The organism is Desulfuromonas thiophila, assembly GCF_900101955.1.
In the GTDB taxonomy this organism is placed as follows: Bacteria; Desulfobacterota; Desulfuromonadia; order Desulfuromonadales; family Desulfuromonadaceae; genus Pseudodesulfuromonas; species Pseudodesulfuromonas thiophila.
Map to the genome: position 1 here is coordinate 114405 of NZ_FNAQ01000002.1, position 113326 is coordinate 227730.

Sequence of the window (113326 nt, forward strand, 5' to 3'; positions counted from 1 at the left end):
AATGCCCGATTCCAGTTCATCGATCCACAACACGCAGGGCGCCATGGCCTCGGCCAGGGCGCAGGCCTGGTGCAGGCTGCGTTCGGGCGAACCGTAGGTGCCTTCGTAGACAGTCGCCATGTCGAGGCGCAACAGCGGCAGATGCCAGCGAGCGGCAATGGCCTTGACGAACAGACTCTTGCCGCAGCCGCTGATGCCCATCAGCAGCACGCCTTTGGGCAGGTTTTCACCCCGCGCCAACTCTTCGGTGCCGAAGGCTCTTTCGCGCTTTTCCATCCAGCGCTTGAGATTTTCCATGCCGCCGACCTGGTCCGGGGTGAGCCGGTTGTCAACAAATTCGAGTACGCCAGCCTGTTCGACGGCGCGCTTCTTGTCGAGGTGCAGGGCATTGACCACCTCGTCGAGCTGATTGGTCTTGCTTACCCGTGCCAGCCGCAGGGCGCGTTCAAGGCGCAGCAGGTCGAGACCGAGAGCGGCGCTGACCAACTGCTTGAGGGCGTCCGTTTCGCCAAGCAGACGATCCATGAAGGGATCGTTGGCACGGCTGCCTTCGAGAAAAGCCGCCAGTTCGGCCGCGCCTGGCAGGGCGTGTTCCAGTTGTACCAGCAGCGGTTGCAGTGCTTCGGGCAGATTGCTGCCCGGTGGGCAAAGAAAGATCAGACACTTGCGTGTGACGGGACGTTGCTGGGCACAGTCGCTGAGCAGCCGCAGGAGCGCCGGGCTGTCGTGCCAGAACCAGTGCAGATCGCTGAAGACGTAGATGGCCGGTCCCGGCTGATCGACGGCCTGGCGCAGGGCGGCCGTCGGGTCGGTGGTGCTGTCACCGTCGGCAAAACCGCGCACACAGTCCCATTGGCGGATGCCGTTCACCTCTTTGACACCGCGTTCGACGGCGGCCTGAATCAGGCGGATGCTGCGCTGCTCGTTGCCGGTGCCAATGCACAGCAGACTGGTGCCGGCCAGGATATGTTGCACCAGATTGGCCAGGCTGAGGGTTTCCTTCATGGCAGTCTCCTTTGATGTGCGCCGTGCCACCAGCGGGTGGCGGGCTGTGCGTTGCAATTTACACGGAAATGGGCTAGTTTGCGAATCCTGTCCGACTAATGGCGTGGATTCTGGCGTAACTGTGCCGGATTGCGTTCATTTTTCTGCCACGGGCGGGCGTGCGGGCACGTCCGGTCATGGTGCTGCCAATAACCTGTTAATGGAAACCGTTTATCATGCGTCTTAGCCAGTACCTGTTGCCGACTGTCAAGGAAACCCCGGCCGATGCCGAAATTGCCAGCCATCAGCTGATGTTGCGGGCCGGCATGATCCGTCGCATCGCCGCTGGTATCTATACCTACCTGCCCTTTGGTCTGCGCGCCGTGCGCAAGGTCGAGCAGATCGTGCGCGAGGAAATGGATCGTGCTGGAGCACTGGAACTGCTGATGCCGATGGTGATTCCCGCCGAGTTGTGGCAGGAGTCAGGTCGCTGGCAGCAGTACGGTCGTGAACTTCTGCGCCTGAAGGATCGCAAGGACGCTGAATTCTGCCTTGGTCCGACCCATGAAGAGGTGATTACCGATGTGGTGCGTGGTACCGTGAAATCCTATCGCCAGCTGCCGCTGAACCTTTACCAGATTCAGGGCAAGTTCCGCGACGAGATCCGGCCGCGCTTCGGTCTGATGCGTGGTCGTGAATTCATCATGAAGGATGCCTATTCCTTCGATCTCGATTCCGCCGGTGCCGATAGCGCCTACGAGCGCATGTACCTTGCCTATCAGCGCATCTTTAAACGCTGTGGCCTGCAGTTCCGCGCCGTCGAGGCCGATACCGGCAATATCGGCGGCTCCTCATCTCATGAATTCATGGTGCTGGCGGCTTCGGGCGAGGACGCCATTGTGTCCTGCGACAGCTGCGACTATGCCGCCAATGTTGAAAAGGCCCAGGTGCGCCTGCCGGCCGGGCCGCGTCCGGCGGCGACGCAGGCACTGGAACTGGTGGCAACGCCCGGCCGCAAGACGGTAGAGGAGGTGGCCGCGTTTCTGGGGATCGAACTGTGGCGTCTGGTCAAGACCCTGCTGCTGCAGACCGACAGCGGTGAGCGGTTGGCAGTGCTGTTGCGTGGCGACCACAGCCTCAATACCATCAAGCTGTGCCGTCTGCTGGGCTGTCAGCAGGTGCAGCTGCTCGACGAGGCGGAGGTGCAGCAGTTGAGTGGTGCGCCGGCCGGCTTTGCCGGACCGCTGGGGCTGGCCTGTCGCATTATCGCTGACCGCGAACTGAGTCTGCTGGCTGATTTTGTTGTTGGCGCCAACCAGGCCGATCACCACTATCGGGGGGTGAATCTGGAGCGCGATCTGCAGATTGGCGAGTTTGCCGATCTGCGTCAGGCTCAGGCCGGCGATGGCTGCCCGCGCTGTGCTGGGCATCTGCAGGCCTGGCGCGGCATCGAGGTCGGACATGTGTTCAAGCTGGGCACCAAATATTCCGAGGCCCTGGGCGCCACCGTGCTCAATGCCGAGGGGCGCGAGGAGCCCTTGGTGATGGGCTGTTACGGCATTGGTATCGGTCGCACCGTGGCCTCGGCCATTGAGCAGAATCATGATGAAAACGGCATCATTTTTCCCATGCCCATCGCTCCGTACCAGGTGCTGATTGTGCTGCTCAACCCCAAGGAGGATGCGGCGCGCGAGGCGGCCCAGCAGCTGTACGATCAATTGCTGCAGGCGGGAGTCGAAGTGCTGTTCGATGATCGTGACGAGCGTCCCGGCAGCAAGTTCAAGGATGCGGATTTGCTTGGTATTCCGATGCGGGTGACCGTGGGCGGACGGAGTCTCAAGGAGGGGGTTATCGAGGTGCAGGCCCGTGCCGATGGCCAGCAGTGGCGGCTGACACAGGCCGAAACGGCCGACTGGCTGTGCTGCCAGGTGCGTCAGGCGCTGGCGGAGTCCTAGGGCATGTATGGCCTGACCGTCGATGACGGTGGTCGTGTGGCCCTGCCGCAACGGGTCGTTGCCCGGTTGCGCAGCCACGAGTTGCGCTTGCAGAGCCATTCGCCGGCCCACCTCACCCTGGTGGCGCAGGGCGGTGGCGAGCCCTGTCTGACGGTGACCCTGGGAGAGCTTGGCGTTGCAGATGTGCTTTCGTTTCTCAATATGTTCCGCAAGACCGGAGTGCTTTATCTGGAGCTTGCGGATGGGGGCCGCCAGATTTTTTTTCAGGAAGGCGAGATCATTTTTGCCCTGAGTGAGCGGGTCGAGGAGGATCTGGGCGAGACGCTCTGCCAGACTGGCCGGCTGGATCGCGCCACTCTGGCGCAGGTCCGTAGCGAGCTGACGGGCGAATGGACCCTGGCCCAGCTGCTGGTGAAAAAGAACTTGGTAGCGCCACGCGATCTGTGGTTGGCGACCCGTTATCAGGTAGAGACCATCGTTTACGGCCTGTTTGCCAGTGATCAGCAGGGGGGAGCCTGCTTTGTGGCCGGTGATCCGGGGCGCGACGATATCGTGCGTCTGTCCATGAGCACGCAGAATCTGATCATGGAAGGCCTGCGTCGCGTCGATGAGCGGGCCCTGTATCTGCGCCGGTTGCGTTCCTTCGAGGCTCAGCTGTCCTACAGCGGCCGGTCACCGACCGATCTGGCCGAGGAGGAAAAGCGGCTGCTCAGTTTCATTTATGGCGCACCGGCAACCGTGGCGGACCTGGTGGTCCGCAGCGGTCTGGCGGAGTTCGATGCCCTGCGATTGCTGTATCAGCTGGCGGAGAAGAAGATGGTCGATGTCGCCGCGGCCGCGCCAGCGCCGCTGACCGAGGACGTGGCGGAACTGGTCGAACTGTTTAATGAATTGCTGCGGTTGCTGTGCCAGGCGGTGGCGCAGCGGGAATTTACTGCCGAATTGCAACAGGCTCTGCGGGTGTTGCCATCGCCGTTACGCGAACTGTTTCGGGGTGTGGTTCTGGCACAGGATGGCAGTGTCGATGGTCGGCAACTGATGCGTAACCTGACGGGTCTTGAAGGCTTGGAGCAAAAGCGCCTGCTGGTGGACGCCTTGAGCGAACTGGTATATCTGGCCTGTGGCCAGGCCCGTCGGTTGCTGGGCAGTCAGGCCAGTGGCGAGTTGACCAGCCGGGTGCAGGAACTGGTGCGCCGGGCGCAACGGCTGGTTGCGGGCGGGGAAGAGGAGGAACGATGAAGGAACGGTTGATTTTTGCCCTTGATGTTGAGGATGGCGCCACGGCGTTGGCCTGGGTGGAGCGGCTTAGGGCTGAGGTGGGTCTGTTCAAGGTGGGCAAGCAGCTTTTTACCAGCGCTGGCCCCGAGCTAGTGAGGCGTATCGTCCTCAATGGCGGCCAGGTATTCCTTGATCTGAAATATCACGACATTCCCAATACGGTCGCCAAGGCCGCCATTGAGGCGCTGCGGTTGGGGGTGTCCATGCTGAATGTCCATGCCCTGGGCGGCATGACCATGATGCAGACCATGAGTGCACAGGTGCGCCAGATCGCGGCTGCGGAAGGGCGGCCCTGCCCGCTGTTGTTGGCGGTGACCATTCTGACATCGGCCTCACAGTCCGACTTGCAGGCGGTTGGGATTGACCGGCCGGTTACTGAAATGGTGGTGCGCTTGGCGCAGCTGGCTCAAGCTGCTGGACTGGATGGGGTGGTGGCTTCGGCTCAGGAGGCGCCCCTGATCCGGCAGGCCTGTGGACCGGACTTTGTGATTGTTACGCCGGGGGTTCGGCCCGTGGCCAGTGCGGTTGATGATCAGCAGCGCATCATGACGCCTGCTGCGGCGTTGGCGGCTGGTGCCGACTATCTGGTAGTGGGGCGGCCCATTGCCACGGCGTCTGATCCGGTGCAGGCAGCCCGGGCGATAGTGACGGAAATGGCCAGTTCGGCAAGCGCATGAGCGACGACCAGCTGTTGTATGGTATCAATCCGGTGCAGGCGGCCCTGCAGCAGGCCGGCCGCGTCAAGGAGCTGCTGCTGGTGGAGGCGGAGCTGAGCGAACGACTGGCACAGCTTGCTGCTCAGGCGCAGCAGTCATCCGTGCGGCTTCGACGACTGCCCCGGGCGGAGTTGGACCGGCTCTGTGGCGGTGATCGGCACCAGGGTGTCGTGGCTCGGGTGGCGGCGGTGCAGACACAGCGGCTGGAGCCGCTGCTGGCGCAGTTGCGTCAGCCGACCGCGCTGGTGCTGGTGCTGGATGGCGTCACCGATCCGCACAACTTTGGTGCATTGATCCGCAGTGCGGCGGCCGCCGGCTGTCAGGCGGTGGTCTACGGCCGCGACCGATCCTGTCCGTTGACGGCGACAGTGGCCCGGGCGGCCGCCGGCTGCCTGGAGCGGGTGGCCCTGTGCCCCGTTGTAAATCTGAGCCGAGCCCTGCGCCAGCTCAAGGAAGCTGGGCTGTGGGTTTATGGCCTGGCAGGAGAGCAGGCTGTCTCGTTGTATGGCACCGATCTGGCGGGTCCGGTGGCGCTGGTGGTGGGTGCCGAGGGGAAGGGGTTGCGGCCTGCCGTGCGCAGCGAGTGCGATCAGCTGCTGTGCATACCGATGGCGGCGGCGGTAGAGTCGCTCAATGTGTCGGTAGCCGCGGCCGTTGCCCTGTTCGAGGTGGTGCGTCAGCGCGTTGCTGCTGGTGGCGGGCAGGAAAAGTAACCGTCGGCCTGAAATTCTGTTGACAGCCAGGCACCGATTGATTATAACCCTCCTCGCTTGTCGGCGGCGGGAAATGCTGCCTTGGATAAATTTCCTGCTTGCAATCTCCGATCGATTGAGGTAGAAACTGCGGCTCTGTGCTGGCGTAGCTCAATCGGTAGAGCAACTGACTTGTAATCAGTAGGTTGGGGGTTCAATTCCTCTCGCCAGCTCCAAATAAAATAACCAGGCGCAAGCCTTTCAGAAAGTCCCCTGGAGGGGTTCCCGAGCGGCCAAAGGGAGCAGACTGTAAATCTGCCGTCGTAGACTTCGGAGGTTCGAATCCTCCCCCCTCCACCACAATTTCATTTCGGACGAATACGGCATGGCCCGTCGCAGGAGCGAAAAGCTGACGAACTGCGCGAGGGTGCCGGACGAGTCCAAGGGTTGTTCAGATCCGGTATGGGCGGGAGTAGCTCAGTTGGCTAGAGCATCAGCCTTCCAAGCTGAGGGTCGCGGGTTCGAGTCCCGTTTCCCGCTCCATTAAAAAGCACGTGACAGCAGGTTAAGCCCACATAGCTCAGCAGGTAGAGCACTTCCTTGGTAAGGAAGAGGTCACCGGTTCAAGTCCGGTTGTGGGCTCCAGCGTTGTTGCGATGGGGATCGTTGGGCTGTTCCGAGAGGCCGTAGGCCAAAGACCGCTACTGTAAAAAATTGATTGGAGAGGAAGAATATCATGTCCAAGGAAAAATTTGAGCGTAAGAAACCGCACGTCAATATCGGCACCATTGGTCACGTCGACCATGGCAAGACGACTCTGACCGCCGCCATCACCAAGGTCATGGCTGGCCAGGGCCTGGCTCAGATGCGCGCCTTTGACCAGATCGACAACGCCCCGGAAGAGCGTGAGCGCGGCATCACCATCGCCACCTCCCACGTGGAATATGAAACAGTCAATCGGCACTATGCCCACGTTGACTGCCCTGGCCACGCCGACTACGTCAAGAACATGATCACCGGAGCCGCCCAGATGGACGGCGCCATCCTGGTCGTGTCCGCCGCAGATGGCCCCATGCCGCAGACCCGTGAGCATATCCTGCTTGCCCGCCAGGTCGGCGTGCCCGCCATCGTCGTATTCCTCAACAAGGCCGACATGGTCGACGACGCCGAACTGATGGAGCTGGTCGAACTGGAAGTTCGCGAGCTGCTCAGCGCCTACGACTTCCCCGGTGACGATATTCCCATCGTGCCCGGCAGCGCCCTCAAGGCCCTCGAATGCGCCACCGGCGAAGCCGCCGAAGAACCCATCCTCGAGCTTATGCGCCAGGTCGACAGCTACATCCCCGAGCCCGAGCGCGCCATCGACCAGCCGTTCCTGATGCCCGTAGAAGACGTCTTCTCCATCTCAGGTCGCGGCACCGTCGCTACCGGTCGTATTGAGCGTGGCGTCATCAAGGTGCAGGAAGAAGTCGAGATCGTCGGCATGAAGGCCACCAGCAAAACCACCGTCACCGGTGTCGAGATGTTCCGCAAGCTGCTCGATCAGGGTCAGGCCGGCGACAACGTTGGCGTGCTGCTGCGCGGCGTCAAGCGCGAAGACATCGAGCGCGGCCAAGTGCTCGCCAAGCCCGGCAGCATCAAGCCGCACACCAAATTCAAAGCCGAAGCCTACATTCTGACCAAAGAAGAAGGCGGACGCCATACACCGTTCTTCAAGGGCTACCGGCCGCAGTTCTACTTCCGTACCACCGACGTGACCGGCATTGTAGAGCTGCCCGAAGGTGTTGAGATGGTAATGCCCGGCGACAACATCGCCATGACCGTCGAACTGATCACCCCCATCGCCATGGACAAGGAACTGCGCTTCGCCATCCGCGAAGGTGGTCGGACTGTCGGCGCGGGTGTCGTCAGCGAAATTCTTGGTTAGGTTTTAATTAGGTTCGGATAGCTGCCGCCGGTTGCGGCGGCAGCGTCGGAGATAAGTGATGGCATCAGATATTATCACGCTGGCCTGCACCGAGTGTAAGCAGCGCAATTACACGACTACCAAAAATAAACGCAATCTGCCGGATCGACTTGAGTTTAAAAAGTACTGTCGTTTTGACCGGCGTCATACCCTGCATCGGGAGACCAAGTAGTCTTCGATGTGTCAAGCGTTGCTGCAGGCCAGTAGCTCCAACGGCTAGAGCACCGGTCTCCAAAACCGGGTGTTGGGGGTTCGAATCCCTCCTGGCCTGCCAATTTTAATGCATCGAAGCGGGGTTAAGGCGTGGGAAAAATAGCAGGTTTTCTGGGCAATGTGCGTCACGAACTGGTCAAGGTTACCTGGCCAAGCAAAAAAGACACCTACGCTTCGACTTTTGTTGTCATCGCCTTCGTGCTGCTGATCGCCGTGTTTCTCTGGGGTGTCGATACCCTGTTGTCGACCCTGGTCAGAACCCTTCTCAGTCGATAGAAAGCGGTGCAGGTGATGAAGTGGTACGGTGTCCATACCTATTCAGGCTTTGAAAACAAAGTTAAGCAAAATCTCGAAGAGCGCGTCCGAATGCTGGGCATGGAAGAGCAGTTTGGCGAGATTTTGGTGCCTTCCGAGGTTGTTGTCGAGTTAAAAAACGGTGAGCGTAAAACCTCCACGCGTAAGTTCTTCCCCGGCTACATTCTGGTTCAGATGGAACTCAACAGTGAGACCTGGCATGTTGTCAAGGACACGGCCAAGGTGACTGGCTTTGTCGGTGGTGGTACCAATCCGCCGTCCATACCCGATGCCGAGGTGGCTAAAATCACCGCACGAATGGAGGAGGGGGCTGAGCGGCCCAAGCCGAAAGTTGAATATGAAATTGGTGAAACGGTTCGGGTTGTTGATGGACCCTTTCTTAATTTCACGGGTGTGGTCGAGGATGTGAAGCCCGACAAGGGCAAATTGAAAGTCATGGTCAGTATTTTCGGTCGTGTCACCCCGGTGGAGCTGGATTTTATCCAGGTAGAGAAGACTAGCTAGATCCGGGTGGCAGGTTAAGGGAGTTTCAGGGATGGCCAAGAAAGTTACCGGACAAATTAAACTGCAGATTCCAGCAGGCAAGGCAAATCCGTCGCCACCTGTAGGCCCAGCTCTGGGTCAGCATGGTGTGAATATTATGGAGTTCTGCAAGTCGTTCAATGCAAAGACCCAGTCGGAAGAGGGTATGATCATCCCGGTGGTGATCACGGTTTATGCCGATCGGTCCTTTACATTTATTACGAAGACGCCTCCTGCCGCCGTGCTGCTGATGAAGGCTGCCAAGATTCCCAAAGGATCGGGTGTGCCGAACAAGAACAAGGTGGGTAAGGTCAGCATGGCACAGGTGGAAGAGATCGCGCGGCTGAAGATGCCGGATCTCAATGCCTTTGATGAGTCGGCTGCGGTGCGTACCATTCTGGGCACTGCGCGCAGCATGGGCCTCGAAGTCGAATAAGCTTGGAGTGAGAGCAGATGGCTACAGGTAAAAAACGGATAGCAGCGAAATCGAAGGTTGACCGTAGTGTCAACTATGCACTGAGCGATGCCCTGACTCTGCTGAAAGAGGTCGCCAACGCCAACTTTGATGAGACTGTCGATGTAACGGTGCGTCTTGGTGTTGACCCGCGCAAGGCCGACCAGATGGTCCGTGGCGCCGTGGTGTTGCCGCATGGCTTGGGCAAGCAGGTGCGTGTACTGGTGTTTGCCAAGGGTGAGAAGGCTCAGGAGGCACAGCAGGCAGGTGCTGATTTTGTCGGCGCCGAGGATCTGGTTGAGAAGATTCAGGGTGGATGGTTCGAGTTTGATACCGCCATCGCAACTCCAGACATGATGGGCCTGGTTGGTAAGATCGGCCGCATCCTTGGTCCTCGTGGCCTGATGCCCAACCCCAAGGTTGGTACCGTCACCTTTGATGTTGGCCGGGCTGTCAACGAGTCAAAGTCGGGTAAGGTTGAATACCGGGTCGAGAAGGCTGGAATCGTTCATGCGCCGGTTGGCAAGGCTTCTTTCGATGCCGCTACCCTGCAGGACAATATTGTTTCCTTGATGGATGCTTTGATTAAAGCTAAGCCGGCGACCGCCAAGGGGACCTATCTGAAAAAAATCAGTGTCTCCAGCACGATGGGCCCTGGCATCTTTGTTGATGTCGCCGGAGTGCAGGCGCTGGTGAAATAGAGCGGCCGCCTGCCGGCCGCGAGTAAGTGCTATCGAAACAGCAGGCCAGGTACGCCCTGTCCTGCTGTTTTTGGTATCTTCCCTGTCGAAGACAGCAGGTAAGACCTGTTGCAGGGTCCTTTAATGCGTTTGCGCCTGCCGAGACGGCTTGAGACTCCGCGTCTCCCTGAAGTCTGCACGGGGGAGTTTCCTACATTTTAAAGGAAAGGAGGAGAGGGAATGGACGATCAGAAAAAACGTCAGCTGGTTGAAGAACTCGCCGGCAAACTCAGAACGGCCAAGGCGGCTTATCTGGCAGATTATCGTGGCCTGACAGTCGAGCAGGTGAATGATCTGCGTGGCAAACTGCGTGCAACTGGAGCAGAATACCGCGTGGTCAAAAACACCTTGCTGCGTATTGCTGCCAAGGATACCGGTTTTGAGTGCCTTGATGCGCAACTTGCTGGTCCGACCGCAATCACCATTGTGCAGGATGATCCCGTCGCTCCGGCGAAGGTGTTGTCAGACTACGCCAAGGGCAGCAAGGTCTTTGAGCTGAGGTCAGGCGCACTTGATGGCAAGCTGCTGTCAACAGACGATATCCAGGCATTGTCCGAGCTGCCCAGCCGAGAAGTGCTTCTGGCTCGGGTATTGGGTTCAATCAATGCCCCGGTCAGCAATTTTGTCGGTGTGCTGGCCGCGATACCGCGCTCGTTTGTGCAGGTGCTGGCCGCGATCCAAGACAAGAAGGCGGCTTGATCCGCCAGATCATTTATCGTAGTTCATACGTTTACGTTATTACCCGGATGGAGAAAAACAATGGCCGAGATCACCAAAGAGCAGGTAATTGAATTCATCGAGAAAATGACGGTTCTGGAGCTGGCTGAGCTGGTCAAGGAGCTGGAGGACAAGTTTGGCGTTTCTGCCGCTGCGCCGGTTGCCGTTGCCGCCGCTGGCCCGGCTGCTGCTGCCGCCCCGGCTGAAGAAGAAAAGACCGAGTTCGACGTCATCCTGGCTTCGGCTGGCGATAAGAAGATCAATGTCATCAAGGTTGTCCGTGCTGTGACCGGCCTGGGCCTGAAAGAAGCCAAGGACATGGTTGACGGTGCGCCCAGCACGGTTAAGGAAGCCGCTCCCAAGGAAGAGGCAGAGAACATCAAGAAGCAGCTCGAAGAAGCAGGCGCTTCTGTTCAACTCAAGTAGTTTCTGGCTCGATAATTCCGCTCTAAGCCAAGGTCGCTCTGCGGCCTTGGCTGTTCTGCGTTCTTTCCCCAAGGAGTGATCATGGCTTATTCGGTTGCGAATAACCAGCTGTTGCGCAAGCACTTTTCTGACGTTCAGCGAATCATCGAGATCCCCAACCTCATTGACATCCAGAAAAATTCCTACAAGCGTTTTCTGCAGGCCGATGTGCCACCGGCATCGCGCCAGAATATCGGCCTTGAGGCAGTTTTCCGTTCGGTGTTTCCAATCCGTGATTTCAGCGAGACCTGCTCGCTGGAATACGTTTCCTATGTGCTGGAAACGCCTAAATATGATGTCGATGAATGCCATCAGCGCGGAATGACTTTTGCCGCGCCGGTCAAGGTGCGCGTGCGTCTGGTGTCCTGGGATGTCGACAAGGATACCCAGGTCCAGTCGATCCGCGACATCAAGGAGCAGGAGGTCTATTTCGGTGAGATTCCGTTGATGACGGAAAACGGTACCTTCATCATCAATGGCACCGAGCGCGTTATCGTCAGCCAGCTGCATCGCTCTCCAGGGGTGTTTTACGATCATGATCGCGGCAAAACCCATTCCAGCGGCAAGCTGCTGTATAATGCCCGGGTGATTCCCTATCGCGGATCCTGGCTCGATTTCGATTTCGATCATAAGGATCTGCTGTATGTCCGCATCGACCGGCGCCGCAAGTTGCCGGCAACGGTGTTGCTGCAGGCCCTGGGCTATTCCGCTGAAGAGCTGCTGCGCTATTACTACGATACCGAGATCCTCTGCTTCGGCACCGATGGCAGCTTAGCCAAGAAGGTCAATCTGGAACTGTTGCAGGGGCAGCGCAGCAGTGTCGATGTGCTGGATGCTGAAGGGCAGGTGGTGCTCAAAGCCGGGCGCAAGTTCACCAAGGCGGCTGTGCGTAAGATTGCCGATGGTGGGCTCGAGACTATTCCGGTGAGTGAAGAGGATGTGTTGGGGCGGGTTGCCGCCTGTGATGTGATCGATACCCAGACTGGCGAGATTCTGCTCGAATGCAACCAGGAGATCACCGAAGCCGGTCTGCAGCTGCTGCGTGAGCGCGGCATTGATCAGGTGGAAGTGCTTTTCATCGATAACGTCTATGTCGGTTCCTATCTGCGTGACACCCTGCTGCAGGATTCGGTCAAGACGCCGGAAGATGCCATCATTGAAATCTATCGCCGGTTGCGGCCGGGAGATCCCCCGACCCAGCGCAGTGCTGCGGCTCTGTTCGAGGGATTGTTTTTCAATGCTGAACGCTACGATCTGTCTGTCGTCGGCCGCCTGAAGATGAACTATAAACTTGGTCTGGAGGTGCCTCTGGAGCATCGCACGCTGACCAAGGAAGATATTCTGGAGGTGGTGCGCTATCTGATCGATCTACGCAACGGCAAGGGCGCTATCGACGATATTGACCATCTTGGTAATCGCCGGGTGCGGGCAGTGGGGGAACTGCTGGAAAACCAGTATCGTGTCGGCCTGGTGCGGATGGAGCGTGCCATCAAGGAGCGCATGAGTCTGCAGGAGGTTGACAGCCTGATGCCTCATGATCTGATCAATTCCAAACCGGTTTCGGCTGTGGTTAAGGAGTTTTTTGGCTCATCACAGCTGTCTCAGTTTATGGATCAGACCAATCCGCTGTCGGAAATTACCCATAAACGTCGTCTGTCGGCTTTGGGACCGGGTGGTCTGACCCGCGAACGGGCTGGTTTTGAGGTGCGTGACGTCCATCCGACGCACTACGGCCGTGTCTGTCCCATTGAGACGCCGGAAGGTCCGAATATCGGCCTGATCGCCTCACTGTCGACCTATGCCCGCATCAATGAGCATGGCTTTGTTGAAACGCCATACCGCCTGGTCAAGGACGGTCAGGTAACCGAGGAAATCCGCTATTTTTCGGCGCTGGAAGAGGAGGGCCATGCCATCGCCCAGGCCAATGCCTCTCTTGATGAGCAGGGTTGCTTCGTCAACGAGGTGGTTAATGCCCGCCTCAACGGCGAGTTCATGATGCTGCGCCGTGAAGAAATCAAGCTGATGGACGTTTCACCCAAGCAGTTGGTGTCCGTTGCTGCCTCGTTGATTCCGTTCCTGGAGAACGACGATGCCAACCGTGCCCTGATGGGATCGAACATGCAGCGTCAGGCCGTGCCACTGTTGCGGGCTGATGCCCCTCTGGTGGGCACCGGTATGGAGCGCATCGTGGCCCACGATTCCGGCGCCGCCGTGGTGGCGCGGCACGATGGCGTGGTCGAATCGGTCGATGCTGGTCGTATTGTTGTGCGGATCGACGAAGGGCAGAACGATGAGACCGGCACCGGTGTGGATATCTACAACCTGATCAAGTTTATTCGCTCCAACCAGAATACCTGTCTCAACCAGAAGCCGATTGTTGAGGTCGGCGACCGGGTCAAGCGGGGTGCCATCATTGCGGATGGCCCCTCTACCCAGTGGGGTGAGCTGGGGCTGGGGCAAAACGTTCTGGTCGCCTTCATGCCCTGGGAAGGTTACAACTTCGAAGACTCGATCCTGATTTCCGAGAAACTGGTCAAGGAAGATCGTTACACCTCGGTGCATATTGAAGAGTTCGAGTGTGTGGCGCGTGACACCAAGTTGGGCAAGGAGGAGATTACCGACGATATCCCCAACCTTGGTGATGATGCCCTGAAGGATCTCGACGAGAGCGGTATTATCCGCATTGGTGCCGAGGTCAAGCCGGGGGATATCCTGGTGGGCAAGATCACCCCGAAAGGTGAAACCCAGTTGTCGCCGGAGGAAAAACTGCTGCGCGCCATCTTCGGTGAGAAAGCCGGCGATGTGCGTGATACCTCGCTGCGGGTGCCACCCGGCGTCGAGGGGGTGGTGATCGGCGCCCGCGTGTTTTCGCGCAAGGGAGCCGACAAGGATGCTCGCACCGAGAAGATCGAACAGCAGGAAATCGACAAGCTGCTCAAGGATCAGCACGACGAGATTCGTATCCTGCGTGAATCCGCCCGTCACAAGCTTGACGACCTGCTGGCGGGCAAGAGGGTGGCCGTTTCGGTGACCGATCGCGATGATCGCATTGTGCTGAAAAAGAATGCACCCATCGAGGCCGGCAGCCTGGACGCTGTGCCCCTTGACCGCTTGAGCGAGATCTCCCTGGTGGACGATGTTGCCACTGAGGAGCGCGTGGCCGAGTTGCTGCAGCGCCTGAAGGAGCGTGAAGAGGTCATCAAGGCGGTTTTTGCTGACAAGATCGACAAGATCAAGCGCGGTGACGATCTGCCGCCGGGCGTCATCAAGATGGTTAAAGTCTATATCGCCATCAAGCGCAAGCTGTCGGTTGGCGACAAGATGGCTGGTCGTCATGGTAACAAGGGCGTTCTGTCGCGCATTCTGCCGGAAGAGGACATGCCTTACACCGAGGATGGTACACCGGTGGAAATTGTGCTCAATCCGCTGGGCGTGCCCTCCCGTATGAACGTAGGCCAGATTCTTGAAATCCATCTGGGCCTGGCGGCCCGTGGTCTTGGCGAGCAGATTCAGAAACTGCTGGATCAGCAGCAGGCCCTGCAGGCGGTGCGCGACAAGATCAAGGAGATCTACGAGGACGAGCGCGTCAGCACCTTTGTCGATGCGTTGCCGGAGCGCGACCTGCAGAAGCTGGCCGGTCGGCTGGCACAGGGTGTGCCACTGGCATCGCCGGTTTTCGAAGGTGTCAGTGAGCAGATCATCAAACAGCAGATTGAAAAGGCGGGCTATCACAATTCCGGCCAGATGACGCTCTACAATGGTAAGACCGGCGAGGCGTTCAAGGAAAAGGTCACCGTCGGGATTATGTACATGCTCAAACTGCATCACCTGGTAGATGATAAGATTCATGCCCGCAGCATCGGTCCCTACAGCTTGGTGACCCAGCAGCCCCTCGGCGGCAAGGCCCAGTTCGGCGGCCAGCGGCTTGGCGAGATGGAGGTTTGGGCCATGGAAGCCTACGGAGCCTCTCACGCGCTGCAGGAGTTTCTGACGGTCAAGTCCGACGATGTGGCCGGCCGAACCCGCATGTACGAGGCCATCGTCAAGGGCCGCCACACCCTGGAAGCTGGCTTGCCGGAGTCTTTCAACGTTCTCATCAAGGAATTGCAGTCGTTGTGCCTGGATGTGGAACTGTTGGAAGAGGATGAGGAATAAATCTGCCTTCCCGTAAGGAGACCTGTTTTGGAAGACATTATCAGCCTGTTTGAGCGTCCGAAGGATCCGTTGAGCTTCGATACCATCCGCCTGTCGGTATCCTCGCCGGAAACCATCCGTGAGCGCTCCTTCGGTGAAGTCAAAAAGCCGGAAACCATCAACTACCGCACCTTCAAGCCCGAGCGCGATGGCCTGTTCTGCGCCAAGATCTTCGGCCCGGTGAAGGATTACGAGTGCAACTGCGGCAAGTACAAGCGCATGAAGCACCGCGGCATTGTCTGTGAAAAATGTGGTGTCGAGGTGATTCCGAGCAAGGTGCGGCGCGAACGCCTGGCCCATATCGACCTGGCCTGCCCGGTGGCGCACATCTGGTTCCTCAAGTCGTTGCCGAGCCGTATTGGTACCCTGCTCGACATGACCCTCAAGGAGTTGGAGAAGGTTCTCTACTTCGAGGCCTATGTCGTGCTCGACAAGGGAGAAACAACGCTGGAGGTTGGCCAGGTGGTGGCGGAGGACCGTTACCGCGAGCTGATGGACGAGTTTGCCGGCCAGTTCACCGCCGGCATGGGCGCCGAGGCCATTCGTGAGTTGCTGGCATCGCTCAATCTGGAGGAACTGGCCGAGAGCCTGCGGCTGGAGATGCGTGAGTCCACCAGCGAGGCCAAGCGTAAAAAAGTCGCCAAGCGTCTGAAGGTGGTCAACGCCTTCTTGCGCAGTGGCAACCGTCCCGAGTGGATGATTCTGGAGACGATTCCGGTGCTGCCACCGGAACTGCGGCCTTTGGTGCCGCTCGATGGTGGCCGTTTCGCCACCTCCGACCTGAATGACCTGTACCGCCGCGTTATCAACCGCAATAATCGTTTGAAACGGCTTAAGGAATTGCGGGCGCCCGAGGTGATTATCCGCAACGAGAAACGCATGCTGCAGGAAGCGGTTGACGCCCTGTTCGATAACGGTCGTCGAGGTCGGGCCATTACGGGACCGAACAAGCGGCCGCTGAAATCGTTGTCGGACATGCTCAAGGGCAAAGGTGGCCGTTTCCGTCAGAACCTGCTGGGCAAACGTGTCGACTATTCCGGTCGTAGCGTTATTGTCGTTGGGCCGGAACTGAAGCTGCACCAGTGCGGTCTGCCCAAAAAGATGGCCCTGGAGCTGTTCAAGCCTTTTATCTACAACAAGCTGGAGGAGCGTGGCTACTGCACGACCATCAAGAGCGCCAAGAAACTGGTGGAAAAGGAAAAGCCAGAGGTTTGGGACGTCCTTGAGGATGTGATTCGCGAGCATCCGGTGATGCTCAACCGCGCACCGACGCTGCACCGCCTGGGGATCCAGGCATTCGAGCCGGTGCTGGTCGAGGGGAAAGCGATTCAACTCCATCCCCTGGTGTGTACCGCCTTCAATGCCGACTTTGACGGTGACCAGATGGCGGTGCATCTGCCGCTGTCGATTGAAAGCCAGATCGAAGCGCGGGTGCTGATGATGTCGACCAATAACATCCTGTCACCGGCCAATGGCAAGCCGATCATCGTGCCGTCGCAGGATATGATTCTGGGCATCTACTACATGTCGCGTATCCGCCCCTTCGTCAAGGGGTCGGGCAAGGTGTTCACCTCGCCGGACGAGGTGCGCATTGCCTACGATTCGGGCGAGGTCGATCTGCAGGCCGGTGTCCGGGTGCGGATGGAGCCGGCGGTTGGTGCCGCGCCGCAGATTGTTGACACCTCGGTCGGCCGCATCCTGCTGCGCGAAGTGGTGCCCGAAGAGATTCCGTTTGAGTACGTCAACAAGGTGATGACCAAGAAGCAGGTGGCCGAACTGATCGACGCCAGTTTCCGTTTGGCCGGCAACAAGGAAACGGTTATCCTCGCCGACCGTCTCAAGCAGACGGGCTACCGATTCTCGACAGTGGCCGGGATCTCTATCTGTCTCGACAACATGGTCGTTCCCGCCCATAAGCAGGACCGGATTGATGCGGCGGTGGCCGAGGTGACCGAGATTCAGAACCAGTACACGGACGGTCTGATCACCGATGGCGAACGCTACAACAAGGTCGTGGATATCTGGGCCAAATGTACCGAGGATATCGCCTCGACCATGCTGGCCGATCTCTCCGTTGATCACTTCACCTCCGAAACCGGCGAGGTCGTCGAAGCGCCTTCGTTCAACGCGATCCACATGATGGCGGATTCCGGTGCCCGTGGTAGTGCCCAGCAGATCCGTCAGCTGGCCGGTATGCGTGGCCTGATGGCCAAGCCTTCCGGCGAAATCATTGAAACGCCCATCACGGCCAACTTCCGTGAAGGTCTGACGGTGTTACAGTACTTCATTTCGACCCATGGCGCCCGCAAGGGTCTGGCCGACACCGCGCTGAAAACCGCCAACTCCGGTTACCTGACGCGCCGCTTGGTCGATGTCGCCCAGGATGCCATTATCACCGAGAGGGATTGCGGTACCCTTGACGGCATTCTGGTCAGTTCGCTGGTCGAGGGTGGCGAGGTTATCGAGTCGCTGGGGGATCGTATTCTTGGTCGTGCGGCGCTGGAGGATGTTTGCGATCCGGTGACGGGCGAGGTGCTGGTGCCGGCCAACCAGGAGATTACTGAGGCTCTGGTGGCACGGATTGAGGATGCGGGTATCGACAAGCTTAGGATCCGTTCGGTGCTGACCTGCAAAAGTCGTCACGGTATCTGTGCCACCTGTTACGGCCGCGATCTGGCACGTGGTCACATGGTCAATCTGGGCGAAGCGGTGGGGGTTATTGCGGCCCAGTCCATTGGCGAACCGGGTACTCAGCTGACCATGCGGACCTTTCATATCGGTGGCGCCGCGTCCCGGCGGGCCGAGCAGACCTCGCTTGAGGCGCGCTACGATGGTGTCCTGCAGTTTGTTAACCTCAAGACGGTTATTGACCGGCAGGGCCATCACGTGGTCATGAACCGCAATGGTGAAATTGCGGTGGTTGATGACACTGGCCGCGAACGCGAGCGTCACGCACTTTTGTATGGCGCACGCCTGCATCTGGGTGAGGGACAGCAAGTCAAGTCCGGAACCTTGCTGGCCGAGTGGGATCCGTATACCATGCCGATTCTGACCGAGGTTGACGGTCGGGTGCATTTTGGTGACGTGACGGCCGGTGTGACGATGGAAGAGAAGGTCGATGACGTGACTGGCTTGTCGCGCAAGGTCATCATTGAGACCAAGGCCAGTGACAAACGGCCGCGTATCACCCTGAAGGACGATCAGGGCCGCACGGTCAAGCTGCCGAATGGTCAGGCCGCCCGATATATGCTGCCGGTTGGGGCCAACATTATTGTGCCGGATGACGAACTGGTAGCCGCTGGTGACGTGCTGGCCAAGATCCCGCGCGAAACCACCAAGACCAAGGATATCACCGGTGGTCTGCCGCGGGTGGCCGAGTTGTTCGAGGCCCGCAAGCCCAAGGAATATGCGGTGCTGTCCGAGATTGATGGCCTGGTCAGTTTTGGCAAGGATGCCAAGGGCAAGCGCAAGGTGGTCGTGACGCCGGAATTTGGCGAGCCGGTGGAGTATCTCATTCCCAAGGGCAAGCATATCAGCGTGCACGAGGGCGACACGGTACTGGCGGGCGAGCCATTGATGGATGGGCCGCGCAACCCACACGATATTTTGCGGATTCTGGGTGAAAAGGATCTGGCCAAGTATCTGGTTGACGAGGTCCAGGAGGTTTACCGGTTGCAGGGTGTTGCCATCAACGACAAGCACATCGAAACCATCGTGCGTCAGATGCTGCGGCGCGTGGCCATCCGTGAGGTGGGTGATACCGATTTTCTGCTGGATGACCAGGTTGGCCGTGGCGAATTTGAACTTGAGAACGAACGGGTACTGGCCGAAGGCGGCATGCCGGCGGTGGGCGAGCCGGTCATGCTCGGTATCACCAAGGCGTCATTGTCGACCGAGTCATTCATTTCGGCAGCTTCGTTCCAGGAGACGACCAAGGTGTTGACTCAGGCGGCGATTGAAGGCAAGGTTGATCACTTGCGCGGACTGAAGGAAAACGTCATTATGGGCCGGCTGATTCCGGCGGGGACCGGCATTGCCAGATATCGGGGTGTGCGGTTGCTGACGCCGGAGCCCGAACCGGAACCGGTTCGTCAGGTGGTGCGCGATGAAGAGGGGCCTGAAGACGAGGTCCTCGAAGAGGGAATGGAGGAGTTGGCCTGAGCAAAAAGACGGGCCTGACAGGTTGAGCGCCCGCCGGTGTTCCGGCGGGCTTTTTTGCATTAGCGGAAAAAACAGAGCAGCGGCACAAGGTTCTTGACAAGGGGCTGGGCAGTTGCTACTGTTCGCGGGTTTCCCCGCTTGGGGAGCACTGTTCTTTCAATTCTGTGAATAGTAATTTCGGGAGTAGGAAATGCCGACAATCAATCAGCTGATCCGCAAGGGACGCAACAAGAAAGAAAGGAAGTCGACGGCGCCTGCGCTGAAGTCGAATCCGCAGCGGCGCGGGGTCTGTACCCGCGTGTATACCACGACTCCGAAGAAGCCGAACTCGGCGTTGCGCAAGGTTGCTCGTGTGCGTCTGACGAATGGCATCGTTGTCACCTCGTATATTCCAGGTGTCGGCCACAATCTGCAGGAGCACTCGGTTGTGCTGGTGCGTGGCGGCCGTGTCAAGGACTTGCCGGGTGTTCGTTACCATATCGTTCGTGGTGCGCTGGACCTTGCTGGGGTGAAGGACCGTATGCAGGCGCGTTCCAAATACGGCGCCAAGCGTCCCAAGTAGGACTCAAGATTACAAGAGGTCGATAAAAGATGCCGAGAAGAAGAGAAATCGCGAAGCGGATCGTTCTGGCGGATCCCAAGTTCAATGATCGTCTGGTAACCAAGTTTGTCAATTACCTGATGGTCGGCGGCAAGAAGAGTGTGGCTGAGAAGATTGTCTATGGCGCTTTCGATTTGATTGCCCAGCGCAGTGGTGAAGAGGCCCTGGATATTTTCAAGAAAGCTTTTGAAAATGTTCGGCCGGTGCTGGAGGTCAAGTCGAGACGTGTTGGCGGCTCTACATATCAGGTTCCCATTGAGGTGCGGCCCGACCGGCGTAATGCCCTGGTGATTCGCTGGGTTATGAATGCAGCGCGGAATCGTGGCGAAAAGACCATGCGGGAGCGGTTGGCGGGCGAGTTGCTCGATGCCGCAGCCAATCGCGGTTCTGCTGTGAAGAAGAAAGAAGATACGCACCGTATGGCTGAGGCTAATAAGGCCTTTGCCCATTATCGCTGGTAGGACCGGTCTGGAGGACGTAGAGCAGTGGCACGTACAGTATCTCTTGCAAATACGCGCAATATCGGCATTATGGCGCACATTGATGCCGGTAAGACGACGACGACGGAACGTATTCTGTTTTATACGGGCGTTTCGCATAAGATTGGTGAAGTCCATGATGGCGCAGCGACCATGGACTGGATGGAGCAGGAGCAGGAACGCGGAATTACTATTACCTCAGCTGCGACTACCTGTTTCTGGAAAGATCACCGCATCAACATCATTGATACCCCCGGCCACGTCGATTTTACGATCGAAGTGGAGCGGTCCCTGCGCGTCCTCGATGGATCTGTTGCCGTATTCTGTTCGGTTGGTGGCGTAGAGCCTCAGTCTGAGACTGTCTGGCGGCAGGCCGACAAATATGGCGTTCCCCGCCTGGCTTTCATCAACAAGATGGATCGGATCGGCGCCGACTTCAGTAATGGTGTCGCCATGATGCGCGACCGCTTGGGCGCCAATCCGGTGCCGCTGCAGATTCCCATTGGCAAGGAAGAAAATTTCCGTGGTGTGATCGACCTGATTGGTATGCGGGCCGTGGTCTGGGATGATGAGACCATGGGAGCCAAGTACGAGGTCGTTGATATCCCTTCCGATCTCGCAGACGAGGCTGCTGCCGCACGTGAGGCCATGCTGGATGAGCTGTGTTCTCATGACGACGCCTTGATGGAAAAGTATCTCGGCGGAGAGGAGCTCAGCGTTGAGGAGATCAAGCAGGCGGTACGAAAGGCGACCATCGCTCTGCAGATCAATCCGGTGATTTGCGGCAGTTCGTTCAAGAATAAAGGTGTGCAGCTGCTGCTTGATGCTGTGGTTGATTTCATGCCCTGCCCGACCGACGTTCCTGCGATTGAAGGGGTCAATGAGAAGGGTGAGGAGCTTACCCGCCCGGCTGATGATAAGGGCCCCTTTGCAGCGCTGGCGTTCAAGATCATGACAGATCCCTTCGTCGGTTCGCTGACTTTCTTCCGTGTTTATTCGGGCATCGCTGAAGCTGGAACGGCGGTTCTGAACTCCACCAAGGATAAAAAAGAACGTCTTGGTCGTATCCTCAAGATGCATGCCAATAAGCGTGAGGAGATCAAGGAGGTCTACTCCGGTGATATCGCTGCGGCGGTGGGGCTGAAATACACCACCACCGGCGACACGCTTTGCGATCCGAATAATGTTTGTCTGCTTGAATCCATGGAATTTCCTGAGCCGGTGATTCATATCGCCATCGAGCCTAAGACCAAGGGCGACCAGGAAAAGTTGGGCGTCGCGCTGGGAAAACTGCTGGCGGAGGATCCCTCGCTGCGTGTTAAGACAGACGAGGAGACCGGCCAGACCATTCTGTCCGGCATGGGCGAACTGCACCTGGAGATTATTGTCGACCGGCTCAAGCGTGAATTCAATGTGGTGGCCAATGTTGGTGCTCCTCAGGTCGCCTATCGCGAATCGATTACCAAGAAGGTCGAGGTTCAGGGCAAGTTTGTTCGCCAGTCCGGCGGTCGTGGACAGTATGGTGATTGCTGGCTGCGGATTGAGCCGCAGGAGCCCGGCGCTGGTTTCGAGTTTGTTGATGAAATCAAGGGTGGTGTCATCCCCCGTGAATATATCCCGGCTGTTGGCAAGGGTGCCGAGGAGGCGTCGCACAATGGCGTGTTGGCCGGCTTCCCCATTGTTGATGTCAAGGTAACGGTGTTTGACGGTTCATACCATGATGTTGACTCGTCCGAGATGGCCTTCAAGATCGCTGGCTCCATGGGCTTCAAGGCCGGTGCGGCCAAGGCAGATCCGGTTCTGCTGGAGCCGATGATGGCGGTAGAGGTGGTAGTGCCGGAGGAGTACATGGGGGATGTTATCGGCGACCTGAACAGTCGCCGGGGCAAGATTATGGGGATGAATGCCCGTGGTGGCGCCCAGGTGATCAGTGCGCATGTGCCGTTGGCCAGCATGTTTGGCTATGCCACCGATCTGCGCAGCGCTACTCAGGGCCGTGCGACCTACTCGATGGTGTTTGATCACTACGAGCAGGTTCCTAAGGCGATTTCAGAAGAGATTATTGCTAAGGTGAAAGGTTAGGAGTCTGCCATGTCCAAGGAAAAATTTGAGCGTAAGAAACCGCACGTCAATATCGGCACCATTGGCCACGTCGACCATGGCAAGACGACTCTGACCGCCGCCATCACCAAGGTCATGGCTGGCCAGGGCCTGGCTCAGATGCGCGCCTTTGACCAGATCGACAACGCCCCGGAAGAGCGTGAGCGCGGCATCACCATCGCCACCTCCCACGTGGAATATGAAACAGTCAATCGGCACTATGCCCACGTTGACTGCCCTGGCCACGCCGACTACGTCAAGAACATGATCACCGGAGCCGCCCAGATGGACGGCGCCATCCTGGTCGTGTCCGCCGCAGATGGCCCCATGCCGCAGACCCGTGAGCATATCCTGCTTGCCCGCCAGGTCGGCGTGCCCGCCATCGTTGTATTCCTCAACAAGGCCGACATGGTCGACGACGCCGAACTGATGGAACTGGTCGAACTGGAAGTTCGCGAGCTGCTCAGCGCCTACGACTTCCCCGGTGACGATATTCCCATCGTGCCCGGCAGCGCCCTCAAGGCCCTCGAATGCGCCACCGGCGAAGCCGCCGAAGAACCCATCCTCGAGCTTATGCGCCAGGTCGACAGCTACATCCCCGAGCCCGAGCGCGCCATCGACCAGCCGTTCCTGATGCCCGTAGAAGACGTCTTCTCCATCTCAGGCCGCGGCACCGTCGCCACCGGTCGTATCGAGCGCGGCGTCATCAAGGTGCAGGAAGAAGTCGAGATCGTCGGCATGAAGGCCACCAGCAAAACCACCGTCACCGGTGTCGAGATGTTCCGCAAGCTGCTCGATCAGGGTCAGGCCGGCGACAACGTTGGCGTGCTGCTGCGCGGCGTCAAGCGCGAAGACATCGAGCGCGGCCAAGTGCTCGCCAAGCCCGGCAGCATCAAGCCGCACACCAAATTCAAGGCCGAAGCCTACATTCTGACCAAAGAAGAAGGCGGACGCCACACACCGTTCTTCAAGGGCTACCGGCCGCAGTTCTACTTCCGTACCACCGACGTGACCGGCATTGTAGAGCTGCCCGAAGGTGTTGAGATGGTAATGCCCGGCGACAACATCGCCATGACCGTCGAACTGATCACCCCCATCGCCATGGACAAGGAACTGCGCTTCGCCATCCGCGAAGGTGGTCGGACTGTCGGCGCGGGTGTCGTCAGCGAAATTCTTGGTTAAGTTTTAATAGGGGTTGCAGATGTCTAGCCAGAAAATCAGAATCCGCCTGAAGGCGTATGATCACAAGCTGCTTGATATGGCGGTGAATGAAATTGTCGATACGGTAAAACGTACCGGTTCCCATCTAGCCGGGCCTATTCCGCTGCCGACGGTAATTAATAAGTATTGCGTAATTCGTGGTCCCCATGTGGACAAGAGCAGCCGCGAGCAATTTGAGGTGCGGACCCATAAACGCCTGCTGGATATCCTTGATCCGACGCAACAGACGGTCGACGCGCTGATGAAGCTTGATCTGTCCGCTGGTGTGTTCGTCGAAATCAAGCTTTAGGACTCAGTACGGATTAAGGTGAGGATAAAACAATGGTAAACGGTATTCTTGGAAAAAAACTGGGGATGACCCAGATATTTACCGAGAGCGGTAACCGGATTCCGGTCACGGTGATTCAGGCAGGCCCCTGTGTGGTGGTGCAGAAAAAGCAGGCCGAGACGGATGGTTACTGCGCGGTACAGGTTGGTTTCGACGAACAGAAGGCCCAGCGCCTGACCAAGCCGGAGCTCGGACATTTCAATAAGGCGGGTAAGGGTGTGTTTCGCTACCTGCGTGAATTGGCTGGGGATGTTGCCGAGTATGAGGTAGGGGCGGAAATCCGCTGCGCCGATGTGTTTGCCGCTGGTGACATCGTTGATGTTACCGGCACAAGCAAGGGTAAAGGGTTTCAGGGGGTCATCAAGCGATGGAATTTTTCCGGTGGTCGTTCGACTCACGGTTCGAAGTTTCATCGTGCGCCGGGCTCCATTGGCTGCAGCGCCTGGCCCTCTCGCGTGTTCAAGGGTAAGAAAATGGCCGGCCAGATGGGCAATGCCCAGGTGACGGTGCAGAACCTTGAGATCGTCGATGTGCGGGCGGAGCAGAACCTGATTCTGGTCAAGGGTGCGATCCCTGGGCCGAAAGAGGGCCTGGTGACCATCCGTAAAGCGGTCAAGGCCTAGTCAGGGATACGGGAGAAGTAACAATGGCTAAAATCACTGTTTACGATATGCAGAAAAATCAGGTAGGCGAGCGCGAAATTGCTGACAGTATCTTTGATACGCAGGTTCGTGGCTACCTGATTCATGATATGGTGCGTTACCAGCTGGCGGCTCGCCGCCAGGGTACCGCAGCAAGCAAGAACCGCAGCGCGGTTTCTGGTGGTGGGAAAAAGCCCTACAAGCAGAAGGGCACCGGCAATGCCCGCCAGGGCTGCATCCGTGCACCGCACTTTGTTGGTGGTGGTGCCGCGTTCGGGCCGAGTCCGCGTAGCTACGCCTTCAAGCTTAACCGTAAGGTCAAAAAAGCGGCTCTGTGTTCGGCACTGTCCTGCCGGTTTCAGGAAAATGCTCTGACCGTACTGTCTGAGCTGAAAATGGACAAGATCAGCACCAAGGAGTTTGCCCAACTGGTGAACCGTTTCGAACTGCAGGATGCCTTGTTTGTTGTCGATGCGCCCAATCTCGAGGTCGAACTGTCGGCTCGTAACCTTCGGAATGTCAAGGTGTTGCGCCCTGAGGGTGTTAACGTCTATGATGTGATGAAGTATCACGCCCTGGTGATGACGGAAGGAGCTGTGGAGCAGCTGGAAGGAGCATTGGCGTCATGAAACCCCTCCATCAGATTATCAAGAAGCCGTTGGTGACGGAAAAAACCGCGATGCAGAAAGAAGGCGGCAACGTCGTGGCTTTTGAGGTTGCCCGCGATGCGAACAAGATTGAAATCAAGCAGGCCGTCGAAAAAGCCTTCGATGTCAAGGTGGAGGAGGTCAACACCCTGATCGTTGCCGGCAAGGTCAAGCGGGTTGGTCGCCAGTTTGGCAAGCGGCCCAATCGCAAGAAGGCCTATGTGACTCTTGCCGAAGGCAGCTCGATCGACTTCTTTGGCGTGTGATGACAGTCTAAGGGATACGGAGTAAGAATAATGGCGATCAAAAAGTTCAAGCCAACCTCGCCGGGCCGGCGCAACATGACGGCCTCGGCTTTTGAGGAGGTTACAACAGCGACACCGGAAAAGTCTCTTGTCGAGCCTCTTAAGAAAACCGGTGGTCGCAATAACTATGGGCGCATTACCAAGCGCCATACTGGCGGTGGCCACAAGCGCAAGTATCGCATCATCGACTTTAAGCGCGATAAGAAGGAAATACCGGCTCGGGTGGTTTCCATTGAGTACGATCCGAACCGTTCGTCGCGCATTGCCCTGTTGTCTTATGCTGACGGGGAAAAACGCTATATTCTGGCGCCGGCCGGATTGGAGGTCGGGACGGAAATTGTGGCCAGCGAGTCGGCCGATATCAAGCCGGGTAATGCTCTGGCAATCCGTTCGATCCCCGTTGGTACTTGGGTGCATAACGTCGAACTGCGTGTCGGCAAGGGCGGCCAGTTGGCCCGTAGTGCCGGCGCCTATGCCATGATCGCAGCCAAAGAGGGTCGTTACGCCCAGTTGCGTCTGCCCTCTGGTGAGGTTCGGTTGGTGTTGCAGGATTGCTGTGCCACCATCGGTCAGGTTGGTAATATTGATCATGAAAACATCAAGATCGGCAAGGCCGGTCGCAATCGCTGGCTGGGTAAGCGTCCCCAGTCACGTGGTGTGGCCATGAACCCGGTGGATCATCCTCACGGCGGTGGTGAGGGTAAAAGTTCCGGTGGCCGTCATCCGGTGACGCCCTGGGGGATTCCGACCAAGGGTTACAAGACTCGCACGAACAAGCGTACCGATCGCTTTATTGTTCGCCGCAGGACCAAATAGAGGAGAAAGCCGTGGCACGTTCGATCAAAAAAGGCCCTTACGTTCAGGACTGCCTGTTGCGCAAGATTGACCCGCAGGGGGGTGCGCCTTCCAATAAGGTCATCAAAACCTGGTCCCGGCGCAGCACCATTATCCCGGAGTTTGTTGGTTATACCTTTGCGGTTCATAACGGCAAGAAGTTTTTGCCGGTTTATGTAACCGAAAACATGGTAGGCCATAAGCTCGGCGAGTTCGCCCCGACCCGTACCTACTTTGGGCACGGCGCTGACAAGAAGTCCAAGAAAAAATAAACGCAACGGAGTTCCCGGATGGAAGCTAAAGCTAAGTTGAGATATGTCCGCATGTCACCCCAGAAGGCACGCCTGGTGGTCGACATGGTGCGCGGCAAAGGCGTCCAGGAGGCGCTCAATATTCTGCGTTTTTCGCCGCAGAAGCCCGCCGGCATCGTTGCGGCACTGGTTCAGTCTGCAGTGGCGAATGCCGAGCAGCAGGGTGTGGCGGACGTCGACCGTCTGTTTGTCAAAACCATTACGGTCGATCAGGGCCCGGCGCTCAAGCGCTTTATTCCCCGGGCTCAGGGCCGTGCCAGCAAGATTCGTAAACCAACCAGCCACGTTCAGGTTGTCCTGAGCGAGAAATAGTCAATCAAGGAGGTGATCGTTTGGGCCAGAAAGTTCATCCTGTCGGATTTCGCCTGGGAGTTATCAAGACCTGGGAATCGAAATGGTATGCAGATGAGGACTACTCGCGTTTTGTGCACGAAGACCTCAAGCTGCGGAATTATCTGAAAAAGCGTCTGTATCACGCCGGGATTTCGAAAATCGAGATTGAGCGCGCTGCAGGCAAGATGAAGCTGAATATTTTTGCGGCACGTCCAGGCATTATTATTGGTAAGCGTGGTTCTGAAGTCGAGGTGCTCAAAAAGGAGCTGGCCAAACTCACCGATAAAGAGATTTTTCTCAACATCCAAGAAATTCGCAAGCCGGAGATGGACGCTCAGCTGGTTGCTGAAGGGGTTGCGCTGCAGCTTGAACGTCGCGTTGCTTTCCGTCGGGCGATGAAGCGCAGCGTCGGCCAGGCCCTGCGGTTCGGGGCGCAGGGGATTAAAATTACCTGCAGTGGCCGCCTGGGTGGTGCCGAGATGAGTCGCACTGAGTGGTATCGTGAAGGTCGCGTGCCCTTGCATACGTTGCGTGCGGATATTGATTACGGTTTTGCCGAAGCTAAAACTACCTACGGCATTATTGGCGTAAAGGTTCTCATCTTCAAGGGCGAGGTTCTTTCGCGGGATCTGTAGGCGAGTCAGATAGGAGTATGTTGTCATGTTGATGCCCAAGAAGGTTAAGCATAGAAAGACATTTAAAGGGCGGATGAAGGGCGAAGCCAGCCGCGGAACCGAAATCAACTTCGGTGACTTTGGGCTTCAGGCCACCATGTGTGGTTGGCTCTCTTCACGGCAGATTGAAGCCGCCCGTCGTGCCATGACCCGCTATATCAAGCGTGGTGGTAAGATCTGGATCCGCGCGTTCCCCGATAAGCCGTTGACCCGTAAGGCAGCTGAAACCCGCATGGGTAAAGGTAAGGGTTCACCGGATAGCTGGGTTGCCGTGATTCGTCCCGGCATGGTGCTTTACGAAATGCAGGGGGTTTCTGAAGAAATCGCTCGCGAGGCGTTTCGTCTGGCGGCGCACAAGCTGCCGGTGCGGACGAAGTTTGTCAGCAGAGAGGAAGGCAGTAATGAAGGCTAGTGAGCTGACTGGTTATAGTGTTGAAGAACTGCAGAAGAAGTCCCAGGAGCTCAGCCAGGAGCTGTTCAACCTGAAGTTTCAGCTGCATACAGGTCATCTGGAGAATACGGCGAAGATCCCTCAGTTGCGGAAGGATATTGCCCGGGTAAAAACTGTTCTGCACACGAAACTTGCTCGTTAGGAATTTGAGGTGATCGAATGACCGCTGAACGTCGAAACAAGAAAAAACTCATCGGGGTTGTTACCAGCGACAAGATGGATAAAACAGTTGTCGTGCAGATCGATGATCTGGTAAAACACCCCGTTTATAAAAAATATCTGAAGCGCAGAAAAACGTATAAGGCGCATGATGAGCACAACCAGTGCGCTGTCGGTGACAAGATTCTGATCGTGGAGTCGCGGCCGTTGTCGCGTGACAAGCGTTGGCGCGTCAGTCAGATTCTGGAAAAGTCACTGTAGCGTGGGAGATCGATCATGATTCAGATGCAAACCACTCTTGATGTCGCAGACAACTCCGGTGCCCGGAAGCTGTGCTGCATCAAGGTTCTGGGGGGCTCAAAGCGAAAATATGCCGGACTGGGAGATATCATTATCTGCTCGGTCAAGGAAGCCCTGCCCAATTCCAAGGTGAAAAAAGGTGATGTTGTTCGCGCCGTGATTGTGCGGACAGCGAAAGAGGTTGCCCGACCTGATGGCTCCTGCATTCGTTTTGACAAGAATTCTGCGGTCGTCGTCAATAATGCCGGAGAACCTGTGGGAACGCGTATTTTCGGCCCGGTGGCCCGCGAGTTGCGTGCCCGTCGCTTTATGAAAATCGTATCCCTGGCACCGGAAGTCCTCTGATCCCAGGCTGGAGATAAATTAAATGGCAGCACAAAAGCTTCATGTCAAAAAAGGTGACCTGGTTCAGATCATGACCGGCAAGGAAAAGGGCAAGCAGGGCAAGGTTAGCCGAATCTTTGCTGACAAGAACCGCCTGACGGTCGAGAACCTCAATATCGTCAAACGCCACACGCGCCCGTCGCGTGCCAATCAGGAAGGCGGCATCGTTGAGAAAGAGGCGGCGATTTCCGCTTCCAATGTGATGCTGGTCTGTGGTGCCTGTAATCGCCCGACCCGTACCGGTATCCGCGTTCTTGAGAGTGGCGCTAAGGTGCGCTTCTGCAAGAAATGCAACGAGATTGTAGATAAGTAACGGAGTATTCCAGATGGCCAGGTTGAAGGATCTATACAAGAAAGAGCTGGCACCGAAACTGCTCAACGACCTGCAGCTCAGCAATGTGATGCAGGTACCGCGGGTGGAAAAGGTCGTAGTGAACATGGGTATTGGCGAGGCCATCCAGAACATCAAGGTTCTGGAGTCCGCTGTTGAGGAGCTGGCGAACATTACTGGCCAGAAGCCCGTTATTACCAAGGCAAAAAAATCCATTGCCGGTTTCAAGTTGCGTGAAGGGATGCCGATTGGCTGCATGGTGACCCTGCGGCACGACCGCGCCTATGAGTTTCTGGATCGGCTGATCAATATTGCGCTGCCACGCGTACGCGACTTCAAGGGAATTTCGCCGAAGGCTTTTGACGGGCGCGGAAACTATACCCTGGGGATTCGTGAGCAGATCATCTTCCCCGAGATTGATCTGGAGAAGGTGGCGAAGGTCGGTGGACTGAATATTTCCATCGTGACCACCGCGCGCAATGACGAGCAGGGCCGCGCGTTACTGGCTGGTCTCGGCTTGCCTTTCCGGAAGTAGTCCGGCGGAATCGGAGGAGTTTGTGGCAAAGAAATCGATGATCATCAAGGCCAGTCGGCCTCAGAAGTTTCAGGTGAGAAAGTATACACGTTGTCCGCTGTGCGGCCGTCCCCGTGGCTATTACCGCAAGTTCGACATGTGTCGTGTCTGCCTGCGCAAGCTTGCGCTTGAAGGCAAGCTGCCCGGCGTCCTGAAATCGAGCTGGTAACAAGTTAAGGAGCTGTATCCATGGCAATGACGGATCCTATTGCGGATATGCTGACCCGTATTCGAAATGCGGGACTGGCGAAGCACCAGAAGTTGGAGATGCCTTCGAACAAGATGAAGGTTGCCATCGCCAGTGTTCTAAAAGAGCAGGGCTATATCAAGAATTTCAAGGAAATCGCAGGCGGCCCGCAGGCCCAGCTGCGTATTTATCTGAAATATGACAACAACAATGTGCATGTCATTCATGACATTACCCGCGCTTCGCGGCCTGGCCGGCGACTCTATGTCGGTTGTGCGGAGATCCCTCGGGTCCGCAACGGCCTGGGTTGCGCTATCGTATCCACATCACGCGGTGTATTGTCCGATGTCGCAGCGCGCGAGGCCCAAGTGGGTGGCGAGCTGGTCTGTACGGTTTGGTAGCCTGCGAAGGAGTGTAGACAATGTCGAGAATTGGTAAACGGCCTGTTGACATTCCCGCCGGTGTGACAGTAGCTCTGTCCGATGGTGTGATGAATGTGCAGGGGCCCAAAGGAAAGCTGTCCCGTACGATCCCGAAAACCGTTCAGGTTGAGGTGACGGCAGGGCAAATCGTGCTGACGCCGGTGCCCAGCGCCCGTCGCGACACCTCGCTGCAGGGTCTCTACCGTACCCTGATTGCCAATATGGTGGAGGGCGTGACCAAGGGGTTTCAGCGGGTTCTTGAAATTAATGGCGTAGGTTACCGTGCCGATGTCAAGGGTTCCACTCTGAATCTGGCTCTGGGGTATTCGCACCCGATTGAGTATCCACTGCCTGAAGGAATCAATGTTGAGGTCGAAAAACAGACCAAGATGACGGTCAGTGGTATCGACAAGGAACTGGTCGGCGCCACTGCTGCCAAGATTCGTTCGTTTCGCGGTCCCGAGCCCTATAAGGGCAAAGGAATCAAATACGCTGATGAGCGGATTCTGCGCAAGGCAGGCAAGACCGGCAAGAAATAATTTTCTACAGGAGACAGAACGTGGCAGGTATGACATCAAGAGCGGAGTCGAGAAAGCGGCGTCAGGCGCGTGTGCGGCGCAAGGTCGTTGGTACACCCGAACGTCCGCGGTTGTGCGTTTTCCGCAGCGCGAAGCATATATACGCGCAGATTATCGAGGATACCAAGGGTGCCGCGCTGGTTTCAGCTTCTACTCGCTGCAAGGACGTAACCGAAGCCCTGGGTTATACGGGAAATGTCGAGGCAGCCAAGGCAGTAGGCGCAGAGATTGCCCGGCGGGCCCTTGCGAAGGACATCAAGGAAGTGGTTTTTGACCGTAACGGTTTTATTTATCACGGCCGTGTCAAGGCCCTGGCCGACGCTGCGCGAGAAGCGGGCCTGGTGTTTTAATCGAAAGAGGAGGCTCCTTTGCAACGCAATGAGCAAAATGAAACAGAACTTATTGACCGCGTGATTCATATCAATCGTTGTGCCAAGGTTGTCAAGGGTGGCCGGCGTTTCAGCTTTTCAGCTCTGGTGGTGGTGGGCGATGGCAGTGGCCGTGTTGGTTACGGCCATGGAAAAGCCAAAGAGGTTCCCGAGGCTATCCGTAAGGGTGTTGAAAAGGCCAAGAAAAGTATGATCAGTGTGCCGCTGGTTGACCGGACAATTCCCTTTGATGTGCTTGGTCATTTCGGTGCGGGAAGTGTTTTGCTTAAACCGGCCTCTAAGGGTACCGGCGTGATCGCAGGTGGACCGGCGCGTGCTGTTCTTGAGGCTGCTGGTGTTGGTGATATTCTGTCGAAATGTCTTGGCTCGAATAATCCACATAATGTCGTCAAGGCAACGATGAATGCCTTAGGGCAACTCAAAAGCGCTGAAGAAATTCTGTCCCGGCGGGGCATTGAGGCCTGAGTAAGGGCGGGAGTGGTGAGTCATGAGCCAGCAATTGAAAGTAACACTGAAGAAAAGTGGGATTGGGCGCAGTGCCTATTTTACCCGGGTACTTAAGGGTATGGGACTGACAAAGCTGAACAAGACGGTCGTTCTTCCGGATACGCCGGAAATGCGTGGCATGGTCAATAAGGTCAGCCACATGGTGTCTCTCGAAGAGTGCTGATAAGGGACAAGTGCTATGGATCTGAGTAATCTCAGCCCGGCTGCGGGCTCCGTGAAAAAAAGAAAACGTATTGGCCGCGGACCCGGTTCGGGTAATGGTAAGACCGCCGGCAAGGGCCATAAGGGTCAAAATGCTCGCTCCGGCGGTGGTGTGAAGCCAGGTTTTGAGGGTGGGCAGATGCCTTTGCAGCGCCGGCTGCCCAAGCGTGGCTTTACGCCGCTTGACAAAAAAGTGTATGCCTTGGTTAATCTGCGCGATCTTGATACTTTCGAGGCAGGGTCAGTGGTTGATCCGCAGCAACTGATCGCGGCAGGCCTTGTCCGCCAGATTGGTGACGGTGTCAAGGTTCTTGGTGATGGTGAGCTGACAAAGGCAGTGACCGTGAAGGCGCACCGATTCAGCCGTTCTGCCCAAGAAAAAATCGCTGCCGCTGGCGGCACAGTCGAGGTGCTGTAATCTTGTTAGCGACGCTGCACAACATCTTCAGTATTGCGGAATTACGACGGCGCATTTTCTTTACCCTGATGATGTTGGCCGTCTACCGAGTTGGTTGCCATGTGCCTACCCCTGGGGTCAATGCTCAGGTCCTGGCCAGTTTTTTCGAGGGGACTCAGGGGACCCTGCTGGGTTTGGTGAGCGCCTTTACTGGTGGTGCGCTTGAGCGCATGACCATTTTTGCGCTTGGGATCATGCCCTATATCAGCGCATCAATCATTCTTCAGCTTCTGACGGTTGTCTACGAGCCGGTCGCCAGGCTGTCGAAAGAGGGGGCTGCAGGTCGGCGAGTTATCACCCGTTGGACGCGTTACGGAACCATTTTACTGTCGGTTGTTCAGGGGGCAGGTATCGCTGTTGGCCTGCAGTCGATGACAGGACCTGCGGGGGATCCTGTGGTGCCCTATCCGGGTTTTGGTTTTATCCTCCTTACGGTTATCACCCTGACAGCCGGAACCGCCTTTATCATGTGGATCGGCGAGCAGGTTACCGAGCGTGGGATTGGGAACGGGATTTCTCTGATTATTTTTGCCGGGATTGTTGCCAATATTCCGGCTGCCCTGGTTAACAGTATCCGACTTTTTAAAACCGGGGCGCTGCCCCTGTTTACCCTGATTGTGATTGGCCTTCTGATGGTTGCCGTAATCATGTTCATCATTTTTATGGAGCGGGCACAGAGGCGAGTTCCAATCCACTATGCTAAACGGGTCGTTGGCATGCGCAATCTGGGTGGGCAGTCAAGTCATCTGCCGCTCAAGATAAACATGAGCGGCGTTATCCCGCCAATTTTCGCGAGCTCGATCATCATGTTTCCGGCAACAGTAGCTAATTTTGTCGATGTCGCCTGGGTCCAGCAGGCAGCGGCAATGATGGTGCCGAGCCATTGGCTGTATAATCTGTTTTTTGTTGCTTTTATCGTCTTCTTTTGCTACTTCTACACAGCTGTGACATTTAATCCGGTTGATGTGGCTGAAAATGTAAAAAATCAGGGGGGTTACATTCCGGGAATCCGTCCGGGAAAACCTACCTCTGAGTATTTAGATCTGGTGCTGAGCCGGCTGACTTTTGCTGGGGCGATCTATGTTTCAGCTGTTTGTGTCTTGCCGACCCTGTTGATTGGTCAGTTCAATCTTCCTTTTTATTTCGGTGGAACTTCCCTGCTGATTGTTGTCGGAGTAGGACTTGATACAGCATCGCAGATTGAGTCCCATCTCATATCGCGTTCCTATGAGGGTTTCATGCGCGGAGCCACAATTCGTGGACGTCATGGTTAGCCCGAGGGGTAATAGCTGATGAAATTGATTTTGCTGGGTCCGCCGGGGGCGGGCAAGGGAACACAGGCGCAGATGTTGATGGAGCGCTATGGTATTCCGCAGATTTCAACTGGCGATATGTTGCGTGCTGCGGTCAAGAACGGTACGCCAATGGGGCTGAAGGCCAAGGCCTGCATGGAGGCAGGTGCCTTAGTGCCGGATGCTGTGGTAGTTGGCATTGTTGAGGAGCGGTTGCGCCAGCCTGACTGTGACGCCGGTTTCATTCTTGACGGATTTCCCCGTACCCTGCCGCAGGCGGATGCTCTGCAGGCAACGCTGTTGGCGCTGGGCAAAGAACTTGATGCCGTAGTCTCTCTTGAGGTTGACGTTGACGCACTGGTTGAGCGGCTGGTTGGCCGTCGTAGCTGCCCAAGTTGTGGTGCGGGCTATCATGTGCGTTTCGACCCGCCACGCCACGAGGGGGTGTGTGACCGTTGTGGAGCGGGATTGATTCAGCGTGAGGATGACCAGGAGACGACAATTCGCAATCGGATGGAGGTTTACCGTCAGCAGACGGCTCCGCTAGTTGATTACTACGGCAAGGCTGGCTTGCTTCGCTCGGTCGATGGTATGTTGCCGATCTCTCAGGTTGGCCAAGCACTGCTGGCTGTGTTGGGATCGACTCCTTGATTATTATAAAGACGGCTTCCGAGATAGAGCGCATGCGAGTGCCCTGTCGCATGGTCGCCGAGTATCTTGCCGAACTTTGTGAACTGGTTCGCCCTGGGATTACAACGTGGGAGTTGTCGGAGCGGGCCGAACAACGCTGCCGAGAGTGGAAAGCCATACCGGCATTTAAAGGCTACGGAGGATTTCCCTGCGCCATATGTGCTTCTCCTGATGAAGTTGTGGTGCATGGCTTTGCTACCCAAAAGCCTCTAGAGGAAGGCGAAATCGTCAGTATTGATTTCGGTGTGCTATACGATGGCTTTTATGGTGATGCAGCAGTGACCTTGCCGGTTGGTCAGGTGAGCAGCGCTAAGCGTCGCCTCATGGCTGTGACGCAGGAGGCTTTGGCCGCAGGTATTGCCCGTGTTTTACCGGGTGGTCGCTTGACAGATGTGTCCGCTGCGGTGCAGCAGGTTGCCGAGGCAGCTGGCTATTCTGTTGTGCGTGAGTTTGTTGGGCACGGCATAGGCCGGGCATTGCACGAAGAGCCGCAGATCCCGAACTATGGTCGCCCTGGGCAGGGGCCAGTGCTCAAAGAAGGCATGGTGTTGGCGATAGAGCCCATGATCAATATGGGCAAGCCGCAGGTCGAGATACTTAAGGATGGCTGGACGGCGGTGACGCGCGATCGGAAACCTTCGGCGCATTTTGAACACACGGTGCTGGTGACAAAGGATGGCGCTGAGATATTGACTCAGCTTTAGTTATTTATTTCAAGCAAAGCAGAGGTTTGATTATGAAGGTTCGCGCGTCTGTAAAGACTATCTGTGATAAATGTAAGGTTATTAAGCGTAAAGGTGTTCTCCGGGTGATTTGTGAGAATCCTAAGCATAAGCAGAGACAGGGCTAATTCAGGGAGGATACGAAGTTGGCACGTATTGCTGGTATTGACTTACCAAAAAACAAGCGGATTGAAGTGGCTTTGACCTATATTTACGGTGTAGGTCGGACGACGGCACAGCGTATCCTGTCTCAGGCTGGCGTTGATTGTAATATTCGTACGGATGATCTGACCGAAAATGATGTGGCCCAGATCCGTAAGATTATGGATACTGAATATAAGGTCGAGGGTGATCTTCGACGTGAAGTCTCCATGAATATCAAGCGGCTGATGGATCTTGGCTGTTACCGTGGCCTGCGCCATCGCCGTGGTTTGCCTGTGCGCGGACAAAAAACTAAAACAAATGCGCGTACCCGTAAAGGCCCGCGCAAGACCGTAGCCGGCAAGAAGAAATAATCGGAGGAATAATGGCTAAGCCCGGTAAGAAAGTTGCGCGTAAGGCAAAAGTAAAAAAGAATATTGTTAATGGGGTGGCTCATATTCAGGCGACCTTCAACAATACGATTGTTTCCATCGCTGATGTCAGCGGGAATGTGATTTCCTGGGCAACAGCCGGCGGGATGGGTTTCAAGGGTTCACGCAAAAGTACGCCATTTGCGGCCCAGGTTGCTGCCGAAACAGCAGCGAAGAAAGCCCAGGAGCACGGCCTGCGCAGTGTTGAGGTTTGCGTGAAGGGCCCCGGATCAGGGCGCGAATCGGCACTTCGCGCGCTTCAGGCCGCTGGCCTGAACGTGACAATGATCCGGGACGTTACGCCGGTCCCGCACAACGGCTGCCGTCCGCCCAAGCGTCGCCGCGTTTGAGTCTTGTCCATCGCCTGCTGGCACCGTGACGATTTAAGTTTAGAGGAAACAGAATTATGGCTAAAAACTTTATGCCTAAGGGCAAGATTGTGCGCCGTCTTGGCGTCAACATCTTCGGTAATCCCAAATACGACCGTCTGCTTGAGCGCCGGCCGACCCCGCCTGGCCAGCATGGTGCTGCGCGTAAGGGTAAGCCGTCGGATTATGCCCGTCAGTTGCTGGAGAAACAGAAGGTTCGCTTCTGTTATGGCCTGAGTGAGAAACAATTTCGCCATGTGTTTGACAAGGCGAAGGCCATGAAGGGGATCACTGGTCACAATATGCTGCAGCTGCTTGAGCGCCGGCTTGACAATATGGTGTTTCGTCTGGGCTTGGCGGCCAGTCGCGCTGAGGCGCGTGTTTTTGTGCGCCATGGTCACTATCTTGTCAATGGCCGTAAGGTCGATATCCCGTCTTATCTTGTTAAGGCTGGCGATGTAGTAGAGGTTAAGGAAAAAAGCCGTAAGGTTGCTAAAATCGCTGAGGCGATGGAAGGTGTAATGCGCCGTGGTATTCCGACTTGGCTGTCGCTGGAGCGCGACGCTTTTCGGGGTACGGTTAAGTCGATTCCGTTGCGTGAAGAGCTGACCAGCCCAGTTTTTGAGGAACAACTGATTGTTGAACTTTACTCGAAGTAAGGTCGATCATTCTGTTACTCTGACTGTGGAGTCGCTTCATGTATAAAAACTGGAGAGATCTGATCAAGCCCAAGCGGTTGCAGGTGGATAGTCGTAGCTTGACCGACTGCTACGGCAAGTTCACCGCTGAGCCGTTCGAACGCGGTTTCGGTACCACGATCGGCAACTCCCTGCGTCGGATTCTCTTGTCCTCGCTGCAGGGTGCAGCGATCACATCGATTCGCATCAAGGGGGTGTTGCACGAGTTTTCCACCGTCCCCGGTGTGACTGAGGATGTGACCGACATCATCCTCAACCTCAAGGCTGTGTTGCTGCGTTTGCACGGCCATGAGAGCCGCAATCTGCGAATTGTCAAGAAAGGTGCGGGTGTCATCACCGCAGGTGATATTATCACCGATGCCAATGTCGAGATTCTCAACCCGGATCTGTGTATCGCGACCTGTACCAAAGAGGCCGATGTCGAGATGGATTTGGTGGTGTCCCTTGGTAAGGGTTATGTTACAGCTGAACGTAACCGTGATGAAAAGGCCCCCGTTGGGACCATACCGATTGATGCGATTTTTTCGCCGATCAAGAAGGTCAATTTTGCGGTTACCAACGCTCGTGTGGGTCAGATAACCGACTATGACAAGCTCACCTTGGAGGTGTGGACGGATGGTAGCGTCAAGCCAGATGATGCTGTCGCTTATGCTGCCAAGATTCTCAAGGAGCATCTGCAACTCTTCATAAATTTTGATGAGGAGCAGGTTCCCAGTGAGCATGTCGAGGAGGAAGAGGTACAGAAAATCAACGAGAACCTCTACCGCAGTGTCGAGGAACTCGAACTGTCGGTGCGCAGTGCCAATTGTCTCAAGAATGCTCGAATCGGGCTGATTGGAGATCTGGTGCAGCGGACCGAAGCCGAAATGCTCAAGACGCAGAATTTCGGCCGTAAGTCTCTCAATGAGATCAAGGATATCCTGGCTGACATGGGCTTGACCCTGGGGATGAAGCTGGAGAATTTTCCTGATCCGGAGTATCTGAAAGTGTTACAGAAAAGCCGCGAAGAGCTCTAGGCCTTCGCCGTGCGATTGAAAGGATGAGCCCTCATGCGACACAATAACACTGGCCGCCGTCTTGGCCGCAATTCCAGTCACCGGGCGGCGATGCTGCGCAATCTGGTGACGTCTCTAATTGATCACGAGAAGATTGTCACCACTGATGCCCGGGCCAAGGAGGTGCGCAAGCTTGTCGAGAAAATGATTACCCTGGGCAAGCGGGGTGACCTGCATGCTCGGCGCCAGGCTGCGGCTGTCGTTCGCGAAAAGCGTGTCGTTGCCAAGCTGTTCGAGCGTGTTGCCCCGCGCTTCGAAGGACGTCAGGGCGGTTACACCCGCATCATCAAGATTGGCAATCGTGTAGGCGACAATGCATCCCAATCGATCATTGAACTGGTCGATCAGGGCGCGGCCGAATCGGCTCAGTAATCGGTATCGTTCAGCGATGAAAAAAGGCAAGGGCGTGGCTCTTGCCTTTTTTCTGTTTCAGGGCAACTTCTTTTCGGTTAGTCTTCCGCGAATGGCGTAAGGGCTGGCACAGTGGTGGACCGTCGCTGGCTATCGCTTTTTCGTTGACGGCACAGGCAGATTTCGGCTTATGACCATAATACCTTCTCGTGACACCTTCGAGCTCCTGACCAGTCAGGGCAACCTGATCCCGGTATATACCGAAATTCTGGCTGATATGGAAACGCCGGTTTCGGCCTTTAAGAAAATCGACAATCTGCGCTGGTCCTATTTGCTTGAAAGTGTCGAAGGCGGAGAAAAATGGGGTCGCTATTCGATTCTGGGTACCGGGACGTCCCGGATTTTCCGTTCGCGGGATCAGTACTATCAGATCTGCCAGGATGGCGAAGTGCTGGAGCAGGGCGAGGTAAATGATCCGCTGGAACGCTTGCGCTGCCTGCTGGCCGACTATCGCCCGGTATCGCTGGAGGGTTTGCCACGCTTTTTTGGCGGGGCCGTTGGTTACCTTGGCTATGACATGGTGCGGTTCATTGAGCGCCTGCCGGTGGACAAGGCTCGGGCTATTGGCGCTTGGGACAGCTGTTTTGTCTTGTCGCAGATGCTGCTGATCTTTGATAACCGCCAGCAGAAGATCAAGGTTATCTGCAACGTTCATGTGCCTGCTGGTGGCGATGCTGGCAGTCTGTATCGGCAAGCCTGTGGTCAGATCCATAAGCTGGTACGCAAACTCCGGACACCGCTGCTTCATCATGAGGTGCCACCTTGTCATCAGCCCTGTCAGCTGCAACCCAACATGAGCCGGCAGCAGTTCGAGCAGGCGGTGTGCCAGGCCAAGGAATATGTCCGCAGCGGGGATATTATTCAGGTTGTTCTGTCGCAGCGTTTCAGTGGCCCGCTCAGTGTTGATCCCTATGATCTGTATCGCTGTCTGCGGACCATTAATCCTTCGCCCTACATGTTTTTTTTGCGTCTGGAGGATACCCTGGTCGTTGGCGCCTCGCCCGAGGTGCTGGTGCGCAAGGAGGGTGATCAGGTGGAACTGCGTCCTATCGCCGGAACACGCCCGCGAGGTCGCACGGTCGAGGAAGATCAGCGCCTTGAGCAGGAATTGCTGGCCGATCCCAAGGAGGTGGCCGAGCATGTCATGCTGGTGGATCTGGGCCGAAATGATTTGGGGCGTATCTGCCAACCCGGCACGGTCGAGGTCAGTGAATTCAAGGTGATCGAGCGCTATTCCCATGTGATGCACATTGTGTCGAATGTGCGTGGTCGGCTCGAAGCGGGGCAGGACGCTTTTGCGACCTTCCGCGCCACTTTCCCGGCCGGCACCCTGTCCGGCGCTCCCAAGATTCGGGCCATGGAAATCATCGAGCAGCTCGAACCGCAGCGGCGTGAGATTTACGGTGGCGCCGTGGGCTATTTTTCTTTTACAGGCAACATGGATCTGGCCATCGCGATCCGTACCCTGGTGGTTCAGGGAGACCAGATTCACCTGCAGGCTGGCGCCGGCATCGTGGCGGACTCCGATCCGGCGGCGGAATATCAGGAAACCCTCAATAAGGCGCGAGGGGTGATGAAGGCCATCGAAATGGCGGAACAGGGGCTGTACTGATGTTGCTGATGATCGATAATTACGACTCTTTTACCTATAACCTGGTGCAGTATTTTCGCGAACTGGGCCAGCAGGTGAAGGTGGTCCGCAACGACGCCATTGATGTCGCCGGAGTTGCTGCTTTGCAGCCACGCCAACTGGTGATTTCGCCCGGCCCCTGTTCACCGGCTGAGGCCGGTGTGTCGGTGGAACTGATCCGGGCCTTTGCCGGCCGTATCCCGCTGTTGGGGGTCTGCCTTGGTCATCAGGCCATTGGCTATGCCTACGGTGGTCGCATTGTGCGTGCCACCGAACTGATGCATGGCAAGACCAGCCCGGTGCGGCACCACGGCACAGATCTTTTTACCGGCTTGCCCGATCCGCTGCAGGCTACCCGCTATCACTCGTTAGTGGTCGAGCCCCAGACCCTGCCAGCCGAATTGAAATGTACAGCCTGGCTGGAGGATGGCACCATCATGGGCCTGGCCCACCGCCAGTTACCGTTGTGGGGTGTGCAGTTTCATCCCGAATCGATCATTTCTGTTGCCGGCAAGGAATTGCTGGGCAACTTTCTCACCCTGTCACGGCAGTTCTGGGAGGCGGCATGATCAAGGCGGCAATTGCCCGGATTGTCGAACGGCAGTCCCTCAGCGAAGGCGAAATGATGGATGTGATGGACCAGATCATGGGTGGCGAAGCCACGGCGGCCCAGGTGGCGGCCTTCATTACGGCTTTGCGCATGAAGGGCGAGACGGTGGCAGAGATTACCGGCGCAGCGCGCGTCATGCGCGCCCGGGTGACGCCGGTTCAGGTGGGCGCCGGTATCGATATTGATCGGGATGAAATCAATATCGAGCGAGAAACCATTCTGGATACCTGTGGCACCGGTGGCAGTGGTACCCGCACCTTCAATATCTCAACCACGGTGGCTTTTGTCGTCGCCGCCTGTGGTGTCAAGGTAGCCAAGCACGGCAACCGCAGTGTTTCATCTGCCTGTGGCAGCGCCGACGTGCTGGAGCGGTTGGGGGTCTCCCTTGATGTGCCGGTTCAGACGGTAGAGCGCTGCATTGAGAGCCTTGGCGTCGGTTTCCTCTATGCGCCGGCGTTGCATGGTGCCATGAAGCACGCCATCGGTCCCAGGCGTGAAATCGGTATTCGGACGATTTTCAACATCCTCGGTCCCCTGACCAACCCGGCTGGAGCGGAACGCCAGGTCTTGGGCGTCTATCGTGAAGACCTGGTTGAACTGCTGGCGCGGGTGCTGCAACAGCTAGGCTGCCGTCGCGGTTTTGTTGTGCATGGTCTTGATGGCATGGATGAGATCACCCTTACCAGCTGTACCCGGGTTGCCGAAATCGATGGCGAACGGCTTGAGCTGGGGCTGTTCGATCCGCGTGAACATGGCTTTGAATTCTGTTCTCTGGCAGAACTGCAGGGCGGTGATGCGACCTGCAACGCGGCGATTGTTGAAGCTGTCCTGCGCGCTGCACCTGGGCCGAAGCGTGATATTGTTGTTATCAACAGCGCCTTTGCCCTGCTGGCCGCTGGAGCCGTCGCCGATCTGGCGACTGGTTTTGCCCGGGCGCGACAGGTTCTTGATAATGGCGCGGCCTGGCAGAAGCTGCAGGCTCTTGTCGAAATGACCCGCGTATGATTCTCGATCGCATCCTTGAGCACAAGCGACAGGAAGTCGCGGCTGACCGTCAGCGTCAGCCCCTGGCCGAACTTCAGCGCAAGTGCCGCGATCTGCAGCCAACGCGGGGTTTTATTGCCCGCCTGCGCCAATGTGCCGCCTGTGATACCGCTATTATCGCCGAGGTCAAGAAGGGTTCGCCGTCCAAGGGCATCATCCGAGCTGATTTCGACCCCCTGGCCATTGCCCGGGCCTATGCGGCCAATGGTGCCGCTTGCCTGTCGGTGCTGACCGACAACGCCTTTTTCTATGGGCAGCTGGATTATTTGCCGGCGATTGCCGAGGCGGTCGCGATTCCCTTGCTGCGCAAGGATTTCATTGTCGATCCTTACCAGATCTACCAGGCCCGGCTCTGGCGGGCTGATGCGGTGTTGCTGATCGCGGCGGCCCTGAGTCTTTCTCAACTGCAGGAATTCTCTGCATTGGCGGCCAGCCTGGGCCTTGACGTGCTGCTGGAGGTGCATAACGAAAGCGAGCTGGCGGCGGCGTTGCAGACCACCTGCCCTTTGGTGGGAATCAATAACCGTTGTTTAAACCGCTTTGTCACGGATCTGGCAGTGACTGAACGATTGTTGCCGCGGATTCCGGCCGACCGCTTTGTGGTTGCCGAAAGTGGCATTCGCGATCGTGACGATATTGAGCGCTTGCAACGGGCCGGGGCCGGGGCCTTTCTGGTGGGTGAAACCCTGATGCGTCAGGCCGATGTTGGCGCCGCGCTACGGCGTTTGCGCGGACAGGAACTGGCATGAGGCGGGTGCCACGGGTCAAGGTGTGCGGTATCACTCGGCTGGAGGATGCCCATGCCGCCATTGCCGCCGGTGCCGATGCTCTGGGTTTTGTTTTCTATCCAGCCAGTCCGCGGGCACTGTCCTGTGCCGCCGCAGCTGCCATCTGCCGCCAGCTGCCACCCTTTGTGGCTCGGGTCGGCCTGTTTGTCAATGCCCCGGCGGCGTTGATTCATGACACCATTCAGGCCTGTGGCCTCGATACGGTGCAGTTGCATGGCGACGAGACACCCGATCAGTGCCGGATTGCGGGTGTCAAGCGAATCAAAGCGCTGCGCCTGCGCACACGGGCCGATCTGGCGGGCTGGCAGGACTATCCGGTGGATGCCTGGCTGGTGGATGCCTGGTCGGCAACGGCCTATGGTGGGACTGGCGAACGGGGGCGCTGGGATCTGGCCGCTGAACTGGCCGGTCAGTGCCCGCTGATCCTGGCCGGCGGTCTGACACCGGAGACCGTAGCGGACGCCGTACGAGAGGTCCGACCCTTTGCCGTCGATGTATCGAGTGGCGTTGAAAGCGCGCCTGGCATCAAAGAGGTGTTCCGACTGGAGCAATTCGTGCGGCAGGCAAAATCATTCTGGAGCGATTCCGATGTACAGCTATCCTGACGAACGGGGGCATTACGGGCCCTTTGGTGGCCGCTATGTGGCCGAGACCCTTATGCCAGCCTTGCTGGAACTGGAACAGGCCTACGGCGAGATCCAGCGTGATCCCGATTTTCTGCGCGAGTTTGACAGCGTGTTGCGCCACTATGTAGGCCGCCCCAGTCCGCTCTATCATGCGGAGCGCCTCAGTCGCCATTTTGGCGGGGCGCAGATCTATCTCAAGCGTGAGGATCTCAACCACACCGGCGCTCACAAGGTCAATAATACCCTGGGACAGATTCTGCTGGCCCGTCGCATGGGTAAGCAGCGGGTCATTGCCGAAACCGGCGCCGGCCAGCACGGGGTCGCTACCGCGACCGTGGCGGCACGCTATGGTCTGGAATGCGACGTGTTCATGGGCAATGAGGATATCCGACGTCAGTCCCTCAATGTCTTTCGCATGAAACTGCTGGGCGCCCGTGTTCATGGCGTGTCCAGTGGTACCGCCACCCTCAAGGACGCCATGAACGATGCCCTGCGCTACTGGGTAACCCATGTGCGTGATACCTTCTATGTCATTGGTACCGTGGCTGGTCCCCATCCCTATCCGATGATGGTGCGCGATTTTCAGTCAGTGATCGGCCGTGAGGCGCGACAGCAGCTGCTGGAACAGACCGGCCGTTTGCCCGATGCCGCATTGGCCTGCATCGGGGGCGGCTCCAACGCCATGGGGCTATTCTATCCCTTTATTGCCGACAGCCAGGTGCGTCTGATTGGTGTTGAGGCGGCCGGCCTGGGACTCGACAGTGGCAAACATGCCGCCAGTATCAGTGCCGGCGCTGTTGGCGTCCTGCATGGCAATAAAACCTTTCTGCTGCAGAATGCCGACGGCCAGATCGAACACGCCCATTCCATTTCCGCCGGCCTGGATTATCCCGGAGTTGGCCCCGAGCATGCCCTGCTGCATACCCTGGGGCGGGGCGAATATGTGGCGATCAGCGATGCCCAGGCCTTGGAGGGGTTCAAGCTGCTGACTCGCATGGAAGGCATCATCCCGGCGCTGGAGAGCGCTCACGCCATTGCCTATCTGGCGGAGCTGGCGCCCCAAATGCGCCAAGACCAGAGTATTCTGGTCTGTCTGTCCGGCCGTGGCGACAAGGACATGCACACGGTAGCCGAAGCCTTTGGCGTATCGCTATAGCAACGCCGTATCGCTGCCTGACGCAGTCGTCTTCTTTCGTTCCATCGTTCTCGGGTGGCCGGAATGACGGCGTCGCGTTTTTCCCTGGAACACACGAAGGAATTCTGATGCGTTTTGATGAACTGGACCTTGCCCCCGTTTTACAGGCCGGTATTGGCCGCTGTGGTTTCACCGCACTGACGCCGGTGCAGCAGCAGGCTTTGCCCCTGGCCCTGGCGGGGCGTGATGTTGCCGCCCAGGCTCAGACCGGAACCGGCAAGACGGCTGCTTTTCTGATTGCTCTCTACAACCGCCTGCTGGCGCAGCCGGGGGCAGAGGGGCCGGCGCCGCGGGCGTTGATTCTGGCGCCGACCCGCGAATTGGTCATGCAGATCGCCGCCGATGCCGAGGCGTTGGCTGGCGATGCGCCGCTGCGGCTGCTGCAGATTCTCGGTGGTATCGACTATGACCGGCAGCGCAAGGCCCTGCTGGAGGGCGCCGATATTCTGGTGGCCACGCCTGGGCGCCTGATCGACTATGTACGGCAGAAGGTCTGCAGTTTCGAACAGATCCAGATGCTGGTGATTGATGAAGCCGACCGCATGTTTGACATGGGCTTCATTCAGGATCTGCGATTCATCCTGCGACGCCTGCCACCGTTTTCCCGGCGCCAGACCATGCTGTTTTCGGCGACGCTGTCTCATCGGGTAATGGAGTTGGCCTACGATTTCATGAATCAGGCGGTGCGGGTCGAAATCGCACCGGAGCAGGTGACTGCCGCCAATATTGAAGAGTTGGTCTACCATGTCGGTTACAAGGAAAAAATTCCGCTGTTGCTGGGGCTGCTGCGTGGTCCGCTGGCGGGGGGCAAGGTCATGGTGTTTGCCAACACCAAACGGGAAACCGAGCGCGTCGCCGGGATTCTCCAGGCCAATGAAATTCGCGCAGCACTGATCTCCGGCGATCTCAATCAGCGCCGCCGCATGAAGATTCTGCAGCAGTTCAAGGAGAATCAGATTGATGTGCTGGTGGCGACCGATGTGGCGTCACGTGGCATCCATGTCGATGATGTCACCCATGTGGTCAATTACGATGTGCCGCAGGATGTCGAAGACTATGTTCACCGCATCGGTCGGACTGCCCGGGCCGGTGCCAGTGGCCTGGCCATCATGATGGCGGACGAAGAGCTGGTGTACGCCCTGCCGGCCATCGAAGACTATATCGGCCACAAGATCCCGCACGATGTGCCGGAAGAGACGCTGTTCTGCTGGCAATATCAGCGGCCTGCCGCCAGTCGGCGGCGCCGTGGCCCTACGGGGATTGCGGCTGCCGAGACCAAAGCTGCGCCTTCGACTGGGCGGCGCCGTTGCCGGCCCACGGGCCGGCCGGCTCCGCGACCGAAGAACTGAGCGGCATGTGGCTGGCCGGCTTGCGAGACTGTTGTCGTTGCCCGCGTCTGGTGGCCTATCGGCAGAGCATTCCCGCGCGTGCGCCCCATCGACCGCAGGACTATCATAACGCGCCGGTGGCCGGCTTTGGCGATGAGCAGGCCCGCATCTGGTTGATCGGTCTGGCGCCGGGGGCCCAGGGGGCCAACCGTACCGGCCGCCCTTTCACTGGTGATGGGGCTGGTGATTTCATGTATCCGCTGCTGCACGAGGCTGGCCTGTGCAGCCAGCCTCTGGCCACGGCCGCCGATGATGGGCTGCGGCTGCACGATCTGTATATCAGCAATGCCGTGCGGTGCGTGCCGCCAGCCAACCGGCCGACGACGGCCGAATTTCAGGCCTGTCAGAGGTATCTGCAGCAGGAATGGCAGCGGCTGCCCTGCCTGCGCGTGGTGCTGGCGCTGGGCCGCGAGTCCTTTCTCAATCTGCTGCGGCTGCAACAGCAGAGCCATGTCTTGCGCTTGGCCGACTATCCGTTTTCTCATGCCTGCTGTTATCGGCTGCCGACAGGCCACTGGTTGCTCGGCAGCTATCATACCAGTCGCTATAATCTGAATACCGGCCGGATTGATGCTGCCGCCTTTCGTCAGGTATTGGATCTGGCGCGAAAACTGGCAGCGCGGCCAAGCGGAGAAAGCGGTTGAAAAAGCGTTTGCCCTTGCACTAAACTACTTCGATTACAGATCGCCGACACAGCCAAACGCTGTTCGGAAGCTGCCGTTGCGCATGCGTTGTGCAGAGCGGACCAGGGATGTCACCACAACAGAAAGGCCGAAGCGTGGGCCGTATCGAACAGACCTTCCGCCTGTTGCGGGAACGCAACGAGGCGGCACTGATTCCCTTTGTGACGGCCGGGCACCCGGATCGGGCGTGGAGTGCCGCTATTTTGCGTTGTCTCGCTGAGAGCGGGGCTGACCTGATTGAACTGGGAATGCCTTTTTCTGATCCGATGGCCGATGGCCCCACCATTCAGGCGGCATCGGAGCGGGCGCTGGCGGCCGGGACAACCCTGGCGGCAGTGCTGCAACTGGTCGCCGGCCTGCGGCGAGAAAATGCCCAGGTGCCGGTGGTGTTGATGGGCTATTACAATCCGCTGCTACGCTTTGGATTGCCGGAATTTGTCCGTCAAGCGGTAGCGGCCGGGGTTGACGGGCTGCTGCTGGTCGATGTGCCGCCGGAGGAACGCGATGAGTTGCAGCCCCTGTGTGACGCCGCTGGTCTGCACCTGATTACCCTGTTGGCACCGACCACGCCGCCAGCACGGGCTGCTGAGCTGCTGGCCGCAGCCAGCGGATTTGTCTATTATGTCTCCATGACCGGGGTTACCGGTACTCAGCAACTCGACAGTTGCGCCATCGCTGATCAGGTCGCGGCCTTGCGCCAGCACAGCCCGGTGCCTGTGGCTGTCGGGTTCGGTATTCGCACGGCCGAGCAGGCGGCTGCCGTGGCAGCCTTTGCCGATGCTGTGGTGGTGGGTAGTGCCCTGGTTAACATCATCGAACAGAACGCGCAGTCGCCGCAGCTGCTGCACCAGGTTGGTGACTTTGTCGCTGGTCTGAAACAGGCGGTGCGACAGGCGCGCAGCTGCCAACAGAAGTGAGGAATCCATGGTCTGGTTCAGAAAAACCAAGGCGCCCATTACGCCGGTGGAGAAAAAAACCGTTCAGATGCCCGAAGGGCTGTGGACCAAATGCAAGAACTGTTCGGAAATCATTTACGCCAAGGAAATCGAGCGCAACCTGAGTGTTTGTCCCAAATGCGATTACCATTTCCGTATCAGTGCCCGGGCGCGTATTGACCTGGTCCTCGATGGTGACTCGTTTCGCGAAATGGATGCGAATCTGCAATCGGTCGATTTTCTCGAATTCAAGGACAGCAAGCGCTACAAGGAGCGCATCAAGTCCGCCGTTGGCAAGGCCGGGGGCGGTGATGCCGTCGTTTGTGGCGAGGGCACCATCGATGGTTTGCCGGTAGTGGTTGCTGTGTTTGATTTCAGCTTCATGGGCGGCAGCATGGGGTCGGTGGTGGGGGAGAAGATTACCCGCGCTATCGAGAAGGGCCTTGAAACCCGGGCACCGGTGATCATCTTTTCCTGCAGTGGTGGTGCGCGCATGCAGGAGAGCATCCTGTCGCTGATGCAGATGGCCAAGACCAGCGCCGCTCTGGCACGCCTCAAGCAGGCCGGTATCCCCTTTATTTCGGTGCTGACCGATCCGACAACCGGCGGCGTAACGGCCAGTTTCGCCATGCTAGGCGATGTCAACATGACCGAGCCCCGTGCCCTGATCGGTTTTGCCGGGCCGCGGGTAATTGAGCAGACCATTCGTCAGACGCTGCCTGACGGCTTTCAGCGCTCGGAATATCTGCTGGAACACGGCATGGTTGACATGATTGTGACACGGCAGGAGATGAAGGCCCGCTTGTCACAGATTCTGCGTATTTTCACCCGCCACTAGCGGTTTTATGACAGAGCATCCGGTCCTGGCCTATCTTTACGGGCTGCAGATGTTCGGCATCAAGTTGGGGTTGGAAACCGTCCGGCAGTTGTTGGCCGCCCTGGGCCAACCCCAGCGTCGCTACCGGGTGATCCATGTAGCTGGTACCAATGGCAAGGGTTCAGTCTGCGCCTTTCTTGCCGCCATCTGCCGTCAGGCCGGCTACCGGGTCGGCCTGTATACCTCCCCCCATCTGCACTGCTTCAGTGAACGTATTCAGGTCGACGGCGAGCCCATCACCCTCGAATCCGTTGCCACCCTGACCGAACGATTGCGTGCGCTCAGTGGTGGCCTGCGGCCGACCTTTTTCGAATTTACCACGGTTCTGGCGTTAGAGTATTTCGCCGAACAGCAGGTTGACCTGGCCATTGTCGAAGTGGGCATGGGGGGCCGGCTTGATGCCACCAACGTTGTCGAGCCGCTTGTAACTGTCATCACGCCCGTCAGTCGTGATCATCAGGCCCATCTGGGCGAAACTCTGCAGCAGATTGCCGAGGAAAAAGCCGGGATTCTCAAGAAGGCCGTGCCGGCGGTGGTGGGACCACAGCGGGCTGAGGTTACCGCTTTGCTGCAGCGGCGTTGCGCTGAACAGGCGGTTCCGTTGAGCCTGTTCGGCCGGGATTTCGCACCGCTGGCGCCGCTGCCGCAGGATCCGGTGGGCAGCCTGCGTGTGCGCACCCCGGCGGGGTTGTCGCCGGCGGTGCTGCCTTCTTTAGCCGGTCGCCACCAGTGGGACAATCTGGCGACGGCGCTGATGGTGGTGACAGAGCTGAGGCGTCTGGGGCTGCAGTTCCCGGATGCGGCGTTGACCGATGGCGCGGCCAGGGCCTGCTGGCCCGGCCGGCTGGAGTGGTGGCCGGCGCCGACGGTTGCTGGCGCGCTGCTGTTGGATGGGGCACATAATGAGGCGGGCGCGGCGGTTCTGGCCGACTATCTGCGTCAGCAGGGTTATGGCGCCGGTCGGCGGCGGGTGCGCTGGCTGGCTGGTTTCAAGAGCGACAAGGATGTCCCGGCGGTGCTGGAGCCGCTGGCGTCGTTGTGCTGTGCGCTTTATGCTGTGCCGATTCCGCAGGAGCAAAGCTTTTCACCCGGCCGGCTGGGGCAACTGGCGCAGCTGGCCGGTGTGCCGGCGCAGCTGTATGATGACGTGGCGGAAGGTTTGAGGCAGGCACAGGGCCAGCGCCAGCCGGATGAGCTGGTGCTGGTGGCGGGATCGCTGTTTCTGGTGGCGGCGGCACGCGAGATTCTCATGGCACAGGAGGGCCCGTGAACAAGGGGCGAAATACAAGGATAGCGCGTTGGCTGGTGCTGGCGCTGCTGCTGGCGCCGGTGGCGGCTCCGGCGGAGGTGGCGCTGGACAGCGACGCGCCGGTGGCGCTGCAGGCCGATGAGCTCAGCTATGACGAGCAGCAGCAGCTCTACCGTGCCAGAGGGGCGGTCGAGTTGCGGCAGGGGGCGTTGCAGCTCAATGCCGATACGGTGCGCTACCATGTGCCGACCAGTACGGCCGAGGCACAGGGGCAGGTACGGCTGACGGACCCGGCCGGCTATCTGCATGGTGAGCAGATGCAGCTGAATCTGGCGCAGGAAACCGGCTCGGTCACGGCGGCCCGTGGTTTTTTTTCCGCCTACAACGTTCATCTGTGGGGCGATGTTATCGAGAAGCAGGGGCCCCAGCGCTACCATGTCCGGCAGGGTGCTTTCACCACCTGCAATGGCGAGGTGCCTGACTGGAAATTCGGTGCCCGTGAAATTGATGTCACCGTTGGTGGCATGGCCCAGGCCCGCCATGTGCGTTTCTACCTGCACGACGTGCCGGTGTTTTATCTGCCCTATCTGGCCTATCCGGTCAAGACCGAGCGGGAATCGGGGTTTCTGTTGCCGTTGGCCGGCTATTCCGACAACCGTGGTCTGCAGCTGTCACTGGCCTATTATCAGGTGCTGGCTGACAATCAGGACCTGACCCTCTTTGTCGATCACTTTTCCAAGATGGGGTTGGGCACGGGGGCTGAATATCGCTACCTGTTTGGCGGAGATAACCGTGGCACACTCAATCTTTATTATATCTCCAGTTATGGTGGCGCAGCCTACAACGACCTGTCTGACCGGTTCGCCGGGCGCTGGCAACACTGGGGTCTGCTGCCGGGGCGCCTGCGGCTGACGGCGGATGCCGAATATGTCAGTGAAATCGACTATTTTGATGATTTTGGATCCGTTGCCGACGAATATGACAAGGAAGAAGTCGAAAGTACTCTGGCCCTTAACCGCGCCTGGGGCGATCTCAATCTGACCGGTCTGGTGCAGTACACCAAGGATCTGGAGCCTTTGGTCGATAATGACCGTATGCTGCAGAAGTTACCGGAACTGCACCTGAACTACCTGCACAGCCGGCTGGGTACCTCTGCGCTGTATGGGGGCTTTGACGGTGTGGCGACCCAGTTCTGGCGCCGTGAAGGGAGCCGCGGCAGTCGCCTCGAGGCCCGGCCGCATCTGACCGGCTTTTTCCTGGCCGGGGGGGCGCTGGAGGTGGAACCACGTCTGGCCTATCGGCAGCGGTTGTATTTCAGTTCGGCCCATGAGGATGCCGATTGGGCTGCCGCCGGCATTGACGATGGCTTCGAGCAGACCGGCAACTGGGAATTTTCCACCCGTGTCGCTACCCGGCTGGATCGGGTTTTTCAACTGGCCGACAGCGGTCTGACACGGCTTAAGCACAGCATTGAGCCGGAAGTAACCTATGGCTATGTGCCCAACCGCAAACAATCGGATTTGCCCTGGTTCGATCCGGCTGACCGGATCGATCATGCCAATCGGCTGAGCTATGCCCTGGTCAACCGGCTGGTGGGCAAGTTTGTCACGGCAGGACAGCAACCGTTGTATCGGGAACTGGTCTATCTGCGTCTGGCGCAGGACTACGATCTCTGGCTCGATCGCCATGAGCGCAGCCAGCGCTATGACCAAGAGCGCTTTTCGCCCATACTGACGGAACTGATCCTGCGACCGACGGCCTTCTGGTATGTTGACATCGATGCCGACTACGATCCGGCGGGGAAGGCGTTTGAATATTTCAATGCCGAAACCGGTCTGGAGCAGAGCTTCGACCGGCGTCTGGCGCTGTCCTACCGCTACGACCGCGACGATGCTGAATATCTGGCCACGCGCCTGCAGGCCGACCTGCTTAAACCGCTCTATGTTACCTACGAGCAGCGTTTCGATTGCCGTCAGCGCCAACGACTGGAAAATGTGGTTTATCTGGAGTACCGCTCTCAGTGCTGGAGCCTGTTTGTTGGTTATCGCGACCGGCAGGACGATCAGGAGATCCTGGTGCGTTTTGCGCTGGGTGGTGTCAGCCAGCTCAACCGCTCCGGTAGCCGGCTGGGCGGTTTCTGATGTTTATGGCGGCAACGCTCAAGGTAGCGCACTGAAAGGGTAGAGCCCCACCGCCAGGCCGCCATGACGGAAGGCCAACCGTGGGCGTTGTTTTGCCAGCAGTTGCCGCGGCAGCAGAACGATAGCCTGCCAACCCGGCAGCCGGGCTTGCTGATGCTGACGCAGCCGACTCAACAGGGCTGGCAGGTGGCTGGCCCGTTCAAGGCGTAGGCCGTAGGGTGGATTGCTCAGCCACAGCCCCTCAGATTCCGTCGGCAGCAGGGTGGTGAAATCGCCCTGCTGCCAGTTGATCCAGTCAGCGACGCCGGCCCGCGCCGCATTGGCCTGGGCTTGTTCGAGGCTTGGCGCGTCCAGATCCCCGGCGTAGAGTGTCACCACCGGTACGATCTGTTGTTGGCGGGCCTCGTCGCACAGGACTTGCCACAGCCCGGCACGATAACCGGGCCAACCCATGAAGGCAAAAGGACGCTGCAGCCCCGGCGCTCGGCGGCTGGCCAGCAAGGCGGCCTCAATCACCAGAGTACCACTGCCGCAGAAGGCATCCATGAAGGGGACCTTGCCGTCCCAGCCGAGTTGCAGCAGGCAGGCGGCGGCGAGATTTTCACGCAGCGGCGCCTGACTGGGACAGTGGCGGTAGCCGCGCCGGTGCAGGCGTTCGCCGCTGCTGTCGATGGACAGGGTGCACTGGTCCTGCTCGAAACGGACGAACAGCTGTTGCGGATTTGTCGCGGCAGCATTGTCGGTGCCGCTCCCGAGGGCGCGATCACAGGCCGCCAGCAGGGTTTCGGCGATGCGGCCGCTGTGGTTCAGTCGGCTGTGGTGGGCGCTGACCTGCACCTCCAACTGGGCGCTGCTGCGCAGAAATTTGCCCCACGGCAGCTGGCTGGCCTTACGGTAAAGGCTGGGAAAATCACGCGCCTGCAGTGTGCCCAGCCGTACCAGGATGCGGTTGGCGCTGCGCAACCACAAATTGGCCCGATAGAGCTGTTGCAGGTTGCCATCGAAGCTCAGGCCGCCGGTTTCCTGTGCCAGTACGTGGATGCCGAGGCTCTCCAGTTCCCGGGCACAGAGTCTTTCGACACCCGGTGGGCAGATGACGAAACAGTGTTCAGAGGTTTTTTTCACCCGGTATTCTCCCTGGCAAATGAATGAGGTTTGGACGTGACGTTGAGCGACGTGGAAATCGACTGGGAATTCTTGCTGCAGCGTCTGGAGCGTTTGCTTGACCTGGCCGAGGAGCGCCTGGAACAACAGCTGCAACCCTGGCAGCCGGATGCTGAGCTGTTTGCCCGCAGTGCCGCCTTCTGGTTTGATGGGGAACAGCTGCGATGCCGCCCGGCCGTTATCGAGCCGGAGCAGCCGCTGCTGGGACTTGATGCCGTGCGGGCGACCCTGCGGCGGAATCTGTGCCAGTTTGCCGCGGTGCTGCCGGCTGCCGCCGTGTTATTGCATGGACCGGCGGGTGGTGGCAAGCGGACTCTGGTGCGGACGCTGAGCGCCGAGTTGGTCGGGCAGGGAGTGCGGTTGATTGAACTGGACGAGGACCGCTTGCCCCTGCTTGACGGCTTGCTCGAACAGCTGGCCGAGGTGCCGTTGCAGTTTGTTGTGCTGGTTGCCGAAATGCCACTGGCACAGGATAGTCCGGCCCGTCGTATCTTGTTGCGTTTGCTGGCTGGTGGTAGCGGTGGCTGCCCGGCCAATGTGCTGCTCTGTGTTAGTAGCAGCGAATCGTTGGTCGATGCCGAGGCCCGTTTGCCGCCAGCCTGTGATCTGTTCGGTTTGCAGCTGGCGGTGCCAGCCTTGACCATGCGCCAGTATCTGGAACTGGTTGGCCGGTTGCATCGCTACCATGAAATTCAGCTCGACCTGGCCAGTGTCGAGCATCTGGCCCGTCGTCTGGCGCGGGAGCGGGGCCGCTGCAGTGGCCGTCTTGCCGCCCAGTTGCTTGCCGTGCTGGCCGGTTCCGAAGCCTTGGAGCAGCGGGTTCGGGCGGAGAAGGCAGCGGCGCTGACGTCTGGCTAGGGGGCATCTGCGTAGGTCGGACACTTTTGATGACAGAGCTGTTGTTCCTGCCGCAATGCTGTATACTGCGTCTGCACGCTGTATTCTTTGTCTGCCTTGACGGATGGATTGTCGGAGACCATGCCTCTCTTCGCCGAAAATGAACTGCTGGCGGCCTGCCGGTTGCTGTTTGGCGCCGATGCCCAGATCGGGCGCGATTTTCTGTTTTACATGCAGACCAGCGGCATCAAGTCGGCGTTCCGTCAGAAGGCCAAACAGACCCATCCCGACCTGTTCGCGGCCAGCGCGCCGGAACAGGTAGCGCAGCAGGCCGAACGTTTCCGTAATCTTAATGAAGCCTATCGCCTGCTGGAAGACTTCAGTCAGGACCCCCATAAACGTCTGTGGCAGCCGGCCGATCAGACGACCCGTTTCAGCCGTCAGCCCGATTGGGGCTGGGAGGCTGCCGAGACGACCAGTGGTGATCGGCCCCTGCCGCAGCGTTATCTTGAAATCGGTCTGTTTCTTTACCACTGTGGCGTAATCAGCTACGCCGAGATGATTGAGGCGCTGGTCTGGCAGCGGCGCCAGCGACCGGTGATCGGTTCCCTGGCCGAGCGTTGGGGCTGGCTGTCCGCCGAGGCCATCACCGAGATCAATCGCTATCACGGCCGGCGGGGGCGCTTCGGTCAAAGGGCGCTCGACCTTGGTCATCTTACTCCATTTCAGTTGCAGGTGCTGCTGCGCTACCAGCAGCGCTGCCAGAAGCCCTTTGGCCAGTACTTTGTTGAGCAAGGGCTGTTGCGGTCGCAGGAGGTTGAAACCTTTGTGCGGTCCCAGCGGCAGCACAACGCCCGCTTTTCTCGTCGCTGAGGACAGTCTACGCCACCATGATGGGAAAGGTTCTGGGGGCTTGGGAGTCGCCTGCCAGCAGCAGCCCGACATCGAGCCAGCCCGCTGGTGGCAGCGGGCCGGGCAGGATCCAGCTGCCGGCGCTCAGCCGGCAGTCGGCCAGCAGTTGCAGAAAGGTCGACCGGGGCACTGCCGTGGCGCCGTGGCGAAGCAGGTGTTCTGTTACCAGCTGGCAGTCAATAAAGCTGTAGTCCAGCCGTTGTAGCAACCGGGCCAGAACCGCCAGGGCCATCCTGGAAGCGTCGCGGCGGCGGTGAAACATGGATTCGCCACAGAAACAGCGGCCGATGGCCAGGCCGTAAAGTCCGCCGACCAATTCCCCGTGTTCCCAGCATTCCACCGAGTGGGCAAATCCCAGGTGATGCAACCGGCGGTAGGCCTGTTGCATTTCGTCTGTCAGCCAGCTGTCGCCGGCCCGTTCGCCACTGGTGGCGCAGGCGGTGATGCAGGCATCGAAGGCCAGATCGAGACTGAAGCGGAACGATTGCGAGCGCAGGGTTTTGGCCAACCGACGGCTGAGATGCAGATTCTGTGGGAACAGCAGGCAACGCGGATCGGGTGACCACCACAACAGCGGCTCGCCCGGCGCATTCCAGGGAAAGATGCCCTGACAATAGGCTTGCAACAGGCAGTCGCAGCTGAGGTCGCCGCCGCTGGCCAGCAGGCCGTCGGGACGGGCCTGGTGGATGGCGGGGAAGTGGTGCCACCGGCGTGGCTGGTAGCCCGGCCCTGTCACGGGGTATCCGTTGCGCCGACGCTGTAGCAGAACTGCAACTGCTCGTCGTGGCAGTCGATTCGCACCTGGCCGCCCTTGCTCAGGGCGCCGAACAGCAGCTGTTCGGCTAGCGGGGTGCTGATTTCGCGCTGGATCAGGCGGCCCAGCGGGCGGGCGCCGTAATCCGGGTCGAAGCCGTGGCGGGCCAGCCAGTCGCGGGCTGGCCGACTCAGGCGCAGCTGAACCTTTTGTTCCTTCAATCGTTGACGCAACTGGGCGATGAACTTGTCGACGATGGCCTGCATGTGGGTCGGTTGCAGGGCGGCGAACAGGATGGTTGCGTCTAGGCGGTTACGCAGTTCCGGTGAGAACAGCCGGTTGATTTCACCGGTTGGGCTGCCCTGGGCAGCTGCGGTAAAGCCAATCGGATGACGGTTGATCTCGCGCGCGCCGGCGTTGCTGGTCATCACCAGCAGACAGTGACGGAAACTGGCGCTGCGGCCATTGTTGTCGGTCAGCTGCCCATGGTCCATGATCTGCAGCAGAATGTTGAACAGGTCGGCGTGGGCCTTTTCCAGTTCATCCAGTAGCAGGACACAGTGCGGGGTCTTGTTGAGGGCGTCGGTCAGCAGGCCGCCCTGCTCGAACCCGACATAGCCGGGTGGCGCGCCGATCAGACGGGCGACGGCGTGCTTTTCCATGTATTCGCTCATGTCGAAGCGGATAAAGGCGATGCCCAGTTCGCGGGCCAGCTGTCGCGCCAGTTCCGTCTTGCCCACGCCGGTTGGGCCGGCAAACAAAAAACTGCCCACCGGTTTTTCCACTTCGGTCAAGCCGGCGCGGGCCCGTAGCACGGCGTCCACCACCTGATCAATGGCCTGATCCTGGCCGAATACCTGCTGCTTGAGGCGCTGGCGCAGCTGCTGAAGACGCTGGCGGTCGTCGCCGCGAGCGGCCCGGGGCGGGATCTGGGCCAGCTGGGCCACCACGGCCTCGACATCGGCCGGGCGGGTGCGGCGGCGTCGGCTGGAACGGCTGCGCAGTCGTGCGCCCACCTCGTCGATCAGGTCGATGGCGCTGTCGGGCAGGTGGCGCTGCTGGAGATGGCGCTGGGCCAGTTCTGCCGCGCATTGCAGCACCGCATCGGGATACTGTACCTGGTGGAAGGCTTCGTAGTGAGGCCTTAATCCTTTGAGAATGGCGACGGTCTGGTCGATGTCGGGTTCGCGCAGGTCGATTTTCTGGAAACGGCGCGACAGGGCCCGATCTTTGTCGAACAGGCGGCGGTATTCCTCGTAGGTGGTTGCTCCAATGCAGCGGATGGCGCCATCGGCCAGCATCGGTTTGAGCAGGTTGGAAACGTCGAGGCTGCCGGAACTGGTGGCGCCGGCGCCAACGATGGTGTGGATTTCGTCAATGAACAGGATGGCCGCTGGGCGTTGCGCCAGCTGGTTGAGCACGGCCTTGAGGCGCTCCTCGAAGTCGCCCCGGAAGCGGGTGCCGGCCATCAGTGCCCCCAAATCAAGGGCGAAAAGTTCGGCCTGTTGCAGGATGACGGGAACCTCGCCCTGCTCCAGCTGCCAGGCCAGACCTTCGGCCAGGGCGGTTTTGCCGGTGCCGGGCTCGCCGACCAGGATCGGATTGTTCTTGCGCCGTCGGCAGAGAATTTCGCACAGCCGTTCCAGCTCTGCCGTGCGACCGATGAGTGGATCGATCCGGCCGTCTGCCGCCTTGTGCCGCAGGTCGATGGTGAATCGTTGCAGGGCGTCACTTTCGGTCGTTTTTGCACTACTGGCGGGTGCCGCCGGGCTCTCGCCGGTCGGTTCCGCCGCGCCGTCTTCCTTGCGGATGCCATGGCTGATGAAGCTAAGAACATCCAGTCGGACGACGCCTTGCTGGCCCAGCAGCCGGGTGGCGTAACTGCGTGATTCCGTCAGCATGGCGGCGAGCAGGTCGCCCAAGTCGATTTCTTCGCGGCCGGCGGCGGCACAGTGGCTGATACTGTGCTGCAGAATGCGCTGCAGGCTGATCGACTGTTCCGGTGTCTGGCTTGACGTGGCGGTCGCCAGTGGCTCGATCTGCTCGTCAAGATAGTCGTCAAGCTGCAGGCGCAGCTGGTCAATGCGGGCTCCGCAGTTGATCAGGATGTTGCAGGCCTCGTCGCTGAACAGCATAGCGTAGAGCATGTGTTCGGTCAGCAGGTATTCATGCTGGCGCCGCCGGGCTTCCTGGATGGCCAGGGAAAAGATGATCTGGGCCTGTTTGCTGAGGGTCACGCGGTTGTCCTTGGGCGGAAGTGATCAGGCACGGCGCAGGCTGCAACGCAGCGGGAAACCGGCCTGGCGCGCTTTCTGGTGAACTGTGGCAGCCTTGGTTTCAGCAAGCTCGAAGGGATAGCAGCCGCACAATGCTTCACCCTGCTGGTGGATGCGTAGCATCAGCTCGGTAGCCTCGGCAGCGTTTTTGTGAAACACCTGCTGCAGAAGTTCGATGACGAACTCCATGGTGGTGTAATCGTCATTGTGCATGATGACCAGATAGCGCTCGGGTTGCAGGGTCTGGGTGTGGCTTTGCTGTTTGGTCAGGGTGCCGGGAGCCTGGGGCATGGTCTGCGCCTCTGTGCAAGGGAAGTCGCGCCCGTGATGGGATGCGACATTCGATCAGCAAGGCTAGCACAGGCGCGCTCTGTCGCCAAGCGTCAGCTGCGCCGGCCCCGGTTGCGCCTTCCTCGGCGGCTGCCAATAAAGCGGTTGAAGTCCCCTTGGCGATGACTTAAACTTGTAGACGCGGTTCGCGATTTTCCGGCAGCGGGCATGGAGCAATCCGGGCCGTTCGTTTTTTGGGTGGAGGTGCGACCGATGGCGCTAGCCGCTGGCAGCGATGAAAAACACAATCGGCCACCGGCTGTCGGCCGGTCTTGCTATCTGTTCTGGGCCGGACTGGTTATCGTGGGGCTGCTGTTGGCACTGGGGGGCGACAAAGGGGCTCTGCGCCTTTACCGGACCCATCAGTACCAGGCGCAGTTGGGGCAGGAACTGGCGCAGTTACAGCAACGTCAGCAGCAACTGCGCCTGCAGCTGCAGGCGCTGCGATCCGATGACCGCTATCTGGAACAGGTAGCGCGCGGCGATCTGTGCCTGGTGCGTGAGGGCGAAATTGTTTACCAGTTTGCGGCCCCGAAACGGTGACAGCCTCGCTGCGCAACCGGCTTCTCAGTGCTCACACAGCGCATGATCTGTTTTTGCATCTTCAATCATCTGTCAGAGCCGGCTGTGTGCCGGCTGTTGCGGTTGGGTGTCCGTTACTGCCTGATGCCGGGGGATCGACCTGATCCCCCGTTTTTGTCCGTGGTGAACCGGGCTCCTTTGTTATTTTGCTTCGTTGAAGGAATTGCACAGCTATGAAAGGCCTTGTCAAACAGGCGGTGAATGAGGCGCTGCGTGCCTGCGCGGCCAGTGGCCAGTTGGCGGGCGCGGATGTGCCCGATTTTGTCGTCGAGGTACCGAACCGGGTAGAGCACGGAGATTTTGCCGTCAATGTTGCCATGTTGCTGGCCCGTGCCGAGCGCAAGGCGCCGCGCCAGATAGCCGAGTTGCTGGCACAGCAGCTGCGCTGCCGCGAGGATCTGTGGCTGTCCGTCGAGGTGGCCGGACCAGGCTTCATCAACCTGCGGCTGCAGCCGCAGCTGTGGTTCGGTGTGCTGGAAACCATTCATTGCCAGCAGCAGGACTATGGTCGCGCCACCATTGGTGCTGGCCAACGCGTGCAGGTGGAGTTTGTCAGTGCCAATCCGACCGGCCCGCTGCATATTGGCCATGGGCGGGGGGCGGCCACCGGAGATGCCGTGGCGGCAGTGTTGCAGGAAGCCGGCTACAGCGTGCAGCGCGAGTACTATATCAACGATGCCGGCAACCAGATGGATACCCTTGGGCGGTCGATCCTGTTGCGCTACCGTCAACAGCGGGGCGAGGCCCTGGATTTTCCGGCCGACTGCTATCAGGGTGATTATATCGTCGAGCTGGCCGAACAGCTTTTTCAAGAAGAAGGCGCGCGACTGCTGCAGTTGCCGGAAGTCGACGCCATTCGTTACTGTGCCCGCTGGGGTGGCGATATTATTCGTGCCGGCATTGATGCCGATCTGCAGGACTTCGGTGTACATTTTGACAACTGGTACAGCGAGCAGAGCCTCTATGATCGTGAGCTGGTGGCTGAGGGTATTGAGGCGCTGCGTCAGGCCGGACATGTTTACGAACAGGATGGCGCCCTGTGGCTGCGAACAACGAGCTATGGTGACGACAAAGACCGGGTGTTGGTTCGCTCCAATGGTGCTACCACCTATTTTGCTTCTGATGTGGCTTATCACCGGGAGAAATATCAGCGCGGTTTCAACCGTGTCATCGATGTCTGGGGCGCTGACCACCACGGCTATGTGCCACGGATGAAGGCAGTGTTGCAAGCGCTCGGGCGCGATCCGCAGGATCTGCACATTATTCTGGTGCAGCTGGTCAATCTGCTGCGGGCGGGCCAGCAGGTGGCCATGAGTACCCGGGCTGGTACCTTTGTTACCCTGCGCGAGGTGCTTGACGAGGTGGGGCGCGATGCCTGCCGGTTCTTCTTTCTCATGCGGCGTGGCGACAGTCAGCTTGATTTCGACCTGGAACTGGCCAAGCAGCAGAGCAACGATAATCCGGTTTTCTATGTCCAGTATGCCCATGCCCGTATCTGCAGCATCAAGCGCAATGCCGCCGAGGCTGGACTGGTTCTGGAGGGTACGCCGGACTGTGCCGCGCTCCGGCTTGAAGAGGAGCTGGCTCTGGCCCGCCTGCTGGAGCGCTATCCCGAGGTGATCTGTACAGCAGCCCAGCATTATGAGCCTCATCGTCTGACCTTTTATGTGCAGGAATTGGCGGCAGCCTTCCACAGCTACTATAATCAGCAGCGGATTCTGGTGGAGGATGAGGCCATCAGTCGTGCCCGGCTCTATCTGGCTGAGGCGGTGCGTCAGGTGTTGGCCAATGGCTTACGGGTGCTGGGTGTGGCTGCGCCGCAGAAAATGTGACCCGCAGGGTCAGGGTTTGACCGACAAAAGGAGGAGACCATGTCTCAGACGGAATACGGGCGGGGGCCGCGTCCGCCGGCAAAGCGGCCCGTTCTGGTGATGTTTGTTTTGCTGGCGGCGCTCTGTCTGGGTTGCTTTGCTCTGGGAATTCTGGTGGGGGGCCAGCGTCGGGCTGCCGAGGAACCAGCGGCTGCCCATCTTGCCTCCGACCCGGTTGCTGGCGAGGTTGTGGCGGTGGCGCCTCTGCGTCAGCCGCAGGTGCAACCTCCGGTGGCACCAGTGTTGGTCGTGCCGCCTTCTGCCCCTGCTGAGCCTCCAGCTCCAGCCGCGTTGACGGAGGCCGACCTGGCGCCGCCAGCCGATCCGCTGGCCGCACTCCTGTCGCCGGCGGCTGACGGATTACTGGGCAGCGGTCTTAATCCTCCGCCGGAGGAGGCGCCGGCCGTCGCCGTGTCGTCGCCGCCCAAGGCGGAACGCCAGCCAGAGGTGCCGGCGGCGGCCGTTGCGAAACCGCCGCCAGCCGAAGTTGCTGCCCTACGGGTGGCAGCGGTGCCGGGGGGGAGCTATCTGGTGCAGGTGGCGTCATTCCGGCAGGCGGCCGACGCCCGCGCCGTGGAGCAGAAGCTGCGTGCTCAGTTTCCCGTTTTTATTGAAACCGTGGATCTGGGAGCGAAAGGGGTCTGGTCGCGGGTTATGGTTGGTCCGGTCGCAACGCGATTGGAGGCTGAGAAGCTGCAACAGGGTGTCCGCAACAGCACGAAACTTGAAGGGTTTATTAAGAAAAGTGGTTCCTGAACGATTCCCTGAGCCGGCAGTTTTTTCTTCTTGACAAGTGGGTTCAAAATGCGTAGATTCCACCTCGCTTTGACGCGGGGTGGAGCAGTCTGGTAGCTCGTCGGGCTCATAACCCGAAGGTCGGAGGTTCAAATCCTTCCCCCGCAACCAATACCAGCAAGCCGGCTCGCCGGTTTCCCGTTTTGCTGGCGGTGTAGCTCAGTCGGTTAGAGCATGCGGCTCATATCCGCAGTGTCCGGAGTTCAAATCTCTGCACCGCCACCATTCATCAGGCCCCCCCAGCAAACTGGGGGGGCTTTTCTGTATCCAGCGTATTCTGACCCCGTTCTTCTCTTCTGTGGCGGAAGGTTGTGCGGGTGTTTACCCGAGCGGGGGTAGTGAAATTGCAGAGAAAAAAATCCGGCATGGAGCGGCAGGAGCTGGAGCAGCGTTTTCGCCATAATCTGCTGCAGCATTGCGGTATCAGCTGTGGCCAGCGTTTGCTGGTAGCGGTTTCGGGTGGCTCCGATTCCGTTGCTTTGTTGCGCCTGTTGCACCGGTGTATCCGTCCACTGGGGTTGCAGTTGGTGGTGGCGCACCTTGATCACGGTTTGCGCCCGGCCAGCGGCGCCGATGCGGTGTTTGTCGCTCGGTTGGCCGCAGGATTGGGCTGGCCTGCAGTGTTTGGCTTTGCGTCGGTGGCGCAGCAGGCGCAACAGCAGCGCTTGGGGCTGGAGGAGGCCGGTCGGCAGGCCCGTTATGATTTCTTGTATCAGCAGGCCCATCGGCTGGGCTGCGCTGCCATCTTGCTCGGGCATCAGCAGGAGGATCAGGCAGAGACGCTGATGTTGCGTCTGCTGCGTGGGACAGCGGTGTCCGGTCTGGCGGCGATGGCCTGGCGTAGTGGTTTGCTGGCGCGACCGTTGCTCGATTGTGGCCGTGACGAGCTGTTGAGCTTTCTTGCTCTTGAGTCCCAGGATTATGTTACTGATGCCTCCAATGCCGAGCTGTGTTTTAGTCGCAACCGCTTGCGGCATCAGTTGTGGCCCCAGCTGCAGCAGGAGCATCCGGGCCTGTCCCGCCGGCTGGCGCAGCTGGCACAACGGGTAGCTGTAGAAGAGGACTACTGGCAGCAGCAGCTTCAGCCACTGCTGCTACAATTGGAGCCACTGTCGGAAGGCTTTCGTCTGTCCTTGGAACGGCTGCGGCCATTGCATCCGGCCCTGCGTGCGCGCCTGCTGCGCGAGGTTTTGCGCTGGCTGCGAGGGGATGTGCAGGGGCTTGCTGCTGGCCATTATGCCCAGTTGGAGACGCTCGTGCAGGCCGCAGATTTTCAGGGTGTCTGCTGCCTGCCGCGAGCGGTGGTGGTGCGTACCCGCACGGCGTTGGAGTTTCTGCGGCGGCTGCCCGTGCCGGAGCAGGACGTCGAGGAGTGTGCAATCCCCGGCCCGGGCCGCTATCCCCTGCCTGGTGGCTGGCTTGAAATCAATCAGGTGCCTGCCACTGCCGCAGCCGACGATCGCTGTCGGATTTATCTGTCATCGCAGGATTTGCGATGGCCTTTGCAGTTGCGATCGGCGCGGCCGGGGGACCGGCTGGCGCCCTTGGGCATGGAAGGGCACAAGAGGCTCAAGGATCTGTTCGTGGAGTGGCGGCTGGAACGTCAGCAGCGTTGGCAGACGCCGCTGCTGTGTCAGCAGGAAAGAGTTCTCTGGGTTGTTGGCTATCGCCGCAGCCGGCTGTTGTTGCCGCAGCCTCATGAACAGTGGGTTTGGCGGGTCGATTTTCAGGCGGTGGCGCCAAAATCCCGTTGAGGCTGTTGCTACCCCTATGCTAACTTACAGGCCGTTTAGCGATTTATAAAAATTCTGGGCCCTTTGTGGTTTCAGCCGTATTAGCCTGCGGGAGGAAAAGTGAATCAATTTTATAAAAATATTGCGCTCTGGCTGGTGATTTCCCTGGTGATGATTCTGCTGTTCAATATGATGACGCAGCAGGAACCGCAGAAGGAAGCCATCAGTTATACCAGCTTTGTCACTGCCCTGGATGAAGGGCGGGTCGAGGAAGTGGTGATTCAGGGCGCTAATATTCAAGGGGTGTATAAGGATGGCACACGCTTCAAAACCTATACGCCATCCGACCCTGAACTGATCGGCGAACTGCGTGGGCGAGGTGTCGTGATTGAAGCCAAGCCCGAGGAGGATCGCAGCTTCTGGGTTACCATGCTGGTATCCTGGGGGCCGATCCTGCTGCTGATTGCTGTCTGGATCTTCTTCATGCGCCAGATGCAGGGTGGTGGCGGCAAGGCGATGAACTTCGGCAAGAGCCGGGCGCGCCTGCTGTCGGATACTCAGGGCATGGTCACCTTCAAGGATGTGGCGGGGGTGGACGAAGCCAAGGAGGAACTGGAGGAGATCGTTGCCTTTCTGAAGGATCCGAAGAAGTTTACCCGCCTTGGTGGCCGCATCCCCAAAGGGGTGCTGCTGGTCGGTTCCCCTGGCACAGGGAAAACGCTGCTGGCGCGGGCGATCGCCGGCGAGGCTGATGTGCCTTTCTTTACCATTTCCGGCTCCGACTTTGTTGAAATGTTTGTCGGTGTGGGCGCCAGTCGGGTACGCGATTTGTTTGCCCAGGGCAAGAAGAACGCACCCTGTATCATTTTCATCGATGAGATCGATGCCGTCGGTCGTCATCGCGGTGCCGGTCTTGGGGGTGGACACGATGAACGTGAGCAGACCCTCAACCAGCTATTGGTGGAGATGGATGGTTTTGAGTCGAATGAAGGCGTTATTCTGATCGCCGCCACGAACCGGCCTGACGTGCTTGACCCGGCACTTTTGCGGCCTGGTCGCTTCGACCGGCAGGTGGTGGTGCCGCGGCCCGATATCAAGGGCCGTACGACGATTCTGCGGGTGCATGCCCGCAAGGTGCCGGTAGCCGATTCGGTCGATCTGGAGGTGGTCGCCAAGGGCACGCCAGGCTTCTCCGGCGCCGATTTGGCCAACCTGATCAACGAGGCGGCCTTGCTGGCGGCGCGGGCCAATAAGGAACAGGTCGACATGGGTGATCTGGAGGCGGCCAAGGACAAGGTGCTGATGGGTGCCGAGCGTCGCTCGCTGGTAATCACCGAAAAGGAGAAGCGCGTCACCGCCTATCACGAGGCCGGACATGCCCTGGTGGCCTTGAAGACACCGGGAGCCGATCCGGTGCACAAGGTCTCGATCATCCCCCGTGGTCGGGCTCTGGGGGTCACCATGTACCTGCCGACCGAGGAAAAGTACAGCCAGAATCGCGAAGAGCTTGTTGCGGCGATTTGTGCTTTGCTGGGGGGGCGGGCCGCCGAGGAAATCTGTATCGGTACTGTTACGACCGGCGCCAGCAACGATATCGAACGGGTTACCAACTTGGCACGCAAGATGGTGTGCGAATGGGGCATGAGTGATGCGCTCGGTACCCTGGCCTTCGGTGAGAAGGAGGGGGAGGTGTTTCTTGGCAAGGACATGGGCCATGTGAAGAACTACAGCGAGGCCACAGCCCAGTCGATTGATGCCGAGATTCAGAAGATCGTGCGGCATGCCTATGAGACAACCCGTACGATTCTCCAAACCCATCGGCCGGTGCTTGAACGCATGGCGCAGGAATTGCTGGAACGTGAAACCATTGATGCTGAGGATATCCAGCGTATTTTGCTCGTTTGCGAGCAGACCGAGACAGCCGAGACAAACTCGCCGGCGGAGACGGTGTGAACGACAGCCCTCGTCTGCTGCAGCTGGACAGTAATGCCCATGTTCGCGCTGTCCTGGAGGCGTTGGGGGCTGATCCGGCGGGGGTAACGCACATGGTCGACAAGGTCGGCCGTCTTAATGTTCTGCTGCCCCAGGTGCCCTGTGGCGCGGCCAATATCCTCAAACAGGAGATGCTGGCGCTGGGGGCCGAGGCGGCTGTGGCGCGTGGTACGGTCAGTGGCCGCCAAGCTCAGACCGATGTGCTGCTGATGGCAACGGCCAAACAGCTGCGCTTGCTGTGTCAGCGGCTGGCGCCGCAACCCTTTGGCCTGCCGCGGCGGGCGACACAACTAAAAGAGTTGCTTGATCGTTTGCAGCAACCGTCTGAACGTTGGCGGGGCCGCTGCAGCTGTCTGTCGTTGCGACGTCCCTGTGTCATGGGCATACTCAATGTGACACCGGACTCCTTCTTTGATGGCGGCCGTCACCAGTCTCTGGCTGCGGCGCTGCGGCGGGCCGAGGACATGGTGCATGAGGGTGCCGATCTGATCGATGTCGGTGGCGAGAGCACCCGGCCGGGCAGTCAGTCTGTGTCCGCCGAAGAGGAGGCTGACCGGCTGGTGCCCGTGATCGAGGCTATCCGTCAGCGTTTGGACATACCCTTGTCAGTCGATACCAGCAAGGCGGCCGTGGCGCGTCAGGCGCTGGCGGCCGGGGCCTGCTTCGTGAATGACATCAGCGGTCTGACCTTTGACGCGGCGATGGCGGAAACCGTCGCGCAAGCCGGCGCCGGACTGGTGTTGATGCATACGCCGTCCCGACCGGATATCATGCAGCAGCAGACGGTTTATACGGACCTGGTCGGCGAGGTGATGATCTTTCTTGAGCGGTCACTACAGCAAGCGCGGGCGGCAGGTGTCGCTGAGGACCAGCTGGTGGTCGATCCGGGGATCGGCTTCGGCAAGACGGTAACGGGCAATCTGACCCTTTTGCGCCGTTTGCCTGAATTCCAGGGGCTTGGTGTGCCCGTGCTGATCGGCACCTCGCGCAAAAGCTTTATCGGCACGGTGTTGTCGCAGGCGCTGCCGGATGAGCGGCTGGCGGGCAGCCTGGCGACGGTGGCGGCGGCCGTGCTGGGTGGCGCACGGATTGTCCGGGTTCACGACGTGGCGTCGACCCGCCAACTGGTGGACATGATTGAGGCGGTGCGTACAGCGCCAATGTAGTACGGGTGCAGGGGCAGAGGCAGGGGTAACGATGGGCGGATTGGAAGAACTGACAAAGCATTTCCGCTGGATGCTCGACGCCCTTGATGTCGCCCTGGTGGCCTTTATCATCTATCGGATCATTCTGCTGATCAAAGGCACCCGGGCTGTGCAGATGGTGCTCGGCCTGGCGGTGGTGCTGATCGTCTATGTCCTGGCTCAGCTGACGGGCCTGTTTACCCTGCAGTGGCTGCTGGACAATTTCCTTACGTCCATTGTTCTGGTCATCGTTGTCATCTTCCAGAATGATATCCGCCGAGCCCTGATGCACGTCGGACGCAATCCCTTTTATGCCGATGCTGCCTACCGTGAGGAAACCAAGATCATTGACGAACTGGTCACGTCAGCGGTGACCTTGGCCAGTAAGAAAATCGGTGCCCTGATTGTCATTGAGCGTGAGACCGGGCTGAAAAGCTTTCTGGAAATCGGTGTTGAAATCGATGCGCGTGTCTCCTCGGATCTGATCTGCGCCATTTTTTTGCCCTTTTCTCCTATCCATGACGGGGCTTTGGTGTTGCAGAACGGTCGGCTGAAACAGGCGGGCTGCTTTTTGCCTTTGTCGCAGAATCCCGATATCAGTAAAAGTCTGGGTACGCGCCACCGCGCTGCCATCGGCCTGACAGAGCTGGTGGATGCCGTTGCTGTGGTGGTATCGGAGGAAACCGGCAAAATCTCCGTCGCCGTAGGGGGGCGCATGACCCGCGATCTGGATTCTACCTCGTTGCGGCGGATTCTGACCCGTCTGCTCGATCCCGGTAAGGCCAAGGCCAACCGCTAGGGCTGCCAACTGGTCACTGGGGCGGGGAGCGGGCGCCTTCCCTTCTGTTCGCATCATGCCAGCAACATTTCTTTGACCTCCTGTCAGGGAGAGGTGGCCCCATGGTTCAGCTGCTGCTCAATAACTGGCACCTTAAACTGCTGTCGCTGACCTTTGCCTTCATGCTGTGGCTGTTTGTCATGGGTGAGCAGAATGCCGAGCAGGGCTATCTGGTGCCACTGGAGCTGAAGAATCTGCCGGCGGATTTTATCGTTGCCAACGAGGTGCCCAATCTGGTCGATGTGCGCATCAGCGGGCCGCGGACGCTGTTGTCCAATATCCAGGTGTCGAATCTGAGCCTGTCCGTCGATCTGCGCGATGCCCAGCCAGGCATTACGACCTTCCGTCGGCTGGAAGATCGCTTGCAATTGCCGCGCAACCTGAAGATAACCCGTCTGTCGCCTTCCTATGTTGATGTTAAGCTGGAACGTCTGCGTCGCAAGACGGTGCCGATACGGCTGGTGTTCAGCAGCGGTTTGCCTGAAGGGTTTGTTATCGAACAGGTGCTGGCGCGGCCGGATCGGGCGACCGTGGAAGGGGCTGAAAGCGAGATGAAGACGGTTTCGGAGGTCGAAACCGAAATGGTGGATTTAAGTCGTGTCCGGGAAAGTTTTTCCCTGTCGGTGCCCCTGAGCTATCAGGGAACCTACAGCCGGCTGGTCGAACCTCGGGCGGTGGATGCCGAGGTGCGGGTGCAGCCCCTGCCGGCGCCGGAGCCCGGTCCTGCTGTTGAGCCGCCGCCGGCGGCACCGGAAAACCCTGCCGTACTCCAGGATGAGCTGTCATGAAAAAAAAGATTTTTGGCACCGATGGTGTTCGTGGTGTTGCCAACAAGTATCCGATGACGGCGGAGATGGCTATGAAGCTCGGTCGTGCCGTCGCCTATCTGTCCAAGGCGGCTGACAAGCGCCGTCGCATCGTCATTGGCAAGGATACGCGGCTGTCGGGTTACATGATCGAGAACGCGCTCGCGGCGGGAATCTGCTCCATGGGTGTTGATGTTCAGCTGGTTGGCCCACTGCCGACGCCCGGCATCGCTTTTATCACCAGTTCCATGCGGGCCGACGCCGGTGTCGTAATATCGGCGTCTCACAATCCCTATCAGGATAACGGTATCAAGTTCTTCTCCGCCGACGGTCTCAAGCTGCCGGATGCGGTGGAACTGCAGATGGAGGAGCTGCTGTTTTCTGATGAACTGGATCTGTTGCGGCCAACGGCGGCGGAGGTTGGCCGGGCCTTTCGTATCGCCGATGCTGGCGGACGTTATATCGTTTTTCTGAAGAACACCTTCCCGCGCGATCTTGATCTGCGTGGCCTGCGCATCGTGGTGGATTGCGCCCATGGCGCGGCTTATCGGGTGGCGCCAGCCGTGTTCGAAGAGCTGGGTGCTCAGGTGGTGGCACTTGGTGTGACGCCTGATGGCACCAACATCAACGCCGGTTGCGGTTCCCTTTACCCGCAGCAGCTTGCCAAAGCTGTGCGCGACTACCGGGCCGATGTGGGCGTTGCCCTTGATGGTGACGCTGACCGGGTGATTTTCGTCGATGAACAGGGCGAGGAGGTGGATGGCGATCATATCATGGCCATCTGCGCGCGCCATCTTAAGGAAACGGGCCAGCTGGCCAAGCAGACCCTGGTGGCTACGGTGATGAGTAATATGGGCCTTGATATTGCTATGCGTTCCTGTGGCGTGTCGGTGGTCAAAACGGCTGTGGGTGATCGCTATGTGGTCGAAGCCATGTTGCGCCATGGCTATAATTTTGGCGGCGAGCAGTCGGGGCATCTGGTGTTCTTCGATCACATTACCACGGGCGACGGAATTCTGTCGGCGCTGCAGGTTCTGGCCATCATGCGTCGGCAGCAGCAGCCCCTGTCCGAGCTGGCTCGCATCATGACCGCCCTGCCTCAGGTGCTGGTCAATGTGCGGGTGCGGGAGAAGACCGATCTGGCGACCGTAGCACCGCTCAAGGCGTTGCTGCAGGACTGTGAGGCGCGCCTGGGCGAAAGCGGTCGCTTGCTGATCCGTTATTCCGGCACTGAACCGCTGCTGCGGATCATGGTTGAAGGCCCGAGCCAGCGGGAGATTCAGGCCATGGCAGATGAGATTGCCGATGCCGTGGTCCGGCATCTGGGCCGCGGCGACGAGGAGAACAACGGATGAGTCGTTTGAGTGTCAATGTCGATCATGTGGCTACTCTGCGTCAGGCGCGCGGTGGCCGCGAACCACAACCCTTGACAGCGGCTTTGCTGGCCCAGCTGGGGGGTGCCGATGGAATTACCGTACACCTGCGGGAAGATCGCCGACATATTCAGGACGTGGATGTCAGCCTGTTGCGCCAGCAGATTGATCTGCCACTGAACCTGGAAATGGCCGCGACGGCAGAAATGGTTGCCATCGCCTGTCACGTCGGCCCCGATCTTGCTACTCTGGTGCCGGAGAAGCGGCAGGAACTGACCACCGAGGGAGGTCTCGATGTGGCGTCTCAGCCGCAACTTAAGGATCGTATCGCGGTGCTGCAGCAGGCCGGAATCCGGGTGAGTCTGTTTATCGATGCCGATCCGCGCCAGATTGAACTGGCCGCCGAGGTTGGCGCCGATATCATCGAGATCCACACCGGAGTCTACTGCAACGCCGGCAGTGAAGGCGCGCGTGCGGCCGAGCTGGTCCGGATGCGCCAGGCCATCCGGCAGGCGCGCGGCCTGGGGCTGCAGGTTAGTGCCGGTCATGGGCTGAATTACCAGAACGTCGCCGCCGTTGCCGCCTTGGGCGAGATCAGCGAGTTCAATATCGGCCACAGCATTGTTGCCCGAGCCGTGTTGGTGGGAATGGAACGGGCGGTGCGCGAGATGAAGTCCCTGCTGCAGGAACGCTGATGGCGCTTGCCGGACTGGGAACCGATGTTGTTGCCGTGGCGCGTTTTGTCCGTCTGCTCGAACAGCGTTCCGCCGTGCTGGAGCGGCTGTTCACACCGGCGGAGCGGGCCTATGCCCTGCCGCGCCGGCAGGCGGCGCAACACTTGGCGGCGCGCTTTGCGGCCAAGGAAGCGTTTCTCAAGGCCTTGGGGCTTGGTCTGCGGGATGGCCTGACGTGGCAAGACATCGAGGTGCGGCGCGATGCTCTGGGGGCGCCGACACTGGTCTTGGCCGGTCGTGCTGCCGAACTATTTACTGCCCGCGGCCTGCGGTTCTGTCACCTGTCCTACAGCCACGAGCGAGATTATGCGATAGCCACGGTTATTCTGGAGGGCCCATGAAGCTGGTGACAGCCGAACAGATGCGGGAGATGGATCGCCAGGCTATCGAGGACTATGGTATCGAGGGCCTGGTGCTGATGGAAAATGCTGGACGCGGAGCGGCTGCCGTGTTGCAGCGGCGCTACGCCGAACGTTATCCCGGGCCGCTGCTGATTCTGTGCGGCAAGGGCAACAATGGCGGGGATGGTTATGTCATGGCGCGTCACCTGCAGGCCTGGGGCTGGCAGGTGCGCCTGCTGGCGCTGGCGGCCCCGCAGCGTCTGCGGGGAGCGGCGGGTCATAACGCCGCCATTGCCAGCCGCTGTGGTCTGCCATTGCTGGTCGCCGAGGACGAGGCGGCCCTGACGCGCTTGCTGCAGCAGCAGAACGATTGCCGGTTGCTGGTGGATGCTATCTTTGGCAATGGCATGACGGCGCCGGCCCGAGGGCATTATCGCCAGGCCCTGCGCTGGCTCAATGCCAGCGGGGTGCCGGTGTTTGCTGTTGATATGCCGTCCGGTATTGATGCGACCAGTGGAGCGGTGCTGGAAGAGGCGGTGCGGGCCGACTGTTCGGCCAGTTTTGCCTGCGCCAAAATCGGGCAGGTTAGTATGCCCGCTGCCGCTTATGGCGGTGCGCTGGAGGTTGTTGATATCGGGATGCCGGCGGTGTTGCAGGCGGCCGTGCCCGCTCGTCTGTGCCTGGTTGAGGCCGCTGACGCCCAGGCGCTGTTGCCGCGGCGGACGTCAGACAGTCATAAGGGCGTCTGCGGCCACAGCCTGCTGCTGGCCGGAATGTCTGGAACCTGCGGCGCGGCCCGCCTCTGTGCCGAAGGCGCATTGCGCGGTGGCAGCGGGCTGGTGACGCTGGCGGCACCCGCTATTGCACAGGCGCAGCTGACGGCTCTGGCCGCCGAGGTGATGACCTTCACGGTGCCAGCGAGTAAGGATTGGGAGCCTTTTGATGGTGACCAGCTGTCAGGGCTGCTGGCCGGCAAGAATGCTGTGGCGGTAGGGCCAGGTATTGGCTGGACGCCCGCCAGTGGCCTGTTGCTGAAGCGTCTGTTGGGATGTTGTCATGTGCCCCTGGTCGTTGATGCCGATGGCCTCAATGTGTTGAGCCAGCGGCCGGAGTTGCTACAGGGCTCGCGCCCCGCAGCCCTTGTGCTGACGCCGCATCCCGGTGAAATGGCGCGGCTGACTGGCCTGACGGTTGCCCAGATCCAGCAGGATCGCTGTGGTGTGGCCAGCGCTTTTGCCCGTCGTCACCAGTTGGTCCTCGTTCTTAAGGGGGCTCGCACGGTTATCGCAGCAGCCGATGGCCGGGTCTGGCTCAACGGTACCGGTAATGCGGGCATGGCCAGTGGCGGCATGGGTGATGTGTTGACCGGTCTTGTCGCGGCGCTGTTGGCCCAGGGGCTGGCGCCATTTGAAGCGGCCGTGCTGGCCGTCTACCTGCATGGCGCCGCTGCCGATCTTTGCGCCACGACCGGGGCCGTTGGCTATGGTGCCATGGCCGTAGCTCGGGCGCTGCCGCAAGCCCGTCAGAATTTACAGACAGCCGGCATCCCGAGGCCGGAAGGAGGTTCATGATGCTGTATGCCCAGGATATTATGACGCGCGATGTTATTGTCGTGCGGGAAGACACCAGCTTGCAGGACTTTGCCCGTCAGTTGCAGCAACACCGGGTCAGCGCCATGCCGGTGGTTGATGGCGAAGGCCATCTGGTTGGAATCATTTCGGCAACCGATCTGGTGGAGCGTGACCAGCCGTTGCATCTGCCAACGGTGGTTTCGCTGTTTGATTGGGTGCTGTATCTGGAAAGCGAAAAGAAATTTGCCGAGCAGGTACGCCGCCTGACGGCAGAGACGGTTGGTGAGCTGTGTCAGCGTCAGGTGATCAGTTGCGGGCCGCTGACACCGGTCAGTGAGGTGGCAGCCCTGATGACCCGTAACCGTATTCATCTGGTGCCAGTGGTGGAGGAAGGGCGCCTGCTGGGGGTGGTGGCGCGTTTCGACATTATTCGTACGCTGGAGTAGCGGGTGCGGCTCTGCTGTCTTGTCAGCAACAGCCCGGCGCAGACCGGACAGATTGGCTGGCAGCTCGGTCAGTGGCTGGACGCGCCCTGCCGGATTCTGCTGCAAGGGGATCTCGGTTGCGGTAAAACCTGTCTGGCAACAGCGCTGGCTCGCGGCTTGGGCGTGCCGCCCCAGCAGCCGGTGGCCAGCCCGACCTATACCCTGATGAACAGCTATCAGGGGCGGCTGCCGCTGTATCATTTTGATCTGTATCGTCTGGCCGGCGCGGAGGAACTTGAAGACCTCGGCTTTGATGAGTTTCTTTATGCAAACGGCGTTTCTCTGGTTGAATGGCCTGATCGTGATCCACGTCTGCAAAAGGATGCTTTGCGTATTCAGTTGCGCTGGCTGGAGTCCGAAAGTCGTGAGCTGTCTTTTTTTGCCGATACCCTCTTTCAACAGCAACATGCCGTTTTATGTCACCGAATCCGGACGCTGGCCGGGTTGGTGCCGCCCGACCGATAAAATGCTTTGACCGCGTTTTCAAATCTTGTTACAACCTGCTGTGCCGCCCGCCGGCCGCGCTGCTGCGGGAGGTTAGCGGATAAGCCTTCAGGGAGGACCTTCAACAATGGCTCTGGTCGTACAGAAATACGGTGGAACATCCGTCGGAACAATTGAAAAGATTCGTAATGTCGCCCAGCGGGTGGCACGCACCTATGATGAAGGAAACGACGTTGTGGTGATCGTTTCCGCCATGGCGGGTGAAACCAACAAGCTGGTCGATCTGGCCAACGCGATGTGCGAGTTTCCTAACGAGCGCGAGTATGATGTGCTGGTCTCCACCGGTGAGCAGGTGACCATCGCGCTGCTATCCATGTGTCTGCAGTCCATGGGCTATAAAGCCAAGAGTTATCTTGGCCCTCAGATTCCCATCAAGACCGATAGCGCCTTTTCGCGTGCTCGCATTCTTGAAATCGGCGAGGAGAACATTCGCGAGGATCTCAAGGGCGGCACCATTGTGGTGGTGGCCGGTTTTCAGGGCGTGGACAGTGAGGGCAACATCACCACCCTTGGCCGAGGTGGTAGCGATACCTCGGCGGTAGCTGTGGCAGCCGGACTCAAGGCAGATGTCTGCGAGATCTACACCGATGTCGATGGCGTCTACACCACCGACCCGCGCATTGTCAGTGATGCCAGCAAGATCGAGAAGATCTCCTACGAGGAAATGCTCGAAATGGCTTCGCTGGGGGCCAAGGTGCTGCAGATCCGCTCGGTCGAATTCGCCAAGAAATACGATGTGGTTATTCATGTTCGTTCCAGTTTTAACGACAATCCCGGCACGCTGGTGATGAAGGAGGATGCAGAGATGGAGACCGTACTGGTTTCAGGTGTGACCTACAACAAGGACGAAGCGAAGATTTCCGTGATGCGGGTACCCGACAAGCCCGGTATCGCTGCCAGGATTTTCTCCCCGCTGTCTGAAGCCAACATCAGCGTCGACATGATCATTCAGAATGTGTCCACCCAGGGCATGACCGACCTGACTTTTACCGTGCCTCGTACCGACCTGAAAAAGGCTCTCAAGATTATTGAGGAAGCGGCGCAGGGTATTGGTGCTGCCGGTGTGACCTCGGATGATAAGGTCGCCAAGGTTTCGATCGTCGGTGTCGGTATGCGCTCCCATTCCGGCGTGGCCAGCAAGATGTTTAATGCCTTGAGTGCCGAAGGCGTCAACATCCTGATGATTTCCACCAGTGAAATCAAAATTTCCTGCGTCATTGAGGACAAATATACCGAACTGGCGGTGCGAGTGCTGCACGATGCCTTTGGTTTGGGCAACGCCAGCTGATCGGCGAGCCACAGGAGAGAACTGATGAAGTCGGTAATGCTGTATGACACGACCCTGCGGGATGGTACCCAGGCCGAGGATATCTCCTTTTTAGTCAGCGACAAGATTCGCATTGCCCAGAAGCTTGATGAACTGGGGGTGCATTATATTGAAGGTGGCTGGCCTGGCTCGAACCCGAAGGACATCGCGTTTTTTCAGGAGATCAAGAACGTCAGGCTCTCCCAGGCCAAGATAGCGGCCTTCGGCTCGACCCGGCGGGCCAAAACCACGCCGGAGCAGGATAACAACATTCAGACGCTGTTGCAGGCAGCACCCGACGTTGTGACCATCTTTGGCAAGACCTGGGATTTTCATGTTCACGAAGCGTTGCGCATCTCGCTGGAAGAAAATCTGGAGCTGATCTACGATTCGCTGGCCTATCTCAAGCAGAATGTTGGCGAGGTGATCTACGATGCCGAACATTTCTTTGATGGTTACAAGGCCAATCCTGAATATGCACTGAAAACGCTTCTGACAGCTCAGCAGGCCGGGGTGGACTGCATTGTCCTGTGTGACACCAATGGCGGCACACTGCCGCACGAATTGCCGGAGATCATCAAGGCGGTGCAGGCGCAGATTCAGACGCCGCTGGGTATTCACGCCCACAACGACAGTGAATGTGCTGTAGCCAATTCGCTGATGGCGGTGGCTTGCGGTGCCGTGCATGTCCAGGGTACTCTCAATGGCTTTGGTGAGCGCTGTGGCAATGCCAACCTGTGCTCTGTTATCCCGGCGCTGAAGCTGAAGATGAATTGCGACGGTGTCAGCGACGAGCAGCTGCGCAGCCTGCGGCTGGTTTCACGACATGTTTACGAACTGGCCAATCTGGTGCCCAACAAACATCAGCCCTATGTTGGCAACTCGGCCTTTGCCCACAAGGGCGGGGTGCATGTCTCGGCCATCCAGCGCCATCCGGAGACCTATGAACATATCCGGCCGGAGCAGGTCGGCAATGCCACACGGGTACTGGTATCGGATCTGTCGGGTCGCGCCAACATTCTGGCCAAGGCCGAGCAGTTTAATATCAATCTCGACAGCAAGGATCCGCTGACCCTGGAAATTCTTGAGCAGATCAAGGAACTTGAAAACCAGGGTTATCAGTTTGAAGGCGCTGAGGCCTCATTTGAACTGCTGATGCGCAAGGCTCTTGGCAATCTGCGCAATTTCTTCTCGGTAATTGGTTTCCGTGTCATCGATACCAAGCAAAAGGAAGGTGACAAGCCTCTGTCGGAGGCCACGGTCAAGATCAAGGTCGGTGGCCGGATCGAGCATACCGCGGCGGAGGGCGAGGGGCCAGTCAATGCTCTCGATAATGCCTTGCGCAAGGCCTTGGAGCATTTCTATCCCCAGCTGCGCGAAATGCGTTTGTACGACTACAAGGTGCGGGTGTTGCCGGCTGGCAAGGGCACTGCATCGGTGACACGGGTGCTGATCGAATCTGGTGATGGTCTCAATCGCTGGGGCACGGTTGGTGTCAGTGACAACATTATTGATGCCTCGTACCATGCGTTGACGGACGCTTTTCAATATAAACTGAATAAGGATATGGCCTGAGCGCCCATGCGCCTGCTGCGCCGCCCCGGCAGTCTGCTGCTGTTGCTGGCCTGCTTGGTTCTTATTTGTCTGACCCGGCCGGTCGCGATTGCGCCGGTCGGGTTTTTTTCGTCTGAGCCCAGCGTTTCTCACCGCTGGGTCGAGGTAGAGGGTCCCAAGGGCCGTCATGTCTATGACGTCTCCTCTGCGAGTGGCGTCAATTTGCTGGCGAACGATCTTTCTCTCTGCTCTGGGCGCTTGATTCGACAGCTGCAGGATTGGCCATCGGCCGCCGCCTTGCGTTATGATCCGCAAACAGGCTGTTTTTACAGGCAGCATGATCGTGACTGGTTACGCGCCGGTCAGCGCATGGCACTGGCTATCGCTCTGGAACCGGACGCCATGGGATTGTCTGACTGGCCGGATCTACCCGGTGTCGGACCAAGGCTCGCTCAGCGTATTGAAAACGACCGTCATGAAAATGGCGATTTCTCCGCCTTCCACTGCTTGAAGCGGGTTCCCGGTATCGGTCCACGCACACTGGAACGGCTGGCGCCTTTTTTCGCTACCGATGGCAATCTGGCCAACTGATGGAATTTTAGCAGGTTTGATCGCCTGGCCGACGGGTTTGATGAAATAATCGTTACGGGATGGATGACATTTTCTGCGGACAGACAGGATTGGCATTTTTTGTGAATAATCCGCAAACCATGATTTGTGCACAGCATCTTGCCCTGATTGGTGAAGGAGGAGATCATGAAGTGCCCTAAATGCAAAGGTCGGATGTATTCAGAGAAGTATTTCGATTTTGTTCGTTCGTTCCAGGCGTGGAAATGCAGTTGCTGCGGTGAATTGCTGGATTCGACCATCGTCGCTAACCGGGCGCGCAACAACAATCACTATTTGGGGTGACACCCGTTCGGCGCCTTGGTGCCGTTGCATAATTGTCCGAACGCAAAGGCCAGTGCACAGCTGGCCTTTTTTGCGTTCGGATGCGTTATCTGGTTATGGATCAAGGCTTCTGTTCCGGCGCTGTCCGCGCTATGATAGAGCGATGGAAAAACAGAGTCCTCTAACCGGAGAGGCCCCGCCTATGGCTGAACTGATAGCGCTGCCTGTTGAACAACTCCGATGGCGTTGTTGCCCGCAGCAGTTTGAATTTGAGGATACGACCGCGCTGGAACTGCTGCATGAGCCGATCGGCCAGGAGCGCGCCCGAACCGCCATTGAGTTTGCACTGGGCATGGAGGCGGATGGGTTCAATCTGTTTCTGGTAGGTTCCAGCGGGACAGGACGTTCATCGGCTATCCGCCACCTGTTGACGCAGATGGCGGCGACACAGCCGTCGCCTGTGGACTGGTGTTATGTCCATGATCTTGAAGGGGGTGCCAGGCCGCGCAGTTTTTCCTTGCCAGCCGGGGTGGGACATCGCCTGCAGGAGGCCCTGGCGGCTGCGGTACGGCGTCTGGCCGAAGAGATCCCGAAGATTTTTACCGGCAAGGAATACGAAGAGAGTAAGGCCCAGATCACAGCCCGGTTCCAGAAAAAACATCGTAAGGTGTTTGAACAGCTGGAAAAAAAGGCATTGCGCAATGGTTTTGTGCTGCAGCGCAGTGTCAGTGGCCTGGTGCTGGTGCCGGCGCGGCAGGGCCAGCCGTTGAGCCAGTCGACCTATGATGCGCTGTCGGAGGAGGATCAGCGGAGCATCGATCAGAAGGGGGCGACGTTGCAGCGTCAGCTCAATGAGGCTCTGACGGCGGTGCGCGATATCGATCTGCAGGCCCGGGTGGCACTGGCGGAAATGGAGAGGCAGCGCGCGTCGCAGGTGGCGCAGGAGCAGTTTGCCCAATTGCGCCAGGATTTTGCCGACCACCCTTGGGTGACAGAACATCTGCAGCGCTGTCAGGCGGATTTGACGGCACATCTGGATCTGTTGCGTCCTGAGACCGCCGTCGAAGAGGTCGTTGATGTGCTTGATGGTGGTGAGGAACGCTTCTGGGATCGCTATCAGATCAATCTGCTGGTCAATAATGCGGCCTGCGCTGGAGCGCCGGTGGTGTTTGAGACCAATCCGACCTACTTCAATCTGTTTGGCCGTATTGAGTATGGCATGCATCAGGGCAACGCCGTCACCAGCTTCATGCGACTGAAGGCCGGCGCGCTGCACCGCGCCAATGGCGGTTATCTGGTGCTGGATGCGCGCGATCTGTTGCTTAACGAGTTTGCTTATGAGGCGCTCAAGCGCAGTATTCGTAACAAACAGATCCGCATCGAAGACATGGCTGAGCAGAGTCGGATACTCGCGATGGCATCGCTTAAACCTGAACCTGTCGCCCTGCGCTGCAAGATTATTCTTATTGGAGATGAGCCGCTGTATGAGCTGCTCTATGCCCAGGACAAGGATTTTCGGCGCTATTTCAAGGTCAAGGCTGATTTCGATGACAGCATGAAGAATACTTGGGATCGGGTTGCCGATTATGCTCGTTTTATTGCAACCCAGTGCCATAAGCACGATTTGCCGCCTTTTGATCGCACGGGGGTGGCCGCCTTTATTGAGCAGGCGGTTCGGTTGGCCCAGGATCAGAACCGTCTGACCAGCCGCTTTCTCGATCTGGCCGATCTGGTGCAGGAAGCCGCCTGGTATGCCCGGCGTCAGCAGCAGTCGCACGTTGCCGCCGAGCAGGTGCAGCTGGCGGTGGCGGCACAACGCTATCGGGGAAACCGGCTGGAAGAGGTGCTGCGCGGCCTGATGGAAAGCGAGGTGCTGCTGCTGGAAACCCAGGGGCACAGCGTTGGCCGAATCAACGGTCTGGCGGTCTATCAGTATGGTGAATATGCTTTTGGCCTGCCGGCCCGCATCAGCGCTACCGTTGCTGCGGGGCGCAGCAGCCTGATCAACATTGAACGAGAAAGCCAGTTGTCGGCGGCCAGCCACGACAAAGGCGTTTTCATTCTGAGTGGCTTTTTTGCTCAGCGTTTCGCTCGTCGTCAGCCGGTGGCCTTCCGGGCATCGCTCTGCTTTGAGCAGTCGTATGGCATTGTCGATGGCGACAGTGCTTCGTTGGCAGAGCTCTACGCTCTGCTGTCGGCTTTGGCTGAACTGCCGTTGCGGCAGGATGTGGCCGTTACCGGTTCGGTCAACCAGTATGGTCAGGTCCAGGCCATTGGTGGAGTGAATGAGAAGATCGAGGGTTTTTTTGCGCTTTGCCAGCTGCGTGGTCTTACCGGCGAGCAGGGCGTGCTGATTCCAGCGGCGAACGTGCAACACCTGATGCTTGATCCGGAGGTGGTTGACGCCTGCCGTAACAGCCGTTTTCATGTCTGGGCCATCGACAACGTCGAGGCCGGCATGCCGCTGCTGTTTGCCTTGGCCGCAACGGAGGTTGAGCAACGGGTTGCTGCCTGTCTGGAGGATTTCTCTGCCCTGTTGCGTGCTCAGGCTCCGTGGTTGTCCGCCGACGATTAAAAGACCGGATCACGACTGATAATAACGGGTCACAACGTGTTGCGAGGATCGCGACCCCGAAGCTGTGGAAAAGGTATGCGGGACATTTTTATTGGACGCCAGCCCATCTTTGATCGCCAGTTGCGGGTTTATGCCTATGAACTGCTGTACCGTCATGCCCGCGATATGGATCGAGCCGTGATCGCCGATGTGGAGGCTGCCAGTTCAGAGGTGGTAATCAATTCACTGGTTGAGGTCGGCCTCGACCGGCTGGTCGGGGCGCATAAGGCGTTCTGCAATTTTACTCGCGGCTTCCTGCTGCAGGGGGCTTCGCTGCCGTTTGCTACCAGCCAGCTGGTGGTCGAGGTGCTGGAAACCGTCAGCCCCGAACCCGTGGTGCTTGAGGCCATTCGTCGGCTGGCCCGTGGTGGTCATATCATTGCACTGGATGATTTTGTCTTGAGCGAGGGGCTCGCGCCATTGGTGGAACTGGCTGATATTGTCAAAATCGACATTCTGGTACTCAGCCGCGCCCAGATCGCTTCCCAGGTTCATCGTCTGCGCAAGATCAAGGCTGTCAAGCTGCTGGCCGAAAAGGTTGAAAGCTACGACGATTATATTTATTGTCGGCGCCTGGGCTTTGATTATTTTCAGGGCTTTTTTTTCAGCCGGCCTCAGGTTGTGGCCGGTCGCAAGCTGCCACCGAGTCGCATGGCCATGCTGCGGCTGATGACCGAGTTGCAGCGGCCGGATATCGATCTGGAAACGCTGCAGCAGATCATCGAAACCGATGTTCACCTGAGTGTCAAGCTGCTGCGCCAGATCAATTCGAGTTATTACAGTCTGGTCAGTGAGGTGCGCTCGATTCGCCAGGCGATCGTCTATCTGGGGTTGCAACACATTCGCAACTGGGCCTGCATTGTTGCGATCGGCTCGGTGGATGAAAAACCGCGTGAGCTGATGACAATGTCGTTGGTGCGGGCCAAGATGTGTGAGTTGCTCAGCGATCAGGACAGTAATGATCGACGGGGCGTTTTTTTTACCGTGGGTCTGTTCTCTTTGTTGGACAGTTTGCTGGATGTGCCCATGGCCGAGGTGCTGCAGCACTTGCCCTTGGCGGCCGAGGTGCGCGCTGCCCTGCTGCAGCGCGAAGGGGTGCTGGGGCAGACCTTGCGGCTGGTGGAGGATTACGAGCAGGGCCGCTGGGATCGGTTGGAGCGGGGAGGGAGGAAGGAACGGCAGGTGGCCGAGTCGTATCTTGTGGCACTGGACTGGTCGCGAACGGCTCTTGAGAGCTTGTCTTAAACCTTGGGAGAGTCCACAGCGACAGTGCTGCTGAAAAAGGGGGAACGAATGGCGATCTACCGGGCGGCTGCCAAGGTGAATCTGTGTCTGCATGTGTTGTCGCGGCAGGCAGATGGCTATCATCAGCTGTGCATGCTGATGCAGCGCATAGGTCTTTATGATCTTATCGAAATCGAGCTGACGGCCGGGTCGGGAGTTGAACTGGAGTGCGCCGGGGTTGTGTTGCCGCCGGGAGGATGTAATCTGGCGGAGCGGGCTGCTCGACTGCTGCTTGATCAGCTGAGTGATCCGCCTGGCGTGCGGATTGTTCTCCATAAGCGGATTCCCGTGGCCGCCGGTCTGGGAGGGGGATCTTCCGATGCCGCGACGGTGTTGTTGGCCTTGCGGCAACAGCTGAATGTGCCGTTGGCGCAGGAGCAGCTCATGGCGCTGGGGTTGCGTCTCGGCGCTGACGTGCCTTTTTTCCTGCAGGGACAGCCGGCCTGGGCGCTGGGCATTGGTGAGCGCCTTCAGCCGCTGCGGGGGCTGCCCAACTGCTGGTACGTTTTGCTCAATCCCGGCGTTGCTCTGAGTACGGCACAGGTCTATGGTCAGGTGCGGCATTATTCGACAGCGCCGATGCGGCGCCTGCATTTTACCCGCACTGCCGAGTTGGCTGGCTTGCTGCACAACGATCTGCAACTGCCGGCGCAGGGTTTGGCACCGGCAATTGAACAGGCTGCGGCGGCTTTGCACGCTGCTGGCGCTGAAGCTGTTTTGCTGTCCGGTAGCGGTGCGACGCTGTTCGCGCTGTGTGATAGCGAAGTAGCAGCGCGGCAATTGGCAGCACGCCTGGCGCTGGCCCCGGGGTGGTGGCTGGCGGTTGCTGAGGGGCTGGTGGATGTCCCGGCGTTGCTGCCGGCGCCGGCCTGACACGGCGGTTTTTTTGTTTGCAGTAGCGCGGCGGGTGTTGTATAACCCCCCCCACGACAGGCAGCGCCGGGTGCGCAGGGGGTTGCTGTCGCATCCTGTAGAGTTGTTCCGATGGGGCGTCGCCAAGCGGTAAGGCACCGGATTTTGATTCCGGCATTCCCAGGTTCGAATCCTGGCGCCCCAGCCATCGCCTGCCCAAGCACAGAGGTCGTCCTGTCGTAGCCGCGGCGTGCTTCGGGGGGCTTTTGTTGTTCGCCGTCTTTGTTGCGCCGCCTGCGTTGTGGGTGGCTTCCTTGTTTTTATCTGCTGTTATTCAGGATCGCCCGTGAACAAGTTTAAGATTTTTGCCGGCAATTCCAACCGTTCCCTGGCGCAGGAAATCTGTGCTGATCTGTCCCTGCCCCTTGGGGCCGCCAACGTCAAGACCTTTTCCGATGGCGAAATCATGGTCGAAATTGGCGAGAACGTGCGTGGTCGAGATGTTTATGTCGTGCAGTCGACCAGCGCGCCGAGCAACAATACCCTGATGGAACTGCTGGTAATGGTCGATGCTCTCAAGCGGGCTTCGGCAGAAAGCATCACTGCCGTTATTCCCTATTTTGGCTACGCCCGACAGGATCGCAAGGTGGCGCCACGTACGCCGATTACCAGCAAGCTGGTGGCCGATCTGATCTCTGTCGCCGGCGTCAATCGGGTGGTGACCATGGATCTGCATGCGGGTCAGATTCAGGGTTTTTTTGATATTCCGGTTGATCATCTGTATGCCGCCCCAGTGCTGCTTGATGATATTCAGCAACGGTTCCGGCAGCGTGTCGTTGTGGTGTCGCCGGATGCTGGCGGGACCGAGCGGGCGCGGGCCTTTGCCAAGCGCCTTGATGCGGGTCTTGCCATTATCGATAAACGCCGCAGTGGGCCGAATGTTTCCGAAGTGATGCATATCATTGGTGATGTGCGTGATCAGATCTGCATTATCGTCGATGACATGATTGATACCGCCGGCACATTGTGCCATGCGGCCGAAGCACTCAAAGAGCAGGGCGCACGCGAGGTTTATGCCTACGCAACTCATGCTGTGCTGTCGGGCCCGGCTCTCGACCGCATTGAGGCCAGCTGTCTGCAGGAAGTGGTTGTGACCGACACCATCTGCTGCAAGGACAAGGTCGGTCGTTGCCCACGGCTGCGGCAGTTGCCGGTATCGAATATCCTGGCTGAAGCCATCCGGCGGATTCATTCGGATGAGTCGGTCAGTTCGCTGTTTGTCTAAGCCCGGCGATTGCCGGGATCGTATTGTTCTGTCACAAATTTCCCTGGTCGTTTAGATCAACGGCTGTCGCGTTGCCCTATGGAGGATTACACACAATGGCACAAGCTGAACTGAATCTGTCGAATCGTGAGCGCCTGGGCAAGGGTGGTGCGCGCAGCGCCCGTCGTGCCGGGCTGGTCCCAGGCGTGGTCTATGGCGCCGACATGTCGCCCTGCGCCGTTACCGTAGAGCCGAAGGCGCTGCAGAAGGCCCTTGCAACCGATGCCGGTTGGAATACGCTGCTGACCCTGCGAGGCGAAGGAGCGTTTGCTGGTCGTCTGGCTGTCGTGAAGGACATGCAGCTTCATCCGCTGCGGCGTACGCCGGAGCATGTTGATTTTCAGGCGATTGACATGAGCCGCAAGCAGGCATTTATGGTGCCGGTCATGGTGGAAGGTCGCTCCAAGGGCGAGAAGGAAGGCGGCACCCTGGAACTGATCCGCAAGGAGCTTGAGGTTTACTGTCTGCCCACCCAGGTGCCCAGCAGTATTGATGTTCCGGTGGCACAATTGGAAATCGGCGATGTTGTCCATATCGAGGATATCAAGGCACCCGAAGGGGTCGAACTGGTGCACGATGTCAACTTTACCGTGATTACGGTGGTTGGCCACAAGCCGTCAGACGACGTCGAAGAAGGCAGCGAGACCTCGGAAGACTAGAGGCGTCATGCTGATTGTTGGCCTGGGAAATCCCGGCGACCGTTATGCCCAGACACGTCATAACATTGGCTTTATGGTCGTGGACCAGCTGGGCGAGCGCTGGCAGCTGTCACTGAACAAAAAGGGGCACCAGGCTTTCTGGGGGCAGGGCCGTCGGCAGGCTGAACCCGTGATATTGCTCAAACCGCAGACCTTCATGAATCTGAGTGGCGCCAGTGTGGCATCGGCCTGCAAGGCCTTTGGCTGTGATCCGGGTCAGCTGCTGGTGGTTCATGATGATCTGGATCTGCCGTTCGGTCAGCTGCGAATCAAGCAGGGTGGCGGTCATGGTGGTCATAACGGATTGCGGCATATCATAAAGGTGCTTGGCACCAGTGATTTCCTTCGTTTGCGGCTGGGCATCGGTCGGCCCGGCGAAGGCGAGGAAGTGGTTGCCTATGTGCTGCGGGCTTTCACAGCAGAGCAGAAACAACAGGTAGTGCCCCTGCTGCAACGTGCCAGCGAGGCTATTGAGGCCATCGTTGACATGGGGGTGGCGCGGGCCATGTGTGCCTTTAACGGGCAGAATTCCATCGGTAACTGAAACAACGAGAGAGTCGAAAGCAAAGGGGGAAGGATCTTATGGCGTACTTTGCCGTACTTCTGGGGATTGTCGGTTTTGCCGCCGCAATCGTGCTGTACAACAGGGTCAAGGCCGAGCCGGCCGGCAACGCAACCATGGTAGAGATTTCGGATGCGATTCATGCGGGCGCCATGGCGTTTCTGCGGCGTGAATATCGGGTATTGGCGATCTTTATCGGCGTTGTGTTTCTGCTGATTCTGGCAGGCATGGGACAGCAGACGGCGTTTGCGTTCCTTGGTGGCGCGCTTTGCTCAATGGTTTGTGGTTTCATCGGCATGAAGGCGGCTACCCGCGCCAACGTGCGCACCACCGAGGCGGCCCGCCTGCATGGCCAGGCTCGGGCACTGGAGGTGTCGTATAATGGTGGCGCGGTCATGGGGCTGTCGGTGGCTTCGCTGGGCCTGGTGGGTGTTGGTTTGGCCTATGCCTATTTTGGTGGCAACCCGGAAACCGCACGCTATATCAATGGTTTTGCCATGGGCGCTTCGTCTATTGCCCTGTTTGCCCGTGTGGGCGGCGGCATCTACACCAAGGCAGCCGATGTCGGTGCTGACCTGGTGGGTAAGGTCGAAGCCGGTATTCCTGAAGACGATCCGCGTAATCCGGGCGTTATTGCCGACAACGTCGGTGACTGCGTTGGCGATACCGCAGGTATGGGAGCTGACATTTTCGAGTCCTATGTCGGCTCGATCATTGCGACCATCGCCATCGCTGCTGCTGCCAGTCCCGAATTGCTGGCCCAGTTGGGCTCGGGTGAGGGTGTGCAGAGTGCCGCCATGGCCCTGCCGCTGATGCTGGCCGCTTTCGGCCTGATCTTCTCCGGGGTTGGCATCTATTCGATGAAGCGCTTTCAGGACAAGGACCCGGCCACGGCTCTGCGTCTGACGACCTTCGTTGCCGCCGGACTGTTCATGGTGGCTTCCCTGTTCATTATCCTGATCATGGGCCTGAAATTCGGTATCTTCCTGGCGCTGGTGGGCGGCTCTCTGGCCGGCATCGCCATCGGCCTGATCACCGAGTACTATACCGCCGAAGCGCCGGTCCGGCGGATTGCCGAGGCCAGCAAAACCGGTCCGGCCACCAACATCATCAGTGGTTTGGCTGTGGGTTTGGAAAGCTGCGCCGCTCCGATCCTGGTTATTTGCGTCGGCATTCTGGTCGCCAACTACTTTGCCGGCCTGTACGGCATTGGTATCGCCGCTGTTGGCATGCTGGCAACCGTTGGTGTGACCATGACGGTTGATGCCTATGGTCCCATTGCCGACAACGCTGGCGGCATCTCTGAAATGGCTGGCCTGGGTCCGGAGGTGCGCACGATTACCGATGGCCTCGACGCGATTGGTAATACCACTGCTGCCGTTGGCAAGGGCTTTGCCATTGGTTCGGCGGCCCTGACCGCCTTGGCGCTGTTCTCGGCCTATGCCACTACCGTTGGTCTTGAGGCCATCAACCTGATTGAGCCGCGCGTGGTTGTTGGTCTGTTGATTGGTGGTGCGCTGCCGTTCTTTATCGGTGCCCTGACGATGACCAGCGTTGGCCGTGCCGCCGGCAAGATGGTTGACGAGATTCGTCGCCAGTTCCGCGAAATTCCCGGCCTGCTCGAAGGCAAGGAAGGCGTCAAGCCTGAGCCGGAAAAGTGTATCGATATCTCCGCCCAGGCGGCCCTGAAAGAAATGGTTCTGCCTGGGGTGGTTGCTGTCGTGGCCCCGGTGCTGATTGGCTTTTTGCTTGGCAAGCAGGCCCTGGGTGGCATGCTGGCCGGTGCGACGCTGGCTGGGGTATTGCTGGCCCTGATGATGTCCAATGGTGGTGGTGCCTGGGACAATGCCAAGAAGTACATCGAAAAAGGTGCACTTGAAGGCGAGAAGAAGGGCGGCGAAGCACACAAGGCGGCTGTCGTTGGTGATACCGTTGGCGACCCGTTCAAGGACACCTCCGGTCCGGCGATGAACATTCTGATCAAGTTGATGAGTGTTGTGTCGCTGGTGATCGCACCTCTGCTGGTCTGATCCGCAGGCAGGTTTGCACTTTTTCGGATAGCCGGGGCATTTGCTCCGGCTATCCGTGTTTGGAGAGCTTATTTATGGGTTTCAAATGCGGTATCGTCGGATTGCCCAATGTCGGCAAGTCCACGATTTTCAATGCTATTACCAGCGCCGGAGCGGAGTCGGCCAATTATCCATTTTGTACCATCGAGCCCAATGTCGGCATCGTGGCGGTGCCGGACCCACGACTCGACGCGCTGGCGGCGATTGTCAAGCCCAGGCAGGTACTGCCGACGACCATGGAGTTTGTCGATATTGCCGGTCTGGTCAAGGGAGCCAGCCGTGGCGAGGGATTGGGAAACCAGTTTCTCGGTCATATCCGCCAAGTAGACGCCATCGCCAATATCGTGCGTTGTTTCGAGGATGACAACGTGGTGCATGTTGATGGCAGTGTCGATCCGTTGCGGGATATCGACGTGATCCAGACCGAACTGAATCTGGCAGACCTGGAAAGTCTCGAACGGCGTAAAACGCGCATCCAGAAGCAGGCCAAAAGTGGCGATAAGGCCAGCCAGGCGGAACTGGAGGTGATTGAGACGATTGAGCGCTGCCTTAACGAGGGCTTGCCGGCCCGGCGGGCTGCCCTGGCGCCGGAGCAGCAGCGTCTGGCACGGGATTTCCATCTGATAACCCTCAAACCGGTCCTCTATGTTGCCAATGTGGCGGAAGATGACCTGGAGGGGCAGCATCCCCATGTGGCAGCGGTGCGTGACTATGCCTGTCGCCAAGGGGCCGAACTGGTGCTGATCTGTGGCAAGATCGAGGCTGAGATTGCCGAGCTGTCGGCAGAGGAAAAGAGCGAGTTTCTTGCTGCCATGGGGCTGCAGGAGTCTGGTTTGGCGCAGATGATTCGGGCCGGTTATCAGTTGCTCGGGTTGCAGACCTATTTTACTGCCGGTGTCAAGGAAGTGCGCGCCTGGACCGTCCCCGTTGGGGCCACCGCACCTCAGGCTGCCGGGGTGATTCACTCAGATTTTGAGCGGGGGTTCATTCGGGCGGAGGTGATTGCCTATGCCGATTTTATCTCCTGTGGTGGCGAAGCGGGTGCCCGTGAAAAGGGGTTGTTGCGGGTGGAAGGCAAGGACTACCGGGTACAGGATGGGGATGTGATGCATTTCCGTTTCAATGTTTAACACCTCCCAACGGATGATTCCGGGGGATTCTTGTTGGCACCGGATTTACGCAACGAGATGTTTGTTGTGCATCGATGATTCGGCTCGTATTAAGCTACTTAGGGCCTTGACGGGGCATCTACGCAACAGGAGATTGAGCCCGTTTGCGATACTTGGGCATGGCTTGACGATGTTCGATTCGAAACGATCCCGGTAGGGCTAGCTTCAAATGTTGCTCAACCGTCTTGAAGACCAACGCCGCCTGCGAATCATGGCTGGGAATTTCCACCAAGTTGGCATCGGCCTGCCACCAGCAGCCTTGTGGTTTGCTTTGGTCACTGCATAACGGCAGCACCGCCGAAAGGTTATTGTTGCCTCGTTGAATCAAGCGGCAGGGTTACGTCGTAACCCCGCCGCTCCAGTTCATCACGAATCCTGCCGGTATCGATTCGCCTTGGATGGCGAAGAATTAGGCGCAGCATCGCCCAGTGCCATTGCAAAGCGTCCAAAATTCTCTCCTGGCCATTTGAATACCATGATGCTTTCCACAAGCGACGCTGAGCGTCGCTTGTGGCGCAATAATGGAAACATCAACCAGCTCGTATGGAATTCTGTTTGAAAGTTCGCATTCACCGTGGCACGCAACAAATTGGCGGAACCTGCATCGAGCTGGCAGCAGCGGGCAACCGCATCGCTCTGGATTTCAGCTTGCTGTTTGATGGAGATGCGACCAACACCAAACTAGTGCCCGAAATCGCTGGTGACGACCTGCGGTGCATCGTGATTTCACATCCCCATATTGATCACTACGGGTTGCTTCATCATTTGTCAGGCCGCTCGCCCGTTGCCATGGGCAGTGCCGCACGGTGGATTGTTCAAGCCGCTACTCTCTTTACCGGGCAGCCATTGCCATTGCTCAAATTCTCGCTTTGCTGCCGGGCAGGGATGATCTGAGTGGCAGCGAGGTTCGTACAGTGCGCCATGTGACTTGTCGTATCGCTGTGATCGTGGTGTGATCGATCGCCAGCCATTTCCAGCTCAATAGCACTGTACACCTGGAGACCATGTATGCCTGGCTTGGATGACCAGACGTTTCATAAAACCGTTCATTTCGAACGGGTCAAATTGCTCTATCAGGCTGCCGCCTCAAATGGTCTGCGAAGCAGCTTTCTGGTCATTCTGTTTATCCCCCTTTTCTTGTGGCCCTATGTTGACCATGCCCTGTTGCTGGTGTGGACAGCCGTGGTGGTCTGGATCAATTGTTTAAGGGTTTTGCTGTGGAAAGAGTTTCAGCGCCGACTGGCCAAACAGCTGATTACCCCTGACAATGCCCTGACATGGGAGCGCTACTTTGTCCTCGGTATCAGCATGACAGGGTTGCCTTGGGCTGCGACCATCTTCTTCCCGTTCCAGCAGCAGCCCCTGGCCTGCATGATCTATGTGCTGTTGATGCACACCGGCACCAACGCCGCCGTCAGTGCCATGTACATGGCGTCAAAAGCAACAACTATCAGTTACCTTGTCGTCACACTGATGCCGACCCTCATGCGGATTGCCTGGGAAGGGGCCTGGCAGCATATGGTCATCAGCCTGCTCGGTGTCGTGTTTATTGCTATCATGGGCCGCTGCATCCGTATTCACAGCCGCAACCTGATTGAGACCATCGAGCTGAAAATAAAGAATGAAGAACTCTCCAAGCGGGATTACTTGACCGGACTGTGGAATCGCAGACATCTCAACGAGTTCACCAGCAACCTGCTACCGGCAAATACAACGGAAATACACCGGCCCTTCTGCGTCATGCTCAGCGATATTGATTTCTTCAAGAAATACAACGATACCCACGGGCACAATGCCGGCGACGAACTGCTGTCCACCATCGCCCGCCTGATCAGGCAGAACATCCGCTCAGAAGACTTGGCTGTACGCTACGGCGGGGAAGAATTCTTGATCGTGTTTGTCGGGTTGAAATTGAATGAAGCTGTGGCCATCGCCGAGCGTATCAGGCAGGTCATCAAGCAGGAAACCAGCGTCACCATCAGCGCCGGGTTGGTTGAGCATGAATGGGGGATCGACTTTAAGGATCTGACCCAGCAGGCGGATAAGCTGCTTTATCAGGCCAAAAGTTCGGGCCGTGATCAGGTGGTTGTTGATGTGTAGGCTGCGTGATTTTGACCCTGAATTGGTCATTAGTGACTACTTCTGCAGCCGACAAAGACAACACGCCAGTCTGGCTATGCACCCCCCCGAAAGTTTAGTGGAGCAAATTCGTCAGGCGGCAAGGGGCCGCCTGACCATAACATGGTGTCCACAATTGCGGACCGACCTCAGTCTCAGTGGTGTGAAGTTTATCTGTGTGGTGGGGACATTTCGGTTTTAGTTGAACAGCACGGTACGGCTTTCAATTGCTTCCGGAATTATCAAGCTTTCAGGGTCGCCCGGCAAACGCGCAGAAGTTTGGCCCTATCCGAGTAATTTGGGGCCGCTTTATGAAAGCGCCCGCCAGAAACCAAGACTTCTCGTCCATTCTTCCTATTCAACGTCTAACAGCCCCCGGTCGGTCTGAAATCACTGGACTCGGCCGATTCGATATGTTATTGACTGCTGTTCCGCAAGTCGGGAGCCTTTAGGGGGCTCCCGCTCCTTGTTCCGGGGGAGTCCGGAGCTGTTAACCCAAGAGGAGGTGTACGCATGCGTACCTATGAAACCATTTTTATTGTCGATCCCCGCGTGGCCGGCGACGACTACAGCACCCTGCTGGAGAAGTATAAAGGGGTGCTGGCGGCGGAAAGTGCCGAGCTGCTCAAATGTGCCGAGTGGGGCACCAAGCGGTTGGCCTATCCGGTTAAGAAGCACGAGCAGGGTACTTATGTGCTGATGAACTACAAGGCGGGCAACGCTGTGGTCAAGGAATTCGAGCGCCGGATGCGCATTGACGATGCTGTCATCAAGTTCCAGACGGTAGTGCTCGATGGCGAACTGGATCTGTCGGCACCGACGGCTGTTGTCGCTGATGAGGACGCCGTTGCCGACGATGATGATGAGGAAGACGCCGAATAAGTCCTGGTTCGGGTTTTGTTGCCCACTGAATAAAGATAAAGGAGTACCCGATGTCATTTGCAAAAAAAGGCGCACCGCGCCGTCGTTTTGGCCGTCGCAAAGGCTGCCGCTTTTGTGCCGACAGCAGCCTGAAAATCGATTACAAGGAAGTGCGTACCCTGCGGTATTTCATCTCTGAGCGGGGCAAGATTGTGCCGCGGCGGATCTCCGGCAACTGCGCCATTCATCAACGCAAGGTGACGGAAGCGATCAAACGGGCGCGGAACATTGCTCTGCTGTCGTTTACCTCCAACCGCACGGTCGAATAACGGGACCGCGATTATGACCGTTGATGCGTCCAACAGCCTGGCTTCGCCACCGGCACGGGATCTGAGTCTGCCCGTTTTTGTGCTGTTGGCCTGTGCCTTGGTACTGCTGGCGCGCTGTGTCGGTCCTCTGGCTGCGCCTGCGCATTTGCTGATGCCGCTGCCGCTGCTGTTGGCGGGATTGCGGCAGGGACTCAGGGCTGCTGCGGCCGTGTCGCTGTTGGCCATGGCCCTGCAAATAGCACTCAGCGGTCTGCCGGCCATGCTGTTCTACCTCGCTGCCTATGGTGGGCCGACGCTGCTTCTGGTGGTGTTGTTGCGCCAGGGCCGCCGTTGGCCCCAGGCGACTCTGGGGGCTGTGCTGTTGTCTCTGGCCGGTCTGGCGGGATTGCTGCTGCTGGCCGCCGGCCCTGATCTGGGCCGGGTTGATCAGCTGGTCGGTGACTATGTGACGCAGCAAGCGGAGTTGGTCCGTCAGCTGTATCAGCAAGCCGAGCTGTCTGCCGACCAACGGTTGGAGCTGCTGCAGGTGGTTGATCAGGCAGCGTATTTCTTCCGTCAGACGTTTCCGGCCATTGCTGTGGTTGGTCTGGGGCTGATCTATTTGATCAGCTTGTCCCTGGCCCTGACCTGGCGGGTTCAGACGCTGTTGTTGCATGGCCCTTTGTTCACCCGTTTGCGGGTGGCCGAATCCTTGATCTGGCTACTGATTTTGGCGGGTTTTGCCCTGCTGTTGCCCCAGCCGCAGATCAAGCGGTTGGCTTTAAACCTGCTGGTGGTGCTGTTGCCGCTATACTTTCTGCAGGGATTGGCTATTATCAGCCATTATTTGCAAAAAAAAGGTTTTTCGCTGGTGTCGCGTGCCTTTGTCTATACCCTGGTGGTCGTCTTCAACCCCTTGCCGCTGTTGGTTACGGCCATGGGGGTGTTCGATCTCTGGTTTGATTTTCGTAAGCCGCGCGTCAAGACGAGTTAGATTTATTTCAGGAGTTAGCAATGGAAATCATTTTAACGGAAAGCATTGAAGGGCTCGGTGAGGTTGGCACCATTGCCAAGGTCAAGCCGGGCTATGCCCGCAACTATCTGCTGCCGCGGGGACTCGCTGTTGTGGCGGACATGCGCAACATGAAGGAATTTGAGCACCAGAAGCGCCAGTTGGAGCGTAAGGCGCAGAAGATTGCCCAGACCTCCGAGGCCATTAAGGCGCGTATCGAGGCTTGCCCCTGCGTCTTCAGCCTGCGCGCCGGCGAGGAAGGCAAGCTGTTTGGTTCGGTTACCAGTGCCGATATCTGTGACAAACTGGCGGCTGCCGATATCCAGATTGATCGCAAGAAGATTCAGCTGGATGAGCCCATCAAGTTGCTGGGCGAGCACCAGGTTGGCATCAAGTTGCCCGGTGCCATTACGGCGACAATCAAGGTTGTGGTCAATCCGGCGGACGCGGACTGATCGCGGTTGTTTGTTTCACCAAGCTTTCACCGTCGGGCCGCCCGCATCTGCAGGCGGCCCGGTTGTGTTTTGCGGCGGCATTCGCTGTGATTGGCGCTGTACGCAGAATGCCGTTGTCTTTCGGCCGCAGAGACCGGCAGAATCGTTTTTTGATCAACCCGGAGCTTTTGCGGGTTGTTATCCGTCGGCCTGTTGCCTGTAGAGGAATCCTATGATGTCCGAGAATGCTAGTGGCCAGCGGCTGCCGCCACAGAACCTTGAAGCGGAAATGTCGGTCCTCGGCAGCATATTGCTGGAGAACGACGCGCTCAACCGGGCTCTGGAAATTCTTGTTCCCGATGACTTCTACCGGGACAGCCATCGACGGATCTTTCAGGCATTGATCGCCTTGTCCGACCGCAGTGAGCCAGCGGACCTGGTGACTCTGACCGCTGAGCTGAAACGGCGCGATCAGCTTGACAGTGTCGGAGGGGCCACCTATCTGGCGCTGCTGGTGGATTATGTGCCAACGGCAGCCAATATCAGCTATTACGCCCGGCTGGTCAAAGAGACGTCCGTGGCCCGGCATATGATTCAGGTGGCGACCGAGATTGCCCGTCGTGGTTATGAGGGGCAGGAGGTTGAGAAAACCCTCGACTGGGCGGAAAAATCGATCTTCGAGATTTCCGGCATGCGCAGCCGGCCGTCGTATTTTTCGACGCGCGAGATCATGCAGGATACCTTTAAGGCCATTGAGAAGCTCTATGAACGCAAGGAGCTGGTGACGGGGGTACCGACGGGGTTTCTCGATCTTGACACCATGACGGCGGGACTGCAGGCCGGCGATCTGGTGATCGTTGCCGGCCGGCCGTCCATGGGCAAGACGGCTTTCTGCGTCAACATGGTAGAGCATGCCACCATTCATGCCGAGCGGCCAGCAGCGGCCCTGATCTTCTCACTGGAGATGAGCAAGGAACAGCTGGTTCAGCGTATGCTTTGCTCCGTTTCCCGGGTGGATGCCAGTCGCTTGCGTACCGGCCATCTGGGGGATTCCGACTGGCCCAAGCTGACCAACGGTGCCGGGCTGCTGTCGGAAGCGCAGATTTTCATCGACGATACCCCGGCCATCAGTGTGCTGGAGTTGCGCGCCAAGGCCCGCCGGCTTAAGGCCGAATACAATCTGGGATTGGTGGTGGTTGACTATCTGCAGTTGATGCAGGGCCATAACGCCGAAAGCCGCCAGCAGGAAATCTCCGAAATTTCGCGTTCGCTCAAGGCGCTGGCAAAGGAACTGAGTCTGCCGGTGGTGGCGTTGTCACAGCTCAACCGTTCGCTGGAAAGCCGTACCGACAAGCGGCCGGTGATGGCTGACCTGCGCGAATCCGGTGCTATTGAGCAGGATGCTGACGTCATCATGTTCGTCTACCGCGAATCGGTCTATTGTGAGGCCTGCAAACGACGGGATGGCTCCTGCGAGAAAAATCACGAGCGCGACGCTGAAATCATTATCGGCAAACAGCGAAATGGTCCTATTGGCACCGTGCATCTGACCTTTCGGGGCGAATACACCCGCTTTGAAAGCCAGTCAAGTCGCCGCGAGCCGGAATACTGAAAGAAAAACAGCCAAAACCCTTGAGCGGGCTTTGGCTGTTTTTTCGTGCGTTGCATGCCGCCCGGCTCAGGTCGGCTCCGTTGTCACCCCGTCGTTACGGCCCGCTTCCAGGCCGAGCAGGCGGATTTTTTTGCGCAGGGTGTTGCGGTTGATGCCCAGCACCTCGGCGGCGCGCAGCTGATTGCCGCGGGTTTTTTCCAGTACGATGCGCAGCAGGGGGCGCTCCATCTGTTCAAGGACCATGGTGTAAAGGTCGTTGATCTCCTCAATCTCTTTTTGTAACAGGGCGCTGCGCAACTTGTTGGCGATGAGGGTTTCCAGGCCATCGTCCTCAACCGGATCGCTCTGGTCCCGCAGTACCGGAAAATCGCTCAGCTGTAGCACCTGGTTCTGACTCAGCAGGCAGGCGCGCTGCACCGTGTTTTCCAGTTCGCGTACGTTGCCGGGCCAGGTGAAGTTCTGCAAACCCTGCAAAGCCGCAGCGCTGCAGCCGTGGATGTGGGTGTGAAACTCCTGATTGGCGCGCTGGATAAAGAAGTCGACCAGTAGGGGGATGTCCTCCGGGCGCTGGCGCAGGGGTGGCAGTTGAATCGGGACGACGTTGAGCCGGTAGAACAGATCCTCACGGAATTCGCGGGTGGCAACGCGTTGCTGCAGATCCTGGTTGGTGGCGGCGACGATGCGGACATCAATGGGAATGGCACGATTGCCACCCATGCGGCTGATTTCCCGTTCCTGTAGCACCCGAAGCAGCTTGGCCTGTAGCTCCAGCGGCATATCGCCGATTTCGTCGAGAAAAATGGTACCACCGCTGGCCTGCTCGAATTTGCCGATCTTGCGTTCCGCAGCGCCGGTGAAGGCGCCTTTTTCGAAGCCGAACAGCTCGCTTTCCAGCAGTTCGCGGGGGATGGCGGCGCAGTTGAGGGCGACGAAAGGCTGCCCCAGGCGATTGCTGTTCTGGTGGACGGCGCGGGCAACAAGCTCCTTGCCCGTTCCGGATTCACCGGTGATCAGAACGGTGATGTCCGATGCCGCCACTCGGCCGAGCAGTTTGTAGACCTCCTGCATCGGTTGACTGGTGCCGATCAGGGTGCGCTCACTGCGCTGCTGCTCCTTGACGGCCGATTGCAGCCGCTCGACCTCGTGGCGTGTGCGCACCAGTTCCTGGGCCTTCAGCAGCAGGGCTTCAAGCATGTCGAGATCGAAGGGTTTGGTGATGTAATCATAGGCACCGCGCTTCATGGCCTCGATGGCGTTTTTCATCGAGGATTCGGCGGTCATGATGATGACGGGCAACTGGGGCCACTGCTGCCGGATGTCATCGAGCAACTCCAGACCGGAACGGTCGGGCATCTTGATGTCCAGCAGGGCTAGATCGTAGGTCTTGTGTTGCAGCCGGTCGAGGGCAGCGGCGGCGCAATCCGCCAGGTCAACCTGCAGCCCATGCCGGCCGAGGGCCTTGGCCAGCACCCAGCGCAGACTTTCCTCGTCGTCGACCACCAATACCTGTTGTAGTGCCATAAAGGGATTCCTTGCTGTTGATGTCTAGGCGGCCGGCAGGGGACGAAAGGGCAGATAAACGCTGCAGCAGGTTCCATGATCGGGGACGCTGTCAAACTGCAACAGGCCGTCATGATCGTAGACGATTTTCTGGCACAGCGCCAGCCCCAGCCCGGTACCCTGAGCCTTGGTGGTATAGAACGGTGTGAAAATGTTGGCCAGGTTCTCCGGCGGGATGCCACAGCCGCTGTCCTGGATCTGGACCAGCACAAAGGGGCATGGTGATTCGCCGGGCCGGACCAGGTGCTGGTCCGGGTCGATGCAGCTGCGGATTCGGATATGACCACCGCCGGTGCAGGCTTCGATAGCGTTTTTGATCAGGTTGAGAAACAGGCGAGGTAGCAGAGCGGGGTCGCCGGCGATGGCCGGCAGGCTGGGATCGAGTTGCAATTCAAATTGCAGGTGCGCAGCAGCTTCAGACTGTTTCTGCAACAACACCAGTTCAGCCAGCAGGCGGTTGATATCAACAGCGGCCGTGCGGCTGGGGCGGGGCTGCGTCAGGCGCATCAGCTCCTCGATGATCTGATTGACGCGGTTGCTTTCCTTGATCATGATCGCTGTGTAGTCAAGCAGTTGCGGCCGGTCAGCCAGTTCCAGCGACAACAGCTGGGCGGCACCCTTGATCCCGCCCAGGGGGTTGCGGATTTCGTGGGCCAGGCCGGCTGCCAGAGTGCCGAGCATGGCCAGACGGTCAGCACGCTGGATCTCCTGCTCCAATTGGCGCTGATAGGCGGCATTGCGCAGGCTCAGGATCACGCCTTCGATCCTGCCGTTGCGGTCATACAGGGGGGTGGCGCAGGCACTTGCCGGCACTGGTGGTGTTGGTGGTCGTTCCAGCAGCAGGCTGTCCCGATCGGTTACCGAGCGACCGGAGGTCAGGACCGCAGTGACCAGATGAAGGATGCCCGGTGAGGCGGCAAAGATCTGCTGCAGTGGACTGCCAACGGCCTGGCGACGGGACAGCCCGGTCAGGGCTTCGGCGGCCGGGTTGAACAGCAGCACGCGGCTGCTGCAGTCAACAGCGATAATGGCTTCGCTGAGATTTTCCAGAATGGCGATGGGCAGTTCCGCCGTGTTTGACGAAGGCAGGCTCATGGACGGTCGCGCAGGAAGAAGTGGTGGATCAGGTGGCGCAGCTGCAGTAGGCTCTGACAGCTGTTGACCTGCAGCCGGAAGTCACTGGCACCGTCGATACCGCGCGCGTACCAGCACAGATGTTTGCGTATGTCGAGGCAGCCTTGACGCTCCCCCAACAGCTGGCAGTTCAGTTCCAGATGTTCCAGGGCGGTCTGGCCGCGTTCGGCCAGGCTGGGCGGTGCCGGTGGTGCCGGATGGTTGAGGGCCAGGATATCGCGAATCAGCCAGGGATTGCCATAGCCGCCACGACCGATCATGACCGCGTCGCACAGTTGCTGCGTCAGCAGGTGGCGGGCGGCCTCAGCGGTGAAAATATCGCCACTGGCGATCAACGGGATCTGCAGGTGGGGCCTGAGTATCGCGAAGTGGTTCCAGTTGGCCTGGCCGCCAAAGCCCTGACAGCGGGTGCGTGGATGCAGGATGAGCGCGTCGGCGCCCTCGTCCTGCACAATGGTGGCGATTTCAGCAAAGTTGAGTTGTTGCAGATCCCAGCCGGAACGGATTTTGATTGTCAGAGGCCGCTGGCAGGCCTGCCGTACGGCGCGGACAATCCGACTGACCTGGGCCGGATCGCGCAGCAGGGCACTGCCGGCGCCGCTGCGGATAACCTTGCGTACCGGGCAACCCATGTTGATGTCGATGCAGTCAGCCTGGTCTTGGCAACGCCGAACCGCCTCGGCCAGCACTGCCGGATCGTCGCCGAATAGCTGGAGGGCAAAAGGGCGTTCTTCCTCGGCATGGTCCACCAGCTCCCAGGTTTTGCTGCCGGCCCGGATCAGGCCGTTGGCGCTGATCATTTCCGAGTAGAGCAGGGCGGCACCGGCGCGCTTGTGAATCAGACGGCAGGCGGTGTTGTTGACCCCCGCCATAGGAGCCAAAATAACGTTGTTTTGTAATATCAGGGAGCCAAGCTGCAGTGGCTGAATCAGAATTGAGCGGGTCATAAGCTTTAAACTATAGCACGCGTGAAGCCGTCTGGGGAAGCTGAAAAGGCTTGGATTCTGGGTCGGTCGATTGGAAGCGGAGCTGGACACTGTATACAAAAATACCCTTGACGCCCCCTGGGGAGTTTGTTAAAACCCTATTTGAGTTTGCGCGGCTTCGGTTCTGCCGCGCGGGCCTGACGTTGAACATGGCAATCCGATGGAGTCGTGAAAGGTGTCGGTCTCTGTTGTCGGGGGATGCGGAGATCGGGCCTCTGTAGTCGTATGGTGGTATTTCCCACCTGTGTTCATTCCATTATAAGGAGAGAAACATGTCCACATTGAAAGACGTCCTGAAGAAGAAGATTGACGCGCACCGCCCGCGGACCACTCGCCTGGTAAAAGAGTTCGGTGACGTGAAACTGGGTGACGTTACCATCAGCCAGGCCATCGGTGGCGCCCGTGGCATCAAGTGCCTGGTCACGGACATCTCCTATCTCGACCCGATGGAAGGCATCCGTTTCCGCGGTATGACCATCCCTGAGACTTTTGCCGCACTGCCGAAAGTTCCGGGCAGCGACTATCCCTACGTAGAAGGTTTCTGGTGGCTGCTGCTGACCGGCGATGTGCCGACTATGGAGCAGACCCTGGAAGTTGTAGAAGACTGGAAGAGCAAAGCTGCTCTGCCTCAGTACGTCATCGACGTGCTGCGTGCTCTGCCCCGCGACTCTCACCCGATGGTTATGTTCTCCGCCGGTATCGTTGCCATGCAGCGTGAGTCCGTATTTGCTAGTAACTATGCTGCCGGCAAATTCAACAAGATGACCTGCTGGGAAGACATGCTGGAAGACGCCAACAATCTGATGGCGAAACTGGGTCCTCTCGGTGCTTACATCTACCGCATGAAGTACAAAGGTGACGTGCATATCGCCGCCGATCCGAACCTGGACATGGGTGGTCAGTTCGCTCACATGATTGGCCAGAGCGACGAGTACAAAGACGTTGCCCGTATGTACTTCATCCTGCACTCTGACCACGAGTCCGGTAACGTTTCGGCTCACACCACTCACCTGGTTGCTTCGGCTCTGTCTGACGCCTACCTGTCATACTCCGCAGGTATCAACGGTCTGGCTGGTCCTCTGCATGGTCTGGCCAACGAGGAAGTTCTCCGCTGGACCCAGAACTTCATGGCTAAACTGGGCGGCAAGGTGCCCACCGAGGAAGAACTGAAAGCCGCTCTGTGGGATACGCTCAACAGCGGACAGGTTATCCCGGGTTACGGCCACGCCGTTCTGCGCAAAACCGACCCGCGTTACACCTCGCAGCGTGAGTTCTGCCTCAATACGCCGGGCCTCGCTGAGTACCCGCTGTTCCAGCTGGTCAAGATGATCTTCGAAGTGGCTCCGGGCGTCCTGCTTGAGCACGGCAAAGCCAAGAACCCCTGGCCGAACGTTGATGCGCAGTCCGGTGTTATCCAGTGGTACTACGGTGTTACCCAGTACGAGTTCTACACGGTTCTGTTTGGTATCGGCCGTGCGCTGGGTTGTCTCGCCAACATCACTTGGGACCGCGCTCTGGGTTATGCCATCGAGCGTCCCAAGTCGGTTACCACCGCCATGCTGGAAGCCGCAGCCGGCATCAAGTAATCGATTCGATTCTAGGTACACTGTGATGTTTTATGAGCGCCCCCTTTGGGGGCGCTTTTTTTTTGGACTGTTGCGTGATGCTCCTTGGCCGCCGCAGGATTTAGGGATTCTTTTTTCTGTCAAATCTTGATGGCTGTCAAATACCGCCGGTGCCTCAACGGTTAGTGTCCTAGGCAAGGAGGATCGAACGATGACAACAGTACATGAAGACATGACCTTACAGCAGCTGCTGGAGATTCAACCTCAGGTCCGGCAGCTTTTTGTTGCTCATGATCTGGCGGCGCTGGTGACGCCCGATTTTCTGGCTGCGGCAGGCCGTTTTCTGACCCTACGTTCGGCGTTGGCCCAACAGGGGCGCTGCAGTGCAACCTTCGTCGAATTGCTGCGGCAGCAGGGCCAACGAGAGGCCGCTCTTGAAGCTGGACTGTATAACGGCGGTGCCCCGGTAGGACTGGGGCAGAAGCGGGTTGAGGCCCTTGGCCTGCTGCCTTGTCCGGTGCGTTTGCCGGTGCTGGAAGCCTTTGACGGACTGCGTCGCCGGCTGGCGGAGGTCCAGGGCCTGGAACTTGAGGGACGGTTCGAAGCGGCGGCTGTCGGAGCCGACTGGATGGCGCAGCTGTTGCGGCAGCGCGGCGACGTGGCGCAGTGGCCCGATCTGATTGTGTCGGCTGGCTTTGATCTGCTGTTTGACCGGCAGCTGTTGGGGCCTGAGCCTCAGCGCCACTTTCAGGCTCTGGCGCCTGCCGGTGTGTATCCGCAGCTTGCCGGACACGATTGGCAGGATCCGGCCGGAATCTATACCCCCTTTGCCCTGGTGCCGGCCGTGTTCATGGTCGATCGGCGGGCCCTGGGGGGGCTGCCGGTGCCGCACGGCTGGGCAGATTTGCTGCAGCCCGCATATGCCGGTCGGGTGGCCGTGCCGGTCGGCGATTTTGATCTGTTCAATGCCATTTTGCTGACCATTCAGCGCGATTTTGGCGACGAGGGGGTGCGGCAACTGGGTCGTGCCCTGCAGAGCAGTGCCCACCCGGCCCAGTTGGTGGCCGACGCCCGGCAGAGCGCGGCTGCTCCGGCGGTGACGATTCTGCCCTATTTCTTTACCCGGATGGCCGGCAATATCCCCGGAGTTGAGATTGTCTGGCCGGACGATGGCGCGATTGTCAGCCCCATCTTCATGCTGCTGCGACGCCAGAACTGGGAGGACATCCGGCCGGTGGCCGAATTCTTTGCCGGGGTTGAGGTTGGCACTCTGCTGGCCCACAAGGGTCTGTTTCCGGCGCTGCATCCGCAGGTGGATAACCGGCTGCCTCCACAGGCACCGCTGAAGTGGCTGGGCTGGCAGCAGATCTATCACCAGGACGTGCCGGCCTTGCTGCGCCATTGCCTGGATCAGTTTGGCCAGGCGGCGGCCTGATCCCACCAAAGGAGGATTTATGCGCTTTGTTACCGTGGCAGGACCTCCGTCATCGGGCAAGACGGCGGTGATTCTGCAAACCCTGCTGGCCCTGCGTCAGCGCGCGATTGCCGCCGGTGTGGTGAAGTTCGACTGTCTGCACACTGATGATGATGCGCTCTATGCCCAGCGCGGCATTGTCGTGCGCAAGGGCCTGTCGGGCGGGCTCTGCCCCGATCATTATTTTGTCAGCAATGTCGAGGCTGTCGTGGATTGGGGACGGCAGCAGCAACTGCAGCTGCTGGTCAGTGAAAGTGCCGGTTTGTGCAACCGCTGTGCTCCCCATATTCATGGGGTGCTGGCGGTCTGCGTTATCGACAATCTCAGCGGTATCGGCACACCCCAGAAGATTGGCCCGATGCTCAAGACGGCGGATGTGGTCGTCATCACCAAGGGCGACGTTGTTTCCCAGGCCGAGCGCGAGGTGTTTGCCGCCCGCGTACGGCGTGTCAACCCGGCGGCGAAGATTCTTCATGTCAATGGCCTCACCGGCCAGGGGGCCTTCGAACTCTCGACCCTGTGGCAACAGGCCCCGGACGATGTGGCGTTAGCCGACCAGACCTTGCGTTATCCCATGCCATCGGCCCTCTGTTCCTACTGCCTGGGAGAGACCCGCATCGGCAAGGCCTATCAGTTGGGCAATGTGCGGGATCTGCATCTGAAGGAGGACGCATGAAGAGCGTGCCACTGCAGCAACAAACCTTTAGCGAATTGCGCCAGAGCTGTCCGGCCCTGTTCGATTTTTTTGCCGGTCAACAGCTGGCAGTCCCTGCGGAAGAGCTGCGGCTGGAGACCTATCTGGCCCAGCTGTCGACCTCTCCGGCGCAGGCAGCGCAGATAGCCGCGCTGAACGCCTATGTTGCGGCCCTGCAGTCTCTGCAGGGGGACCGGTTCCGTTTGACCGCGCTCCATATCAGCGGCGGACGCGACAAAAACGGTCAGGCCGAGGCGCTGGATTTGCAGCTGGTGCCGGGAGAGGTCATCTGTCTGGTCGGGCCGACGGGCTCGGGCAAGAGCCGCTTTTTGGCCGATATCGAGTGGATGGCCCAAGGGGATACGCCGACCGGCCGTCGCTTGCTGGTCAATGGTCAATCCCCCGATCCCGCCTGGCGGTTTTCCCCGGAACACAAGCTGGTGGCGCAGTTGTCGCAGAATATGAACTTTGTCATGGATCTGAGCGTGGCAGAGTTTGTCCGTTTGCATGCGGAAAGCCGTCTGCTGCCCGATGCTGAGCAAAAGGTGGCACAGGTGATTGCCCAGGCCAATGCGCTGGCGGGTGAAGGCTTCAGCGGCGAAACCGCAGTAACCGCCCTCAGTGGTGGCCAGTCGCGGGCTCTGATGGTGGCGGATACGGCCTTGCTGAGTCAGTCGCCCATCGTGTTGATTGACGAAATTGAGAACGCCGGCATTGATCGCCGCCGGGCGCTGAAGCTGCTGGTGCGTGAGGAAAAAATTGTGCTGATGGCGACCCACGATCCGATTCTGGCGCTGATGGGCAGTCAGCGGCTGGTGTTCCGCCAGGGCGGTGTGGCGCAGGTGCTGCAGACCAGTCGTGCCGAGCAGGAACAGTTGGCGGCGCTGGAGGCTTATGATCAACGCTGGCTCAACTGGCGCAACCGTATCCGCAGTGGCGCGCGCCTGGAGCAACTCGACAGCGAGACAGACCCTTATTTAGACGGTTTTTAACTTCTTTGAAGGAGATTAGGCCATGCATGAAGGTTGTAACGGCAATTTCGCCACGGGACGGGAGATTGTGCGCAAACTGCGTGCCATGGGGTTCAGCGCCATGGCCTTGCCGCAGCCGCTGCGGTTGACCTGTGAGGCCTGTGGTCAGGTTTTTGTCATGCAAACCTGTGAGGATCGCTGTAGTCAGTGCGGTCTGACCTACGGTGTGACACCCTGCCATGCCCAGGATCCGGCGGCCGTGCGCGCTGCCGGACCGGCGGATGCGCTGGATTGAAGGCGAGCCGCGTCAGGCGCGAAGGATGTGGCTATGGCGAGGGGCAAAGACGGCAGCCATGGCGCGACAGCGGCGGCTGCGCAGGGATGCGCGGGTGCTGCATGCCTTCATCGGGGTTTACTGTCAGCGGCACCATCAGCCACAGGGCGACAGTCATTGCGGCACGGCGGCGGGCTGGCACTACTGCCCGCAATGCTGGGAACTGTTGCAGTACGCCCTGCAGCGGGGCAAGCACTGCCGGCTTGATCCCAAGCCGGCCTGCAAGGATTGCCCGGTACACTGTTATGCACCGGACAAGCGCCAGCGCATCCGGCAGGTGATGGGCTTTGCCGGCCAGCATTTTATCCGCCGCGGCCGGCTGGATTGGCTGTGGCACTATTTTTTCTAACCGGCCGGCTGCCGCCTGATTGTCGTCGGGGAACGCTTGAACGGGGAAGAAAAAGCGGGGCAGGGGGAAGCTTTTAGGCGACGCTGTCAGCTTCGGTTGGCAGCCCCTCGCCAAACACCTGGGCACTGAAGATGTAGATGTCGGTATCCTCATCGCGCCAGGCACTGGTTGGCAGACCGGCCTTGATACAGGTCTGGTCGAGAAAACAGTGGCGGTCCCAGCCGTGCTCGGTAGCCACCTGGGGCAGCAGCACACCGCGATAGAAATCCTTTTCCAGATAGATGCCGTGCCGGCCGATTTCGATCTGATCGATGTTGCTGATCTTTTCCAGGGCAGAAAGCACCGAGATCTCCAGTCGGCACTGGCCGAGTTCCTGGGCGCCGAGCGGGTAGAAACGCGGGTCTTTGGTTGCGGCAGCCAACGCCATTTCGGCGACATTCTTGTACAGCGGCTGCTCCGACTGGAAATTGCCGATACAGCCGCGCAGCTGGTTCTTCAGTTTCAGGCTGACAAAGCAGCCGCGTTTGAGATTAAGTCGCCGTTCCTCGCGCGGAACAATATGCAGTTCGCCCTCGGCGAGATACTGGCCGATGGCCGAACGTGCGATTTCGAGCAGCACGTGCTGCTCACGCGGATTGAGTTGTTCGTCCACAAATCCTCCCCGGGCCGGCCCGGCGCCGCGCCGTTGTCTTGGCTGCCTGCAGCGCCGCGCCTTCAGCCTCTAGCCTTTTTTGCGTTTTTCTTCTTTCTTGCGGTCGTTCTCGTCGAGAATCTTCTTCCGCAGCCGGATCGACTTCGGTGTTACCTCGACCAGTTCGTCTTCGTCAATATACTCCAGTGCCTGCTCCAGCGACAAGATGCGCGGTGGTGTCAGGCGGATGGCGTCGTCACTGCCGGAAGCCCGCACGTTGGTCAGTTTTTTGCCTTTGCTGGTATTGACCACCAGATCGTTTTCCTTGGCGTGCTGGCCGACAATCATGCCGGCATAGACCCGGATACCCGGGCCAACGAACAGAATGCCGCGGTCCTGCAGGTTGAATAGGGCGTAGCCGACGGTTTCGCCGGCCTCCATGGCGATGAGAACGCCGTTCTTGCGGCCCTCAATCTCGCCCTTGTAGGGGGCGTAGTGCGCAAAGCTGTGGGCCATGGTGCCGGTGCCGCGGGTGTCGGTAAGAAACTCGGTGCGGAAGCCGATCAGGCCACGCGCCGGGATGTGAAATTCCAGCCGGTTGATGCCGTCCATCGGTTTCATCGACAGCATTTCGGCCTTGCGTTGGCCCAGCTTCTCGATCACGGTGCCCTGAAACTCCTCCGGCACGTCAATGCACAGATATTCGATGGGTTCGAGGCGCTCGCCGTTTTCCTCACGGAAGATCACCTGCGGCTTGGATACCGCCAGCTCGAAGCCCTCGCGCCGCATGTTTTCGATCAGAATCGACAGATGCAACTCGCCACGACCGGAGACCTTGAAGGTGTCGGTCTGGTCGGTTTCCTCCACCCGCAGGGACACGTTGGTGCGCAGCTCGCGCTGCAACCGCTCGTAGATGTTGCGCGAGGTGACGTATTTGCCTTCCTGGCCGGCGAAGGGCGAGCTGTTGACGATGAAGTTCATCGACAGGGTCGGTTCGTCGATGTTGACATAGGGCAGGGCGATGGGGTTGGCGCTGTCGGCGAGGGTTTCGCTGATGCGCACATCGTCGAAGCCGGCGATGGTGACGATCTCACCGGCTCCGGCCTGCTCAATGGCGATTTGTTGCAATCCCTGATAACCGATCAGTTTCGAAATGCGGCCACGGCTGATGTTGCCGTCCTTGTCGATACGGGCCAGGGTCTGACCTTCGCGCACGGTGCCGTTGAAGATTTTGCCGGTGGCGATGCGGCCGATGTAGTCATTGTAGTCGATGCTGGTGACCAGAAACTGGAACGGTGCTGCCGCGTCGCCGCCGGGTGCCGGTACGCGGTCGCGGATGGTTTCAAACAGCGGATCAAGATTGTCGCCGGTGTCATCGGGTTCGAAACGGGCGTAACCGCTCTTGGCGCTGGCAAAGACGATGGGGAAGTCGAGCTGCTGCTCGTTGGCGTCGAGTTCGCAGAACAGGTCGAACACCATGTCAACCACCTCGCGCGGGCGGGCGCCGGGCCGGTCGATCTTGTTGATGACCACGATGGGCCGCATGCCCAGATCGAGAGACTTCTTCAGCACGAAACGGGTCTGTGGCATGGGTCCGTCGAAGGCGTCAACCAGCAGCAGGACCGAGTCGACCATTTTCAGTACCCGTTCCACCTCGCCGCCAAAGTCCGCGTGGCCCGGTGTGTCGACCACATTGATACGCAGGCCCTTGTATTCGATGGACAGATTCTTCGACAGGATGGTGATGCCGCGCTCGCGCTCCAGATCGTTGCTGTCCATGATGCGCTCGGTAATCACCTGGTTGGCGCGGAAGATGCCGGATTGGCGCAGCATGGCGTCCACCAGCGTGGTCTTGCCGTGGTCAACGTGAGCGATAATGGCAATGTTGCGGATCTGTTGGGTCATGGGGCCGATCTCCTTGGGGCTGTTCAGCGAGGCGGGTTCGTGGTATGAAGCGGGCAAAACCGCGACACCATACACGAAGGACTTTTCCTTGACCATGTTTTTTTCTGCTGCTCGTCCTGCCGCCCAAACTCTTACCGTCGCTGATTTTGTCGCGGCACGGCAGCGTGCCTGCTGGCAGGGGCGGCCGGCACCGCGCTGCTTTGTCTGGCGCCAGCGCTGGCGACTGTTGTGGGCCGCGCTGGTGGCGTTATTGGCCACCGGCTGGCTGGGGCTGGGCCTGCAGCTGTGGCGCGAGCGGGGGGGGCTGATCTGGCTGTTGCTGCCCTTGGCGCTGTTGCTGGCGGGGCTGGCCGGTTCCGTTGGCCGGTTGCTGGCGGCGCGCCTGGAATGGGAACAGGTTCTCTATGTGCTGACCGCCGATCAGTTACTGGTGCGCTGCGGTCTGCTGCGCAGTCGGCTGCTGAGCTTTCCGCTGGAACAACTCAGCTACCTGCGCGTGGAACCGCTGGGACCGCAGCTGAGCCATCTGTATCTTGAATTCGGCTCCCGTGCGCTGCGACTGAGTTGCCTGGAACACGGCGAGACCCTCTGGCGCCTGCTGCGTGCCCGCCTGGAGCCGGCCCCGGCTGCCGAGCCGGCGACGGACCTTTCACATTGACAATCATGCCCTGATCTGTTCTTATCGTCCAATTTTCCTGCCCGCCTCTCAGGGCGGAACCGCATCAGGTGACCGACCCCATGAACGACCCCACAGCTGGACCCATAGGCAGTAAAACCTTCTATCTGGAAACCTTCGGCTGCCAGATGAATCAGGTCGATTCCGAATGGATGACCTGCCTGCTCGGCCAGATCGGTTATCAGCCTGTTGCCAGCCCGGAACAGGCCGACCTGATTCTGCTCAACACTTGTTCGGTGCGTGATCGCGCCGAACGCAAGGTCTATGGCCATCTGGGCCGTTGCAAGCCGCTGAAGGATCGCAATCCGGCCCTGATTCTGGCCGTGGGCGGCTGTGTCGCCCAGCAGGAGGGTGAACAGCTGCTGCGCAAGGTGCCCTACCTCGATATCGTCTTCGGTACTCACAATGTGCATCGTCTGCCGCAGTTGGTGCAGGCTGTCGAACAGCGCCGCCGGCGCTGCTGTGAAACGGCCCAGTACCCCGGTGAGGCTCGTCTGGAACAGTTCCCGCGCCGCTTGCCGGCGGCGGGCGTGACCCGTTTTGTTACCATCATGCAGGGTTGTGACAACTTCTGCAGCTATTGCGTGGTGCCCTATGTGCGCGGTCGCGAGGTCAGCCGCCGCAGCGCCGCCGTGGTGGCCGAGGTGCGCGAGCTGGTGGCTCAGGGCGTGCGGGAAGTCACCCTGCTGGGGCAGAATGTCAATTCCTACGGTCGCAAGGGCTGCCCGGATATCTCCTTTGCCGAACTGCTCGAACAGGTGCACGCCATTGCCGGGCTGCGCCGACTGCGTTTTACCTCGTCCCACCCCAAGGATCTCTCGGTTGAGCTGATGGATTGCTTTGCCCGGCTGGAACGGCTCTGTCCTCATCTGCATCTGGCGGTGCAAAGTGGCAGTGACCGGGTGCTGCAGGCCATGGGGCGTGGTTACAGCCGTCAACAGTATATCGAGCTGGTGGCGCAACTACGCCAGCGCTGTCCGCAGATTCGCTTGACCACCGATCTGATTGTCGGCTTTCCCGGCGAAACCGCCGCCGATTTCGCGCAGACCCTCGACCTGGTCGAGCAGGTGCGCTTTGCCGATGCCTTTACCTTCCTCTATTCGCCCCGGCCGCAGATTCGTGCCTTGCAACTGCCCGATCCGGTACCGGCGGCGGAAAAGCAACGCTGGTTCGATGCCCTGTTGCGGCAGCAGAAGGCTATCAGCAGCGCCATCTGGCAGCAGGATGTCGGCCGGACGCAGCTGGTGCTGGTGGAGGGCGCGAGCAAGCGTGGCGCCGGTCAGCTGTTCGGGCGGACCCCCTGGAATCGCATCGTCAATTTCACTGGCCCGGCCGCTCTGGTGGGGCAGGAGGTCGCGGTGCGGATCGATCGCAGTCTCAACAATTCCCATCTCGGTCGGCTGGCTGCCGCGTCAGACGACCAGAATGCTGTTGCCCTACAACCGCCCAAGGAGTTTGCCGCATGTCCGTGATGCACCCTGATCATCTTGCTTTACTGGCCGAGCTGATTCGTACGCCCAGCCCGTCCGGTTTTGAACAGCCGGTCCAGCGCGTCATTCGCCGCACCCTCGAAGGTGTCGCCGATGAGGTGCGCACCGATGTCCTGGGCAATGTCATCGCCCGACTGGCGGGGCCGCAGCCCGATTGCCCGCGGGTGATGCTGGCCGGTCATTGCGACGAAATCGGCTTCATGGTGCGCCATATTGATGACAGGGGCTTTGTCTACTTCGCGCCCATCGGCGGGGTCGATGTGCATCTGGTGCCGGGCCAGCGGTTGCAGGCTCATACCGCCGAGGGTCCGTTGCTGGGGGTGGTTGGCCGCAAGCCGATCCATCTGCTCGAAGCCAAGGAACGCGAAACCCTGGCCAAATTCAAGGATCTGTTTGTTGATTTCGGTTTTGCCGACGGCGAGCAGGCCCGCGCCCGGCTGGCCATTGGTGACCCGCTGACCTTCGCGGTTGAGCTCGAGCGCCTGCAGGGTGACCTGGTGACGGCCCGCGCCTTCGATGACAAGATGGGGGCCTTTATCGTTACCCGCGTGTTGCAGGAGGTGCGGCGACGGGGCACGGCGGCGGTGGAACTGTTCAGTGTGACCACGGTGCAGGAAGAGATTGGCCTGCGCGGTGCCGCCGCCAGCGTCTATGGCGTGCAGCCGGATATCGCCATCGCGGTCGATGTCGGTTTTGCCAGCGATTATCCCGGAGTTGATGCCAAGGAGCTGGGTGAAGCGCGTCTCGGCGGTGGCCCGTTGCTGGCGCGTGGCGCCAACATCAATCCGCAGCTGTTTGCCCTGCTGTGCGAGACGGCACGGCAGGAGAACATTCCGGTGCAGATCGTGGCCGCGCCGCGTGCCACCGGCACCGACGCCAACGTGATGCAGCTCTCCCGTGGCGGCGTGGCCACGGCGCTGGTCAGTGTGCCGTTGCGCTATATGCATTCGCCGGTGGAGGTGCTGTCGCTGGCCGATATCGAGGCTACCATCGCCCTGCTCAGCGCCACCCTGTGCCGCATCCGCGAGCGTGGCGCGTTTATTCCACAGTGATCTGCGGCCGGCGGCCCGCTGCCGGCGGCTGTGCTGTTTTTTGTGACCGACCCGAACACGAACCAAAGGAGATCCCCCATGCTTGATTCCGATTTGCGCGAAGGACTGACCTTTGACGATGTCCTCCTGATTCCGGCTCATTCCGACGTGTTGCCCAAGCAAGTGGATCTGACCACCCAGCTGACAGCGCGCATTCCCCTCAATATCCCGCTGATGTCGGCGGCGATGGACACCGTAACCGAGGCCCGCACGGCCATCTGCATGGCGCGCGAAGGCGGCATCGGTGTCATTCACAAGAACCTCACGCCTCAGGAACAGGCGCTGGAGGTGGATCAGGTGAAGAAATCGGAAAGCGGCATGATCGTCGATCCCATTACCATGGAGCCGCAACAGAAGATCTACGAGGCATTGCAGCTGATGGAGAAGTACCGCATCTCCGGGGTGCCGGTGACCAAAAACGGCAAGCTGGTCGGGATTCTGACCAATCGCGACCTGCGCTTTGAAACCAAGCTCGATCAGCCCATCGAAAACGTGATGACCAAGGAAAACCTGGTCACGGTGCCACCGGGCACCACGCTGGAGGAAGCCAAGTTCCACCTGCACAAGCACCGCATTGAGAAACTGCTGGTGGTGGATGAGGATTTCGCCCTCAAGGGCCTGATCACCATCAAGGATATCGAGAAGGTGCGCAAGTATCCGCTGGCCTGCAAGGACGAGTTCGGCCGCCTGCGTGCCGCCGCAGCAGTCGGTGTCGGCGGTGACTGTTACGAGCGCATCGAGCTGCTGCTCAAGGCCGGTGTCGATGCCTTGGTGGTCGATACCGCCCATGGTCATTCCCAGGGCGTGCTCGACGCCGTGGTCGAGATCAAGCGCAGTTATCCCAATCTGCAGATCATCGCCGGCAACATTGCCACCGCGGATGCCGCTGCCGCCCTGATCAAGGCCGGTGTCGACGCGGTCAAGGTCGGCATCGGGCCCGGCTCCATCTGCACCACCCGCGTGGTCGCCGGTGTTGGTGTGCCACAGATCACCGCCATCGCCGATGTGGCCCGGGTGACCCAGCGCGCCGGTATTCCGCTTATCGCAGACGGTGGCATCAAGTATTCCGGTGAGTTGCCCAAGGCCATCACCGCCGGGGCCGATGTCATCATGATCGGTTCGCTGTTTGCCGGTACCGACGAGTCGCCGGGCGAGACCATTCTCTATCAGGGGCGCACCTACAAGTCCTATCGCGGCATGGGCAGTCTGGGCGCAATGAAACGCGGCAGCAAGGACCGTTATTTTCAGGGCGATGTCGAAAGCGAGGTTAAGCTGGTGCCCGAGGGCATCGAAGGTCGCGTACCCTATCGTGGCACCCTGTCAGCCAACATCCATCAGCTGATTGGCGGACTGCGGGCTGGCATGGGCTACACCGGCTGCCGCACCATCAAGGAGCTGCAGGGCAAGGCGCGTTTCATGCGCATTACCAATGCCGGCCTGCGCGAATCCCATGTTCACGATGTCAATATCACTCACGAGGCGCCCAACTACCGGGTCGAGCGGCCGAGCTAGGTCCGGCGGAAGGAGAAACCTGTTCATGGACCTGCACAGCGAAAAAATCCTGATTCTCGACTTCGGCTCGCAGTACAGTCAGCTCATTGCCCGGCGGGTGCGCGAGGCCCACGTCTATTGCGAACTGCACCCCTTCGATATGGCGATCACCGCCATCCGCGCCTTTGCGCCGCGCGGTATCATTCTCTCCGGCGGTCCCAAGTCGGTCTACGAAGCGGGCGCGCCGGCCATTGCCGAGGAGCTGTTTGAGCTGGGCGTGCCGGTGCTGGGCATCTGCTACGGCATGCAGCTGATGACACGTCATTTTGGTGGCCAGGTCGTGCCGGCCGGCAAGCGCGAGTACGGTCATGCCGAGCTGCAGGCCCTGGGTACGCCGGGATCGCTGTTCGACGGCTTTTTTGTCGAAGGCAAAAGCCCGGTGTGGATGAGCCACGGCGACCATGTGGCGCGGGTGGCCGAGGGCTTCGAGGTGGTGGCGGCGACGGATAACGCGCCGGTCTGTGCCATCCAGCAGGTTGAACGCCAGCTCTATGGCGTCCAGTTCCATCCCGAGGTCAACCACACGCCGCGCGGCGAACTGCTGATTGATACCTTTGTGCGGCGGATCTGCCGTTGCAGCGGCCAGTGGACACCGGGCCAGATCATTGAGGATGCCATTGGTCGCATCCGCGCCCAGGTGGGTGACGAGCAGGTCATTCTGGGGCTGTCCGGTGGCGTGGATTCGTCGGTCGCCGCCGCCCTGATCCATCGCGCCATCGGCGACCAGCTGACCTGTGTTTTTGTCGACAATGGTCTGCTGCGCCTCAACGAAGGCGATCAGGTCATGCAGACCTTCGCCGACAACCTGGGGGTGCGGGTCATTCGCGTCGATGCCGAGGACCGTTTTCTGGCAGCCCTGGCCGGCGTGACCGATCCGGAACAAAAACGCAAGATTATTGGCGGTCTGTTTGTCGATCTGTTCGAGGAGCAATCGAAACTGCTGCCCGCCGCCCGCTGGCTGGCACAGGGCACCATCTATCCCGATGTCATCGAATCGGCTGGCGCCAAGACCGGCAAGGCGCACAACATCAAGAGCCATCACAATGTGGGTGGCCTGCCCGACTACATGCAGCTCAAGCTGCTGGAGCCCCTGCGAGAACTGTTCAAGGACGAGGTGCGCGCCATCGGCGAGGAACTGGGCCTGCCCCGTGCCATGGTCTGGCGCCATCCGTTTCCGGGCCCGGGCCTGGGAGTGCGGATTCTGGGTGAGGTGAAGAAGGAATACGCCGACATCCTGCGGCAGGCCGACGCCATCTATATTGAGGAACTCTACCGCAGTGGCCACTATGACAAGATCAGCCAGGCCTTTGCTGTTTTTCTGCCGGTCAAGAGCGTCGGTGTCATGGGCGACGGCCGCACCTACGAATATGTGGTGGCCCTGCGCGCAGTGGAAACCCGCGATTTCATGACTGCCGGCTGGTACCCCATGCCTTACGCCGATCTGGCCCGCATCAGCAACCGCATCATCAACGAGGTCAGGGGCGTCAACCGCGTGGTTTACGATATTTCCAGCAAGCCGCCGGCCACCATTGAGTGGGAATAGATCACCGCTGTCGCCACCAAGGAGGTCGGAGGGCCGCCACAGCGACCCTCCGACAGTGCTGCCGCGCTTATTGCAGACACACCTGCGGAGCAATCTTCTCCAGTGATTTTGCACCGATGCCCTGAACCTGACACAGTTGGTCGACGCTGGTGAAGGCGCCATGCTGTTCGCGGTAGGCAACGATCTTTTCCGCCGTTTTTTCGCCGATGCCCTTGATTTCCTGCAGCTGGACAATGGTGGCGCTGTTGATGTTGACGGGCACTGTTGCCCACAGGGTCAGCGGCGCGCTGAGCAGCAGGACGAGCAGCAGGACGGTGAGACGGCGATAAAGAGGTTTGACCATGGTATGACTCCTTTCGTGGAAAAAGAATAAAGAAAAAACCAACACGAACAGGAGCAAATCTTAGCTCCGGATCATGACTTGTAAAGTGTTAAAGGAAGTTTTTTTTACAGCGGAAGCCGTGCCACTGCGGCCGGCGGTTTTTCTTGATCGCGATGGCACCCTCAATGAAGAGGTTGACTATCTGTGGCGCGAGGAGGATCTGCGGCTGCTGCCGGGTGTGCCCCAGGCCTTGGCGGCTTTGCGCCAGGCTGGTTTTGTGCTGGTGGTGGTAACCAATCAGTCGGGTGTGGCGCGGGGTTTTTTTGAGCCGGCGGATGTCGAGCGGCTGCACGCGGCCATGCAGCGGCGTTTGCAGGCTGCCGGTGCGGCGCTGGACGCCTTCTATTTTTGTCCCCATCACCCGACGACAGGGCGGCCGCCCTATGTGCAGGACTGTGCCTGCCGCAAGGGCCGGCCGGGTATGCTGCTGCAGGCGGCGGCGGATCTGCACCTTGATCTGGCCGCGTCCTACATGATTGGCGATAAGGAAGCCGACCTGCAGGCCGGGGTGGCGGCTGGCTGCCGACCGCTGCTGGTGCTGACCGGCTATGGTGCCGAGAGCCTGCGCCGCTTGCGCCACCAGGGTGTTGAACCCTGCGTGTTTGCCGATCTGGCGGCCGCGGCCCATGCCATTCTTAATGGCGGCTGTCCACCGGCCTCGACCGCATCCTGACCACCGCCGGCGGTTGACCTGCTTCGGTCGGACAGGTAGACTGCCCCGGCAGCGCGTGTCAGTCGCGTCACTTTTTCCCCCTTCCTTTTTTTCGGACCCCTATTTCACGAGGCCCCGCATGAATCTGACCTGTTTTAAAGCCTACGATATCCGTGGACGCATTCCTGATGAACTGGATGAGGAGGTGGTGTACCGGATCGGTCGCGCTTACGCTGAATTTGTCAGGCCGCAGCGGGTGGTGGTGGGCCACGATGTGCGGCTGACCAGCCCGTTGCTGAGCCAGGCTCTGTGTCTTGGCCTTACCGAGGCTGGTGTCGATGTCTATGATATCGGCCTCTGTGGAACCGAAGAGGTCTATTTTGCCACCTTCCATGAGCAGATGGATGGCGGCATCATGATCACCGCCAGTCACAACCCGATGGATTACAACGGCCTGAAACTGGTGCGGCAACAGGCGCAGCCCATCAGTGCCGATACCGGTCTGCAGCAGATTCGGCAGCTGGCCGAGGCGGGCGATTTTGAGGATCCGCACCGTTTCGGCAACGTGGAGCCCCTGGATGTGCGGGCGGCCTATATCAACCACCTGCTGACCTATGTCGACAGCCGGCTGCTGCCACAAGGCCGGATTGTTGTCAATGCCGGTAATGGCTGTGCCGGTCCGGTGCTTGATGCCCTGGCGCCGCATCTGCCCTGCGAACTGGTGCGGGTCAACCACCAACCCGACGGTCGTTTCCCCAATGGCATTCCCAATCCGCTGCTGCCGGAAAATCGCAGCGCCACGGCTCAGGCGGTGCTCGATCATCAGGC

117 protein-coding genes, 8 tRNA genes and 1 pseudogene (2 of these 126 only partly in view) are annotated in these 113326 nt (G+C 59.0%); 115 read left to right on the forward strand and 11 right to left on the reverse strand.

Features of this window, described 5'->3' with window-relative positions:
- On the reverse strand, positions 1 to 1005 hold the 5' portion of the coding sequence (locus BLR80_RS02745; RefSeq protein WP_092076051.1) for an AAA family ATPase. It extends 486 nt beyond the left edge of the window; the window shows 1005 of its 1491 coding nt (coding positions 1-1005); the start codon lies at positions 1003 to 1005; its stop codon lies off the left edge, out of view.
- A gap of 215 nt (positions 1006 to 1220) precedes the next feature.
- On the opposite strand from BLR80_RS02745, the gene BLR80_RS02750 reads away from it, so the two are divergent.
- The 65 genes and pseudogenes from BLR80_RS02750 to BLR80_RS03070 all read left to right on the forward strand — a co-directional run bounded on the left by BLR80_RS02750 (position 1221) and on the right by BLR80_RS03070 (position 51760).
- On the forward strand, positions 1221 to 2939 hold the full coding sequence (locus BLR80_RS02750; protein WP_092076053.1) for a proline--tRNA ligase: 1719 nt from the start codon (positions 1221 to 1223) through the stop codon (positions 2937 to 2939).
- A 3-nt stretch (positions 2940 to 2942) separates the two neighbouring features.
- Entirely contained in the window at positions 2943 to 4178 is a 1236-nt protein-coding gene (locus tag BLR80_RS02755) for a DUF4388 domain-containing protein (protein ID WP_092076055.1), read from the forward strand.
- A complete protein-coding gene (pyrF, locus tag BLR80_RS02760) occupies positions 4175 to 4894 on the forward strand; it encodes an orotidine-5'-phosphate decarboxylase (protein WP_092076057.1) in 720 nt (239 codons plus the stop codon). Before BLR80_RS02755 ends, pyrF begins: the two co-directional genes overlap by 4 nt.
- Positions 4891 to 5646 carry a 23S rRNA (guanosine(2251)-2'-O)-methyltransferase RlmB gene (rlmB, locus tag BLR80_RS02765; RefSeq protein ID WP_092076059.1) on the forward strand — a complete coding sequence of 252 codons (756 nt, stop codon included), beginning with the start codon at positions 4891 to 4893 and terminating at the stop codon, positions 5644 to 5646. Before pyrF ends, rlmB begins: the two co-directional genes overlap by 4 nt.
- 139 nt (positions 5647 to 5785) lie before the next feature.
- Positions 5786 to 5861: transfer RNA gene (locus BLR80_RS02770), tRNA-Thr, on the forward strand.
- Positions 5862 to 5900: 39 nt separating this feature from the next.
- Positions 5901 to 5985: transfer RNA gene (locus BLR80_RS02775), tRNA-Tyr, on the forward strand.
- Positions 5986 to 6091: 106 nt separating this feature from the next.
- Positions 6092 to 6168 (forward strand) — tRNA-Gly (locus BLR80_RS02780).
- Between the two features lie 26 nt (positions 6169 to 6194).
- Positions 6195 to 6270: transfer RNA gene (locus BLR80_RS02785), tRNA-Thr, on the forward strand.
- Between the two features lie 91 nt (positions 6271 to 6361).
- Complete coding sequence (gene tuf / locus BLR80_RS02790; protein WP_092076061.1) at positions 6362 to 7552, forward strand: elongation factor Tu; 1191 nt, start codon at positions 6362 to 6364, stop codon at positions 7550 to 7552.
- 58 nt (positions 7553 to 7610) lie between these two features.
- Positions 7611 to 7763, forward strand: a complete 153-nt coding sequence (gene rpmG, locus BLR80_RS02795; RefSeq protein ID WP_092076063.1) for a 50S ribosomal protein L33 — start codon at positions 7611 to 7613, stop codon at positions 7761 to 7763.
- Positions 7764 to 7788: 25 nt separating this feature from the next.
- Positions 7789 to 7865 (forward strand) — tRNA-Trp (locus BLR80_RS02800).
- A 29-nt stretch (positions 7866 to 7894) separates the two neighbouring features.
- A complete protein-coding gene (gene secE / locus BLR80_RS02805) occupies positions 7895 to 8080 on the forward strand; it encodes a preprotein translocase subunit SecE (RefSeq protein WP_092076065.1) in 186 nt (61 codons plus the stop codon).
- 15 nt (positions 8081 to 8095) lie between these two features.
- The gene (nusG, locus tag BLR80_RS02810) at positions 8096 to 8623 is read left to right on the forward strand and encodes a transcription termination/antitermination protein NusG (protein ID WP_092076067.1); all 528 of its coding nucleotides are present in this window, start codon (positions 8096 to 8098) and stop codon (positions 8621 to 8623) included.
- Positions 8624 to 8654: 31 nt separating this feature from the next.
- Positions 8655 to 9077: a 50S ribosomal protein L11 gene (gene rplK / locus BLR80_RS02815; protein ID WP_092076069.1), complete on the forward strand. Its 423-nt coding sequence runs from the start codon at positions 8655 to 8657 to the stop codon at positions 9075 to 9077.
- A 17-nt stretch (positions 9078 to 9094) separates the two neighbouring features.
- Positions 9095 to 9796: a 50S ribosomal protein L1 gene (gene rplA, locus BLR80_RS02820; protein ID WP_092076071.1), complete on the forward strand. Its 702-nt coding sequence runs from the start codon at positions 9095 to 9097 to the stop codon at positions 9794 to 9796.
- A gap of 219 nt (positions 9797 to 10015) precedes the next feature.
- Positions 10016 to 10534 (forward strand): 50S ribosomal protein L10, encoded by a 519-nt coding sequence (gene rplJ, locus BLR80_RS02825; RefSeq protein ID WP_092076073.1) that lies wholly within the window; start codon positions 10016 to 10018, stop codon positions 10532 to 10534.
- Positions 10535 to 10594: 60 nt separating this feature from the next.
- Entirely contained in the window at positions 10595 to 10978 is a 384-nt protein-coding gene (gene rplL / locus BLR80_RS02830) for a 50S ribosomal protein L7/L12 (RefSeq protein ID WP_092076075.1), read from the forward strand.
- Between the two features lie 81 nt (positions 10979 to 11059).
- The gene (gene rpoB / locus BLR80_RS02835) at positions 11060 to 15172 is read left to right on the forward strand and encodes a DNA-directed RNA polymerase subunit beta (protein ID WP_092076077.1); all 4113 of its coding nucleotides are present in this window, start codon (positions 11060 to 11062) and stop codon (positions 15170 to 15172) included.
- A gap of 27 nt (positions 15173 to 15199) precedes the next feature.
- Positions 15200 to 19372 (forward strand): DNA-directed RNA polymerase subunit beta', encoded by a 4173-nt coding sequence (gene rpoC / locus BLR80_RS02840; RefSeq protein ID WP_092076079.1) that lies wholly within the window; start codon positions 15200 to 15202, stop codon positions 19370 to 19372.
- 190 nt (positions 19373 to 19562) lie between these two features.
- Positions 19563 to 19934 carry a 30S ribosomal protein S12 gene (gene rpsL / locus BLR80_RS02845; RefSeq protein WP_092076081.1) on the forward strand — a complete coding sequence of 124 codons (372 nt, stop codon included), beginning with the start codon at positions 19563 to 19565 and terminating at the stop codon, positions 19932 to 19934.
- 29 nt (positions 19935 to 19963) lie between these two features.
- Positions 19964 to 20434 (forward strand): 30S ribosomal protein S7, encoded by a 471-nt coding sequence (rpsG, locus tag BLR80_RS02850; protein ID WP_092076083.1) that lies wholly within the window; start codon positions 19964 to 19966, stop codon positions 20432 to 20434.
- Positions 20435 to 20458: 24 nt separating this feature from the next.
- Positions 20459 to 22534, forward strand: a complete 2076-nt coding sequence (gene fusA, locus BLR80_RS02855) for an elongation factor G (protein ID WP_092076085.1) — start codon at positions 20459 to 20461, stop codon at positions 22532 to 22534.
- Between the two features lie 9 nt (positions 22535 to 22543).
- Positions 22544 to 23734, forward strand: a complete 1191-nt coding sequence (gene tuf / locus BLR80_RS02860; protein WP_092076061.1) for an elongation factor Tu — start codon at positions 22544 to 22546, stop codon at positions 23732 to 23734.
- 19 nt (positions 23735 to 23753) lie between these two features.
- Entirely contained in the window at positions 23754 to 24062 is a 309-nt protein-coding gene (gene rpsJ, locus BLR80_RS02865; protein WP_092076087.1) for a 30S ribosomal protein S10, read from the forward strand.
- A 32-nt stretch (positions 24063 to 24094) separates the two neighbouring features.
- Complete coding sequence (rplC, locus tag BLR80_RS02870; RefSeq protein WP_092076091.1) at positions 24095 to 24724, forward strand: 50S ribosomal protein L3; 630 nt, start codon at positions 24095 to 24097, stop codon at positions 24722 to 24724.
- Between the two features lie 23 nt (positions 24725 to 24747).
- Positions 24748 to 25371 carry a 50S ribosomal protein L4 gene (rplD, locus tag BLR80_RS02875; protein WP_092076093.1) on the forward strand — a complete coding sequence of 208 codons (624 nt, stop codon included), beginning with the start codon at positions 24748 to 24750 and terminating at the stop codon, positions 25369 to 25371.
- Entirely contained in the window at positions 25368 to 25655 is a 288-nt protein-coding gene (locus BLR80_RS02880; RefSeq protein WP_092076095.1) for a 50S ribosomal protein L23, read from the forward strand. Before rplD ends, BLR80_RS02880 begins: the two co-directional genes overlap by 4 nt.
- Before the next feature lie 30 nt (positions 25656 to 25685).
- On the forward strand, positions 25686 to 26510 hold the full coding sequence (rplB, locus tag BLR80_RS02885; protein ID WP_092076097.1) for a 50S ribosomal protein L2: 825 nt from the start codon (positions 25686 to 25688) through the stop codon (positions 26508 to 26510).
- 11 nt (positions 26511 to 26521) lie between these two features.
- Complete coding sequence (gene rpsS / locus BLR80_RS02890) at positions 26522 to 26800, forward strand: 30S ribosomal protein S19 (protein WP_092076099.1); 279 nt, start codon at positions 26522 to 26524, stop codon at positions 26798 to 26800.
- Between the two features lie 18 nt (positions 26801 to 26818).
- Positions 26819 to 27151: a 50S ribosomal protein L22 gene (rplV, locus tag BLR80_RS02895; RefSeq protein ID WP_092076101.1), complete on the forward strand. Its 333-nt coding sequence runs from the start codon at positions 26819 to 26821 to the stop codon at positions 27149 to 27151.
- 20 nt (positions 27152 to 27171) lie between these two features.
- Positions 27172 to 27807, forward strand: a complete 636-nt coding sequence (gene rpsC, locus BLR80_RS02900) for a 30S ribosomal protein S3 (protein WP_092076103.1) — start codon at positions 27172 to 27174, stop codon at positions 27805 to 27807.
- Positions 27808 to 27832: 25 nt separating this feature from the next.
- The gene (rplP, locus tag BLR80_RS02905; RefSeq protein WP_092076107.1) at positions 27833 to 28258 is read left to right on the forward strand and encodes a 50S ribosomal protein L16; all 426 of its coding nucleotides are present in this window, start codon (positions 27833 to 27835) and stop codon (positions 28256 to 28258) included.
- Entirely contained in the window at positions 28248 to 28439 is a 192-nt protein-coding gene (gene rpmC / locus BLR80_RS02910; protein ID WP_092076109.1) for a 50S ribosomal protein L29, read from the forward strand. The genes rplP and rpmC overlap by 11 nt, the downstream gene beginning before the upstream one ends.
- Positions 28440 to 28456: 17 nt before the next feature.
- The gene (gene rpsQ, locus BLR80_RS02915) at positions 28457 to 28717 is read left to right on the forward strand and encodes a 30S ribosomal protein S17 (RefSeq protein ID WP_092076111.1); all 261 of its coding nucleotides are present in this window, start codon (positions 28457 to 28459) and stop codon (positions 28715 to 28717) included.
- 15 nt (positions 28718 to 28732) lie between these two features.
- Positions 28733 to 29101, forward strand: coding sequence for a 50S ribosomal protein L14 (gene rplN, locus BLR80_RS02920; RefSeq protein ID WP_092076113.1), 369 nt, complete (start codon positions 28733 to 28735; stop codon positions 29099 to 29101).
- 22 nt (positions 29102 to 29123) lie between these two features.
- A complete protein-coding gene (rplX, locus tag BLR80_RS02925; protein WP_092076115.1) occupies positions 29124 to 29453 on the forward strand; it encodes a 50S ribosomal protein L24 in 330 nt (109 codons plus the stop codon).
- A gap of 13 nt (positions 29454 to 29466) precedes the next feature.
- Complete coding sequence (gene rplE, locus BLR80_RS02930; protein ID WP_092076117.1) at positions 29467 to 30006, forward strand: 50S ribosomal protein L5; 540 nt, start codon at positions 29467 to 29469, stop codon at positions 30004 to 30006.
- Between the two features lie 22 nt (positions 30007 to 30028).
- Positions 30029 to 30214 (forward strand): type Z 30S ribosomal protein S14, encoded by a 186-nt coding sequence (locus BLR80_RS02935; RefSeq protein ID WP_092076119.1) that lies wholly within the window; start codon positions 30029 to 30031, stop codon positions 30212 to 30214.
- A 20-nt stretch (positions 30215 to 30234) separates the two neighbouring features.
- Positions 30235 to 30633, forward strand: coding sequence for a 30S ribosomal protein S8 (gene rpsH, locus BLR80_RS02940; protein ID WP_092076121.1), 399 nt, complete (start codon positions 30235 to 30237; stop codon positions 30631 to 30633).
- A gap of 20 nt (positions 30634 to 30653) precedes the next feature.
- Positions 30654 to 31193 (forward strand): 50S ribosomal protein L6, encoded by a 540-nt coding sequence (gene rplF, locus BLR80_RS02945; RefSeq protein ID WP_092076123.1) that lies wholly within the window; start codon positions 30654 to 30656, stop codon positions 31191 to 31193.
- Positions 31194 to 31222: 29 nt separating this feature from the next.
- Positions 31223 to 31582 carry a 50S ribosomal protein L18 gene (gene rplR / locus BLR80_RS02950; protein WP_092076125.1) on the forward strand — a complete coding sequence of 120 codons (360 nt, stop codon included), beginning with the start codon at positions 31223 to 31225 and terminating at the stop codon, positions 31580 to 31582.
- Positions 31583 to 31600: 18 nt separating this feature from the next.
- Positions 31601 to 32086 (forward strand): 30S ribosomal protein S5, encoded by a 486-nt coding sequence (gene rpsE / locus BLR80_RS02955; RefSeq protein WP_092076127.1) that lies wholly within the window; start codon positions 31601 to 31603, stop codon positions 32084 to 32086.
- A gap of 22 nt (positions 32087 to 32108) precedes the next feature.
- Positions 32109 to 32291 carry a 50S ribosomal protein L30 gene (gene rpmD / locus BLR80_RS02960; protein ID WP_092076129.1) on the forward strand — a complete coding sequence of 61 codons (183 nt, stop codon included), beginning with the start codon at positions 32109 to 32111 and terminating at the stop codon, positions 32289 to 32291.
- A 15-nt stretch (positions 32292 to 32306) separates the two neighbouring features.
- Positions 32307 to 32747, forward strand: coding sequence for a 50S ribosomal protein L15 (gene rplO, locus BLR80_RS02965; protein ID WP_092076131.1), 441 nt, complete (start codon positions 32307 to 32309; stop codon positions 32745 to 32747).
- A gap of 2 nt (positions 32748 to 32749) precedes the next feature.
- Positions 32750 to 34060: a preprotein translocase subunit SecY gene (secY, locus tag BLR80_RS02970; RefSeq protein ID WP_092076133.1), complete on the forward strand. Its 1311-nt coding sequence runs from the start codon at positions 32750 to 32752 to the stop codon at positions 34058 to 34060.
- 18 nt (positions 34061 to 34078) lie between these two features.
- Positions 34079 to 34729, forward strand: a complete 651-nt coding sequence (locus BLR80_RS02975) for an adenylate kinase (RefSeq protein WP_092076135.1) — start codon at positions 34079 to 34081, stop codon at positions 34727 to 34729.
- Positions 34726 to 35472 carry a type I methionyl aminopeptidase gene (map, locus tag BLR80_RS02980; RefSeq protein WP_092076137.1) on the forward strand — a complete coding sequence of 249 codons (747 nt, stop codon included), beginning with the start codon at positions 34726 to 34728 and terminating at the stop codon, positions 35470 to 35472. The genes BLR80_RS02975 and map overlap by 4 nt, the downstream gene beginning before the upstream one ends.
- Positions 35473 to 35504: 32 nt before the next feature.
- Positions 35505 to 35618, forward strand: a complete 114-nt coding sequence (gene rpmJ, locus BLR80_RS02985) for a 50S ribosomal protein L36 (RefSeq protein WP_081450007.1) — start codon at positions 35505 to 35507, stop codon at positions 35616 to 35618.
- 18 nt (positions 35619 to 35636) lie between these two features.
- On the forward strand, positions 35637 to 36005 hold the full coding sequence (rpsM, locus tag BLR80_RS02990; protein ID WP_092076139.1) for a 30S ribosomal protein S13: 369 nt from the start codon (positions 35637 to 35639) through the stop codon (positions 36003 to 36005).
- Positions 36006 to 36016: 11 nt separating this feature from the next.
- Entirely contained in the window at positions 36017 to 36412 is a 396-nt protein-coding gene (gene rpsK, locus BLR80_RS02995) for a 30S ribosomal protein S11 (protein WP_092076141.1), read from the forward strand.
- A 56-nt stretch (positions 36413 to 36468) separates the two neighbouring features.
- Positions 36469 to 37089 (forward strand): 30S ribosomal protein S4, encoded by a 621-nt coding sequence (rpsD, locus tag BLR80_RS03000; protein WP_092076144.1) that lies wholly within the window; start codon positions 36469 to 36471, stop codon positions 37087 to 37089.
- A 38-nt stretch (positions 37090 to 37127) separates the two neighbouring features.
- Complete coding sequence (locus tag BLR80_RS03005; protein WP_092076146.1) at positions 37128 to 38144, forward strand: DNA-directed RNA polymerase subunit alpha; 1017 nt, start codon at positions 37128 to 37130, stop codon at positions 38142 to 38144.
- 33 nt (positions 38145 to 38177) lie between these two features.
- Positions 38178 to 38531: pseudogene (gene rplQ, locus BLR80_RS03010) on the forward strand (50S ribosomal protein L17); the annotation flags it as partial.
- 193 nt (positions 38532 to 38724) lie between these two features.
- Positions 38725 to 40206, forward strand: a complete 1482-nt coding sequence (gene trpE, locus BLR80_RS03015) for an anthranilate synthase component I (RefSeq protein WP_092076150.1) — start codon at positions 38725 to 38727, stop codon at positions 40204 to 40206.
- On the forward strand, positions 40206 to 40793 hold the full coding sequence (locus tag BLR80_RS03020) for an anthranilate synthase component II (protein ID WP_092076152.1): 588 nt from the start codon (positions 40206 to 40208) through the stop codon (positions 40791 to 40793). The genes trpE and BLR80_RS03020 overlap by 1 nt, the downstream gene beginning before the upstream one ends.
- The gene (gene trpD / locus BLR80_RS03025; protein WP_092076154.1) at positions 40790 to 41839 is read left to right on the forward strand and encodes an anthranilate phosphoribosyltransferase; all 1050 of its coding nucleotides are present in this window, start codon (positions 40790 to 40792) and stop codon (positions 41837 to 41839) included. Before BLR80_RS03020 ends, trpD begins: the two co-directional genes overlap by 4 nt.
- Positions 41836 to 42627 carry an indole-3-glycerol phosphate synthase TrpC gene (trpC, locus tag BLR80_RS03030; RefSeq protein ID WP_092076156.1) on the forward strand — a complete coding sequence of 264 codons (792 nt, stop codon included), beginning with the start codon at positions 41836 to 41838 and terminating at the stop codon, positions 42625 to 42627. The genes trpD and trpC overlap by 4 nt, the downstream gene beginning before the upstream one ends.
- A gap of 5 nt (positions 42628 to 42632) precedes the next feature.
- Positions 42633 to 43271, forward strand: a complete 639-nt coding sequence (locus BLR80_RS03035) for a phosphoribosylanthranilate isomerase (RefSeq protein ID WP_092076459.1) — start codon at positions 42633 to 42635, stop codon at positions 43269 to 43271.
- Positions 43255 to 44448: a tryptophan synthase subunit beta gene (gene trpB / locus BLR80_RS03040; RefSeq protein ID WP_171906288.1), complete on the forward strand. Its 1194-nt coding sequence runs from the start codon at positions 43255 to 43257 to the stop codon at positions 44446 to 44448. The genes BLR80_RS03035 and trpB overlap by 17 nt, the downstream gene beginning before the upstream one ends.
- 107 nt (positions 44449 to 44555) lie before the next feature.
- Positions 44556 to 45836, forward strand: coding sequence for a DEAD/DEAH box helicase (locus BLR80_RS03045; RefSeq protein ID WP_092076158.1), 1281 nt, complete (start codon positions 44556 to 44558; stop codon positions 45834 to 45836).
- 5 nt (positions 45837 to 45841) lie between these two features.
- Positions 45842 to 46519, forward strand: a complete 678-nt coding sequence (locus tag BLR80_RS03050; protein ID WP_092076160.1) for a uracil-DNA glycosylase — start codon at positions 45842 to 45844, stop codon at positions 46517 to 46519.
- A gap of 134 nt (positions 46520 to 46653) precedes the next feature.
- The gene (trpA, locus tag BLR80_RS03055) at positions 46654 to 47475 is read left to right on the forward strand and encodes a tryptophan synthase subunit alpha (RefSeq protein ID WP_092076162.1); all 822 of its coding nucleotides are present in this window, start codon (positions 46654 to 46656) and stop codon (positions 47473 to 47475) included.
- Positions 47476 to 47482: 7 nt separating this feature from the next.
- The gene (gene accD, locus BLR80_RS03060) at positions 47483 to 48331 is read left to right on the forward strand and encodes an acetyl-CoA carboxylase, carboxyltransferase subunit beta (protein ID WP_092076164.1); all 849 of its coding nucleotides are present in this window, start codon (positions 47483 to 47485) and stop codon (positions 48329 to 48331) included.
- Between the two features lie 7 nt (positions 48332 to 48338).
- Positions 48339 to 49640 (forward strand): bifunctional folylpolyglutamate synthase/dihydrofolate synthase, encoded by a 1302-nt coding sequence (locus BLR80_RS03065; protein ID WP_092076166.1) that lies wholly within the window; start codon positions 48339 to 48341, stop codon positions 49638 to 49640.
- Complete coding sequence (locus tag BLR80_RS03070; protein ID WP_143012070.1) at positions 49637 to 51760, forward strand: LPS-assembly protein LptD; 2124 nt, start codon at positions 49637 to 49639, stop codon at positions 51758 to 51760. The genes BLR80_RS03065 and BLR80_RS03070 overlap by 4 nt, the downstream gene beginning before the upstream one ends.
- 18 nt (positions 51761 to 51778) lie before the next feature.
- Here BLR80_RS03070 and BLR80_RS03075 read toward each other — a convergent pair whose 3' ends face one another.
- A complete protein-coding gene (locus tag BLR80_RS03075) occupies positions 51779 to 52885 on the reverse strand; it encodes a THUMP domain-containing class I SAM-dependent RNA methyltransferase (protein WP_171906289.1) in 1107 nt (368 codons plus the stop codon).
- Between the two features lie 36 nt (positions 52886 to 52921).
- Between BLR80_RS03075 and BLR80_RS03080 the strand changes: the two genes are divergently transcribed.
- Positions 52922 to 53782, forward strand: a complete 861-nt coding sequence (locus BLR80_RS03080; protein WP_171906290.1) for a DUF815 domain-containing protein — start codon at positions 52922 to 52924, stop codon at positions 53780 to 53782.
- Between the two features lie 120 nt (positions 53783 to 53902).
- Entirely contained in the window at positions 53903 to 54634 is a 732-nt protein-coding gene (locus BLR80_RS03085) for a J domain-containing protein (protein ID WP_092076172.1), read from the forward strand.
- A 7-nt stretch (positions 54635 to 54641) separates the two neighbouring features.
- Here the strand turns inward: BLR80_RS03085 and aat are convergent, their stop codons facing one another.
- Genes aat through BLR80_RS03100 form a run of 3 tightly spaced genes read right to left on the reverse strand, consistent with a single transcriptional unit; the run spans position 54642 to position 57994 of the window.
- A complete protein-coding gene (gene aat, locus BLR80_RS03090) occupies positions 54642 to 55409 on the reverse strand; it encodes a leucyl/phenylalanyl-tRNA--protein transferase (RefSeq protein ID WP_092076174.1) in 768 nt (255 codons plus the stop codon).
- Positions 55406 to 57664 (reverse strand): ATP-dependent Clp protease ATP-binding subunit ClpA, encoded by a 2259-nt coding sequence (gene clpA, locus BLR80_RS03095; RefSeq protein WP_092076176.1) that lies wholly within the window; start codon positions 57662 to 57664, stop codon positions 55406 to 55408. The genes aat and clpA overlap by 4 nt, the downstream gene beginning before the upstream one ends.
- Positions 57665 to 57688: 24 nt before the next feature.
- Positions 57689 to 57994 (reverse strand): ATP-dependent Clp protease adaptor ClpS, encoded by a 306-nt coding sequence (locus BLR80_RS03100; protein ID WP_092076178.1) that lies wholly within the window; start codon positions 57992 to 57994, stop codon positions 57689 to 57691.
- A gap of 252 nt (positions 57995 to 58246) precedes the next feature.
- On the opposite strand from BLR80_RS03100, the gene BLR80_RS03105 reads away from it, so the two are divergent.
- The 35 genes from BLR80_RS03105 (at position 58247) to dnaB (ending at position 93510) form a co-directional block, all read left to right on the forward strand.
- Positions 58247 to 58576 (forward strand): septum formation initiator family protein, encoded by a 330-nt coding sequence (locus BLR80_RS03105; protein WP_171906291.1) that lies wholly within the window; start codon positions 58247 to 58249, stop codon positions 58574 to 58576.
- Positions 58577 to 58788: 212 nt separating this feature from the next.
- On the forward strand, positions 58789 to 60447 hold the full coding sequence (gene argS / locus BLR80_RS03110) for an arginine--tRNA ligase (RefSeq protein WP_092076182.1): 1659 nt from the start codon (positions 58789 to 58791) through the stop codon (positions 60445 to 60447).
- Positions 60448 to 60486: 39 nt separating this feature from the next.
- The gene (locus tag BLR80_RS03115; RefSeq protein ID WP_092076184.1) at positions 60487 to 61242 is read left to right on the forward strand and encodes an SPOR domain-containing protein; all 756 of its coding nucleotides are present in this window, start codon (positions 60487 to 60489) and stop codon (positions 61240 to 61242) included.
- Positions 61243 to 61315: 73 nt separating this feature from the next.
- Positions 61316 to 61392, forward strand: a tRNA-Met gene (locus tag BLR80_RS03120).
- A gap of 37 nt (positions 61393 to 61429) precedes the next feature.
- Positions 61430 to 61506 (forward strand) — tRNA-Met (locus BLR80_RS03125).
- 113 nt (positions 61507 to 61619) lie between these two features.
- Positions 61620 to 63035, forward strand: coding sequence for a tRNA lysidine(34) synthetase TilS (gene tilS, locus BLR80_RS03130; protein ID WP_143012071.1), 1416 nt, complete (start codon positions 61620 to 61622; stop codon positions 63033 to 63035).
- Between the two features lie 99 nt (positions 63036 to 63134).
- Positions 63135 to 64967, forward strand: coding sequence for an ATP-dependent zinc metalloprotease FtsH (gene ftsH, locus BLR80_RS03135; protein ID WP_092076188.1), 1833 nt, complete (start codon positions 63135 to 63137; stop codon positions 64965 to 64967).
- Positions 64964 to 66172, forward strand: a complete 1209-nt coding sequence (gene folP, locus BLR80_RS03140; protein ID WP_092076190.1) for a dihydropteroate synthase — start codon at positions 64964 to 64966, stop codon at positions 66170 to 66172. The genes ftsH and folP overlap by 4 nt, the downstream gene beginning before the upstream one ends.
- A gap of 31 nt (positions 66173 to 66203) precedes the next feature.
- The gene (cdaA, locus tag BLR80_RS03145) at positions 66204 to 66989 is read left to right on the forward strand and encodes a diadenylate cyclase CdaA (protein WP_092076192.1); all 786 of its coding nucleotides are present in this window, start codon (positions 66204 to 66206) and stop codon (positions 66987 to 66989) included.
- A 101-nt stretch (positions 66990 to 67090) separates the two neighbouring features.
- Entirely contained in the window at positions 67091 to 67816 is a 726-nt protein-coding gene (locus BLR80_RS03150; RefSeq protein WP_092076194.1) for a CdaR family protein, read from the forward strand.
- The gene (gene glmM, locus BLR80_RS03155) at positions 67813 to 69189 is read left to right on the forward strand and encodes a phosphoglucosamine mutase (RefSeq protein ID WP_092076196.1); all 1377 of its coding nucleotides are present in this window, start codon (positions 67813 to 67815) and stop codon (positions 69187 to 69189) included. The genes BLR80_RS03150 and glmM overlap by 4 nt, the downstream gene beginning before the upstream one ends.
- Positions 69186 to 69902, forward strand: coding sequence for a pyridoxine 5'-phosphate synthase (locus BLR80_RS03160; protein WP_092076198.1), 717 nt, complete (start codon positions 69186 to 69188; stop codon positions 69900 to 69902). Before glmM ends, BLR80_RS03160 begins: the two co-directional genes overlap by 4 nt.
- Positions 69902 to 70282 (forward strand): holo-ACP synthase, encoded by a 381-nt coding sequence (locus tag BLR80_RS03165; RefSeq protein WP_092076200.1) that lies wholly within the window; start codon positions 69902 to 69904, stop codon positions 70280 to 70282. The genes BLR80_RS03160 and BLR80_RS03165 overlap by 1 nt, the downstream gene beginning before the upstream one ends.
- On the forward strand, positions 70279 to 71853 hold the full coding sequence (locus BLR80_RS03170; protein ID WP_092076202.1) for an NAD(P)H-hydrate dehydratase: 1575 nt from the start codon (positions 70279 to 70281) through the stop codon (positions 71851 to 71853). The genes BLR80_RS03165 and BLR80_RS03170 overlap by 4 nt, the downstream gene beginning before the upstream one ends.
- Entirely contained in the window at positions 71850 to 72299 is a 450-nt protein-coding gene (locus BLR80_RS03175) for a CBS domain-containing protein (protein ID WP_245691311.1), read from the forward strand. The genes BLR80_RS03170 and BLR80_RS03175 overlap by 4 nt, the downstream gene beginning before the upstream one ends.
- Positions 72300 to 72302: 3 nt before the next feature.
- Complete coding sequence (gene tsaE / locus BLR80_RS03180; protein WP_092076206.1) at positions 72303 to 72803, forward strand: tRNA (adenosine(37)-N6)-threonylcarbamoyltransferase complex ATPase subunit type 1 TsaE; 501 nt, start codon at positions 72303 to 72305, stop codon at positions 72801 to 72803.
- Positions 72804 to 72909: 106 nt separating this feature from the next.
- Complete coding sequence (locus tag BLR80_RS03185; protein ID WP_092076208.1) at positions 72910 to 74130, forward strand: aspartate kinase; 1221 nt, start codon at positions 72910 to 72912, stop codon at positions 74128 to 74130.
- A 24-nt stretch (positions 74131 to 74154) separates the two neighbouring features.
- A complete protein-coding gene (cimA, locus tag BLR80_RS03190) occupies positions 74155 to 75723 on the forward strand; it encodes a citramalate synthase (RefSeq protein ID WP_092076210.1) in 1569 nt (522 codons plus the stop codon).
- A gap of 6 nt (positions 75724 to 75729) precedes the next feature.
- Complete coding sequence (locus BLR80_RS03195; RefSeq protein WP_092076212.1) at positions 75730 to 76293, forward strand: ComEA family DNA-binding protein; 564 nt, start codon at positions 75730 to 75732, stop codon at positions 76291 to 76293.
- A 502-nt stretch (positions 76294 to 76795) separates the two neighbouring features.
- On the forward strand, positions 76796 to 79168 hold the full coding sequence (locus tag BLR80_RS03205; RefSeq protein ID WP_171906292.1) for a Lon protease family protein: 2373 nt from the start codon (positions 76796 to 76798) through the stop codon (positions 79166 to 79168).
- Between the two features lie 75 nt (positions 79169 to 79243).
- Positions 79244 to 80452, forward strand: a complete 1209-nt coding sequence (locus BLR80_RS03210) for an EAL and HDOD domain-containing protein (RefSeq protein ID WP_092076218.1) — start codon at positions 79244 to 79246, stop codon at positions 80450 to 80452.
- Positions 80453 to 80500: 48 nt separating this feature from the next.
- Entirely contained in the window at positions 80501 to 81364 is an 864-nt protein-coding gene (locus BLR80_RS03215) for a 4-(cytidine 5'-diphospho)-2-C-methyl-D-erythritol kinase (protein WP_092076219.1), read from the forward strand.
- A gap of 112 nt (positions 81365 to 81476) precedes the next feature.
- Positions 81477 to 81551, forward strand: a tRNA-Gln gene (locus tag BLR80_RS03220).
- 138 nt (positions 81552 to 81689) lie between these two features.
- Positions 81690 to 82628, forward strand: coding sequence for a ribose-phosphate pyrophosphokinase (locus BLR80_RS03225; RefSeq protein WP_092076220.1), 939 nt, complete (start codon positions 81690 to 81692; stop codon positions 82626 to 82628).
- A gap of 95 nt (positions 82629 to 82723) precedes the next feature.
- Positions 82724 to 83326, forward strand: coding sequence for a 50S ribosomal protein L25 (locus tag BLR80_RS03230; protein ID WP_092076222.1), 603 nt, complete (start codon positions 82724 to 82726; stop codon positions 83324 to 83326).
- A 7-nt stretch (positions 83327 to 83333) separates the two neighbouring features.
- Positions 83334 to 83909 (forward strand): aminoacyl-tRNA hydrolase, encoded by a 576-nt coding sequence (gene pth / locus BLR80_RS03235; protein WP_092076224.1) that lies wholly within the window; start codon positions 83334 to 83336, stop codon positions 83907 to 83909.
- 38 nt (positions 83910 to 83947) lie between these two features.
- A complete protein-coding gene (locus tag BLR80_RS03240) occupies positions 83948 to 85957 on the forward strand; it encodes a sodium-translocating pyrophosphatase (RefSeq protein WP_092076226.1) in 2010 nt (669 codons plus the stop codon).
- Between the two features lie 74 nt (positions 85958 to 86031).
- Positions 86032 to 87126, forward strand: a complete 1095-nt coding sequence (gene ychF, locus BLR80_RS03245; protein ID WP_092076228.1) for a redox-regulated ATPase YchF — start codon at positions 86032 to 86034, stop codon at positions 87124 to 87126.
- A gap of 582 nt (positions 87127 to 87708) precedes the next feature.
- Complete coding sequence (locus BLR80_RS03250) at positions 87709 to 88059, forward strand: MBL fold metallo-hydrolase (RefSeq protein WP_092076230.1); 351 nt, start codon at positions 87709 to 87711, stop codon at positions 88057 to 88059.
- Between the two features lie 114 nt (positions 88060 to 88173).
- Positions 88174 to 89265 (forward strand): GGDEF domain-containing protein, encoded by a 1092-nt coding sequence (locus BLR80_RS03255; protein ID WP_092076232.1) that lies wholly within the window; start codon positions 88174 to 88176, stop codon positions 89263 to 89265.
- Between the two features lie 531 nt (positions 89266 to 89796).
- Positions 89797 to 90165, forward strand: a complete 369-nt coding sequence (gene rpsF, locus BLR80_RS03260; RefSeq protein WP_092076234.1) for a 30S ribosomal protein S6 — start codon at positions 89797 to 89799, stop codon at positions 90163 to 90165.
- A gap of 50 nt (positions 90166 to 90215) precedes the next feature.
- Positions 90216 to 90473 (forward strand): 30S ribosomal protein S18, encoded by a 258-nt coding sequence (rpsR, locus tag BLR80_RS03265; protein WP_092076236.1) that lies wholly within the window; start codon positions 90216 to 90218, stop codon positions 90471 to 90473.
- 13 nt (positions 90474 to 90486) lie between these two features.
- Positions 90487 to 91446, forward strand: a complete 960-nt coding sequence (locus BLR80_RS03270) for a DUF2232 domain-containing protein (protein ID WP_092076238.1) — start codon at positions 90487 to 90489, stop codon at positions 91444 to 91446.
- Positions 91447 to 91466: 20 nt separating this feature from the next.
- Positions 91467 to 91919: a 50S ribosomal protein L9 gene (gene rplI, locus BLR80_RS03275; protein WP_092076240.1), complete on the forward strand. Its 453-nt coding sequence runs from the start codon at positions 91467 to 91469 to the stop codon at positions 91917 to 91919.
- Positions 91920 to 92133: 214 nt separating this feature from the next.
- Entirely contained in the window at positions 92134 to 93510 is a 1377-nt protein-coding gene (dnaB, locus tag BLR80_RS03280) for a replicative DNA helicase (RefSeq protein WP_092076242.1), read from the forward strand.
- 66 nt (positions 93511 to 93576) lie between these two features.
- On the opposite strand, the gene BLR80_RS03285 is transcribed toward dnaB, so the two are convergent.
- From BLR80_RS03285 to dusB, 3 genes are read right to left on the reverse strand one after another with little or no spacing between them, the layout of a single operon-like run.
- Positions 93577 to 95031 (reverse strand): sigma-54-dependent transcriptional regulator, encoded by a 1455-nt coding sequence (locus BLR80_RS03285; protein ID WP_092076244.1) that lies wholly within the window; start codon positions 95029 to 95031, stop codon positions 93577 to 93579.
- A gap of 24 nt (positions 95032 to 95055) precedes the next feature.
- A complete protein-coding gene (locus BLR80_RS03290) occupies positions 95056 to 96165 on the reverse strand; it encodes a two-component system sensor histidine kinase NtrB (RefSeq protein WP_092076246.1) in 1110 nt (369 codons plus the stop codon).
- Positions 96162 to 97151 carry a tRNA dihydrouridine synthase DusB gene (gene dusB, locus BLR80_RS03295; protein WP_245691313.1) on the reverse strand — a complete coding sequence of 330 codons (990 nt, stop codon included), beginning with the start codon at positions 97149 to 97151 and terminating at the stop codon, positions 96162 to 96164. The genes BLR80_RS03290 and dusB overlap by 4 nt, the downstream gene beginning before the upstream one ends.
- Positions 97152 to 97462: 311 nt before the next feature.
- Here dusB and BLR80_RS03300 point away from each other — a divergent pair, with 311 nt between their 5' ends.
- The 6 genes from BLR80_RS03300 (at position 97463) to BLR80_RS03325 (ending at position 102577) form a co-directional block, all read left to right on the forward strand.
- Entirely contained in the window at positions 97463 to 98776 is a 1314-nt protein-coding gene (locus tag BLR80_RS03300) for a citrate (Si)-synthase (RefSeq protein WP_092076248.1), read from the forward strand.
- Between the two features lie 190 nt (positions 98777 to 98966).
- Positions 98967 to 100190: an ABC transporter substrate-binding protein gene (locus BLR80_RS03305; protein WP_245691315.1), complete on the forward strand. Its 1224-nt coding sequence runs from the start codon at positions 98967 to 98969 to the stop codon at positions 100188 to 100190.
- Between the two features lie 19 nt (positions 100191 to 100209).
- Positions 100210 to 100905 carry a GTP-binding protein gene (locus BLR80_RS03310; protein ID WP_092076252.1) on the forward strand — a complete coding sequence of 232 codons (696 nt, stop codon included), beginning with the start codon at positions 100210 to 100212 and terminating at the stop codon, positions 100903 to 100905.
- Positions 100902 to 101915, forward strand: coding sequence for an ATP-binding cassette domain-containing protein (locus BLR80_RS03315; protein WP_092076254.1), 1014 nt, complete (start codon positions 100902 to 100904; stop codon positions 101913 to 101915). The genes BLR80_RS03310 and BLR80_RS03315 overlap by 4 nt, the downstream gene beginning before the upstream one ends.
- A 22-nt stretch (positions 101916 to 101937) precedes the next feature.
- Complete coding sequence (locus BLR80_RS03320) at positions 101938 to 102189, forward strand: hypothetical protein (RefSeq protein ID WP_092076256.1); 252 nt, start codon at positions 101938 to 101940, stop codon at positions 102187 to 102189.
- Between the two features lie 58 nt (positions 102190 to 102247).
- Positions 102248 to 102577 carry a nitrous oxide-stimulated promoter family protein gene (locus tag BLR80_RS03325; RefSeq protein ID WP_092076258.1) on the forward strand — a complete coding sequence of 110 codons (330 nt, stop codon included), beginning with the start codon at positions 102248 to 102250 and terminating at the stop codon, positions 102575 to 102577.
- A gap of 73 nt (positions 102578 to 102650) precedes the next feature.
- Here the strand turns inward: BLR80_RS03325 and amrA are convergent, their stop codons facing one another.
- Together amrA and typA are read right to left on the reverse strand one after the other, a co-directional pair.
- Complete coding sequence (gene amrA / locus BLR80_RS03330) at positions 102651 to 103229, reverse strand: AmmeMemoRadiSam system protein A (protein ID WP_092076260.1); 579 nt, start codon at positions 103227 to 103229, stop codon at positions 102651 to 102653.
- Positions 103230 to 103298: 69 nt separating this feature from the next.
- Positions 103299 to 105113 (reverse strand): translational GTPase TypA, encoded by a 1815-nt coding sequence (typA, locus tag BLR80_RS03335; RefSeq protein WP_092076466.1) that lies wholly within the window; start codon positions 105111 to 105113, stop codon positions 103299 to 103301.
- A 94-nt stretch (positions 105114 to 105207) separates the two neighbouring features.
- On the opposite strand from typA, the gene BLR80_RS03340 reads away from it, so the two are divergent.
- The 5 genes from BLR80_RS03340 (at position 105208) to guaA (ending at position 111464) form a co-directional block, all read left to right on the forward strand.
- Positions 105208 to 105771, forward strand: a complete 564-nt coding sequence (locus tag BLR80_RS03340) for a hypothetical protein (protein WP_092076262.1) — start codon at positions 105208 to 105210, stop codon at positions 105769 to 105771.
- Between the two features lie 80 nt (positions 105772 to 105851).
- On the forward strand, positions 105852 to 107261 hold the full coding sequence (gene miaB, locus BLR80_RS03345) for a tRNA (N6-isopentenyl adenosine(37)-C2)-methylthiotransferase MiaB (protein ID WP_092076264.1): 1410 nt from the start codon (positions 105852 to 105854) through the stop codon (positions 107259 to 107261).
- Positions 107261 to 108331 (forward strand): M42 family metallopeptidase, encoded by a 1071-nt coding sequence (locus tag BLR80_RS03350; RefSeq protein WP_092076468.1) that lies wholly within the window; start codon positions 107261 to 107263, stop codon positions 108329 to 108331. The genes miaB and BLR80_RS03350 overlap by 1 nt, the downstream gene beginning before the upstream one ends.
- A gap of 78 nt (positions 108332 to 108409) precedes the next feature.
- Positions 108410 to 109882, forward strand: a complete 1473-nt coding sequence (gene guaB, locus BLR80_RS03355) for an IMP dehydrogenase (RefSeq protein ID WP_092076266.1) — start codon at positions 108410 to 108412, stop codon at positions 109880 to 109882.
- A 19-nt stretch (positions 109883 to 109901) separates the two neighbouring features.
- Complete coding sequence (guaA, locus tag BLR80_RS03360) at positions 109902 to 111464, forward strand: glutamine-hydrolyzing GMP synthase (protein WP_092076470.1); 1563 nt, start codon at positions 109902 to 109904, stop codon at positions 111462 to 111464.
- 67 nt (positions 111465 to 111531) lie between these two features.
- Here guaA and BLR80_RS03365 read toward each other — a convergent pair whose 3' ends face one another.
- Positions 111532 to 111807: a ComEA family DNA-binding protein gene (locus tag BLR80_RS03365; RefSeq protein ID WP_092076268.1), complete on the reverse strand. Its 276-nt coding sequence runs from the start codon at positions 111805 to 111807 to the stop codon at positions 111532 to 111534.
- An 85-nt stretch (positions 111808 to 111892) separates the two neighbouring features.
- Here BLR80_RS03365 and gmhB point away from each other — a divergent pair, with 85 nt between their 5' ends.
- Both gmhB and BLR80_RS03375 read left to right on the forward strand, forming a co-directional pair.
- The gene (gmhB, locus tag BLR80_RS03370) at positions 111893 to 112519 is read left to right on the forward strand and encodes a D-glycero-beta-D-manno-heptose 1,7-bisphosphate 7-phosphatase (protein ID WP_245691317.1); all 627 of its coding nucleotides are present in this window, start codon (positions 111893 to 111895) and stop codon (positions 112517 to 112519) included.
- Positions 112520 to 112637: 118 nt separating this feature from the next.
- Positions 112638 to 113326, forward strand: partial view of a phosphohexomutase domain-containing protein gene (locus tag BLR80_RS03375; RefSeq protein ID WP_092076271.1) — the 5' portion only. Its footprint extends 682 nt past the window's final position; 689 of the gene's 1371 nt are visible here — the first part of the coding sequence; its start codon is at positions 112638 to 112640; its stop codon lies beyond the right edge, outside the window.

Bases quoted from the DNA above. Each gene is read 5' to 3' on its own strand.
- BLR80_RS02750 (WP_092076053.1), top strand. From the start codon at position 1,221: ATGCGTCTTAGCCAGTACCTGTTGCCGACTGTCAAGGAAACCCCGGCC.
- BLR80_RS02755 (WP_092076055.1), top strand. From the start codon at position 2,943: ATGTATGGCCTGACCGTCGATGACGGTGGTCGTGTGGCCCTGCCGCAA.
- pyrF (WP_092076057.1), top strand. From the start codon at position 4,175: ATGAAGGAACGGTTGATTTTTGCCCTTGATGTTGAGGATGGCGCCACG.
- rlmB (WP_092076059.1), top strand. From the start codon at position 4,891: ATGAGCGACGACCAGCTGTTGTATGGTATCAATCCGGTGCAGGCGGCC.
- tuf (WP_092076061.1), top strand. From the start codon at position 6,362: ATGTCCAAGGAAAAATTTGAGCGTAAGAAACCGCACGTCAATATCGGC.
- rpmG (WP_092076063.1), top strand. From the start codon at position 7,611: ATGGCATCAGATATTATCACGCTGGCCTGCACCGAGTGTAAGCAGCGC.
- nusG (WP_092076067.1), top strand. From the start codon at position 8,096: ATGAAGTGGTACGGTGTCCATACCTATTCAGGCTTTGAAAACAAAGTT.
- rplK (WP_092076069.1), top strand. From the start codon at position 8,655: ATGGCCAAGAAAGTTACCGGACAAATTAAACTGCAGATTCCAGCAGGC.
- rplA (WP_092076071.1), top strand. From the start codon at position 9,095: ATGGCTACAGGTAAAAAACGGATAGCAGCGAAATCGAAGGTTGACCGT.
- rplJ (WP_092076073.1), top strand. From the start codon at position 10,016: ATGGACGATCAGAAAAAACGTCAGCTGGTTGAAGAACTCGCCGGCAAA.
- rplL (WP_092076075.1), top strand. From the start codon at position 10,595: ATGGCCGAGATCACCAAAGAGCAGGTAATTGAATTCATCGAGAAAATG.
- rpoB (WP_092076077.1), top strand. From the start codon at position 11,060: ATGGCTTATTCGGTTGCGAATAACCAGCTGTTGCGCAAGCACTTTTCT.
- rpsL (WP_092076081.1), top strand. From the start codon at position 19,563: ATGCCGACAATCAATCAGCTGATCCGCAAGGGACGCAACAAGAAAGAA.
- rpsG (WP_092076083.1), top strand. From the start codon at position 19,964: ATGCCGAGAAGAAGAGAAATCGCGAAGCGGATCGTTCTGGCGGATCCC.
- tuf (WP_092076061.1), top strand. From the start codon at position 22,544: ATGTCCAAGGAAAAATTTGAGCGTAAGAAACCGCACGTCAATATCGGC.
- rpsJ (WP_092076087.1), top strand. From the start codon at position 23,754: ATGTCTAGCCAGAAAATCAGAATCCGCCTGAAGGCGTATGATCACAAG.
- rplC (WP_092076091.1), top strand. From the start codon at position 24,095: ATGGTAAACGGTATTCTTGGAAAAAAACTGGGGATGACCCAGATATTT.
- rplD (WP_092076093.1), top strand. From the start codon at position 24,748: ATGGCTAAAATCACTGTTTACGATATGCAGAAAAATCAGGTAGGCGAG.
- BLR80_RS02880 (WP_092076095.1), top strand. From the start codon at position 25,368: ATGAAACCCCTCCATCAGATTATCAAGAAGCCGTTGGTGACGGAAAAA.
- rplB (WP_092076097.1), top strand. From the start codon at position 25,686: ATGGCGATCAAAAAGTTCAAGCCAACCTCGCCGGGCCGGCGCAACATG.
- rplV (WP_092076101.1), top strand. From the start codon at position 26,819: ATGGAAGCTAAAGCTAAGTTGAGATATGTCCGCATGTCACCCCAGAAG.
- rplP (WP_092076107.1), top strand. From the start codon at position 27,833: ATGTTGATGCCCAAGAAGGTTAAGCATAGAAAGACATTTAAAGGGCGG.
- rpmC (WP_092076109.1), top strand. From the start codon at position 28,248: ATGAAGGCTAGTGAGCTGACTGGTTATAGTGTTGAAGAACTGCAGAAG.
- rpsQ (WP_092076111.1), top strand. From the start codon at position 28,457: ATGACCGCTGAACGTCGAAACAAGAAAAAACTCATCGGGGTTGTTACC.
- rplN (WP_092076113.1), top strand. From the start codon at position 28,733: ATGATTCAGATGCAAACCACTCTTGATGTCGCAGACAACTCCGGTGCC.
- rplX (WP_092076115.1), top strand. From the start codon at position 29,124: ATGGCAGCACAAAAGCTTCATGTCAAAAAAGGTGACCTGGTTCAGATC.
- rplE (WP_092076117.1), top strand. From the start codon at position 29,467: ATGGCCAGGTTGAAGGATCTATACAAGAAAGAGCTGGCACCGAAACTG.
- rpsH (WP_092076121.1), top strand. From the start codon at position 30,235: ATGGCAATGACGGATCCTATTGCGGATATGCTGACCCGTATTCGAAAT.
- rplF (WP_092076123.1), top strand. From the start codon at position 30,654: ATGTCGAGAATTGGTAAACGGCCTGTTGACATTCCCGCCGGTGTGACA.
- rplR (WP_092076125.1), top strand. From the start codon at position 31,223: ATGACATCAAGAGCGGAGTCGAGAAAGCGGCGTCAGGCGCGTGTGCGG.
- rpmD (WP_092076129.1), top strand. From the start codon at position 32,109: ATGAGCCAGCAATTGAAAGTAACACTGAAGAAAAGTGGGATTGGGCGC.
- rplO (WP_092076131.1), top strand. From the start codon at position 32,307: ATGGATCTGAGTAATCTCAGCCCGGCTGCGGGCTCCGTGAAAAAAAGA.
- BLR80_RS02975 (WP_092076135.1), top strand. From the start codon at position 34,079: ATGAAATTGATTTTGCTGGGTCCGCCGGGGGCGGGCAAGGGAACACAG.
- rpmJ (WP_081450007.1), top strand. From the start codon at position 35,505: ATGAAGGTTCGCGCGTCTGTAAAGACTATCTGTGATAAATGTAAGGTT.
- rpsK (WP_092076141.1), top strand. From the start codon at position 36,017: ATGGCTAAGCCCGGTAAGAAAGTTGCGCGTAAGGCAAAAGTAAAAAAG.
- rpsD (WP_092076144.1), top strand. From the start codon at position 36,469: ATGGCTAAAAACTTTATGCCTAAGGGCAAGATTGTGCGCCGTCTTGGC.
- BLR80_RS03005 (WP_092076146.1), top strand. From the start codon at position 37,128: ATGTATAAAAACTGGAGAGATCTGATCAAGCCCAAGCGGTTGCAGGTG.
- trpE (WP_092076150.1), top strand. From the start codon at position 38,725: ATGACCATAATACCTTCTCGTGACACCTTCGAGCTCCTGACCAGTCAG.
- BLR80_RS03020 (WP_092076152.1), top strand. From the start codon at position 40,206: ATGTTGCTGATGATCGATAATTACGACTCTTTTACCTATAACCTGGTG.
- trpD (WP_092076154.1), top strand. From the start codon at position 40,790: ATGATCAAGGCGGCAATTGCCCGGATTGTCGAACGGCAGTCCCTCAGC.
- trpC (WP_092076156.1), top strand. From the start codon at position 41,836: ATGATTCTCGATCGCATCCTTGAGCACAAGCGACAGGAAGTCGCGGCT.
- trpB (WP_171906288.1), top strand. From the start codon at position 43,255: ATGTACAGCTATCCTGACGAACGGGGGCATTACGGGCCCTTTGGTGGC.
- BLR80_RS03045 (WP_092076158.1), top strand. From the start codon at position 44,556: ATGCGTTTTGATGAACTGGACCTTGCCCCCGTTTTACAGGCCGGTATT.
- BLR80_RS03050 (WP_092076160.1), top strand. From the start codon at position 45,842: ATGTGGCTGGCCGGCTTGCGAGACTGTTGTCGTTGCCCGCGTCTGGTG.
- accD (WP_092076164.1), top strand. From the start codon at position 47,483: ATGGTCTGGTTCAGAAAAACCAAGGCGCCCATTACGCCGGTGGAGAAA.
- BLR80_RS03065 (WP_092076166.1), top strand. From the start codon at position 48,339: ATGACAGAGCATCCGGTCCTGGCCTATCTTTACGGGCTGCAGATGTTC.
- BLR80_RS03085 (WP_092076172.1), top strand. From the start codon at position 53,903: ATGCCTCTCTTCGCCGAAAATGAACTGCTGGCGGCCTGCCGGTTGCTG.
- BLR80_RS03100 (WP_092076178.1), bottom strand. From the start codon at position 57,994: ATGCCCCAGGCTCCCGGCACCCTGACCAAACAGCAAAGCCACACCCAG.
- BLR80_RS03105 (WP_171906291.1), top strand. From the start codon at position 58,247: ATGGCGCTAGCCGCTGGCAGCGATGAAAAACACAATCGGCCACCGGCT.
- argS (WP_092076182.1), top strand. From the start codon at position 58,789: ATGAAAGGCCTTGTCAAACAGGCGGTGAATGAGGCGCTGCGTGCCTGC.
- BLR80_RS03115 (WP_092076184.1), top strand. From the start codon at position 60,487: ATGTCTCAGACGGAATACGGGCGGGGGCCGCGTCCGCCGGCAAAGCGG.
- cdaA (WP_092076192.1), top strand. From the start codon at position 66,204: ATGGGCGGATTGGAAGAACTGACAAAGCATTTCCGCTGGATGCTCGAC.
- BLR80_RS03150 (WP_092076194.1), top strand. From the start codon at position 67,091: ATGGTTCAGCTGCTGCTCAATAACTGGCACCTTAAACTGCTGTCGCTG.
- glmM (WP_092076196.1), top strand. From the start codon at position 67,813: ATGAAAAAAAAGATTTTTGGCACCGATGGTGTTCGTGGTGTTGCCAAC.
- BLR80_RS03160 (WP_092076198.1), top strand. From the start codon at position 69,186: ATGAGTCGTTTGAGTGTCAATGTCGATCATGTGGCTACTCTGCGTCAG.
- BLR80_RS03165 (WP_092076200.1), top strand. From the start codon at position 69,902: ATGGCGCTTGCCGGACTGGGAACCGATGTTGTTGCCGTGGCGCGTTTT.
- BLR80_RS03170 (WP_092076202.1), top strand. From the start codon at position 70,279: ATGAAGCTGGTGACAGCCGAACAGATGCGGGAGATGGATCGCCAGGCT.
- BLR80_RS03175 (WP_245691311.1), top strand. From the start codon at position 71,850: ATGATGCTGTATGCCCAGGATATTATGACGCGCGATGTTATTGTCGTG.
- BLR80_RS03185 (WP_092076208.1), top strand. From the start codon at position 72,910: ATGGCTCTGGTCGTACAGAAATACGGTGGAACATCCGTCGGAACAATT.
- cimA (WP_092076210.1), top strand. From the start codon at position 74,155: ATGAAGTCGGTAATGCTGTATGACACGACCCTGCGGGATGGTACCCAG.
- BLR80_RS03195 (WP_092076212.1), top strand. From the start codon at position 75,730: ATGCGCCTGCTGCGCCGCCCCGGCAGTCTGCTGCTGTTGCTGGCCTGC.
- BLR80_RS03205 (WP_171906292.1), top strand. From the start codon at position 76,796: ATGGCTGAACTGATAGCGCTGCCTGTTGAACAACTCCGATGGCGTTGT.
- BLR80_RS03210 (WP_092076218.1), top strand. From the start codon at position 79,244: ATGCGGGACATTTTTATTGGACGCCAGCCCATCTTTGATCGCCAGTTG.
- BLR80_RS03215 (WP_092076219.1), top strand. From the start codon at position 80,501: ATGGCGATCTACCGGGCGGCTGCCAAGGTGAATCTGTGTCTGCATGTG.
- BLR80_RS03230 (WP_092076222.1), top strand. From the start codon at position 82,724: ATGGCACAAGCTGAACTGAATCTGTCGAATCGTGAGCGCCTGGGCAAG.
- pth (WP_092076224.1), top strand. From the start codon at position 83,334: ATGCTGATTGTTGGCCTGGGAAATCCCGGCGACCGTTATGCCCAGACA.
- BLR80_RS03240 (WP_092076226.1), top strand. From the start codon at position 83,948: ATGGCGTACTTTGCCGTACTTCTGGGGATTGTCGGTTTTGCCGCCGCA.
- ychF (WP_092076228.1), top strand. From the start codon at position 86,032: ATGGGTTTCAAATGCGGTATCGTCGGATTGCCCAATGTCGGCAAGTCC.
- BLR80_RS03250 (WP_092076230.1), top strand. From the start codon at position 87,709: ATGGAATTCTGTTTGAAAGTTCGCATTCACCGTGGCACGCAACAAATT.
- BLR80_RS03255 (WP_092076232.1), top strand. From the start codon at position 88,174: ATGCCTGGCTTGGATGACCAGACGTTTCATAAAACCGTTCATTTCGAA.
- rpsF (WP_092076234.1), top strand. From the start codon at position 89,797: ATGCGTACCTATGAAACCATTTTTATTGTCGATCCCCGCGTGGCCGGC.
- rpsR (WP_092076236.1), top strand. From the start codon at position 90,216: ATGTCATTTGCAAAAAAAGGCGCACCGCGCCGTCGTTTTGGCCGTCGC.
- BLR80_RS03270 (WP_092076238.1), top strand. From the start codon at position 90,487: ATGACCGTTGATGCGTCCAACAGCCTGGCTTCGCCACCGGCACGGGAT.
- rplI (WP_092076240.1), top strand. From the start codon at position 91,467: ATGGAAATCATTTTAACGGAAAGCATTGAAGGGCTCGGTGAGGTTGGC.
- dnaB (WP_092076242.1), top strand. From the start codon at position 92,134: ATGTCCGAGAATGCTAGTGGCCAGCGGCTGCCGCCACAGAACCTTGAA.
- BLR80_RS03285 (WP_092076244.1), bottom strand. From the start codon at position 95,031: ATGGCACTACAACAGGTATTGGTGGTCGACGACGAGGAAAGTCTGCGC.
- BLR80_RS03290 (WP_092076246.1), bottom strand. From the start codon at position 96,165: ATGAGCCTGCCTTCGTCAAACACGGCGGAACTGCCCATCGCCATTCTG.
- dusB (WP_245691313.1), bottom strand. From the start codon at position 97,151: ATGACCCGCTCAATTCTGATTCAGCCACTGCAGCTTGGCTCCCTGATA.
- BLR80_RS03300 (WP_092076248.1), top strand. From the start codon at position 97,463: ATGTCCACATTGAAAGACGTCCTGAAGAAGAAGATTGACGCGCACCGC.
- BLR80_RS03305 (WP_245691315.1), top strand. From the start codon at position 98,967: ATGACAACAGTACATGAAGACATGACCTTACAGCAGCTGCTGGAGATT.
- BLR80_RS03310 (WP_092076252.1), top strand. From the start codon at position 100,210: ATGCGCTTTGTTACCGTGGCAGGACCTCCGTCATCGGGCAAGACGGCG.
- BLR80_RS03315 (WP_092076254.1), top strand. From the start codon at position 100,902: ATGAAGAGCGTGCCACTGCAGCAACAAACCTTTAGCGAATTGCGCCAG.
- BLR80_RS03320 (WP_092076256.1), top strand. From the start codon at position 101,938: ATGCATGAAGGTTGTAACGGCAATTTCGCCACGGGACGGGAGATTGTG.
- BLR80_RS03325 (WP_092076258.1), top strand. From the start codon at position 102,248: ATGGCGCGACAGCGGCGGCTGCGCAGGGATGCGCGGGTGCTGCATGCC.
- typA (WP_092076466.1), bottom strand. From the start codon at position 105,113: ATGACCCAACAGATCCGCAACATTGCCATTATCGCTCACGTTGACCAC.
- BLR80_RS03340 (WP_092076262.1), top strand. From the start codon at position 105,208: ATGTTTTTTTCTGCTGCTCGTCCTGCCGCCCAAACTCTTACCGTCGCT.
- miaB (WP_092076264.1), top strand. From the start codon at position 105,852: ATGAACGACCCCACAGCTGGACCCATAGGCAGTAAAACCTTCTATCTG.
- BLR80_RS03350 (WP_092076468.1), top strand. From the start codon at position 107,261: ATGCACCCTGATCATCTTGCTTTACTGGCCGAGCTGATTCGTACGCCC.
- guaB (WP_092076266.1), top strand. From the start codon at position 108,410: ATGCTTGATTCCGATTTGCGCGAAGGACTGACCTTTGACGATGTCCTC.
- BLR80_RS03365 (WP_092076268.1), bottom strand. From the start codon at position 111,807: ATGGTCAAACCTCTTTATCGCCGTCTCACCGTCCTGCTGCTCGTCCTG.